The organism is Microcella putealis (assembly GCF_004216575.1).
GTDB classification, from domain to species: domain Bacteria; phylum Actinomycetota; class Actinomycetes; order Actinomycetales; family Microbacteriaceae; genus Microcella; species Microcella putealis.
On the sequence record NZ_SGWW01000005.1, the window covers coordinates 57,171 to 165,327 of the forward strand.

At 69.2% G+C, this 108,157-nt stretch carries 98 protein-coding genes and 1 pseudogene (1 of these 99 running past the window's edge); 26 read left to right on the top strand and 73 right to left on the bottom strand.

Annotation, left to right across the window (positions count from 1 at the left end; genetic code table 11):
* The 5 genes from dxs to dut form a co-directional block, all read right to left on the bottom strand.
* Positions 1-236: the beginning of a 1-deoxy-D-xylulose-5-phosphate synthase gene (gene dxs / locus EV141_RS11275; RefSeq protein WP_130486068.1), read on the bottom strand. 1,711 nt of this gene lie to the left of the window's left edge; only the first 236 of its 1,947 coding nucleotides appear in the window; its start codon is at positions 234-236; the stop codon falls past the left edge of the window.
* Between the two features lie 141 nt (positions 237-377).
* Entirely contained in the window at positions 378-3,191 is a 2,814-nt protein-coding gene (acnA, locus tag EV141_RS11280; RefSeq protein WP_130486069.1) for an aconitate hydratase AcnA, read from the bottom strand.
* Positions 3,192-3,287: 96 nt separating this feature from the next.
* On the bottom strand, positions 3,288-4,028 hold the full coding sequence (locus EV141_RS11285) for a DUF3159 domain-containing protein (RefSeq protein WP_130486070.1): 741 nt from the start codon (positions 4,026-4,028) through the stop codon (positions 3,288-3,290).
* Entirely contained in the window at positions 4,025-4,654 is a 630-nt protein-coding gene (locus tag EV141_RS11290; RefSeq protein WP_130486162.1) for a DUF3710 domain-containing protein, read from the bottom strand. Before EV141_RS11290 ends, EV141_RS11285 begins: the two co-directional genes overlap by 4 nt.
* A gap of 11 nt (positions 4,655-4,665) precedes the next feature.
* A complete protein-coding gene (dut, locus tag EV141_RS11295; protein WP_130486071.1) occupies positions 4,666-5,127 on the bottom strand; it encodes a dUTP diphosphatase in 462 nt (153 codons plus the stop codon).
* 32 nt (positions 5,128-5,159) lie between these two features.
* Between dut and EV141_RS11300 the strand changes: the two genes are divergently transcribed.
* On the top strand, positions 5,160-5,606 hold the full coding sequence (locus tag EV141_RS11300; RefSeq protein ID WP_130486072.1) for a DUF3093 domain-containing protein: 447 nt from the start codon (positions 5,160-5,162) through the stop codon (positions 5,604-5,606).
* Positions 5,607-5,624: 18 nt separating this feature from the next.
* On the opposite strand, the gene EV141_RS11305 is transcribed toward EV141_RS11300, so the two are convergent.
* Positions 5,625-5,912 carry a DUF4193 domain-containing protein gene (locus EV141_RS11305; protein ID WP_130486073.1) on the bottom strand — a complete coding sequence of 96 codons (288 nt, stop codon included), beginning with the start codon at positions 5,910-5,912 and terminating at the stop codon, positions 5,625-5,627.
* Positions 5,913-6,113: 201 nt separating this feature from the next.
* Between EV141_RS11305 and sepH the strand changes: the two genes are divergently transcribed.
* Positions 6,114-7,202, top strand: coding sequence for a septation protein SepH (gene sepH / locus EV141_RS11310; RefSeq protein ID WP_157985553.1), 1,089 nt, complete (start codon positions 6,114-6,116; stop codon positions 7,200-7,202).
* 52 nt (positions 7,203-7,254) lie between these two features.
* On the opposite strand, the gene EV141_RS11315 is transcribed toward sepH, so the two are convergent.
* Positions 7,255-8,379: an alkaline phosphatase family protein gene (locus EV141_RS11315; protein WP_311768257.1), complete on the bottom strand. Its 1,125-nt coding sequence runs from the start codon at positions 8,377-8,379 to the stop codon at positions 7,255-7,257.
* A gap of 12 nt (positions 8,380-8,391) precedes the next feature.
* Between EV141_RS11315 and EV141_RS11320 the strand changes: the two genes are divergently transcribed.
* Complete coding sequence (locus tag EV141_RS11320; protein WP_130486076.1) at positions 8,392-10,860, top strand: DNA gyrase/topoisomerase IV subunit A; 2,469 nt, start codon at positions 8,392-8,394, stop codon at positions 10,858-10,860.
* A 54-nt stretch (positions 10,861-10,914) separates the two neighbouring features.
* Here EV141_RS11320 and EV141_RS11325 read toward each other — a convergent pair whose 3' ends face one another.
* Positions 10,915-12,996 carry a DNA gyrase/topoisomerase IV subunit B gene (locus EV141_RS11325; RefSeq protein WP_130486077.1) on the bottom strand — a complete coding sequence of 694 codons (2,082 nt, stop codon included), beginning with the start codon at positions 12,994-12,996 and terminating at the stop codon, positions 10,915-10,917.
* Between the two features lie 206 nt (positions 12,997-13,202).
* Between EV141_RS11325 and EV141_RS11330 the strand changes: the two genes are divergently transcribed.
* Positions 13,203-13,424 carry a DUF7455 domain-containing protein gene (locus EV141_RS11330; RefSeq protein WP_130486078.1) on the top strand — a complete coding sequence of 74 codons (222 nt, stop codon included), beginning with the start codon at positions 13,203-13,205 and terminating at the stop codon, positions 13,422-13,424.
* A gap of 99 nt (positions 13,425-13,523) precedes the next feature.
* Here the strand turns inward: EV141_RS11330 and EV141_RS11335 are convergent, their stop codons facing one another.
* The 6 genes from EV141_RS11335 to EV141_RS11360 form a co-directional block, all read right to left on the bottom strand.
* Complete coding sequence (locus EV141_RS11335; protein ID WP_130486079.1) at positions 13,524-14,627, bottom strand: alanine racemase; 1,104 nt, start codon at positions 14,625-14,627, stop codon at positions 13,524-13,526.
* The gene (locus tag EV141_RS11340) at positions 14,627-15,592 is read right to left on the bottom strand and encodes an alanine racemase (protein ID WP_130486080.1); all 966 of its coding nucleotides are present in this window, start codon (positions 15,590-15,592) and stop codon (positions 14,627-14,629) included. The genes EV141_RS11335 and EV141_RS11340 overlap by 1 nt, the downstream gene beginning before the upstream one ends.
* Complete coding sequence (locus EV141_RS11345; RefSeq protein ID WP_130486081.1) at positions 15,589-16,335, bottom strand: type 1 glutamine amidotransferase; 747 nt, start codon at positions 16,333-16,335, stop codon at positions 15,589-15,591. The genes EV141_RS11340 and EV141_RS11345 overlap by 4 nt, the downstream gene beginning before the upstream one ends.
* Complete coding sequence (locus EV141_RS11350) at positions 16,332-17,624, bottom strand: Mur ligase family protein (protein WP_130486082.1); 1,293 nt, start codon at positions 17,622-17,624, stop codon at positions 16,332-16,334. The genes EV141_RS11345 and EV141_RS11350 overlap by 4 nt, the downstream gene beginning before the upstream one ends.
* A gap of 5 nt (positions 17,625-17,629) precedes the next feature.
* A complete protein-coding gene (locus EV141_RS11355; RefSeq protein ID WP_130486083.1) occupies positions 17,630-19,015 on the bottom strand; it encodes an RNA polymerase sigma factor in 1,386 nt (461 codons plus the stop codon).
* 159 nt (positions 19,016-19,174) lie between these two features.
* Positions 19,175-20,089 carry a proteasome assembly chaperone family protein gene (locus tag EV141_RS11360; RefSeq protein ID WP_130486084.1) on the bottom strand — a complete coding sequence of 305 codons (915 nt, stop codon included), beginning with the start codon at positions 20,087-20,089 and terminating at the stop codon, positions 19,175-19,177.
* 86 nt (positions 20,090-20,175) lie between these two features.
* On the opposite strand from EV141_RS11360, the gene EV141_RS11365 reads away from it, so the two are divergent.
* The 3 genes from EV141_RS11365 (at position 20,176) to sucB (ending at position 24,773) form a co-directional block, all read left to right on the top strand.
* Complete coding sequence (locus tag EV141_RS11365) at positions 20,176-21,666, top strand: leucyl aminopeptidase (RefSeq protein ID WP_130486085.1); 1,491 nt, start codon at positions 20,176-20,178, stop codon at positions 21,664-21,666.
* A 107-nt stretch (positions 21,667-21,773) separates the two neighbouring features.
* Positions 21,774-23,147: a dihydrolipoyl dehydrogenase gene (gene lpdA / locus EV141_RS11370; protein WP_130486086.1), complete on the top strand. Its 1,374-nt coding sequence runs from the start codon at positions 21,774-21,776 to the stop codon at positions 23,145-23,147.
* A 57-nt stretch (positions 23,148-23,204) separates the two neighbouring features.
* Complete coding sequence (gene sucB / locus EV141_RS11375; protein ID WP_130486087.1) at positions 23,205-24,773, top strand: 2-oxoglutarate dehydrogenase, E2 component, dihydrolipoamide succinyltransferase; 1,569 nt, start codon at positions 23,205-23,207, stop codon at positions 24,771-24,773.
* Here the strand turns inward: sucB and EV141_RS11380 are convergent.
* Positions 24,770-26,230: a hypothetical protein gene (locus tag EV141_RS11380; RefSeq protein ID WP_130486088.1), complete on the bottom strand. Its 1,461-nt coding sequence runs from the start codon at positions 26,228-26,230 to the stop codon at positions 24,770-24,772. The two genes, sucB and EV141_RS11380, sit on opposite strands and share 4 nt — an antisense overlap.
* 118 nt (positions 26,231-26,348) lie before the next feature.
* Here EV141_RS11380 and EV141_RS11385 point away from each other — a divergent pair, with 118 nt between their 5' ends.
* Positions 26,349-27,065, top strand: coding sequence for a DUF4191 domain-containing protein (locus tag EV141_RS11385; protein WP_130486089.1), 717 nt, complete (start codon positions 26,349-26,351; stop codon positions 27,063-27,065).
* Here the strand turns inward: EV141_RS11385 and EV141_RS11390 are convergent.
* The 7 genes from EV141_RS11390 to EV141_RS11420 form a co-directional block, all read right to left on the bottom strand.
* Positions 27,062-27,598 carry a GNAT family N-acetyltransferase gene (locus EV141_RS11390; protein ID WP_130486090.1) on the bottom strand — a complete coding sequence of 179 codons (537 nt, stop codon included), beginning with the start codon at positions 27,596-27,598 and terminating at the stop codon, positions 27,062-27,064. The two genes, EV141_RS11385 and EV141_RS11390, sit on opposite strands and share 4 nt — an antisense overlap.
* Before the next feature lie 9 nt (positions 27,599-27,607).
* Positions 27,608-28,039 (bottom strand): GNAT family N-acetyltransferase, encoded by a 432-nt coding sequence (locus EV141_RS11395; protein WP_130486091.1) that lies wholly within the window; start codon positions 28,037-28,039, stop codon positions 27,608-27,610.
* Between the two features lie 13 nt (positions 28,040-28,052).
* Complete coding sequence (locus EV141_RS11400; protein ID WP_130486092.1) at positions 28,053-28,469, bottom strand: cytochrome c oxidase subunit 4; 417 nt, start codon at positions 28,467-28,469, stop codon at positions 28,053-28,055.
* Positions 28,470-28,473: 4 nt separating this feature from the next.
* Positions 28,474-30,210, bottom strand: a complete 1,737-nt coding sequence (gene ctaD, locus EV141_RS11405; protein ID WP_130486093.1) for an aa3-type cytochrome oxidase subunit I — start codon at positions 30,208-30,210, stop codon at positions 28,474-28,476.
* A gap of 7 nt (positions 30,211-30,217) precedes the next feature.
* Entirely contained in the window at positions 30,218-31,087 is an 870-nt protein-coding gene (gene ctaC / locus EV141_RS11410; RefSeq protein ID WP_446499864.1) for an aa3-type cytochrome oxidase subunit II, read from the bottom strand.
* Between the two features lie 150 nt (positions 31,088-31,237).
* A complete protein-coding gene (locus EV141_RS11415) occupies positions 31,238-31,591 on the bottom strand; it encodes a HesB/IscA family protein (protein WP_130486095.1) in 354 nt (117 codons plus the stop codon).
* 43 nt (positions 31,592-31,634) lie between these two features.
* On the bottom strand, positions 31,635-33,050 hold the full coding sequence (locus EV141_RS11420; RefSeq protein WP_130486096.1) for a dipeptidase: 1,416 nt from the start codon (positions 33,048-33,050) through the stop codon (positions 31,635-31,637).
* A 45-nt stretch (positions 33,051-33,095) separates the two neighbouring features.
* Between EV141_RS11420 and EV141_RS11425 the strand changes: the two genes are divergently transcribed.
* Positions 33,096-33,698: a DUF3043 domain-containing protein gene (locus EV141_RS11425; protein ID WP_241969240.1), complete on the top strand. Its 603-nt coding sequence runs from the start codon at positions 33,096-33,098 to the stop codon at positions 33,696-33,698.
* Between the two features lie 21 nt (positions 33,699-33,719).
* Here the strand turns inward: EV141_RS11425 and EV141_RS11430 are convergent, their stop codons facing one another.
* Genes EV141_RS11430 through hisD form a run of 3 tightly spaced genes read right to left on the bottom strand, consistent with a single transcriptional unit; the run spans position 33,720 to position 36,564 of the window.
* The gene (locus tag EV141_RS11430) at positions 33,720-34,757 is read right to left on the bottom strand and encodes a quinone-dependent dihydroorotate dehydrogenase (RefSeq protein WP_130486098.1); all 1,038 of its coding nucleotides are present in this window, start codon (positions 34,755-34,757) and stop codon (positions 33,720-33,722) included.
* Entirely contained in the window at positions 34,757-35,227 is a 471-nt protein-coding gene (gene nrdR / locus EV141_RS11435; RefSeq protein WP_130486099.1) for a transcriptional regulator NrdR, read from the bottom strand. Before nrdR ends, EV141_RS11430 begins: the two co-directional genes overlap by 1 nt.
* 11 nt (positions 35,228-35,238) lie before the next feature.
* Entirely contained in the window at positions 35,239-36,564 is a 1,326-nt protein-coding gene (gene hisD / locus EV141_RS11440) for a histidinol dehydrogenase (RefSeq protein WP_130486100.1), read from the bottom strand.
* 66 nt (positions 36,565-36,630) lie between these two features.
* Between hisD and EV141_RS11445 the strand changes: the two genes are divergently transcribed.
* Positions 36,631-37,140 carry a flavin reductase family protein gene (locus EV141_RS11445; RefSeq protein ID WP_241969241.1) on the top strand — a complete coding sequence of 170 codons (510 nt, stop codon included), beginning with the start codon at positions 36,631-36,633 and terminating at the stop codon, positions 37,138-37,140.
* Between the two features lie 58 nt (positions 37,141-37,198).
* On the opposite strand, the gene dnaE is transcribed toward EV141_RS11445, so the two are convergent.
* The 20 genes and pseudogenes from dnaE to EV141_RS11545 all read right to left on the bottom strand — a co-directional run bounded on the left by dnaE (position 37,199) and on the right by EV141_RS11545 (position 59,655).
* Positions 37,199-40,660 carry a DNA polymerase III subunit alpha gene (gene dnaE, locus EV141_RS11450; RefSeq protein ID WP_241969253.1) on the bottom strand — a complete coding sequence of 1,154 codons (3,462 nt, stop codon included), beginning with the start codon at positions 40,658-40,660 and terminating at the stop codon, positions 37,199-37,201.
* 136 nt (positions 40,661-40,796) lie between these two features.
* Entirely contained in the window at positions 40,797-41,702 is a 906-nt protein-coding gene (locus EV141_RS11455; RefSeq protein WP_130486163.1) for an RluA family pseudouridine synthase, read from the bottom strand.
* 52 nt (positions 41,703-41,754) lie between these two features.
* Positions 41,755-42,633: a DivIVA domain-containing protein gene (locus EV141_RS11460; protein WP_130486103.1), complete on the bottom strand. Its 879-nt coding sequence runs from the start codon at positions 42,631-42,633 to the stop codon at positions 41,755-41,757.
* A gap of 124 nt (positions 42,634-42,757) precedes the next feature.
* Entirely contained in the window at positions 42,758-43,051 is a 294-nt protein-coding gene (locus EV141_RS11465; protein ID WP_130486104.1) for a YggT family protein, read from the bottom strand.
* A gap of 35 nt (positions 43,052-43,086) precedes the next feature.
* A complete protein-coding gene (locus EV141_RS11470; RefSeq protein ID WP_130486105.1) occupies positions 43,087-43,572 on the bottom strand; it encodes a cell division protein SepF in 486 nt (161 codons plus the stop codon).
* 33 nt (positions 43,573-43,605) lie between these two features.
* On the bottom strand, positions 43,606-44,325 hold the full coding sequence (locus EV141_RS11475; protein WP_130486106.1) for a YggS family pyridoxal phosphate-dependent enzyme: 720 nt from the start codon (positions 44,323-44,325) through the stop codon (positions 43,606-43,608).
* Positions 44,291-45,430 (bottom strand): cell division protein FtsZ, encoded by a 1,140-nt coding sequence (gene ftsZ, locus EV141_RS11480; protein WP_130486107.1) that lies wholly within the window; start codon positions 45,428-45,430, stop codon positions 44,291-44,293. Before ftsZ ends, EV141_RS11475 begins: the two co-directional genes overlap by 35 nt.
* Positions 45,431-45,585: 155 nt before the next feature.
* The gene (locus EV141_RS11485; protein WP_130486108.1) at positions 45,586-46,458 is read right to left on the bottom strand and encodes a cell division protein FtsQ/DivIB; all 873 of its coding nucleotides are present in this window, start codon (positions 46,456-46,458) and stop codon (positions 45,586-45,588) included.
* Between the two features lie 25 nt (positions 46,459-46,483).
* Positions 46,484-48,002, bottom strand: a pseudogene (murC, locus tag EV141_RS11490) (UDP-N-acetylmuramate--L-alanine ligase).
* Between the two features lie 6 nt (positions 48,003-48,008).
* Complete coding sequence (locus EV141_RS11495) at positions 48,009-49,094, bottom strand: UDP-N-acetylglucosamine--N-acetylmuramyl-(pentapeptide) pyrophosphoryl-undecaprenol N-acetylglucosamine transferase (protein ID WP_130486110.1); 1,086 nt, start codon at positions 49,092-49,094, stop codon at positions 48,009-48,011.
* The gene (gene ftsW, locus EV141_RS11500; RefSeq protein WP_130486111.1) at positions 49,091-50,296 is read right to left on the bottom strand and encodes a putative lipid II flippase FtsW; all 1,206 of its coding nucleotides are present in this window, start codon (positions 50,294-50,296) and stop codon (positions 49,091-49,093) included. The genes EV141_RS11495 and ftsW overlap by 4 nt, the downstream gene beginning before the upstream one ends.
* Complete coding sequence (murD, locus tag EV141_RS11505; protein WP_130486112.1) at positions 50,259-51,785, bottom strand: UDP-N-acetylmuramoyl-L-alanine--D-glutamate ligase; 1,527 nt, start codon at positions 51,783-51,785, stop codon at positions 50,259-50,261. The genes ftsW and murD overlap by 38 nt, the downstream gene beginning before the upstream one ends.
* Positions 51,785-52,882 (bottom strand): phospho-N-acetylmuramoyl-pentapeptide-transferase, encoded by a 1,098-nt coding sequence (gene mraY, locus EV141_RS11510; protein WP_130486113.1) that lies wholly within the window; start codon positions 52,880-52,882, stop codon positions 51,785-51,787. The genes murD and mraY overlap by 1 nt, the downstream gene beginning before the upstream one ends.
* Complete coding sequence (locus tag EV141_RS11515) at positions 52,879-53,526, bottom strand: glutamate ligase domain-containing protein (RefSeq protein ID WP_130486114.1); 648 nt, start codon at positions 53,524-53,526, stop codon at positions 52,879-52,881. Before EV141_RS11515 ends, mraY begins: the two co-directional genes overlap by 4 nt.
* Entirely contained in the window at positions 53,526-55,076 is a 1,551-nt protein-coding gene (locus EV141_RS11520) for a Mur ligase family protein (protein ID WP_130486115.1), read from the bottom strand. Before EV141_RS11520 ends, EV141_RS11515 begins: the two co-directional genes overlap by 1 nt.
* Positions 55,077-55,105: 29 nt before the next feature.
* Positions 55,106-56,878, bottom strand: a complete 1,773-nt coding sequence (locus tag EV141_RS11525; RefSeq protein WP_130486116.1) for a peptidoglycan D,D-transpeptidase FtsI family protein — start codon at positions 56,876-56,878, stop codon at positions 55,106-55,108.
* Positions 56,879-56,914: 36 nt separating this feature from the next.
* Positions 56,915-57,532 carry a cell division protein FtsL gene (gene ftsL / locus EV141_RS11530; protein WP_130486117.1) on the bottom strand — a complete coding sequence of 206 codons (618 nt, stop codon included), beginning with the start codon at positions 57,530-57,532 and terminating at the stop codon, positions 56,915-56,917.
* A complete protein-coding gene (rsmH, locus tag EV141_RS11535) occupies positions 57,529-58,479 on the bottom strand; it encodes a 16S rRNA (cytosine(1402)-N(4))-methyltransferase RsmH (RefSeq protein ID WP_185740127.1) in 951 nt (316 codons plus the stop codon). Before rsmH ends, ftsL begins: the two co-directional genes overlap by 4 nt.
* A 102-nt stretch (positions 58,480-58,581) precedes the next feature.
* Positions 58,582-59,013 (bottom strand): division/cell wall cluster transcriptional repressor MraZ, encoded by a 432-nt coding sequence (mraZ, locus tag EV141_RS11540; protein ID WP_130486119.1) that lies wholly within the window; start codon positions 59,011-59,013, stop codon positions 58,582-58,584.
* A gap of 264 nt (positions 59,014-59,277) precedes the next feature.
* On the bottom strand, positions 59,278-59,655 hold the full coding sequence (locus tag EV141_RS11545; protein ID WP_130486120.1) for a DUF3040 domain-containing protein: 378 nt from the start codon (positions 59,653-59,655) through the stop codon (positions 59,278-59,280).
* An 86-nt stretch (positions 59,656-59,741) separates the two neighbouring features.
* On the opposite strand from EV141_RS11545, the gene EV141_RS11550 reads away from it, so the two are divergent.
* The gene (locus EV141_RS11550) at positions 59,742-60,863 is read left to right on the top strand and encodes a polyprenyl synthetase family protein (protein WP_130486121.1); all 1,122 of its coding nucleotides are present in this window, start codon (positions 59,742-59,744) and stop codon (positions 60,861-60,863) included.
* Between the two features lie 38 nt (positions 60,864-60,901).
* On the opposite strand, the gene EV141_RS11555 is transcribed toward EV141_RS11550, so the two are convergent.
* Positions 60,902-61,240: an Rv2175c family DNA-binding protein gene (locus EV141_RS11555; protein WP_130486122.1), complete on the bottom strand. Its 339-nt coding sequence runs from the start codon at positions 61,238-61,240 to the stop codon at positions 60,902-60,904.
* Positions 61,241-61,422: 182 nt separating this feature from the next.
* Here EV141_RS11555 and EV141_RS11560 point away from each other — a divergent pair, with 182 nt between their 5' ends.
* Both EV141_RS11560 and pknB read left to right on the top strand, forming a co-directional pair.
* Positions 61,423-62,847 (top strand): LysM peptidoglycan-binding domain-containing protein, encoded by a 1,425-nt coding sequence (locus EV141_RS11560; protein ID WP_241969242.1) that lies wholly within the window; start codon positions 61,423-61,425, stop codon positions 62,845-62,847.
* A gap of 50 nt (positions 62,848-62,897) precedes the next feature.
* Positions 62,898-64,847 (top strand): Stk1 family PASTA domain-containing Ser/Thr kinase, encoded by a 1,950-nt coding sequence (gene pknB, locus EV141_RS11565; RefSeq protein WP_130486123.1) that lies wholly within the window; start codon positions 62,898-62,900, stop codon positions 64,845-64,847.
* A gap of 30 nt (positions 64,848-64,877) precedes the next feature.
* On the opposite strand, the gene EV141_RS11570 is transcribed toward pknB, so the two are convergent.
* From EV141_RS11570 to EV141_RS11580, 3 genes are all read right to left on the bottom strand, one after another.
* The gene (locus EV141_RS11570) at positions 64,878-66,245 is read right to left on the bottom strand and encodes a class II 3-deoxy-7-phosphoheptulonate synthase (protein ID WP_375880251.1); all 1,368 of its coding nucleotides are present in this window, start codon (positions 66,243-66,245) and stop codon (positions 64,878-64,880) included.
* A 133-nt stretch (positions 66,246-66,378) separates the two neighbouring features.
* Positions 66,379-67,068, bottom strand: coding sequence for a lysophospholipid acyltransferase family protein (locus EV141_RS11575; protein WP_130486125.1), 690 nt, complete (start codon positions 67,066-67,068; stop codon positions 66,379-66,381).
* Between the two features lie 31 nt (positions 67,069-67,099).
* Positions 67,100-68,065, bottom strand: coding sequence for an ROK family glucokinase (locus EV141_RS11580; RefSeq protein WP_130486126.1), 966 nt, complete (start codon positions 68,063-68,065; stop codon positions 67,100-67,102).
* A gap of 101 nt (positions 68,066-68,166) precedes the next feature.
* Between EV141_RS11580 and EV141_RS11585 the strand changes: the two genes are divergently transcribed.
* The gene (locus EV141_RS11585; RefSeq protein WP_130486127.1) at positions 68,167-69,996 is read left to right on the top strand and encodes an AMP-dependent synthetase/ligase; all 1,830 of its coding nucleotides are present in this window, start codon (positions 68,167-68,169) and stop codon (positions 69,994-69,996) included.
* A gap of 15 nt (positions 69,997-70,011) precedes the next feature.
* On the opposite strand, the gene def is transcribed toward EV141_RS11585, so the two are convergent.
* The 3 genes from def to EV141_RS11600 form a co-directional block, all read right to left on the bottom strand.
* Positions 70,012-70,512 (bottom strand): peptide deformylase, encoded by a 501-nt coding sequence (gene def, locus EV141_RS11590; protein ID WP_130486128.1) that lies wholly within the window; start codon positions 70,510-70,512, stop codon positions 70,012-70,014.
* Positions 70,513-70,520: 8 nt separating this feature from the next.
* The gene (locus tag EV141_RS11595) at positions 70,521-71,831 is read right to left on the bottom strand and encodes a MinD/ParA family ATP-binding protein (protein ID WP_185740126.1); all 1,311 of its coding nucleotides are present in this window, start codon (positions 71,829-71,831) and stop codon (positions 70,521-70,523) included.
* Positions 71,832-71,895: 64 nt separating this feature from the next.
* The gene (locus EV141_RS11600; RefSeq protein WP_130486130.1) at positions 71,896-75,297 is read right to left on the bottom strand and encodes a pyruvate carboxylase; all 3,402 of its coding nucleotides are present in this window, start codon (positions 75,295-75,297) and stop codon (positions 71,896-71,898) included.
* 115 nt (positions 75,298-75,412) lie between these two features.
* Here EV141_RS11600 and EV141_RS11605 point away from each other — a divergent pair, with 115 nt between their 5' ends.
* Complete coding sequence (locus EV141_RS11605) at positions 75,413-76,216, top strand: ParA family protein (RefSeq protein WP_130486131.1); 804 nt, start codon at positions 75,413-75,415, stop codon at positions 76,214-76,216.
* Positions 76,217-76,313: 97 nt separating this feature from the next.
* Here EV141_RS11605 and EV141_RS11610 read toward each other — a convergent pair whose 3' ends face one another.
* From EV141_RS11610 to EV141_RS11625, 4 genes are all read right to left on the bottom strand, one after another.
* Positions 76,314-76,859, bottom strand: a complete 546-nt coding sequence (locus EV141_RS11610) for a MerR family transcriptional regulator (RefSeq protein WP_130486132.1) — start codon at positions 76,857-76,859, stop codon at positions 76,314-76,316.
* Positions 76,860-76,977: 118 nt separating this feature from the next.
* A complete protein-coding gene (ftsR, locus tag EV141_RS11615; protein ID WP_130486133.1) occupies positions 76,978-77,688 on the bottom strand; it encodes a transcriptional regulator FtsR in 711 nt (236 codons plus the stop codon).
* A complete protein-coding gene (locus EV141_RS11620; protein WP_130486134.1) occupies positions 77,688-78,152 on the bottom strand; it encodes an FHA domain-containing protein in 465 nt (154 codons plus the stop codon). Before EV141_RS11620 ends, ftsR begins: the two co-directional genes overlap by 1 nt.
* Entirely contained in the window at positions 78,145-78,783 is a 639-nt protein-coding gene (locus tag EV141_RS11625; RefSeq protein WP_130486135.1) for a CDP-alcohol phosphatidyltransferase family protein, read from the bottom strand. Before EV141_RS11625 ends, EV141_RS11620 begins: the two co-directional genes overlap by 8 nt.
* 120 nt (positions 78,784-78,903) lie before the next feature.
* Between EV141_RS11625 and EV141_RS11630 the strand changes: the two genes are divergently transcribed.
* Positions 78,904-79,368: a hypothetical protein gene (locus tag EV141_RS11630; protein WP_130486136.1), complete on the top strand. Its 465-nt coding sequence runs from the start codon at positions 78,904-78,906 to the stop codon at positions 79,366-79,368.
* Here EV141_RS11630 and EV141_RS11635 read toward each other — a convergent pair.
* Both EV141_RS11635 and EV141_RS11640 read right to left on the bottom strand, forming a co-directional pair.
* Complete coding sequence (locus tag EV141_RS11635; protein WP_130486137.1) at positions 79,365-80,123, bottom strand: SDR family NAD(P)-dependent oxidoreductase; 759 nt, start codon at positions 80,121-80,123, stop codon at positions 79,365-79,367. The two genes, EV141_RS11630 and EV141_RS11635, sit on opposite strands and share 4 nt — an antisense overlap.
* 10 nt (positions 80,124-80,133) lie before the next feature.
* A complete protein-coding gene (locus EV141_RS11640) occupies positions 80,134-81,555 on the bottom strand; it encodes a glucose-6-phosphate dehydrogenase (RefSeq protein ID WP_130486138.1) in 1,422 nt (473 codons plus the stop codon).
* Positions 81,556-81,606: 51 nt separating this feature from the next.
* Between EV141_RS11640 and EV141_RS11645 the strand changes: the two genes are divergently transcribed.
* The 3 genes from EV141_RS11645 (at position 81,607) to EV141_RS11655 (ending at position 84,770) form a co-directional block, all read left to right on the top strand.
* Positions 81,607-83,385, top strand: a complete 1,779-nt coding sequence (locus EV141_RS11645; protein ID WP_130486139.1) for a glycoside hydrolase family 15 protein — start codon at positions 81,607-81,609, stop codon at positions 83,383-83,385.
* Positions 83,382-83,753 carry an RNA-binding S4 domain-containing protein gene (locus EV141_RS11650; protein ID WP_198675544.1) on the top strand — a complete coding sequence of 124 codons (372 nt, stop codon included), beginning with the start codon at positions 83,382-83,384 and terminating at the stop codon, positions 83,751-83,753. Before EV141_RS11645 ends, EV141_RS11650 begins: the two co-directional genes overlap by 4 nt.
* A gap of 63 nt (positions 83,754-83,816) precedes the next feature.
* Complete coding sequence (locus EV141_RS11655; RefSeq protein ID WP_130486140.1) at positions 83,817-84,770, top strand: DNA topoisomerase IB; 954 nt, start codon at positions 83,817-83,819, stop codon at positions 84,768-84,770.
* 9 nt (positions 84,771-84,779) lie between these two features.
* Here the strand turns inward: EV141_RS11655 and EV141_RS11660 are convergent, their stop codons facing one another.
* From EV141_RS11660 to EV141_RS11675, 4 genes are all read right to left on the bottom strand, one after another.
* The gene (locus EV141_RS11660) at positions 84,780-85,736 is read right to left on the bottom strand and encodes an L-lactate dehydrogenase (protein ID WP_130486141.1); all 957 of its coding nucleotides are present in this window, start codon (positions 85,734-85,736) and stop codon (positions 84,780-84,782) included.
* A 57-nt stretch (positions 85,737-85,793) separates the two neighbouring features.
* The gene (locus EV141_RS11665) at positions 85,794-87,239 is read right to left on the bottom strand and encodes a pyridoxal phosphate-dependent decarboxylase family protein (RefSeq protein ID WP_130486142.1); all 1,446 of its coding nucleotides are present in this window, start codon (positions 87,237-87,239) and stop codon (positions 85,794-85,796) included.
* Complete coding sequence (locus EV141_RS11670) at positions 87,236-88,654, bottom strand: MFS transporter (RefSeq protein WP_130486143.1); 1,419 nt, start codon at positions 88,652-88,654, stop codon at positions 87,236-87,238. Before EV141_RS11670 ends, EV141_RS11665 begins: the two co-directional genes overlap by 4 nt.
* A 62-nt stretch (positions 88,655-88,716) precedes the next feature.
* Entirely contained in the window at positions 88,717-89,007 is a 291-nt protein-coding gene (locus EV141_RS11675; protein WP_130486144.1) for a hypothetical protein, read from the bottom strand.
* 145 nt (positions 89,008-89,152) lie between these two features.
* Here EV141_RS11675 and EV141_RS12470 point away from each other — a divergent pair, with 145 nt between their 5' ends.
* Both EV141_RS12470 and EV141_RS11680 read left to right on the top strand, forming a co-directional pair.
* Positions 89,153-89,824, top strand: coding sequence for a hypothetical protein (locus tag EV141_RS12470; protein WP_241969243.1), 672 nt, complete (start codon positions 89,153-89,155; stop codon positions 89,822-89,824).
* A gap of 22 nt (positions 89,825-89,846) precedes the next feature.
* Positions 89,847-91,214, top strand: coding sequence for an FAD-binding oxidoreductase (locus tag EV141_RS11680; RefSeq protein WP_241969244.1), 1,368 nt, complete (start codon positions 89,847-89,849; stop codon positions 91,212-91,214).
* Positions 91,215-91,236: 22 nt separating this feature from the next.
* Here the strand turns inward: EV141_RS11680 and EV141_RS11685 are convergent, their stop codons facing one another.
* The 5 genes from EV141_RS11685 to EV141_RS11705 form a co-directional block, all read right to left on the bottom strand.
* Entirely contained in the window at positions 91,237-91,953 is a 717-nt protein-coding gene (locus EV141_RS11685; RefSeq protein WP_130486146.1) for a polyamine aminopropyltransferase, read from the bottom strand.
* 20 nt (positions 91,954-91,973) lie between these two features.
* Positions 91,974-92,495, bottom strand: a complete 522-nt coding sequence (locus tag EV141_RS11690; RefSeq protein WP_130486147.1) for a flavodoxin family protein — start codon at positions 92,493-92,495, stop codon at positions 91,974-91,976.
* 89 nt (positions 92,496-92,584) lie between these two features.
* Positions 92,585-94,225, bottom strand: coding sequence for a BCCT family transporter (locus tag EV141_RS11695; RefSeq protein WP_375880250.1), 1,641 nt, complete (start codon positions 94,223-94,225; stop codon positions 92,585-92,587).
* A 203-nt stretch (positions 94,226-94,428) separates the two neighbouring features.
* Positions 94,429-95,799 carry an NAD-dependent succinate-semialdehyde dehydrogenase gene (locus tag EV141_RS11700; protein ID WP_130486148.1) on the bottom strand — a complete coding sequence of 457 codons (1,371 nt, stop codon included), beginning with the start codon at positions 95,797-95,799 and terminating at the stop codon, positions 94,429-94,431.
* Between the two features lie 154 nt (positions 95,800-95,953).
* The gene (locus EV141_RS11705) at positions 95,954-97,096 is read right to left on the bottom strand and encodes a CaiB/BaiF CoA transferase family protein (protein ID WP_241969245.1); all 1,143 of its coding nucleotides are present in this window, start codon (positions 97,094-97,096) and stop codon (positions 95,954-95,956) included.
* A 114-nt stretch (positions 97,097-97,210) separates the two neighbouring features.
* Here EV141_RS11705 and EV141_RS11710 point away from each other — a divergent pair, with 114 nt between their 5' ends.
* Entirely contained in the window at positions 97,211-98,401 is a 1,191-nt protein-coding gene (locus EV141_RS11710) for an acyl-CoA dehydrogenase family protein (RefSeq protein ID WP_130486149.1), read from the top strand.
* Between the two features lie 10 nt (positions 98,402-98,411).
* Here EV141_RS11710 and EV141_RS11715 read toward each other — a convergent pair whose 3' ends face one another.
* The 4 genes from EV141_RS11715 to rlmN form a co-directional block, all read right to left on the bottom strand.
* Positions 98,412-99,389, bottom strand: a complete 978-nt coding sequence (locus tag EV141_RS11715) for an IS481 family transposase (RefSeq protein ID WP_130486168.1) — start codon at positions 99,387-99,389, stop codon at positions 98,412-98,414.
* A 101-nt stretch (positions 99,390-99,490) separates the two neighbouring features.
* Positions 99,491-99,796 (bottom strand): hypothetical protein, encoded by a 306-nt coding sequence (locus tag EV141_RS11720; protein ID WP_130486150.1) that lies wholly within the window; start codon positions 99,794-99,796, stop codon positions 99,491-99,493.
* Positions 99,793-101,241, bottom strand: a complete 1,449-nt coding sequence (locus tag EV141_RS11725) for a glyceraldehyde-3-phosphate dehydrogenase (RefSeq protein WP_241969246.1) — start codon at positions 101,239-101,241, stop codon at positions 99,793-99,795. The genes EV141_RS11720 and EV141_RS11725 overlap by 4 nt, the downstream gene beginning before the upstream one ends.
* Before the next feature lie 94 nt (positions 101,242-101,335).
* Positions 101,336-102,586, bottom strand: coding sequence for a dual-specificity RNA methyltransferase RlmN (gene rlmN / locus EV141_RS11730; protein WP_130486151.1), 1,251 nt, complete (start codon positions 102,584-102,586; stop codon positions 101,336-101,338).
* A gap of 97 nt (positions 102,587-102,683) precedes the next feature.
* On the opposite strand from rlmN, the gene EV141_RS11735 reads away from it, so the two are divergent.
* From EV141_RS11735 to EV141_RS11745, 3 genes are read left to right on the top strand one after another with little or no spacing between them, the layout of a single operon-like run.
* Positions 102,684-103,559 carry an ABC transporter ATP-binding protein gene (locus EV141_RS11735; protein ID WP_241969247.1) on the top strand — a complete coding sequence of 292 codons (876 nt, stop codon included), beginning with the start codon at positions 102,684-102,686 and terminating at the stop codon, positions 103,557-103,559.
* An 11-nt stretch (positions 103,560-103,570) separates the two neighbouring features.
* Positions 103,571-104,410 (top strand): ABC transporter permease, encoded by an 840-nt coding sequence (locus tag EV141_RS11740; RefSeq protein ID WP_198675545.1) that lies wholly within the window; start codon positions 103,571-103,573, stop codon positions 104,408-104,410.
* On the top strand, positions 104,403-104,669 hold the full coding sequence (locus tag EV141_RS11745; protein WP_241969248.1) for a helix-turn-helix transcriptional regulator: 267 nt from the start codon (positions 104,403-104,405) through the stop codon (positions 104,667-104,669). The genes EV141_RS11740 and EV141_RS11745 overlap by 8 nt, the downstream gene beginning before the upstream one ends.
* A 36-nt stretch (positions 104,670-104,705) precedes the next feature.
* Here EV141_RS11745 and EV141_RS11750 read toward each other — a convergent pair whose 3' ends face one another.
* Positions 104,706-105,500, bottom strand: a complete 795-nt coding sequence (locus EV141_RS11750; protein WP_130486153.1) for a hypothetical protein — start codon at positions 105,498-105,500, stop codon at positions 104,706-104,708.
* The gene (locus EV141_RS11755) at positions 105,497-106,132 is read right to left on the bottom strand and encodes a SatD family protein (protein WP_241969249.1); all 636 of its coding nucleotides are present in this window, start codon (positions 106,130-106,132) and stop codon (positions 105,497-105,499) included. The genes EV141_RS11750 and EV141_RS11755 overlap by 4 nt, the downstream gene beginning before the upstream one ends.
* A gap of 78 nt (positions 106,133-106,210) precedes the next feature.
* Between EV141_RS11755 and EV141_RS11760 the strand changes: the two genes are divergently transcribed.
* A complete protein-coding gene (locus EV141_RS11760; protein WP_130486154.1) occupies positions 106,211-108,067 on the top strand; it encodes a DEAD/DEAH box helicase in 1,857 nt (618 codons plus the stop codon).
* Positions 108,068-108,157 lie beyond the last annotated feature (90 nt).

A 108,157-nucleotide genomic window follows, 5' to 3' on the forward strand; every position in this document is an offset into this window, starting at 1 on the left:
TTGTGTACGTACGACTGGTGGCCGGTGTCGAACACGATCGCGTCGCGAGGTGAGTCGAAGACGCGGTGGATACCGAGCGTCAGTTCGACGACGCCGAGGTTCGGCCCGAGGTGACCGCCGGTCTTCGAAACTTCGGTGACCAGAAAGCGGCGAATCTCGTCGGCAAGCTGCTCGAGCTGGGTGGCACTCAGCGCATCCAGGTCGCGCGGCTCGCGGATCGTCGGAAGTAGCTCCATCCCTTCACGATACGGGGTCGCGCCGGAGGATCGGCCGCACACGGCATCCCGTTTCCTGATCGTTCTCTGGAAGGTTTCCGATACGCCACACAGCCCGGCCCCTCGCGGTGAGGGGCCGGGCTGTGTGGCGAGCGCGCTGGCCTAGACGAGGCTGCGCAGCACGTACTGCAGGATGCCGCCGTTGCGGTAGTAGTCGGCTTCACCGGGGGTGTCGATCCGCACAACCGCGTCAAACTCAACGGTCTGCTTGCCCTCCGGCGAGTGCGCGGTCGGCGTAGCCACCACGCGAACCGTGCGGGGCGTGCGGCCCTCGTTCAGTTCGGTGATTCCCGAGATCGCGATCTCCTCCGTGCCGTCGAGTCCGAGGCTGTCGGCCGTTTCGCCCGCCGGGAACTGCAGCGGCACAACGCCCATTCCGATGAGGTTCGAGCGGTGAATGCGCTCGAAGCTCTCGGCGATGACGGCGCGCACGCCGAGCAGGCTCGTGCCCTTGGCCGCCCAGTCACGGCTCGAACCCGAACCGTACTCTTTGCCCGCGAAGACCACGAGCGGCGTGCCCGCTGCCGCGTAGTTCTCGCTCGCGTCGTAGATGAACGACTGGGCGCCGTCGGCGGTCGTGAAGTCGCGGGTGTAGCCACCCTCGACACCATCCAGCAGCTGATTCTTGAGGCGGATGTTCGCGAAGGTTCCGCGAATCATGACCTCGTGGTTGCCGCGGCGCGATCCGTACGAGTTGAAGTCTTTACGCTCGACGCCGTGCTCGGTCAGGTAGCGACCGGCGGGAGTGTCAGCCTTGATCGACCCAGCGGGGCTGATGTGGTCGGTCGTCACCGAGTCGCCGAGCTTCGCGAGCACGCGGGCTCCCGAGATGTCAACGACGGGTGCCGGCTCGAGCGTGAGGCCCTCGAAGTACGGGGGCTTGCGCACGTAGGTTGACTCGGCGTCCCACTCGAAGGTCGCGCCCGACGGGGTCGGCAGCGAACGCCAGCGCTCGTCACCGTCGAACACCGAGGCGTACTGCTTGTCGAACATGGCCGTGTCGATCGACGAGTCGATCGTCTTCTGCACCTCATCGGCGTCGGGCCAGATGTCGCGCAGGTAGACGTCGTTTCCGTCGCCGTCTTGACCGAGCGCATCCGTTTCGAAATCGAAGTTCATCGACCCGGCAAGAGCGTAGGCGATGACGAGCGGCGGGCTCGCGAGGTAGTTCATCTTCACGTCGGGGTTGATGCGCCCCTCGAAGTTGCGGTTTCCCGAGAGCACGGCGGTCACGGCGAGATCGTTGGTATTGATCGCCTCCGAGATCTCGTCAGCGAGCGGGCCCGAGTTACCGATGCACGTCGTGCAGCCGTAACCGACCGTGTAGAAGCCGAGGGCCTCGAGGTCGTCGGTGAGGCCAGCCTTCTCGTAGTAGTCGGTGACGACCTTCGAGCCCGGGGCGAGGGTCGTCTTGACCCACGGCTTCGCCTTCAAGCCCTTCTTCGCCGCGTTGCGGGCAAGGAGGCCGGCGGCGAGCATGACCGACGGGTTCGAGGTGTTCGTGCACGAGGTGATGGCCGCGATCGTGACGGCGCCGTGGTCGATCGTGAACTCGGCGTCCCCCACCGTGACGTCGACAGGCTTCGACGCGGTGGTCGGCGCGTGCGAACGGTGACGGTGCGACAACTCGTGTGCCGTGTCCTCATCCTGCGGGGTGAAGCCCACGGGGTCGGAGGCCGGGAACGTGCCCTCCACTGCGGCGTCGACCATGGAGTGGTCGTGGCTCGTGTAGTCGACGAGCGCCGACTCGAACGCCTGCTTCGCCTCGGTCAGCACGATGCGGTCCTGAGGGCGGCGCGGGCCGGCAATGGACGGCACAACGGTCGACAGGTCGAGTTCCATGTACTCGCTGAACGCAGGCTCGATGCTCGGGTCGTGCCACAGGTGCTGCAGCTTCGAGTACGCCTCGACGAGGGCGACCTGCTCGGCCGAGCGGCCGGTCAGGCGGAGGTAGTCAAGCGTGACGTCGTCGATGGGGAACATGGCGGCGGTCGAGCCGAACTCGGGGCTCATGTTGCCGATCGTCGCGCGGTTGGCGAGCGGCACCTGCGCCACACCCTCGCCGTAGAACTCCACGAACTTGCCGACGACACCGTGCTTGCGCAGCATGTCGGTGATCGTGAGCACGACGTCGGTGGCGGTGACGCCCGCGGGGATCGAGCCAGACAGCTTGAAGCCCACGACCTTCGGAATCAGCATCGACACGGGCTGGCCGAGCATGGCGGCCTCGGCCTCGATGCCGCCGACGCCCCAGCCGAGCACGCCGAGGCCGTTGACCATCGTCGTGTGCGAGTCGGTGCCGACGCAGGTGTCGGGGTAGGCGCGCAGCACGCCGTCAACGGTGCGCGTGTACGTCACCTTTGCGAGGTGCTCAATGTTCACCTGGTGCACGATGCCGGTGCCGGGCGGCACGACCTTGAAGTCGTCGAATGCCGTCTGGCCCCAGCGGAGGAACTGGTAGCGCTCACCGTTGCGCTCGTACTCGATTTCGACGTTGCGCTCGAGCGCGTTCGCGGTGCCGAAGAGGTCGGCGATGACCGAGTGGTCGATGACGAGTTCGGCGGGAGCGAGCGGGTTGATCTTCTTCGGGTCGCCGCCCAACTCGGCGACGGCCTCGCGCATCGTGGCGAGGTCGACGATGCAGGGCACGCCGGTGAAGTCCTGCATGACGACGCGTGCCGGGGTGAACTGAATCTCGGTGTCCGGCTCGGCGGATGCCTGCCACGACCCGAGCACTCGAATCTGCTCGGCGGTGACGTTCTTGCCGTCCTCCGTGCGGAGCAGGTTTTCGAGCAGAACCTTGAGGCTGAAGGGGAGCTTGTCGTAGCCGGGGACCGCGTCGATGCGGAAGACCTCGTACTCGGCGTCACCGACCTTCAGCGTGTCCTTCGCGGAGAAAGAGTTGACCTGGGACACGACGTCCTTCCTTTCCCGGATGATCGACGGGGTGCGTCGAAACAATCGCCGGTGTCGATTTATCTTGATGTCGAGATACTTGATGCTAGCACTTGGTCACGCCCGAGAGCGGGCGTACACGGCGCGAATCATGAGCCACGTCACCCACAGCACGGCGGCATACAGCGGCAGGCCCATGATGAGCCGCGAGGCTGCGAGCGCAGTGACATTCTCCGCCAGGTAGAACGGAAGCTGAACCCCGAGTCGCAGGGTGAACAGCCCCACCCACAGCCACGTCGTGAGCGTGAGAACGCTGCGTTTTGCGGGGTCGCTGCGCCACTCTTTGTCGCCGGTCAGCAGAGACGTGATGACACCCAGCAGCGGACGCCGCACGATCAGGCTCATCAGAAGCGCTGCGAGCCACACGCTGTTGATGACGAACCCCAGCACGAAGTTCTCCTCCGCGCGCCCCGTGAAGAGCGCAAGCCCCGCAGAGAGCGCGATGCCGACGAGCCCGATGATCGCGGGGGCCACCGGAGTGCGGGTGAGAGCCCGGACCAGCACGAAGACGACCGCGATAGCGAGAGGCACGAGCACCGACGGAGCGACCTCTTGCGTGATCGTGAAGACGACGAGGAACAGAAACCCGGGCAGCAACGACTCGATGAGCCCGCGCACACCGCCGACGGCACCCCAGAGGGCCTGCGGGGTGGGGCGCTCCCCCGGTTCGACGCGGCCAAAGCCAGAGCGGCGAGCCGCCTCGGCGAGCGCGGCCTGAACATCCGGCGACGGCGCCTCGGCCGGCGCCGCCGGGTCCGTCTCGCGACGCGCCGTCGCGTCGTCGGGCGTGTGGGTCATGAGGATGCGGGGGGCGTCGGCCCGGCGGACGCGCCCGCCGCCGCCTGAGCGCCCGCGGGCACCTGCAGAGGAATCAGATCGCGCGGGGGCATCGGCGTCGATCCGCGCACCACGACGATGCTGCGGAATACGTCGTCAATCGCCTCAGCCGCCGTAGCGTCGACGGCGCCCTGACCAGCGATCACACCGCGGAGGAACCACCGCGGGCCGTCTACACCGATGAAACGGGCGATGCGCGTCGAGGCCTGTCCGTCGGTCTGCACGGGAATCTGCGCGACGACCTCGGGGCCAAACACGCCGTCACGCTCGGTGATCTCACCGCCTTGAGTGCGGATCTGGTCCACAATCTGACGACGCACCTCGTGCCAGAGCCCCGACGACCGGGGGGCCGCGAACGCCTGCACCTGCAGGGTCGACCCCTGGTAGTCGATTCCGACGGCGATCACGCGCTTCGTCGACTCTTCAACCTCGAGCCGCAGCTGCAGCTCGGGACGCGGCACGAGCTTGATGGCTCCGAGGTCGACGTATGGCCGAACGGCATTCGCCTCCGACTCGTCAAAGGGGCCGTTCTCGGCGCGGTCGGCCGGGGCCGACTTTGCATCGTCGGGCAGCGGCCCGTCGGTCATCGCGGTGTCAGTCACAAAGCTCCTTCATTCGACGCCGGGTCACTACGGTAGCCGCTCGACCCAAAGCCCGCCTCCCCGCGGTGCGAGCCCGGAAGGGTCGACACCGGCACAAACACGGGGCGCTCGACGCGCTGAATGACGAGCTGGGCAATGCGGTCGCCGCGCTCGATGGTGTAGCTCTCGCGCGCATCCGTATTGAGGAGGGTGACGCGGATCTCGCCGCGGTAGCCCGCATCGACCGTGCCGGGCGCGTTCACGACGGTGATGCCGTGGCGCGCCGCGAGGCCGCTGCGCGGAAGCACGAATGCGGCGTAGCCCGCGGGGAGCGCGATGGCGACACCGGTTCCGATCGTGACCCGCTCACCGGGGGCGAGCACCGCCCGCTCAGCGGCGATCAGGTCGGCACCGGCATCGCCGGGATGCGCGATCTGGGGGATGCTGTCACCGGTGATCAGGATCTCGACGTCGGGCACTTCTGAAGGCTAATGCATGGTCGAATAGAGCCATGGAGCTGTTCCGCGAGCGCCTCTGGCCCGCCCTCTGGTGGTATCCGATCGTCCTGCTCATCGTGCCGGCGACGCTGCTGATTTTTGCGGCGATCGATCTGCTCGCGGGCGTTGTGACCGCGGCTGTGCTCGTCGCCGGTGCGCTCGGGCTGCTCATCGGCTCGGCGCCGACCATTCGCATTGCGGACGGCACACTGACTGCCGGCCGGGCGCGGATCCCCGTTGAGCTGACGGGGGATGCTCGCGGCGCGTCCGGCGAGGAGGCGCGCGCCGAGCGCGGGGTACGCCTCGACGCGCGGGCCTGGCTTCTGCTGCGCGGCGACGTCGGCCCGGTCGTGCGCGTGGAGATCACCGACCCGGACGACCCGACGCCGTATTGGCTCGTGTCGACGCGCCGGCCCGACGAGCTCGTTGCCGCCCTGTCAGCGGCGAAGGCCTCGGTCTAGCGAGAAACGCTCAGGCGTCTAGGCGCACTCAGCGCAGATCGGGCCGAGCTTCTCTTGGTGGTCGAGCTGCGAGCGGTGCTTCACGAGGAAGCAGCTCACACAGGTGAACTCGTCGGCCTGGGGCGGAAGAACGACCACGTCGAGGTCGAGGTCGGCCAGGTCTTGACCCGCGAGTTCAAAGCCGGGGTTGTCGGCGTCGTCAACGTCAACGACACCCGACATCTTGTCGGGAACCCGCTCTTGCAAGGCCTGGATCGAATCGGTGTCGTCGTCCGTCTTGCGCGGTGCGTCGTAGTCGGTTGCCATGCCTCATCCACTCTCGTGTTTTTCGCCGGGGGCCGCGGTCGGCGGCGACAGTTTGCAGGACGCAACCGTGAAACGCAAACGGGGTTCGCATCACGGGGCGTTCGGCGGTCGTAACTTCCGGCGCGCCCGGTCTATTCCCGGGGTGGCGCGGATGCCCGTGGCATGCTGTGCGCAGCATCCGCGCAGTCGGGAGACAAGGCTATGGAAGAACTGACCGTCATCGGCGCCGAGAATGGCGCACTCGTCGTCGTCGGCGACGACGGCACCCGCTACCGCGTGCCGATCACCGAAGCCCTGCACACGGCGATCCGCCAGAACCGACCGGCTCAGCCTGCGGCGCACCGCGTCAGCCCACGAGAGATTCAGGCGCAGATTCGCGCCGGCAAGTCGGCGGCCGAGGTCGTTGCCGCGACCGGCGAGGCACTCGAGTACGTCCGGCGTTTCGAGGGCCCCGTGCTCGCCGAGCGCGAGTACGTGGTGACGGCCGCCCGTAGCGTGCCCGTCGCCGTCGCCGCCGATACGGAGTCCGGCGTCGCAGCCCACACCTTTGGTGGCGTCATCGACCAACGCCTCGACGAGCTCGGCGCAACCGAGATCGTGTGGTCGAGTTGGAAGACCGACGTTCTGTGGAGCGTGCGGGTGGCCTTCCTCGACGGCGACACCGAGCGCTCGGCGCTGTGGAACTTCGACCCCAAGAAGTCGACCCTCTCGCCCGCGAACCACGAAGCGCAGTCGCTGTCGCAGCAGGGCGACGGCCCGGCCACCGCGCTCCCCCGGCTGCGGGCCGTTACGAGCGACCCGGCCGACGACGACACTCCCACCGGGCGATTCGATTCCGGAGCCTTTCACCTGAGCGAGGCCGCCGTGCAGGGCCCCGGCCCCTCACGCATGGGCGTGCGCACCGACCCCGATGACGGGGCACCGACGGGGATGGGTCAGACGGCCGATCTGCTCGAAGCGCTGCGCCGCCGTCGGGGAGAGCGGGAGCCCGCGCCGCGTGACGATCGCGATGCCGCGCGCGCCGCGCATCCGTCCACCGGGTCCATCCGCGTCATCGACGTTCCCCTCGATGCCCCCCGCGCCGACATGAGCGACACCGCAGACGCCCCCACCCTGATCGGCATGGACGGGGACCTCGCTGAACCCGCCGAACCGCGAACCACCGAGTCGGCCCCGTCGGCAGCATCGCCCGACGCTCCCGCGCGACCGTCGGCCAAGCGCGGTCGCGCGGCCATGCCGAGCTGGGATGAGATCGTGTTTGGGGCGCGCCCCGACGACGACCCCGCGTAGCAACAACTCGGCCGCGCAATGATGCGGCGCCGCGTCGTTCTCGCGGCACCCGTCAGAGTGCGAACGCCCCGAAGCGGGCGAGCGGGATGCGCGTCTCTGCGTCAGAGAACGATCCGTGCTGGCCGACCATCGCGAGCGCGTGCTCGGTCGCGGTGCGCGCGTCGTAGTACGCAACCGCCGCACGCGCCGCCACGAGCACGTCACCAATGCGCTCAACGATGTGCGGAGCGACGGGGCCGAACCACCCGGCCTCGATCGCCTCAGCGCGGGTGGCGACCCACGCCCGGCCGCCCTCACGGGCGCGCCAGCGCTCGGCGATCGCATCCACGTCGGCCGGCGTCTCCGCGACGAGCTGCAGACAGCGCGGCTCACCCGCGACGAGACGCACGCCACGCCACAGCTCGTCGTTCGCGGCGATGACGCGACGGGCGTGCGGGGCCACATCGAGCATCCCGTGATCAGCCGTGAGCAGCGCGCCGGTTCCGGCGGGCGCGATCGGCTCCCGCAACGCCGCGTCGAGTTCTTCGAGGCGGTGGGTCCAGGCGTCTGAGCTGACGCCGTAGCGGTGCCCGGCCTTGTCGAGCTCGGGGATGTACGTGTACACGAGGCGCGGGGCATCCTCGGCGAGAAGGGCGCGCGTGATGGCCAGGCGCTCGGCAATGGTGTCGGAGGGGATGAAGCGCGCGCCGCGCAGGGTCGCCCGGGTGAATCCCGAAGTGGCGTACTCGCGCGAAGCGACCACGATGGGCTCAACGCCACGCTCAGCTGCGCGCTCAAACAGAGTCTGCTCGGCCTGCCACCGTTCGGGATCGGCCTGCGCGTCCCAGCCCGTCAGCAGATTGAGCGCCCGAGAATTCGCGACGTCGTGGGCGGAGTAGCCCACGAGCCCGTGTTCCCCCGCGGCCCGCCCCGTCGTCAGTGTCGCGAGCGCTGCGGCGGTGGTCGTCGGGAACGGGGCACGAATCACACCACGGCGGCCAGGAAGCGCCGACACGAGGTGGCGCGCGTGCCCGCTGCGGGCGGTCAGCGGCTGCGTTCCGAGACCATCGACCAGCACGACAGCGGCCGAGCGCACGGGAGGCAGGGCAAGCGCAGAGTCGTCGCCGCAGACCGCGGCAAACGCGCTCGCCAACACGTCGCCGAGTGACGGGGACGCGAACGGTGCCGCCGGTAGCATGGGCGCCATCCTATGACTCCCCCTCCCGCCCCCCGCCTGCCCGACGCCCCCGCACCGACCGAGCGCATCGACGATGTCGATCTCGCCGATGAGATGCAGGGGTCGTTTCTCGAGTACGCGTACTCGGTCATCTACTCGCGGGCACTGCCCGACGCGCGAGATGGGCTGAAGCCCGTCCAGCGCCGCATTCTCTACATGATGAGCGAAATGGGCCTGCGCCCCGACCGCGGGCACGTCAAGTCGGCCCGCGTCGTCGGCGAGGTCATGGGCAAGCTGCACCCCCACGGCGATGGGGCCATTTACGACGCGCTCGTCCGCCTCGCCCAAGACTTCACCATGCGCGTGCCGTTCGTCGATGGGCACGGCAACTTCGGCTCGCTCGACGACGGGCCCGCGGCGTCGCGCTACACCGAGGCGAGGCTGCGCGCCTCGGCACTCGCCATGGTCGAGGGCCTCGACGAGGACGTCGTCGACTTCGTGCCGAACTACGACAACCAACTAACGCAGCCCGACGTGTTGCCCGCGGCATTCCCCAACCTGCTCGTCAACGGCGCCAGCGGCATCGCCGTCGGCATGGCGACGAACATGGCGCCGCACAACCTGATCGAGGTTGCCGCCGCCGCGCGATACCTGCTCGACAAGCCCGACGCGACGCTCGACGAACTGATGACCTTCGTTCCGGGGCCCGACCTGCCCACCGGCGGGCGCATCCTCGGTCTCGACGGCATCAAGGAGGCGTACGCGACCGGTCGCGGGCGCTTCACCACCCGCGCGACGGTCAGCGTCGAGCAGGTCACGGCGCGCAAGCGCGGACTCGTGATCACCGAGCTGCCCTACCTCGTCGGCCCCGAGCGGGTTATCGAGAAGATCAAAGACGGCGTGCAGTCGAAGAAGCTGCAGGGCATCTCGGATGTCACCGACCTCACCGACCGCAAGAACGGCCTCCGGCTCGTCATCGGCATCAAGAACGGCTTCGACCCGAACGCGGTGCTCGAGCAGCTCTACCGCTACACCCCGCTCGAAGACGGCTTCTCGATCAACGCGGTGGCGCTTGTCGACGGGCGCCCCCAGACGCTCGGGCTCGTCGAACTGCTGCGGGTGTACCTCGAGCACCGCACCGAGGTGGTGACGCGCCGCAGCCGGTACCGTCTCGATCGTCGACGCGAGCGCCTGCACCTCGTGGAGGGTCTGCTGGTCGCGATCCTCGACATTGACGAGGTTATCCAGGTCATCCGCACCTCCGACGACGCCGAGCAGGCGCGCACGCGACTCATCGAGATCTTCGACCTCAGCCAGGTGCAGAGCGAGTACATCCTCGAACTGCGCTTGCGCCGACTCACGCGCTTCAGCCGCATCGAACTCGAGGCCGAGCGTGACCAGTTGCGCGCCGAGATCGCCGAACTCGAGGCGATTCTCGCTGACCCCGCGCGCGTGCGGGCGCTTGTGGGCGACGAACTCGATGACGCCGCTGCCCGCCTCGGCACGCCGCGCCGCACGCTCTTGACCGAGGGCATGCCGACCGCGCCCCCCTCTCGCGCTCGCGCGCAGGCCGCCGCCTCGCTCGAAATGGCCGACACGCCCTGTCGGGTGCTGCTGTCAACGACCGGTCGCGCGCTGCGCGTCGATCTCGGCGACGAAGATGCGCTCGTCGCGCCGTCAACGGAGCGGCGCGTCGCGCACGACGCGATTCGCGCATCCGCCATCACGACGGTGCGCGGTGAGCTCGTCGCAATCACCGACCGCGGTCGCTTCGTGCGTTTCAGCCCCGACGCCTTGCCCGCGGTTCCGGCCACGTCGGTGCAGCTGGCGGCCGGCGTGCCCCTGGCCGAGTACGTCGGCCTGACCGACCCGCGCGAGCGCATCGTGACGATCGTCGACCCGGCGGCCGAGACGCCGCTCGCCCTGGGAACGCGCGGGGGCGTCGTCAAGCGCCTCTCGCCAGGCAGCTACCCGAACCGCTCGGAGGGCGAGGTCATCGGCCTGAAAGACGGGGATGTCGTGGTCGGTGCCGCGCTTGCGCCCGATGCGGGCGAGCTGGTTTTCGTCACCTCTGACGCTCAGCTGTTGCGATTCTCGGCCGAACTCGTGCGCCCCCAGGGTGCGCCCGCCGGCGGAATGGCCGGCATCAAGCTGGCAGCAGGGGCCACCGTCATCGCCTTCTCGGTTGTCGACGCGAGCGAGAACGTTGAGGTCGTGACCGTGTCGGGCTCGAGTGCCGCTCTCGCGGGAATCGAACCGGGACGGGCGAAGCGCTCGCTGTTCACCGAGTTCCCCGCGAAGGGCCGCGCAACGGGCGGCGTGCGCGCGCACGCCTTCCTCAAGGGCGAAGACTCACTGCGCGTCGCCTATGTCGGGGTCGACCCGGTCGCGGTCGCGGCCGACGGGAAGCCCCGCACGCTGCCCGATGGCGGGGCGAAGCGCGATGGCTCGGGCACGCCCCTCGACTCGGCGATCGAGACGATCGGCACGCGCGCCCGTTAGCCCGCCACGGAGGCGGACGGTCGGCCTCCGGCGACGCGGCCTCGCTCGCGGGCGCTAAACGTCGATGCGCCCGCGGTCGAGCCCCTGGCCGGCGATGATGAAGTCTTTGCGCGGGGCGACATCGTTGCCCATGAGCAGCTCGAACACGTGGTTCGCGGCCTCGGCGTCGGAGACACGTACGCGGCGAAGCGTGCGCTGCGTGCGGCTCATCGTGGTGTCGGCGAGCTGATCGGCATCCATCTCACCGAGACCCTTGTAGCGCTGAATGGGGTCTTGGTAGCGCTTGCCGGCTTTCTTGAGTGCCGACAGCACCCCCTGCAGCTCTTTCTCGCTGTACGTGTAGATGGTCTCGTTGGGCTTCGTGCCCGGGTTCATGACGACGACCCGGTGCAGCGGCGGCACGGCCGCAAAAACGCGGCCCTCGTCGATCATGGGCCGCATGTAGCGGAAGAACAGCGTGAGCAGCAGCGTACGGATGTGAGCGCCGTCGACGTCGGCGTCAGACATGATGATGACCTTGCCGTAGCGGGCCGCCTCGATGTCGAACGAGCGCCCTGAGCCCGCTCCGATCACCTGAATGATGGATGCGCACTCGGCGTTCGAGAGCATGTCGCTGACCGACGCCTTCTGCACGTTGAGGATCTTGCCGCGAATGGGCAGCAGCGCCTGGAACTCGCTGTCGCGGGCCAGCTTCGCGGTGCCGAGGGCGCTGTCGCCCTCGACGATGAACAACTCGCTCTCAGCGACGTCGCTGGAGCGGCAGTCGACGAGTTTCGCCGGCAGGGTCGAATTCTCGAGGGCGTTCTTGCGGCGCTGCGTTTCTTTGTGCGCGCGCGCAGAGATTCGGCTCTTCATCTCGGCCACGACCTTGTCGAGCACGAGCGAGGCCTGGGCCTTGTCGTCGCGCTTCGAGCTCGTCAGCCGGGCGCGCAGCGCGTCGCCGAGCACCTTCGCGACGATGGCGCGGGCGGCCGGCGTGCCGAGCACCTCTTTGGTCTGGCCTTCGAACTGCGGCTCGGGCAGCCGCACCGTGAGCACCGCCGTGAGGCCCGCGAGCACGTCGTCCTTCTCAAGCTTGTCGCTGCCGGCCTTCAAGCGCCGGGCGTTCTTCTCGACCTCGGCACGCACGACCTTCAGCAGCCCCTGCTCAAAACCGGCGAGGTGGCTGCCGCCCTTCGGCGTCGCGATGATGTTGACGAAGCTGCGCACCGTCGTCTCGTAGCCGGTCCCCCAGCGCAGCGCGATGTCGACCACGCACTCGCGCGTCAGCTCGGTGGGCGACATGTGGCCCCGCTCGTCGAGTACGGGCACGGTTTCGGTGAAGGTTCCCGATCCGGTGATCCGCCACGTGTCCGTCAGCGGTGAGTCGGGCGCGAGGAAGTCGACGTATTCGCTGATGCCGCCGGAGAAGCGGAACGTTTCCTCTGATCGCTCCTCGCCCCGCGCATCCTCGATCGTGATGCCGAGCCCGGGTACCAGGAACGCCGTCTGACGGGCGCGGATGCGCAGCTCATCGGGCTGGAAGGACGCGCCCTTCGTGAAGATCTGCGGGTCGGCCCAGTAGCGGATGCGCGTCCCGGTCACGCCCTTCGCCGCCTTCCCGACAACGCGCAGCTCACTACCCGAGACAAACGGCGTGAACGGAGCGTCAGGGCGCGGACCCTCGGGGCCGTCGGTGAAGATGCCGGGTTCGCCGCGGTGGAACGACATCGCCCACGTCTTGCCGCCGCGGTCGACCTCGACGTCAAGCCGCTCAGACAGGGCGTTCACGACGGAAGCGCCGACGCCGTGCAGGCCACCGGAGGCCGCGTACGAGCCGCCGCCGAACTTGCCCCCGGCGTGCAGCTTCGTGAAGACCACCTCGACGCCCGAGAGCCCCGTCTTCGGCTCGATGTCGACCGGAATGCCGCGCGCGCGGTCGCGCACCTCGACACTGCCGTCGGCGTGCAGCTTCACCTGAATGTGGTCGCCGTGGCCGCCGAGCGCCTCATCGACCGAGTTGTCGATGATCTCCCACAGGCAGTGCATGAGGCCGCGGGAGTCGGTCGAGCCGATGTACATTCCGGGGCGCTTGCGCACCGCCTCGAGACCCTCGAGGACGGACAGATGCCGAGCGGAGTAATCGGAGGAAGCCACGATCTCCCAGCGTAGACGCGGGCGGCCGTGGTGACGGTGCACCACTCCGCGCGGGGTTGCGGGCGGCCCCCGCTTGGGGGCCGCGAGCCTGGGAAGCCGTTGCGCGCTGAGCGAAACGACCCTGAGCGTGCAGGGTTCCGTGGGTGCCGTGTGGTGCAATGGGGTTTCATCCGGTCCCGATCACGACGCGAGAAGGAAGGCCCACCATGACGCAGCTGACGACCGAAAGCCCGCACGTCACCGCGCCGGCGCCGCTCACCGCGACCGACCGCTGCGACGCCTGCGGAGCGCAGGCATACGTGCGCGCGACGCTCGCCACCGGCGAGCTGCTGTTCTGCGCCCACCACGCGAGCCGTTTCAGCGAGTCGCTGAAGGCCACGGCGCTCGCCTGGCACGACGAGACGGCGAAGCTCCACAGCGAGGCCTAGACCTCCGGCGCGCGGTGCTCGGCACCATGCACAGCGCCGACGAGAAAAGTCCCGGGTTCGTACCCGGGGCTTTTTCGTGTGTGCGCGCCTCTTCGCGGACTAGCCGACGAACTCGTCACCCACCGCGCGGGGAACCCGCGGCAGGATGCGCGCCGTGATTTCATCGCCCAGCGTCCCGATGGCGTCGCCCCACTCCCGCACGGTCTGCTCGCCGTGCGCGCCCGTTCCGAACAGGGTCGCCGTCTGGCCGACGGTGAGGAGCGCATCCGGGTCGGCGACCGTGAGCTCGTCGCGATCGACATCGACGATGGGGAAACGCACGCCATCGACCGTGACGCTCACGAGGCCTGCGGCGAGCCGGGGAATGCCGTCGCCGTAGCCTGCCTGCACGATGCCGACACGCCCCGCGCGCGCGTCGTCGGAGCGCACCCCCACGACCGGCGCGGTCAAGGTCATGACGGGCTCGAGCCCGATGTCGCGCGGGGTGACCCCGTCGAACGAGGGAATGCCCCAGCAGTGCCCGCCCATGCGCACCATGTCGAGGCGCACATCGGCACGACGGAGCCCCGCCGAGCTGGCGGCGAGGTGCCGTTCGATGCGAGTGAGCCCCGCCGCGCGCGCGAGCTCCACGCCGCGCTCGAAGCGGCGCAGGGCCTCGGTGTCGTCGTCTTCCGAGGCTTCGGCGATGTGCGTCCACACGCCGCGGGCCACGGCGAGGCCGTCGGCTTCGGCACGCGCCACGGCGTCGACCAGCGCGGGCCACTCCTCGGCCGTCGCGCCGTTACGGCGTAGACCCGTGTCGAGCTTGAGATGAAGGTGAGCGACCGCGTCGTGATCCCCCGCGGCACGACGCCGGCGGGTCGCGTCGAGCGCGCGCTCGAGTTCGCTCAGCCGCGAGATGCCGAGGTCGATGCGTGCGGCGATCGCCTCGTCGAACTGCTGCTCGGGCGCGTACAGCCAGGCGAGCACGCGCACCTCGGGCGGCACCCCGGCCGCGCGCAGCCGCAGGGCGGTCGCGAGGTCAAGAGCACCGAGGTCGGTGATGCCGTGCTGCTGCGCCACGCGGGCGACCGTGAGCGCTCCGTGCCCGTACGCGTCGGCCTTCACGACGACCATGAGGCGAGCGGGGCTGACGGTCGCGCGCAGGTGGTCGATATTGCGCCCGAGCGCGCCGGTCGAGATGTGCGCGCGAAGGCCCGGCATCACGAGGGCTCTCCGACGGCGCTGCGCCGCGGCCGCGCCGTGAGTCGGGTGGCGAGCTCGGCGCTGTGGGTACCGAGCCGTCGGGCGGCGTCAGCGATGTCGGGAGCGCCGGTGCGCGCATCCCCCCATACGACGACGCGGTCACCGACGGTGACCGACGCGTCGGCGCCGACGTCGAGCACGAAGGCGTCCATGGCGACGCGCCCGGCGATGGTGCGGGTCATGTTGCCCACCCGGGCGTCGAGAGTGTTGCCCGCGGCGCGGTCGAGACCGTCCGCGTAGCCGAGGCTCACGAGGGCGAGGGTCGTCGAGTCGGACGTGCGGTAGCGGTAGCCGTACGACACGCCCTCGTCGGCACCGACCGACTTGAGGCCGACCACGGGAGCCCAGAGGGTCATGACCGGCTCGGCCTCATTCAGCGGCAAGGATGGCGCGTCGCCGGCGTCGAGACCGAAAACGGCGGCGCCGAGAACGAGCGCGGGGTCGACGACGAGCAGCTCACTGCCGGCATCGCTCGCCGCCGACCGGAGCACCGACAGCTCGCCGCGGGTGATTCCCGGGGTGCCGCGGCCAGAATCGAGCACAACTGCGAGCGGGTTCGCGCCCTCGCTCAGCGCATTCTGTGCGCCCGCGAGGCTGCGATGGGCGATGAGCACCCCGGCATCGGCGAGCTCGGTCGCGGCGGCGTCCCCGAGGGGGTCAGCGCAGACGACGGTGAGCGACGCGTTCGCGGCGACGAGGGCGAGTACCTCCGTGACGCGCGGGACGAGCGCGTGCGTGCATCCGTGTGTGGCGGCAATCGGCGCGACGCGCTGAGCGCCGCAGCCGAATGCGTCGGCACCGAGGTCGATGATGCGCGGCGCATCCGACGGGAGCGCCGCGACGGCGCGCTCGACGTTGCGGGCCAGCGCCGAGACATCGATCGCAACCTCGCGAAACGCCGGCGCGGCCTCGCCGGTGGTCACGCGCGGTCGAGGCTCACGCGAGCGAGCCGCGCGAGGTGCTGGCGGGCACCCCGGGCGACCGCGTCGATGCGATCGTGGTCGGCGGTGCGGGTGTACTCGGCGCCCTGTCGCGCAAAGGCATCGCGCAACAGCACGTCCGCGAGCAGCGGGTTCATGGCGAGAGCCGGCCCGTGCATGTGGGTGCCGATCACGACGCCCGCGCGATACCCCTCCGTCGAGCCGTCGTTGCCCACCCCGCGCACGACGGTGCCGAGGGGCGCGGCGTCGGCGTCCAGGTGAACGCGCGCCGCGTGGTTTTCGACACCGATGAGGCGGCCCTCGGCACTGTCGACGGTGAACTCGTCGGTGACGATCTGGCGATCGCTCGGCTCGGTCGTCACGGGAAAGATCGCGGCACCGCGCAGCTCGGAGCCGTCGCGATGGCGCACCGAGCGCCCCAGCAGGTGGAAACCCGCGTTGACGGCAAACACCGCGGCGCCGCCCTCGATCGCGGCCGTGAGCGGCGCAGTCAGCCCGGGCAGCGACGCGGCGATCGCGCGCTGCGCCGATGCCGGACCGGTTCCGACCGTGATGATGTCGGCATTCGCGGGGATGCTCTCCCCCGGCTCGACGCGCGTCACCGTCACCGCCGCGCCGGCGAGCGTTGCGCGCCGGTCGAGAACGGCAATGTTGCCCATGTCGCCGTTCAGCATCAGGTGTCCCGGAAACAGCTCGACGAGGTGGATGGTCGGGTTATCGGTCACGCGGCACCCGCCTCGAGGTCGCGGTAGCCGAGATAACGGCGCACGAGAATCATCTGGTCGTAATCGAGAATCAGCGTGTGGCGACCCGACGCCGGCCTGGGCCCGTCCAGCAGAGACTGCACGGCCTTCTCCACGTCGGTCTCGGTGCGCTCATACGGGATGCCGGCGTACTCGAGGCGCAGCGCCAGGAAGACGGCTTTCGGCCCCGAGAGGCACTCGACGCGCTCGATGATCGACAGGTCAGCGGCGTACAGCCAGCTGGGGTCGCGGCTGTGCTCGTCAAACGCCATGAGAACCGAGTCGGGCGTCGCGGTAAAGCCATCGAGGTTCATCTGCAGACTGGCGAGGCTCTTCATCAAGACGATCTCGACCTCGCGGTCGCCGACCGTGATCAACTCGCCGCGCCCGTAGACCGTCTTCATGCTGCCGAGCGCCGCGACGGCCGTGTCGACCGAAAAGTCGTCGCCGAACGCTGCCTCGGACACGGCGATCGCCGCGGCCGCGTCGACGGCGTTGTGCAACCCCCGCGCCGAGAGCGTGAGGTCGTGGGAGTCGTCGTGCACGCGCAGAGTGACCTCCGCGCCCTCGGAACGCATCACCTCGACCGCGACCGGACGGTCGACAGCCACCGTGCCGGCAGCCTCGGCGTCGTAGTTGCGCGCGAGAACCTGACCGTGCTTGGCGGCACCCAAAACCGAGTCCGCCACGCCGAACCAGACGACGTCGCGGCCCTCATCGGCGATCAGCCGGTCGCCGAGCGCGCCGAGAAACGCGTCGTCACGGTTGAGCACGAGCGTGCCGTCGATCTGCCGGGCAATGCGGTCGAACATGCCGGCGACTCGGTCGGGCTCGAAGAGCCGGTAGATCTGGTCGATCTGCACGTTCAGCATCACCCCGGCGCGCGGCTTGAGCGCTCGGCAAATGACCTCGCCGTACGCCTCGTCAACCTCGACCACGCCGATGTCGAAGGGCAAGCGACCCGTCAGAGTCAGGCTGCCGAGGAGCGACGACGCGACGCCCTGGGGCATGTTCGCGCCCGTCGGGTTGGTGAAGACCCGATCGCCGTGCGCGGAGACGATGCCGGTGACCATGTTGGTCGTCGTCGACTTGCCGTTCGACCCGAGCACGACAATGACGCCGTGCTCGAGTTGAGCGGTTGCTCGAGCAATGAAGTCGGGCATGAGCTTCAGCACGACATACCCGGGGAAGGCCGAGCCGCCGCCGCGCAGACGCGCCGCCACCCGCAGGAACTTGCCCAGCAGGGTGACGAGAATGAGGGATGCGCGCATCCGGCTTACTCGAGGTAGTCGCGCAGGGCCTGCGACCGCGACGGGTGGCGCAGCTTCGCCATCGTCTTCGACTCGATCTGGCGGATACGCTCACGCGTGACGCCAAAGGTGTCGCCGATCTGGTCAAGCGTCTTCGGCATGCCGTCGCCGAGGCCGAACCGCATGCGGATGACGCCTGCCTCGCGCTCTGACAGCGAGTCGAGCAGGCTCTCGAGCTGCTTCTGCAGCATCGTGAAGCCGACCGCGTCTGCCGGAACAACCGCCTCGGTGTCTTCGATCAGGTCGCCGAACTCGCTGTCGCCGTCTTCGCCGAGCGGCGTGTGCAGCGAGATCGGCTCGCGGCCGTACTTCTGCACCTCGATGACCTTCTCGGGGGTCATGTCGAGTTCGCGGCTCAGCTCTTCCGGCGTCGGTTCGCGACCGAGGTCTTGCAACATCTGGCGCTGCACGCGGGCGAGCTTGTTGATGACCTCGACCATGTGCACCGGGATACGAATGGTGCGCGCCTGGTCGGCCATCGCGCGGGTGATCGCCTGGCGGATCCACCAGGTGGCGTAGGTCGAGAACTTGAAGCCCTTGGTGTAGTCGAACTTCTCGACCGCGCGGATCAGACCGAGGTTTCCCTCTTGAATGAGGTCAAGGAACTGCATGCCGCGGCCGGTGTAGCGCTTCGCGAGCGACACCACGAGGCGAAGGTTCGCGCCCAGCAGGTGCTTCTTCGCGCGCTGACCGTCGCGGGCGACCCAGTCGAGCTCTCGGCCGAGGGCCGTGCGCTTTTCTTTGTCGGTCATCTGCGACAGCTTCTCTTCGGCGAAAAGGCCCGCCTCGATGCGCATCGCGAGCTCGACCTCTTCGGCCGCGTTGAGCAGCGCGACCTTACCGATCTGCTTCAGGTAGTCCTTGACCGGGTCGGCCGTGGCGCCGGTGATCGTCGCGGAGTACACCGGCACTTCGTCGTCGTCGTCGGTGTTGCTGAGCACGATCGCGCCCGTCGGCAGCGCTTCGACCGGAGCGGAGTCGCTGTCGTCGTCATCATCGTTGTTCGGCGCACTCGCGAGCGCAGCCTCGGCGACCTCGATCGCCTCGTCTTCGGACGCGCTGTCGTCGCTCGCGGCCGCGCTTGCCTTCTTCGCACGGGTCGCCGTCGCCTTGGTCGCCGTGGCTTTCGCCGCCGTCGTCTTCGCGGCCGTCGTCTTCGCCGCGGGAGCCTTTTTTGCCGGCGCCGCCTTCTGTGCCGCGCTCGCGCTGTCTTTCTTCGCCGCGGCAGAGGTCTTCGCAGCCGCCTTGGCCGGAGCCGTCGTGGTCGCAGTCGTCGTCGCCGTCTTCGCGCGCGATGACGCCGGCTTCCTCTCCGCCTTTTCGGCGGTGTCGGTCGTCGTTCGTGTCGCCATGGGCCCCTACTTCCGCATCATCCGGGCAGTACAACGACCCATGTCAAGTCCCCGCGTTGATTGGCGATGCTCGGGGGCTTCGCACAGCGGGCGACCGACCGGGTCGCGAACCTCCATTATTGCACGGATGCTCGGCTCGGCCGACCAGGACCGTTTCGTCTACTCGTCGTCTGCGCGGCGGCGGTGCGCCAGAAACTTTTCGAGCTCGGCGGCGATGGAATCGGCGCTCGGCACCTCGCCGTCGTCGCCCGTGAGGGGCGAGCGGACGGCGTTCTCCTCCATATAAGAATCGTGCCGTTCTTCCAGCGTTCCGACGAGGCGCTGCAGCTCGCTGTTGCCCTCGACCTGGTCGTCGACCTTGGCGAGAAACTCGCGGCCTTCTTCGCGCAGGCGGTCGGTCGGCAAGAGCAGGCCTGTCGCGGCCGTGATGCTCTCGAGTGCAGCGACAGCGGCCGCGGGGTACTCGGTGTCGCCGAGGTAGTGAGGGATGAGGAGCACGAAGCCCGCCACGGGGTGCCCCGCCGACTGCAGCTTGTATTCGAGCAGGTGCATGGCGTTGCCGGGCACCTGCGTCTGCGGCCGCCAGATCGAGTGCGCGTCAATGAGCTCGTCGCGGTTCCCGCTCACCGTTGCGCCGATGGCTCGCGTGTGCGGCACCGGCATCGGGATGGCGTTGATCCACGTGGTCGTCGACACCTCGAATCGCTCGACCACCTCGACGACGGCGTCGGTGAAGCCCTCCCATCGGAAGTCGGGCTCGTATCCGGTCATGAGGAGGAAAGGGGCACCGAGTTCATCGCGAGCAAGACGGATCGCGAGCTCAGGACGGCGGTACTCGGTGAACCGCGTTTCGTCGAAAAAGAGAACGGGACGCCGGGCGCGGTAATCGAGCAGCGCATCCCCATCGAATTCCACCAGGACATCGGCGTCGAGCACATCGACGAGGTATTCCGTGACCTGCTGCACCGCGCCCCCAGCGTCGGTGAAGCCGGTGATGGCGGCAACCAGAGGGAGACCGCGTGGCACGCCCGACTCGGGTTCGCGCAGGCGGTACAGATCCGATGGGTGAGCCATGGCTCCATCGTACGAGCGGTGACCATGGTGCCCGGTGAGCGCGGCGCGCGCCGAGAGCGAACACCCTGCGCGGTTAACATGGCCGGATGCCTCTGCCTGAATTGACGTCGTCGTCCGCCGCCCTCTCCTCCCTCGAGGGCGATGCCCTCATCGTGCTCGTCGCCCGCACAAACGAGGGGCTTGAGCCGCTCGGTGTCGACGGGGACGTCGCCGACGCGGTGCGCACGGCACTCACGGCGGTTGCCGCCACCGGTGCCGCAGAAGATGTGGTGCGCGTGCCGAGCCCCGCAGGGCTAAGCGCGCGCAGCATCGTCGCGGTGGGTACCGGTTCATCCGATCCCGACGCCGAGACCGTGCGCCGCGCCGCCGGAGCCGCCGCTCGCTCGCTCACCACCGCCACCAGCGCGGTTCTCGCGCCGCCGTCCGCAGCGCTGCTCGAGGCGGCCGTGGAAGGTGCGCTGATGGGCGCGTACCGCTACCTCGCGGAGGGCCTCAGCGCCAAGGCTGATGCCGGCCTGCAGCGCCTCGTCGTCGCCACCGATGAGGCAGACGCGGGTGACGCGCTGACCCGGGCGCACGTCTCGGCGGATGCCGTCGCGACGGTCCGCGACCTCGTCACGACGCCCCCGCACGCCCTCTACCCCGCCACCTTCGCCGAGCGCGCCGTTGCCCTCGCCGAGGGACTCCCCCTCGAGGTCGAGATTCTCGACGAGGACGCCCTCGCCGCCGGCGGCTTTGGAGGCATCCTCGGTGTCGGTCAGGGCTCGTCACGCCCCCCTCGCCTCGTGATCGTTCGCTACAACGCCCACACGGAGCTGCCGCACCTCGCTCTCGTCGGCAAGGGAATCACCTTCGACTCGGGCGGGCTCTCGCTGAAGCCTGCAGCCGCCATGGTCGGCATGAAGTACGACATGACGGGAGCGGCGACCACGCTCGCCGCCACCGTCGCCGCCGCGAAGTTGGGCTTGCCCGTGCGCATCACCGCGTGGCTCTGCCTGGCCGAGAACATGCCGAGCGCCACCGCCACCCGACCGAACGACGTGCTGACGATTCGGGGCGGCCGCACCGTCGAGGTGTTGAACACCGACGCCGAAGGACGCCTGGTCATGGCTGATGGCCTGGTGGCCGCGAGCGAAGAGCAGCCCGACGCCATCGTCGACGTGGCGACGCTCACCGGCGCGGCGCGCGTCGCCCTCGGAGAGCGATACGCCGGTCTCATGGGTGACGACGAGTTGGTCGGTGCCGTCCAGCGCGCGGCGGAGGCCACCGGGGAGTTGGTCTGGCCGATGCCCCTGCCCGCCGAACTGCGCAGCTTGCTCGCGACGGACGTCGCCGACATCGCCAACGCCAAGCCGGGCAACACGGCTGCCGGGATGCTGCTCGCCGGCGTCTTCCTGCAGGAATTCGTGGGCCGCCGCTCGGACGAGCCGGATGCTCCGCGTATCCCGTGGGCGCACCTCGACATCGCGGGCCCCGCGAACAATTCCGGTGGCGCGTTTGGGTACACCCCGAAGGGCTCTTCAGGAGTCGCGACGCGCCTCCTGATCGCACTCGCAGCTGGGCTCGGCGCAGAGTAGTAGGCTGGTCGATCGGCGCGACCACCCGCGTACGATCCCCCCGGCCGGCCCGACATCCCGGCGCCGGCCTCCGCTCGACTGCCAGACCGATGAGGGAGCAACTGCCGGTGACCGAACACAACTTCGACCTCGTGATCCTCGGAGCCGGAAGCGGTGGCTATGCCGCGGCTCTTCGTGCCAGCCAGCTGGGAATGACCGTGGGGCTGATCGAAAAGAGCAAGGTCGGTGGCACCTGCCTGCACGTCGGCTGCATCCCGACGAAGGCGCTGCTCCACGCGGCCGAGGTCGCCGACGCCGCACGCGACTCGGCCAAGTTCGGAGTTCGCGCCACGCTCGACGGCATCGACGTGCCTGCCGTCATCCAGTACCGCGAGAGCGTGGTGTCGAGTAAGCACAAGGGCCTGCAGGGGCTCATCAAGGCCCGCGGCATCACCACGATCGAGGGCGAAGGTCGCTTGACCTCACCGACGACCGTGCAGGTCGGCGAGCACACCATCACCGGCAAGAACGTCATCTTGGCAACCGGTTCGTTCCCCCGCACGCTCCCCGGTCTCGAAATCGGTGGCCGCGTGATCACGAGCGAGCAGGCGCTGCAGCTCGACTACGTCCCGAACAAAGTCGCCATTCTCGGCGGCGGCGTGATCGGTGTGGAGTTCGCGAGCGTCTGGCGGTCGTTCGGGTCCGAGGTCACCATCATCGAGGGCCTCCCGCACCTCGTTCCCGCAGAGGACGAGTCGATCTCGAAGCAGTTCGAGCGCGCCTACCGCAAGCGCGGCATCGAGTTCAGCCTGGGTGTCAAGTTCCAGAGCGTGACCCAGAGCGAGCAGGGCGTCGTCGTGACCCTCGAAGACGGCAAGACGATCGAGGCTGACCTCCTGCTCGTCGCCGTGGGTCGTGGCCCCGCGACCGCGGGCCTCGGCTTCGAAGAGGTCGGCGTCGAGATGGATCGCGGCTTTGTCCTCACCGACGAGCGTCTGCGCACGAACATCCCGGGCGTCTGGGCCGTGGGCGACATCGTGCCGGGGCTGCAGCTCGCGCACCGCGGCTTCCAGCACGGCATCTTCGTCGCCGAAGAGATTGCGGGCCTGAACCCCGTCGTCATCAGCGACACGAACATCCCGAAGGTCACCTACTCCGAGCCCGAGGTCGCGTCCGTCGGCCTCAGCGAGAAGAAGGCCAAAGAGCAGTACGGCGACGACGCGGTGAAGACGTACGACTACAACCTCGCCGGCAACGGCAAGAGCCACATTCTCGAAACCGCCGGCTCGATCAAGGTCATCCGCGTGGTCGACGGCCCGGTCGTGGGTGTGCACATGATCGGCGCACGCGTCGGCGAACTGATCGGCGAAGCGCAGCTGGCCGTGAACTGGGATGCGCACCCCGAAGATGTCGCTCCGCTCCTGCACGCGCACCCCACGCAGCACGAGGCCCTGGGCGAGGCTTTCCTGGCTCTGGCCGGTAAGCCCCTGCACGCGATCTGACACCCGGCCAGGACTAGGCTGGATTAAACCCACAAGGTTCATGAAGGAGCACCACTGATGAGCGAATCCGTCAACCTCCCCGCGCTCGGCGAGAGCGTTACCGAGGGCACGGTCACCCGCTGGTTGAAGAATGTCGGCGACCGTGTCGAGGTTGACGAGCCGTTGCTTGAGGTCTCGACGGACAAGGTCGACACGGAAATCCCGTCACCCATCGCGGGTGTCATCGAGGAAATCCTTGTCGCCGAAGACGAGACCGTTGAGGTCGGCGCGCCGCTCGTGCGCATCGGTGACGGCTCCGGCGGCGGCGGCTCGGCCGATGTGCCGGGCGCCAACGCCGATGTGGAGGCAGGGCCCAGCGCCCCTGCCGAGGCGAGTGCTCCCGCCGAGCCGTCTGCTCCGGCTGAGCCGGGCGCCCCGGCAGAGGCGAGCGCGCCGGCAGAGACGTCAGCTCCTGCTCCGAGCACGCCGGCACCGAGCGCAGCCGCACCCAGCGCCCCTGCCGCAGCGGAGCCCGCTCCGAGCGCGGCACCGGCTCCGAGTGCACCGGCGGCGGCTCCGCCCGCTGCCGCACCCAGCGCGGCTCCGGCACCGAGCGCCGTGCCCGCGCCCAGTGCTGCACCGGCGCCCAGTGCTGCACCGGCACCCAGTGCTGCTCCGGCTCCTAGCGCGGCACCGGCTCCCAGCGCCGCGGCTGAGCCCGCCCAGGCGGGCAGCAACGCCGGGTACATCACGCCGATCGTGCGCAAGCTCGCTGCCGAGCACGGCGTCGACCTCGACTCTCTCACCGGCACCGGAGTGGGCGGACGGATCCGCAAGCAGGACGTGCTTGCCGCCGCCGAGCAGAAGAGCAGCTCGTCCGCTCCCGCCGCGTCGCAGCCGGCTGCGTCGCGCGCGCCGCGTGAGGTGTCGCCCCTGCGCGGCACGACCGTCGGCATGTCGCGCCTGCGGAAGGTGATCGCCGAACGCGCCGTCGCATCCATGCAGTCGACCGCTCAACTGACCTCGGTCGTTGAGGTGGACGTCACCCGCGTCGCCGCGTTCCGCGCAGCCGTCAAGGACGACTTCCAGAAGGCAACCGGGACGAAGCTGTCGTTCCTGCCCTTCTTCGCGAAGGCCGCAACGGAGGCCCTCAAGGCCTACCCGATCATCAACGCCACGGTGGATGGCGACTCGATCGTCTACCCCGACACGGAGAACCTCTCCATCGCGGTCGACACCGAGCGCGGTCTGTTGACCCCCGTCGTTCGTGACGCGGGAGACAAGACGATCGCGGAGCTCGCGGGCGACATCGCCGACCTTGCTGCCCGCACGCGCGACAACCAGCTGAAGCCCGACGAACTGGCGGGCGGGACCTTCACGCTGACCAACACCGGATCGCGCGGCGCGCTCTTCGACACCCCCGTGGTGTTCTTGCCGCAGGTGGCCATTCTTGGCACGGGTATCGTGACCAAGAAGCCGGCGGTCGTGACCGTCGACGGCCAGGACGCGATTGCGATCCGCTCGATGGTGTACCTGGCGCTGTCGTACGACCACCGAATCGTTGATGGTGCCGACGCCGCGCGGTTCCTCACGGCCGTCAAGGAGCGCCTCGAAGAAGCCGACTTCGACGGCGACCTCGGCATCTAGTTCCACGCGTCTCTGATCCGCCAGCCGGCCTCGCTCCTCACCACGAGGAGCGAGGCCGCTGTCATGTCCGGCGCCGCGATCGTGAGCAGCGCCACGTCACCAGCGCGCTCGACAACCGTGACGCTACTGGTGGGCGACTCGAGCATTGATGCCAGGGCTGTGACCATCGCGTCCACCTCGTCCGCGGCACGGCCCCCCAGGGCAGCCATCTGGTGAACGGCCTCATCACAGATAACGCGCACATCTCGGCGACAGTGCTGCCAGCGAGCGACCAGTTCGCGCGCGGTCGGCCCCCAATCCTCGGGGTTCGGCTCGACCAGCGCCTCGGGTTGCGCCGCCCCGGCCCCCTCATCGTCCGCCGCACCCCCTGCCGAGACGGAGCTGCCCTGCTCGTCACCGTCCGTCGGTGCCGTCTGCGGTGACGGGGAGGCCACCGGGGCAGCCGCGGACGAGTCAGCGCCCTCAGAGCCGCCCAGCGCCGCCGTCACCACGAGAGCACCAACAACAGCAAGACCCGCTGCCCCGACGACGAGTTGTCGCCGCGAGACGCCACGAGCGCGGCCCACCAGCGACGCCGCGCGCTCCGATGCCCGCTCGACGGTTATCGTCACACCGGTGACGAGCTCGGCAGGGAGAGCGAGCAGGCCCAGCACACGAGCAGACGCGGCAGCGGCAGCTCTGCCGGGCCGCTCGTTCACGCTGGGCCCGTCCGCCACCTGGCCTCGATCAGCGGGACGGGACGGCAGGGCAAGCGGCGGGACACTTGCCCGCTCTGCCGCCGTGGGTGCCGCCGAGCTGAGTGTCACAAGAAGTGGTTCGGCCTCCGCCCAGTGCTGAAGACGAGAGGGCTGCGCAAGCACCTGATCGGCGTCGGGCATGCTGTGCGCGGCGTCAGAGTGACCAGCGGCCTCCAGTGCGGCCCGGACATCGGTGCACAGGGCGGCAAAGCATTCCGCGTCCTCGCGGTGGGCCGGATCCTTCGAGCGCAGCTGCGCGGGGAGCGGCGATGCCGATCGTGCCTGAGAGATGGCGTGAATGACGGGCGCACCTCGCGCATCCGCACGGATTCCTGTCAGGGACACTCCCCCCAGCGTCACCCCCGCGTCGTGCGCCACCGAGATTGCGTCGGCGATCGGACACAGCATGGTGACGGCTCGACCCGGGGTGAGCCATCCGTCCGTCGCCAGGAGCTCCTCCAGGGTAGGGCCGGCAAGCACGGGAAACAGGATGCGGAGCGTGCCGTCGGAAGCGATCGCCACATCGAGCGGGGCGCGGACGTGCGCTGAACGCGCCTGCGCGGCCGCCGCCACTGCCAGATCCCACACCGGCCGCTCGATCAGCGGGACCGTCCACCGCTCGGCCGACACGCCATCCACCCGGACGAGGGCACGCTCGACCTCACCGAGGGCAGGCAACCGGCGAACCACGGAAACCGGAGGGTCGTCGAGGGCTGTCACGGCGTCATCATCTACTCGCCTGCACCCGAGCACCGGCGCCACCCGGGGTGATGGGGAGTGAACCGGCGACGCACACAGAGGGGAGGAGCGCACAGCGCGCGCCACTATCCTGGAAGGCATGGCCCGTCGTGACTCCAGCACCCCCAAACCTCCGAAAGAGCCCGGCCGCATGAAGCAGATGTGGCAGGTCTTCCAGATGACCCGCCGCATGGACAAGGCCGCGGCCTGGTGGATGCTGCTGTGGTTCCTGCTGCCCCTCACCGCGGGCATCCTGTTAGCGATCTTCATTACCGGCGGCAGCATCCTCGGCGCGGTCCTTTACGTCATTGCCGGCGTCATGGGCGCAATTCTCGGACCGCTCGTCGTCTTGGGGCGCCGCGCCGAAAAGGTGGCGTACCGCCAAATCGCCGGACAGCCGGGCGCCGTGGGGGCGGTACTGCGCAGCGCACTGCGACGAGCGTGGCAGTCCAGCGAGATGCCGGTTGCCGTGAGCCCGAAAACGCAGGACGCCGTGTACCGCGCTGTCGGCAAGCCCGGCGTCATTCTCATCGGCGAAGGGCCGTCGTCACGCACGAAGCGCATGCTCGAAGACGAGCGACGCAACGTCAATCGCATCGTGCCGAACGTGCCGGTTCACTTTGTGTACGTCGGCCCCGACAAAGATTCGACGAAGCTCGAGAACCTCGCCAAGGCGCTCAACAAGCACAAGAAGGTGCTCACGAAAGCCGAAGTGCTGGCGGTCAACAACCGTCTGACGTCCCTTAGCCGCTCCAGCACCCTGCCCATCCCGAAGGGAATCGACCCGATGAAGGTGCGCGCGCCGAAGCCGCGCTAAGGCACCCACTCGGATCGCAACTGCGCGAAGCACTCAAGGGAACTCCATTCGCCCTTGAACCAGTCCGCATCGTGGAGGCTTGCTTCGTGCCGGAAGCCCAGCCGTGACACGAGGCGTAAAACGGCGGCATTGCGCGCATCCCCCTGCATCGTGATGCGGTGGGCACCCGATGCGAAGAGCTGGTCGCGTACCGCTGCCAGCGCTTCCTGCGCGTAGCCGTTGCCCTGCACAGACGGCATGAGCGTCACCCCGAGCTCGAACGTCTGAGGCTGGACAGGATCAGCACCGACCGCGACGTCGCCGAGCAGGGTGCCGTCCGCGCGACGACGCACCGCGAGTTGGAGCCACTCACCAGCCGCCGGAAGCCCCGTGCGGGGTTGCTCCGCGACGAGCTGCTCCGCGTCCGCGCGGGAGTAGTCCGTTGTCGAGCTTTGGTAGTGAGCGACGGACGGATGCCGACGGTAATCGACGAAGGCATCGATATCGTCGACCCCGAGGGGCGAGAGGACAAACCGAGCAGTCTCGAGCTCCATCGACTCTCCCTAGAAGACTCGGCGCATGTACTCCGCGTTCTGCGAATAGCCCAGGCGGTCATAGAAGCCCCCTGCGCGGCGCGAAGCGACCGTGATCTGTCGAACGCCACGCCGAATGCACTCGGCTTCAACAGCGTGCACGAGGGCCGTGCCCAAGTCGTGGCCACGCGCCGCCGCGTCCACAGCGATTTCTTGCAGCTGGGCAGACGGGCCATTCGTCGAGAGCAAGCGCGCGATGGTCGTCAGCGCGTAGCCGGCGACGGCACCGTTCTCGTCTTCGGCAACCAGGAGGAAAATTGCGTCGTCCTCGCCCGCCGCCACAACATCCTGAAACGACTGGTCGAACGCGCCACGCACGGGCACGAAGGTCGCCCCCAGCTGCTGCACGAGGGAGAAGACGGCGTCAGCGTCGTCGGGCCGAGCGCGGCGTACAAGCGTCATGAGGAGCCGGGACTCAGCGGCCGAAATTGCCGCGGTAGTACTCGTACACCCAGCCAACGAGACCGATGAGAGCGATGACGGCGGCATAGCCGACGATCCAGAAGTCGATGGCAAGACCAAGGAACACGAGTGCCGCGCCACCGGCGAGGATGACGGGCCACCAGCTCCACGGGGGGAAGAAGCCCTGCTCGGCGTCGCCATCATCGATGTCGGCGTCGAGACGGTCTTCGGGCAGCTCGCCGCCCTGGTTCTTGTAGACCAGGCGCAGGTAGAAGGCGATGAAGGCCGACAGCAGACCGCAGAAACCAATAGCAACGGCGCCCACCCATTCGACCTCACCGGTGTCGATAATCGCCCAGGCGATGTAGATGATGTCGAGGAGGACGAAGAACCCGAGAAGGATCCAGAAGAGGTTGATGTTCGTCTTCACGGGATCACTTCACCTTGTTGTCGTCGATGTCGAGCGTCGGTGCGTCAGGAGCGTCCTTCAGCGGGCCGATGCCGACCGGGATGCCCGCCTCGGGGTGGTTCAGGTCGAACGCCGGCGACTCGGAACGAATACGCGGGATCGAGGTGAAGTTGTGGCGCGGCGGCGGGCACGAGGTCGCCCACTCAAGCGAGCGGCCGTAGCCCCACGGGTCGTTGACCGTGACCTTCGGCGCGCGGCGCGCGGTGATGTACACGTTCAGCAGGAACGGGATCATCGACGCGGCGAGCAGGAACGATCCCACCGTCGAGAGCTGGTTCATCCAGGTGAAGCCGTCCTCGACGAGGTAGGTGGCGTAGCGGCGGGGCATGCCCACGACGCCGAGCCAGTGCTGCACAAGGAACGTCGTGTGGAAGCCCACGAAGAGCACCCAGAAGTGGATGTGGCCGAGACGCTCGTTGAGCATCTTGCCCGTCCACTTCGGCCACCAGAAGTAGAAGCCCGCGAACATCGCGAACACGACGGTTCCGAAGACCACATAGTGGAAGTGCGCCACCACGAAGTACGAGTCGGAGACCGCGAAGTCAAGCGGCGGCGAGGCGAGGATCACGCCCGTCAGACCACCGAACACGAAGGTGATGAGGAAGCCGAGCGACCACACGAGCGGCGTCTCGAAGGTCACCGAGCCCCGCCACATCGTGCCGATCCAGTTAAAGATCTTCACGCCCGTCGGGACGGCGATCAACATCGTCATGAGTGCGAAGAACGGAAGGAGCACGGAGCCGGTCACGTACATGTGGTGGGCCCACACGGTGATCGACAGGGCCGCGATCGCGATCGTCGCGTAGACGAGGGTCTTGTACCCGAAGATCGGCTTCCGGCTAAAGACCGGGAAGATCTCGGAGACGATGCCGAAGAACGGCAGAGCGATGATGTAGACCTCGGGGTGGCCGAAGAACCAGAACAGGTGCTGCCACAGGATGGCACCGCCGTTTGCGGCGTCGAACACGTGCGAGCCGAACATGCGGTCGGAGCCGAGCGCAAAGAGCGCGGCCGCCAGGACCGGGAACGCCATCAGGACGAGGAGCGACGTCACCAGCGTGTTCCAGGTGAAGATCGGCATGCGCCACATGGTCATGCCGGGGGCGCGCATCGTGATGATCGTGGTGATGAAGTTCACCGCACCCAGAATTGTTCCGAATCCGGAGATTGCCAGACCGAACACCCAGAGGTTTCCGCCAAGACCTGGCGAGAATGTTTGGCTCGACAGGGGTGCGTACGCAAACCAACCGAACGAGGCGGCGCCTTGAGGGGTCAGGAAGCCGGCAACAGCGATCAGCGAACCGAACGAGTACAGCCAGTAGGCGAAGGCGTTGAGACGCGGGAACGCCACGTCGGGGGCGCCGATTTGCAGAGGCATGAGGACGTTCGCAAAGCCCGCGAAGAGCGGGGTGGCGAACATCAGCAGCATGATCGTGCCGTGCATCGTGAACAGCTGGTTGTACTGCTCCTTCGTCGCCACGATCTCGAGACCGGGAGCGAAGAGCTGGGCACGGATGACGAGCGCCATCACACCGCCGAGCAGGAAGTAGATGAACGACGTGATCAGGTACATGTACCCGATCGTCTTGTGGTCGGTGGAGGTGATCCAGCCGACGAAAACGTTGCCCTTGCGCTTCACCGTGGGGGAAACGGGCCCGGGCACGTTGCCCGAGACGTTAGGACGAGGTGCGGTCGTCGTCATGAGCCGCCTACTCCTCTTCGCTCGTGCCGGCGGGGGCGATCACCGGCGGGTTGGGGGCAGTGTTGAATTCCGGTCCGAGGCGGCCCTCGAAGCCGCGGTCGCGCAGGATCTGCATCTGGCGCTCGTACTCCTCAACGGAGACGACCTCGACGTTGAACAGCATCAGTGAGTGGAACTCGCCGCACAGCTCGGCGCACTTGCCGACGTACGAGCCTTCCTTCTCGGGGATGAAGTACCAGTAGTTCGTGCGGCCGGGAATCATGTCCTTCTTGTAGAGGAAGTCGATGATCCAGAACGAGTGGATGACGTCACGCGACTCGAGGACGATTTCGACCTTCTGCCCGACCGGGAGGTAGAGAGTCGGCAGCGACTCGGGGTCGATCGTGTTGTTCGGGCCCGTCTCTTGGGCCTGAATGCCCGAGTAGTAGACGTCATCGGTGAGGTAGTTGAAGTCCCATGCCCAGCGCTTGCCGTACACCTCGATCGACACGTCGGGGTCTTCCAGGGGCGCCTCGATGGCGGCCTGGTCACGAGCGGTGAAGGCGAAGAAGCCGAGGACGAGGATGAGCGGGACGATCGTGTAGAACGCCTCGATCGGCATGTTGTACCGCATCTGCACCGGCAGGCCGGTCTGGCCGCGGCGGCGGCGGTAAACGACGGCGGCCCAGATGATGAGACCCCACGTGATGACGCCGACGGCGAGGAGCACGATCCACGAGGTCGTCCACAGGCCGATGACGCGGTCGACCTGATTGGTCGTGCCCGGTTCGGTGGGAAGCCATCCGAGCTGCATCTGCTGGGTGCAGCCCGCGAGGGCGAGGGTGGTGATGATGGCGGTGGGAATCGCCATCAATCGAAGACGTCGGTTGGAACGCACCGGTGACCTCTCGTCGCGACGGGGGTGTGAATCGTCTGTCAGTCTACGTTACGCCGGGTGCACGATCGGGCCCCTGACGCTCCGAAACCCCTGCCAAAGCAGGGATTTCGGGGGCGTCGGAGTGTGGTATCACACCGCGGCGAGACGCGATTAGTGGAAGCTGTCCCCGCACGCGCAGGAGCCCTGCGCGTTGGGGTTGTCGATCGTGAAGCCCTGCTTCTGAATGGTGTCTTCGAAGTCGATCGAGGCACCCTCGAGGTAGGGAACGCTCATCTTGTCGACGACGACCTGCACACCGCCGAAGTCGCGCGTGGCGTCGCCGTCGAGCAGACGCTCGTCGAAGTAGAGCTGGTAGATGAGGCCCGAGCAGCCGCCGGGCTGAACCGCGAGGCGCAGGCGCAGGTCGTCGCGCCCCTCCTGGGCCAAGAGCGACGCCACTTTTTCAGCGGCGGCGTCGGTGAGAGCCACCCCGTGGGTGGCCGGCTGCGTGGCGGTGTCCGTCATAGTGTCGTCCTTCCGAACGGTCGTGTCGTCAGTGTACGTCGGTCTACTGGGAGCGATTGTTGAGGCGCGCGAGCAGGACGGCCTCGGTGAGAATCGCGCGGCGCAGCACGCCGAGGTGGAGCGACTCGTTGGGACTGTGGGCGCGCGTGTCAGGGTCTTCGACGCCCGTCACGAGCACGTGCGCGTCGGGGAAGGCCTCCGCGAGGTCGGCGATGAACGGGATCGACCCGCCCACGCCCGTCAGCTGGGGTTCGGCGCCCCAGGCATCGCGCATGGCCTGTCGCGCCTCGTCGGCGCCCCAGCCGCTCGTGTCGACGAGGAACGGGTTGCCGAGGTCGACGTGGCCGAACTCCAGGTGGGCTCCGAACGGTGCGTGCGCCTCGAGGTGGGCGCGGAGGGCCTCAAAGGCCTCGGCGGCGCTCTGACCCGGGGCAACGCGCGCGCTGATCTTCACCGAGACACTCGGCAGCAGGGTGTTCGACGCGTTCTGCACGCTCGGCGCGTCGATGCCCGTCACCGTGATCGCCGGCTGTGCCCAGAGGCGACTGAGGATGCGCCCCCGGCCGATCGGCGTGACCCCCGGGAGGAGGCCCGCCTCGTGGCGGAACCGCTCCTCGTCGTCGTCCGGGACCTCCTGCTCGTGGGCGCGCATGCCCTCGACCGCGACCGAGCCATCGTCGTTGTGGAGGCTCGCGAGAAGCCGCACGGCGGCCATCATGGCGTCCGGCGCCGCTCCCCCGAGCATCCCGGAGTGCGATGCGTGCGCGAGTGTGGAGATCGTCAGCGTGAAGGCGGCGTTGCCGCGCAGTCCGACCGTCAGCGACGGCGTGTCGATCGTCCAGTTGTCGCTGTCGGCCACGACGATCACGTCGGCAGCGAGGGTGTCGCGGTGCGCGTCGAGCAGGGCGCGGAAGGAGCGCGAGCCGAACTCCTCCTCCCCCTCGATGAAGACCACGATGCCGACGTCGGGGTCGCCGACCGTCTCGACGAGCGTGCGAATGGCCGCAACGTGCGCGATCACGCCCGCCTTGTCGTCGGCGGCGCCCCGGCCGTAGAGGCGGTCGCCGCGCACGGTCGGCTCGAAGGCCGGCGAGTCCCACAGTGTCTCGTCACCGGGCGGCTGCACGTCGTGGTGGGCGTAGAGCAGCACCGTCGGGCGGCCCGCGCGGGGCTCACGGCGGGCGAGGACGGCCGGCTGGCCGAGCGTGTCGGACCCCGCGGCGACCGGTGCCTGCACAATGTCGACGCGGTCGAAGACCTTGAGCCCGCGCAGCAGCTCGGCGGTCGCCTCGGCGGACGCTCGCACGTGCGCTGGGTCGAACCCATCCCACGACACCGAGGGGATGCGCACGAGCTGCGACAACTCGGCGATCGTCTGCGGCATGCGATCGCGCACGCTATCGGTGAGGGAAGCGAGGAGCTCGGGGGCGGTCGGGGCGGGCCGGGCGTCTGAGGTCATGCGGGTACCCTAATGGGCAAGACCCAACCGGAAGGACGAGCCGCCGTGGCCCGCAGGAACGACCCGAGCACTCCCCTCAGCGCCGCCGAGCAGGCGACCGCCGACGCCGAAACGGCCGCCCTCGCCGCCTCGACGGGGAAGGGCCGCCCCACGCCGACGCGCAAGGAGCGCGAGGCCGCGCGCAAGCGCCCGCTCGTGCCCAACGATCGCAAGCGCGCACGGGAGGAGAACCGCCAGCGCATGGCCGAGGCGCGCGAGCGCGCCCGCGAGGGCCTCGCCCGAGGCGACGAGCGCTACCTGCCGCAGCGCGACCGCGGCCCGCAGCGCCGCTACGTGCGCGACTACGTCGACGCGCGAACGAGTTTCGGCGAATTCATGATTCCGGTGATGTTCCTCGTGATCATCGCCACCTTCCTGCCGAGCCTTGACGCGCAGTTCATCGCGATTATCGCCCTGTGGGCGTTCTTCCTCATCGCCGTGGCCGACAGCATCCTGCTCGCGAATCTCGTCAAGCGCCGGTTGAAGAAGAAGTTTGGCGACGATCGCGTCGAGAAGGGCGTGGGCTGGTACGCCGGAATGCGTGCCCTGCAGCTGCGCGTGCTGCGCCTGCCGAAGCCGCAGGTCAAGCGCGGCGAGTACCCCGTCTAGCCCGAGGACCGCTCGACGAGACTAGGCACGGGATGCGCGGGCGAGGCCCCGCAGGATCTCTCGCGCCCACAGCGGCCCGCGGTACAGGAACCCCGTGTAGCCCTGGATGAGGGTGGCGCCCGCCGCGAGCCGCTCGCGCGCGTCGTCAGCTGACTCGATGCCCCCGACGGCGATGACGCAGAAGTCGGCGGGCACGACGCGGCGAATGATGCGGAGCACATCGAGGGCGCGGGCGCGCACGGGCGCCCCGCTCAGGCCCCCCGCACCGGCCGCCTCAACGCGAGCGGCGTCGGTGACGAGCCCTGCACGGCCGATGGTGGTGTTCGTGGCGATGATGCCGGCAAGCCCCTTCGCGACGGCTAGCCGCGCGACCGCCTCGACGGCCTCATCGTCGAGGTCGGGGGCGATCTTAACGAGCACCGGAAGGCCACCAGCCTCGTCGAGGACCGCGTCGAGGAGCGGCCCCAGGAGGGTGTCGTCTTGCAAGCCGCGGAGGCCGGGCGTGTTCGGCGACGACACGTTCACGGCGAGGTAGTCGGCGACGGGGGCCATGAGGCGAGCGCTCTGCCGATAGTCGTCGATGGCGTCGGCGACGTCGACAACGCGCGACTTGCCGATGTTCGCGCCGATGATCGGCCCGGCAACGCGTGCACGAGCCCGACGGACGTTGTCGGCGGCGGCCTGCGCCCCGCGATTGTTGAAGCCCATGCGATTGATCACGGCCCGATCCGCAACGAGCCGGAAGAGCCGCGGGCGGGGGTTGCCCTCCTGCGGGATGGCCGTCACCGTGCCCACCTCGATGTGCCCGAAGCCGAGTGCCCAGAGCCCGCGAATCATGTCGGCGTTCTTGTCGAAGCCCGCGGCCATCCCCCACGGCGACTCAAACGTCAGGCCGAGGGCGTGCACCGACAGCGACGGGTCGGGGCGACACACGCGGCGTACCACAGCGGTGAGGCCGAGGCGCGGAATCGCGCGGATGACGGACGCGGCGAGGTGGTGCGCACGCTCGGGATCGATGCGGGTCAGCACCGTGCGAAAAACGAGGTCGTAGAGCCCCATCACTCGGCGCTCGAGGCGCGTTCGGCGTCTTCCGCTCGCAGTTGCGTGATGGCGGCTTCGAAGTCGTCGAGATTCTCAAAGGCCTGGTAGACGCTCGCAAAGCGGAGGTAGGCGACTTCATCGAGCTGCCGCAGCTCGGGCAGGATTGCGAGACCAATGTCGTTCGCCTCGAGCTGCGATGCCCCGGTGGCGCGCAGATTCTCTTCCACCCGCTGGGCGAGCTGAGCGAGGTCGCCGTCGGTCACCGGTCGCCCCTGGCAGGCTTTGCGCACGCCGGCCACGATCTTGTCGCGGGAGAAAGGCTCGGCCACGCCCGAGCGCTTGACCACGGAGAGCGATGCGGTCTCGGTCGTCGAGAAGCGTCTGCCACACTCGGGGCACTGGCGCCGGCGCCGAATAGCGAGGCCGTCGTCGCTCGTGCGGGAGTCGACGACGCGGCTGTCTGTGTGCCGGCAAAAGGGGCAGTGCATGGTGCTTCAGCCTAGTCGAGCGGGTGCTCTCCCTCGGTGAAGCGCGCAGTGATCGCCGCGCCGTGCGCGGGCAGGGCCTCGGCGTCACTGAGCGCCACGACGTGGTGAGCGATGCTCTGCAGCGCGGCGCGGTCGTACTCGACGATCTGCTGCGCCCGCAAGAAGGTATAGGCGCCGAGCCCCGCGCTGAACCGCGCCTGGCCGCCGGTCGGAAGAACGTGGTTTGACCCCGCGGCATAGTCGCCGAGGCTCACCGGCGTGTGGTCACCGAGGAAGATCGCGCCGGCGTGACTCAACTGCGGCAGCAGCGCGTGCGGGTCTGCCGTCTGCACTTCGAGGTGTTCGGGGCCATACGCGTCACTGAAGCGGCAGGCCGTCTGGAGATCGTCGACGAGGACAATCGCCGACTGCGCCCCCTCGAGGGCCGTCCTTACCCGATCCGCGTGCGGAGTGCCCGCGACCGCCGCGGGCAGCCGCGCGGCGACGGCCTCGGCGAGTGAGGCGCTCGGGGTCACGAGGACGGCTCCGGCGAGCTCGTCGTGCTCGGCCTGGCTGATCAGGTCGGCGACTACGAGATCAGGCGACGCGGTCTCATCAGCAATGACCAGAATCTCGGTGGGGCCCGCCTCGGAATCGATGCCGACGACACCCGTGACCGCGCGCTTGGCCGTGGCGACGAACAGGTTGCCCGGGCCGGTAATGACCTGGACGGGCTCGAGGCCAATCCCTGGCACGCCGTAGGCAAGGGCGCCAATCGCCCCGGCCCCGCCCATTGCGTACACCTCATCGATGCCCAGCAGCGAGGCCGCGCCCAGAATCGTCGGGTGCACCGAACCGCCAAAGGCCTCCTGCGCAGGCGAGGCAAGGGCGATGGATGCGACACCCGCTCCCTGCGCGGCGAGCGCGTTCATCACGACGCTCGACGGATACACGGCCTTACCGCCGGGGACGTAGAGACCGACCCGGTCGACCGGACGCCAGCGCTGGATGATCGTGGCGCCGGGCGCGATCTCGGTGCGCACCTCGGGCGGCACCTGGGCGGCGGTCCCCCGCCGCACCCGCGCAATGGCCTCAACCAGCGCCTCCCGCACGCGCGGGTCGAGCGAGCGCTCCGCGGCGGCAATCTCGTCGGCGGGCACCCGAATGGACGCGGGGCGCGCTCGATCGAAGCGTTCCGCCTGCTCGAACAGTGCATCCTCACCGCGTGCGCGCACGTCGGCGATGATCTCGGCAACGGCCGCCTGGGCGGAGCCGATGTCGGACGGGGAGCGCGGAACGAGAGCCAACAGCTCGGCGTTCGTGAGCGTGCGGCCGCGCAGGTCGATCGTCTGAATCATGGCCCCTGCATGCTACCCGCGCCCCGCTTCGGGAATACCCGGGCGTGGGTGCGGTTGACTCCTCACGTGACTACTCCCCAGGCTCCTGACGCTTCCGGCTTCGACGCGTTCGCGCAGGCCTTCCGGCGCCACGCGGCCGGCGTGGCCATCGTCACTGCGCTCACCCCGGAGGGGCGGCCCGTCGGCTTCACCGCCACCTCGCTCGCCTCGCTCGCCGCCACTCCCCCGCTCGCGACGTTCAACATGGCGCGCACGGCCAGCAGCTGGCCCGCGATTGAGAACACCGAGTACGTCGCGATTCACATCCTCGGAGAGCGCGCTCTTGGCGTGGCGCAGATCATGTCGGGCGATAACGCCAGGCGCTTCGACGGCGACCACTGGGAGGCGGGGCCCTTCGGGCTTCCGATCATCACCGACGCGACCGCGTGGCTGGTGGGGCGCATCGTCGCCCGCACCCCCGTCGCCGACAACGCGATGATCGCGGTGCAGATCGTAGAGGGGGCACTCGGCGAACCGGACCAGCCGTTGACCTACCACGAGCGGGCGTACCGGGCGCTCGGCGCAGCGCTGCGCTAACGACGCGCAGCGCGCGTTCTCGCCCCGCGCATCCTGAGCGGCCGTCGTCGCCCCGCCGTTAGGCGAGGGCGCGCGGCCCGAGCAGGCTCTTCACCTCGCCGAAGAACCCCGCGGTCGTGTCGATGCGGTGGGGCAACTCGAAGATGCGGGCGGTGTCGTCGCGCACCAGGCGCAGGCGCACCTCGGTGTCGCCGCGGTGGCGGTTCAAGACGGCGTCAAGCTCGGCAACCACGTCGACGGTGGCGCGTTGTTCGCGCACGGACAGCACGATGGGCCCGGAGTCGGTGCTGACCCCGAAATCGGGCGTCGACAGGGTCATCGCCTGCAGGGTGATGCCGTCGTCGCGGTGGTTGACACGCCCACGGACCACCACGATGGTGTCGGCGACGAGCCCCTGCGCAAACTCTTGATACGTCTTGCCGAGGAACATCACCGTCAGCTCGCCGCCGAAGTCTTCGAGCGTGATCATGCCGTAGGGGTTACCCGACTGGCGGGCCACACGGTGCTGCACGCTCGTGATGAGGCCGGCGACCGTCACCTGCTCGCCGTCACCCGGAGGGTTGTCGTTGAGCTCGGCGATGCCGACGCCGGCGTGCTTCGCGAGTGCGACCTCGAGGCCCGCCAGCGGGTGGTCGGAGACGTAGAGCCCGAGCATCTCGCGCTCGAACGCCAGCTTGTCTTTCTTCGGCCACTCGGGTCGTTCGGGGACGGATGCGGGGGTCGCCTCGCCCTCGTCAAACAGGCTGTCAAAATCGAAGCCGATGTCGCCCTTGTCTTCGGCGCGCTTCTCTTTCACTGCGGCCTCGACGGCGCCCTCGTGGATCTCCATGAGTGCGCGGCGGGTGTCTCCGAGCGAGTCGAAGGCGCCCGCCTTGATGAGCGACTCAATGGCGCGCTTGTTGGCGACGGGGGTCGGCACCTTCTTCAAGAAGTCGTGAAAGCCGGTGAAGCGACCCTTCTCATCGCGGGCCTGACGGATGCCCTCGACAACGTTGTGGCCGACGTTGCGGACCGCGCCGAGACCGAAGCGGATGTCGTCGCCCACGGCCGCGAAGTACTCGATCGACTCGTTGACGTCGGGCGGAAGGACGGTGATGCCCATGCGGCGGCACTCGTTCAGGTATACCGCCATCTTGTCTTTCGAGTCGCCGACGCTCGTGAGCAGCGCCGCCATGTACTCGGCGGGGTAATGGGCCTTCAGGTAGGCGGTCCAGTACGAGACGACGCCGTACGCGGCCGAGTGGGCCTTATTGAAGGCGTAGTCGGAGAAGGGCAAGAGGATGTCCCACAGCGTCTTCGTCGCCGCCGCGGAATAGCCGTTCGCCGCCATGCCCGCCTGGAAGCCCTCGTACTGCTTGTCGAGCTCGGACTTCTTCTTCTTGCCCATCGCGCGACGCAGCAGATCGGCTTGAGCGAGCGTGTAGCCCGCGAGCTTCTGGGCGATCGCCATGACCTGCTCTTGGTAGACGATGAGGCCGTAGGTGGTGCCGAGCACCTCCTCGAGCGGCTCGGCCAGCTCGGGGTGAATGGGCGTGATCGGTTGGCGGCCGTTCTTGCGCAGGGCGTAGTTCGTGTGGCTGTCGGCGCCCATCGGGCCGGGGCGGTAGAGCGCGAGAACGGCCGAAATGTCTTCGAAGTTGTCGGGCCGCATCATGCGCAGGAGCGAGCGCATAGGCCCGCCGTCGAGCTGGAAGACGCCGAGCGTGTCACCCCGGGCGAGGAGCTCGTACGCGGCGGGGTCGTCGAGGGTGAGGTCTTCGAGAATCAGCTCGGTGCCGCGGTTCGCGCGAATATTGTCGAGCGCGTCATCGATGATCGTGAGGTTGCGAAGCCCCAGGAAGTCCATCTTGATGAGGCCGAGCGACTCGCACGCCGGATAGTCGAACTGCGTGACGATCTGGCCGTCCTGCTCGCGCTTCATGATCGGGATGATGTCGATCAGCGGCTCACTCGACATGATGACGCCCGCCGCGTGCACACCCCACTGCCGCTTCAGATTCTCGAGGCCGAGCGCCGTGTCGAAGACGCGCCGCGCATCCGGATCGGTATCAATCACCGCGCGGAAGTCGTTCGCTTCCTTGTACCGGGGGTGGTCCTTGTCGAACATGCCCGAAAGAGGCATGTCTTTGCCCATGACGGCCGGCGGCATCGCCTTCGTCAACTTCTCACCCATGCCGAAGGGGAAGCCGAGCACGCGCGAGGAGTCTTTCAACGCCTGCTTCGCCTTGATCGTGCCGTAGGTGACGATCTGCGCCACCCGCTCGTCGCCGTACTTCTCGGTGACGTAGCGAATCACCTCGCCGCGGCGACGGTCGTCAAAGTCGACGTCGAAGTCGGGCATCGAGACACGGTCGGGGTTCAGGAAGCGCTCGAAGATCAGGCCGTGTTCGAGCGGGTCGAGATCGGTGATGCGCATGGCGTACGCGGCCATCGAACCGGCACCCGAGCCGCGGCCGGGGCCCACCCGAATGCCGTTGTCTTTCGACCAGTTGATGAAGTCGGCAACGACGAGGAAGTAGCCCGAGAAGCCCATCTGGGTGATGACGCCGATCTCGTACTCGGCCTGCGCCTTCACCCGGTCGCTGATGCCGTTCGGGTAGCGCCGCTCAAGGCCCGTCCAGACCTCTTTCGTGAACCAGCTGTTCTCGGTCTCGCCCTCGGGAACCGGGAAGCGCGGCATGTAGTTCGCGCTCGTGTCGAATCGCGTGTCGACGCGCTCGGCGATCAGCAGCGTGTTGTCGCAGGCTTCGGGGTGGTCGCGGAACAGCTCGCGCATTTCGCGGGCGGTCTTCAAGTAGAACTCGTCGGCGTCGAACTTGAAGCGGTTCGGGTCATCGAGGGTCGAGCCCGACTGCACGCAGAGCAGAGCCGCGTGCGAGCTCGCGTCGCCGGGGTGGGTGTAGTGCAGGTCGTTCGTCGCGACGAGCGGCAGCCCCAGGTCTTTCGCGAGGCGAATCAGGTCGCTCATGATGCGGCGCTCGATGCCGAGACCGTGGTCCATAATCTCGGCGAAGTAGTTCTCTTTACCGAAAATGTCGCGGAATTCGGCGGCCGCCTCACGGGCCTTGTCGTACTGGCCGAGCCGCAGGCGCGTCTGCACCTCACCGCTCGGGCAGCCGGTCGTCGCGATCACGCCCTCGCTGTACTGCGTCAGCAGCTCGCGGTCCATGCGGGGCTTGAAGTAGTAGCCCTCAAGCGAGGCGAGCGACGACATGCGGAACAGGTTGTGCAGGCCGGTGGTGTTCTGGGCGAGCATCGTGATGTGCGTGTAGGCGCCCGCGCCCGAGACGTCGTCTTCGCCGCCGTTACCCCACTTCACGCGCGTCTTGTCGCTGCGGTGGGTGCCCGGTGTCAGGTAAGCCTCGGTGCCGATGATGGGCGTGATGCCGGCCTCGGTCGCTGTGCGCCAGAAGTCGAAGGCGCCGAACATGTTGCCGTGGTCGGTGACGGCGATGGCGGGCATGCCCTGGGCAACGGCCTCGTCAATGAGCGGCTTGACGCGCGCCGCCCCGTCGAGCATGGAGTACTCGCTGTGCACGTGCAGGTGGACGAACGAGTCAGCGCTCACGGAACCTCCGTCGACGGGTGGGGAGCACCCAGTCTAGGTCGGCCGCGCGCCCCGCTCGGGCATGTCGCGGCGGGTGTCACAGGGGCTGTCAGGATGCGCGGAGCACGTCGAGCGCGTGGGCCAGGTCGTCGGGGTAGCTCGACGCAAATTCGACCCGCTCGCCTGTCGCGGGGTGCGTCACGGTCAAGCGCATGGCGTGCAGCCACTGACGAGTGAGGCCAAGTTTCGCGCTCAGCGTCGGGTCAGCCCCGTACATGGCGTCGCCCACGCACGGGTGGCGCTGCGCGGCCATGTGCACGCGAATCTGGTGGGTGCGCCCCGTCTCGAGATGAATCTCGAGCAGGGTGGCGGCCGGGAACGCTTCGAGCGTGTCGTAGTGGGTGATTGAGGGCTTGCCTCCCGCGACGACGGCGAACTTCCACGCCGACCCCGGGTGTCGGCCGATGGGGGCGTCGATCGTGCCGGAGAACGGGTCGGGGTGCCCCTGCACGACGGCGTGGTAGACCTTGTCGACCTCGCGGTCGTGAAACTGCCGCTTCAATTCGCGGTAGGCGTTTTCGGATTTCGCGACGACCATGAGTCCGCTTGTTCCCGCGTCGAGGCGGTGCACGATGCCCGCCCGCTCGGCCGGGCCCGAGGTCGCGATGCGGTAGCCGGCGCCGGCGAGAGCACCGAGCACGGTCGGGCCATCCCAGCCGACGCTCGGATGGGCGGCGACCCCCACGGGCTTGTCGATGACGACGAGGTCGTCGTCATCGTGGACGACGCGCAGGTTCTCGACGACGACGGGGCGGATGCTCGGCGAGTCGCGCGGTTGCCAGCTCACCTCGAGCCATTGACCAGCCGCCACCCGGTCAGACTTACCGACCGTGCGCCCGTCGAGGGTTACTCCCCCGGTGTCGGCGATCTCGGCCGATTGGGTGCGGGAGAAGCCGAGCAGTTTGGACAGCGCAACGTCGACACGCTCCCCGGAACGACCGTCGGGGACGGGCATCGATCGCGACTCGGTCACGATGACGCCCGTCCCCGACGGGTGAGTGCGGTGCTCAGTTGCCGTAGCCCGGGTACTGCGGGTTCTGCTGGCCCGGGTAGACGGGGGCAGAGCCGGGAGCCGAGCCGGGCTGACCGAAGGTCGGCGCCGAGCCGGGCTGGCCGTAGGCGGGAGCCGAGGCGGGCTGGCCGTAGCCGGTGTCGCCGCCCTGATCTCCCCATGCCGGGCTGGCGTCCGCGGACGCCGCGGCCGTGGTGTCGGGGGCCGGCGACATCTCGGTCGAGCTGTTGAGCTCGGCGAGCTGCGTCTCGATGTAACTGCGCAACTGCTGGCGATACTCGCGCTCGAATGTGCGCAGCTGCTCAACCTGCTGCTCAAGAGTCGCCTTCTCGGATGCGAGGGCCTCGACCGCGGCGCGCTGCTTGCCCTCAGCCTCGGTGACGAGGCGCTCGGCCGTGGCCTCGGCCTCGCTCACCATGCGCTCGGACGCCGCCTGGCCCTCGGCGATGAGCTGGTCTCGCTTCGCCAGACCCTCGCGCACGTGCTCCTCGTGCAGGCGACGGGCGAGCTGCAGAAGGTTCGCCGTGTTCGTCGACTCGATGTCGGCCTGGCTGCCGTAGTCAGAGGTGGGCGCCACGGCGACCGGCTCGGGCGCGGGGGCCGAGGCGACCGCGGGCTCGGGAGCGGCGGGCGCCGACGCAACCGCGGGCGCCGAGGCGGGCGCGGGTGCCGATGCGGCGCTGCGCTGCGCCTCGGAGATGCGCGCGTCGGCCGCGACCAGGCGCTGGCGCAGTTCGTCGTTCTCTTGGTTCAGGCGACGAAGCTCGACCACAATTTCGTCGAGGAAGTCGTCGACCTCGTCTTGGTCGTACCCTTCCCGGAACTTCGTGGACTGAAAACGCTTGTTGACGACGTCTTCGGGCGTGAGGGCCATGCGCGTCACCTCGAACTTTCTGGAGCGATTGGATAACGGTGGGGTAACGCTAGCAACATCGCGTCACACCCGTCACTTCTGCGACACCCAGCGTACAGCCGGGGCCGACGGTATGCACCGTGGCTTACGGGCGAACAAGATTCATGAGCAGCCACACGACGAACAACACGATCATGAACGCCAAATCGAGCTGGATGCCGCCGAGCCGGAGGGGCGGCACCACCCGGCGCACCGTGCGAATCGGCGGGTCGGTGATGGTGTAGCTGACCTCGGCGAGCACCACCATGGCTCCGCGCGGGCGCCAGCCACGGTTGAGTACCTGCACCCAATCGAGGATGAACCGAGCCCACAGGGCGATGAAGACGATCAGGAGCGCGACGTAGAGCACGCCGAGAACGATCGAGACAAGCGATTCCACGGCTCTAGTGTCTCAGGCGCCGCTGAGTGAACGCGCTACTCGCGGCCGTCGAACGACGCGTCAACATCGCTCTCGGGTTCGGCCGACTCGCCACTCACCGCCACGTGCGCGGGCGACAGCAGGAAGACCTTGGCGGTCACGCGCTCGATCTTGCCGTACAGGCCCTGCGAGAGCCCGCTCGCGAAGTCGACGAGGCGTCGCGCCTCGGACTCGGTCATCTGCGTCAGGTTGATGATCACGGGGATGCCCTCGCGGAAGCTTTCCGCGATGATCGCCGCATCTTTGTAGTGGCGCGGGTGGACGGTGAGGATCTCGTTCATGTCGGGGGCGGCCGCGGCCGGACGCACGGATGCGGCACGACGCAGCGGGGTCACGGGCGCCTTTTGCGGCGCACTGGCGGTCGGTGCGGCGGCAGCCGCAGCGGGAGCGGGGGACGCAGGGGCCTCAGCGCGGTCGTCGTACTGCACCTCTTCGTCGGCGAGGCCGAGGTAGACCATGGTCTTGCGCAGCGGGTTGCTCATGCCTGTTCCTTACGTGTGCGTGTGCTGTCGAGGTTAGGGGGCGGCCGGACGTTTTCCGGTGATTGCCGTGCCGATGCGGAGGTGTGTCGCCCCCTCCGCAATGGCGTCGGGAAAGTCGCCGGACATCCCGGCCGAGATCGCGGTGGCCTCGGGGGCGATGCGCTGCAGCCGTTCGGACAGCAGGCGCAGCCGGGCGAAGGCTGATCGTGGGCTCTCGTCGAGTGGTGCCACCGCCATGACTCCCGCGAGGCGGATCGACGATTCGGCGAGAACTGCTTCGGCGAGGGCGTCGAGAGCGTCGGGCTCCACGCCACCGCGACCGGGGTCGTCCGTCAGATTGACCTCGAGGAACACCTCGCACGGCTCCTCGGTGCGCGCCAATGCGCGCACCAGGGACGGGCGGTCGACCGAGTGGATGATGCGGGCGTACGACAGCACCGCCCGGGTCTTGTTTGACTGCAGTTGGCCGACGAAGTGCCAGGTGAGGTCGAGGTGAGCCAACTCGGCAGCCTTGGGCGCCGCATCCTGATGACGGTTCTCGCCAACATTCCGAATACCCAGGGCGTGGAGTTGACGAATGAGCGACGCGCTGTGGAACTTCGTGACGGCAATCACCGTCACCTCGTCGGGGCGCCGAGCGGCATCGCGACAGGCATCCGCAACCCTGCCGAGCACGCTCTCCACGCGCTCGGCGAGGTCGACGGGGATCGTCACGATCTCAGCGCAGGAATTCGGGGACGTCGAGGTCGTCATCGACCTCGACCGCGGCGTCGAGCGGGTCGATCGGCGCGGTCGCGCCGAGCGGCGCGGCGGCGCCGAAGCGCTCGGCACCCTCGACCTCACCGGCACTCTCGTCCGAACCCTCTGCGTCGAGGAAGGACGAGCGCCGGTCAGCACGAACGGCCTGCGGCTCTCCCCCATCGAAGCCCGCCGCGATGACGGTGACCCGCACCTCATCGCCGAGGGTGTCATCGATCACGGCACCGAAGATGATGTTCGCTTCGGGGTGCACGGCCTCTTGGACGAGGCGCGCCGCGTCATTGATCTCGAAGATGCCGAGGTTCGACCCGCCCTGGATCGACAGCAGGACGCCGTGGGCGCCATCAATGCTCGCCTCCAGCAGCGGGCTGGCAACGGCGAGTTCGGCGGCCTTGATCGCGCGGTCGGCTCCCCTGCTGGAGCCGATGCCCATGAGGGCGCTGCCCGCACCCTGCATGACGCTCTTGACGTCGGCGAAGTCGAGGTTGATGAGGCCGGGGGTCGTGATGAGGTCGGTGATGCCCTGAACACCGGCGAGCAGCACCTGGTCGGCGGTCGCGAAGGCCTCGAGCATGCTGATGCCGCGGTCGCTGATCTCGAGGAGGCGGTCGTTCGGCACGACGATGAGCGTGTCGACCTCGTTCTTCAGCGAGGAGACGCCGTCTTCGGCCTGCGCCTGACGGCGCTTGCCCTCGAAGCTGAACGGCTTCGTGACGACACCGATGGTCAGCGCGCCGATCGACTTGGCGATGCGGGCGACGACCGGCGCACCGCCGGTGCCGGTACCGCCACCCTCGCCCGCGGTGACAAAGACCATGTCGGCACCCGCGAGGGCCTCCTCGATCTCTTCCGCGTGATCCTCGGCAGCACGGCGGCCGACCTCGGGGTCGGCGCCCGCGCCCAGACCGCGCGTGAGTTCACGCCCGACGTCGAGCTTGACGTCGGCGTCGCTCATCAGCAGCGCCTGGGCGTCGGTGTTGATGGCAATGAATTCGACACCGCGGAGGCCGAGCTCGATCATCCGGTTGACGGCGTTCACGCCGCCGCCGCCGATGCCGACCACCTTGATTACGGCGAGGTAGTTCTGGTTCGTGGTCACTGGGGCCTCCGTCTAACCTTCAACCTCTACCTGAGGTGTAAGGTATCCTCACAACTGCTGATTAACCGGAACGGTACGGCCCCAGAGCCACCCGCCCGGTGAGGCCGCGCGCGTGTCGCTCAAGCGGGCGGCGTGATTCGTGTGCCCGGGCCGGATCAGCCGGCGTCGCGGACGACGAGACTGTCCGGAGCCGAGACGTCGTAGGTCCAGCGCACCGCCTGGTCGGTCGCGGCGATCGCCGCGTCGAGCACCCGGGTTTTTTGCGCCGAGCGCTCGGCATCGCCCCAGATCACGATGTGCGCGCTGTCACGCAGCTCGAAGGTGACGTCATCGCGGGTCGACGCCGACACGGTGCGGATGCGCGCCACGACCTCTCGGGGAACCGCAATCAGGACGTCGGCGACCGCCCCGAACGCGACTCCTTCGGCGTCGTCGCTCGGCAGCTGGATCAGCGGAACACCGTCGGGGATCGCGTCAGTGACCTCGATGACGACACCCGCCGCATCCACCAGTTCGACGCCGTTCGCCGTCTCGAGCGCGCCGATGGGGGCGCGCTCGACGATGCGAACGATAAGGGTGTTGGGTGGAACGATCTCGGTGGCGAAGGAGCGCACCAGGGTGAAGTCGGCGAGGTCGGCGGCGATCTCGTCGTCGGACAGGAAGGCGAGCGGCGTTCCGCGGTGCTCGTCGAGGGCATCGACCACCCGCTGCGGGTCGAGGCGAGACGCACCCGTGACCTCGATCGTCGTCAGCGACATGATCGGGCTGAGCGTCACGACCGCGACGCCGCCCACCAGGCTCGCCAACGAGATGCCGGCGCCCAGCGCGATGGCTTTGCGTCGCCGCGAGATACGCGTAAAGCGCCGCACCTCGCCGCGCTCGGACCGTCGGCGTTCCCGGGCAGCGCGACGCTCGAGACGGTGCGCATCGCGACGGGCGCGCCGAGCGTTGCGCGCAAGCGATCGAGCGGACGGCGGTGACGGCGTGGCTGCCTCCCCCTCGCCGGCATCGGGAGCGACATCGCGCACGCGCGCACGGCCCCCGAGCGGCGCATCACGCGGGGCGCGCGAGGCAGGCGGGGCCTGCGGCGCACGCGACGCTGCTGATTCGCGCGGCGGCACGGGGCCGCCGATTCCCTCGGGGCGCTTCACGCCCCCGCCCGGCGCTCGATGGCGGCGCGGAGCTCGGGGATGATGCGGTACACGTCGCCACAGCTGAGGGTCATGACGATGTCGCCGGGGCGGGCGATCTCGGCGACCCGGGCGGCCGCATCGTCCCAGTTGGGTCGGTAGTCAACCCGAGCCTGATCGGCAAACGCGTCGGCCACGAGCGCCCCCGTGACGCCGGGAATCGGATCCTCGCGCGCCCCGTACACGTCGAGCACGATCGTGTGGTCGGCTCCGCGCTCGTAGACGGTCGCGAAGTCGCCCGCCATGGCCTGCGTGCGGCTGAACAGGTGCGGCTGGTGCACCGCGATCACGCGGCCCTCGCCGACGACGCTGCGCGCCTGCTGCAGGGCGGCGACCACCTCGGTGGGGTGGTGGGCGTAATCGTCGTAGAGGCGCACACCGTCGGCCTCGCCGTGGCTCTCGAAGCGGCGCTGCGTGCCCGCGAACCCGTCGAGTGCGGCGACCGCCTCGCCGAGCTCCACTCCGAGCACAGACAGCAGCGCGACGACGCCCGCTGCGTTGACCGCGTTGTGGCGGCCCGGCACGGCAAGGCGACCGGATGCGCGCACGCCGTCGCGCTCGAGGGTGAACGTCACGGGGCCGGTCGTTCCGATCTCGGTGATGCGCACATCCGCGTCGGCGGACTCACCGAAGGTGACCAGCCACGGAAGGGGGGCGCCGCCCGCGGCGGCCTCGCGCATCCGCTCGCTCAGTCGACGGGTGGCGGGGTCGTCGGCCGAGAGGACGACCGCCTCGCGCACGGCGGATGCGAAACGCCAGAAGGCTTCGTCGATGGCGTCGGCGGATCCGTAGTGGTCGAGGTGGTCGGAGTCGATGTTTGTGATGATCGCGAGGGCCGTGTCGTACAGCCGGAACGAGCCGTCTGACTCGTCAGCCTCGACGATGAACAGCTCACCCTCGCCCCAGGCGGCCGAGGTGCCGGCCGACTGGATGACCGCACCATTGATGAAGGACGGGTCGCGGTCGAGCGCGCGCAACGCCTCGACCGCCATGCCCGTGGAGGTCGACTTGCCGTGGGCCCCGGCGACGGCGACAAGCCGCTCGCCCCGGACGAGCCACGCCAGCGCGTTCGCGCGGTGCAGCACGGGGATGCCCCGCGATAGCGCTTCTTGGTATTCGGGGTTGTCCTGCCAGAGCGCGCCCGTGACGACGAGCGCCTCCGCGTCGCCGACGTGCGCCGCGTCGTGGCCGATCGCGACGGGGATGCCCAGCTCGCGCAGCGCCGTCACCGTCGGGGACTCGGCGCGGTCGCTTCCCGTCACGACGTGGCCGCGGGCGTGCATCATGCGGGCGATGCCGCTCATGCCACTGCCGCCGATGCCGACGAAGTGCAGGCGGCCGAGGGTGTCGGGCAGGACGAGGTCGAGGTCAGGAGCAATCATCGGCCATCACCCTACGCCGCGCGAGGCGATGGCCTCGCGCGCGAGACGAACCATGGCGGATGCGGCGTCGCGGCGGCCAACCGTGGCAGCGGCCGCCGTCATGCGGGCGATCTCGGAGCGGCCGGTGAGCAACGGAATGAGGCTGTCGCTCACCCACTCGGGAGTGAACGCGGCATCGTCAACGAGGATCGCGGCCCCGGCGTCGATGAGCTCGCGGGCGTTGAGGCGCTGCTCGCCGTTGCCCACCGGGTACGGCACGAGGATGGACGCGAGACCGACGGCGCCCAGCTCGGTCACCGTCGCGGCGCCCGAGCGGCAGACGACGAGCTCAGCCGCGGCCAGGGCGAGGTCCATGCGGTCGCAGTACTCGATCACGCGATAGCCGGTCAGCCCCGGGTCGTCGCCGCCGCGGTCGCGGCCCGTGATGTGCAGGATCTGCCAGCCGGCGCCGAGGATCGCGGGGGCGCTGGCGGCGATCGTGTGGTTGATGCTGCGCGCTCCCGTTGACCCACCCGTGACCAGCAGTACGGGGCGCTCGGCGGTGAAGCCGAACTCGGCGAGGGCGTCATCGCGCACGGCCCGCCGATCGAGCTCGACGATCTCGCGCCGCAGCGGCATGCCGACGACGGTGGCCCCGCGCATCGGCGTGCCGGGGAAGGTGGTGGCGACGCGGCCGCCCAGCCAGCCGCCGAGGCGATTCGCGATGCCGGGGCGTGCGTTCGCCTCGTGCACGACAAACGGCACCTTCTCGGCGCGGGCGGCGACGTACGCCGGGGCCGAGGCGTACCCGCCAAAGCCGACCACGGCATCCACCCCGCGATCGCGGATGAGCTGCCGCGTGATGCGCACCGCGTCGCGGAAGCGGGCCGGAAAGCGCAGGGCGGCACCGTTCGGGCGGCGCGGAAAGGGCACGCGCGGAATGGTCACGAGCTCGTAGCCGCGCGCGGGGACGAGGCGCGCCTCGAGCCCCTCCGCCGTGCCGAGCACGACGAGCTCGGCGTCAGGCTCGTCGGCGCGCCACGCATCGGCGACGGCGAGCAGGGGGTTCACGTGGCCCGCGGTACCGCCGCCGGCCAAGAGGACCGTGGTCATCGCACCTGCTCCGGCACGGGGCGGGACAGCGACAGCACCACGCCGACGGCGAGGAGGTTCGCGACGAGGGAGGTTCCGCCCGCCGACACGAAGGGCAGGGGAACGCCGAGCACGGGCAGCATGCCGAGCACGACCGCGATGTTCACGAAGGCTTGGGTGATGATCCACACCATGACGCCGCCGATGGCGATGCGACGGAAGCCATCGAGCGGGCCGCGCAGCAGACGCACGAAGGCGATGCCGAGGGCGACGAAGAGGGCCAGCACGACGACGGCGCCGACGAGGCCCAGCTCTTCGCCGATGATCGCGAAGATGAAGTCACTCTCGGCGTGCGGCAGCCACGACCATTTGGCCGAGGAGTTGCCGAGGCCCACACCGAACAACCCTCCCGAGCCGAGCGCCCAGGTGCCGTGCACGATCTGCCAGCAGGTGCCCTCGTAGTCTTCGGGCGCGCACCCGTCGAGCCACGTGGTGATGCGGCTGACGCGCGAGGGGCTCGAATACGCGAACGCCACGGCGGCACCGGCGATCGCGAGCACCATGGCGACGAGGTAGCGCAGCGGCACCCCCGCGAAGAACAGCGCACCGAGCACGATGGCCAACATGATGCCGGCCGTACCCAGGTCTTGGCCGATCAGCACCATGCCGATGGCGACGAGGGACAGCGGGATCGCGGGGATCAGCACGTCGCGCCAGCGGTGGAAGCCGCCGGCCTTCGCGCCGAGCACGGTCGCCAGCCAGACGACGAGCGCCAGCTTCAGAAACTCGGAGGGCTGGGCCGTGAGGCCACCAATGTTCAGCCAGTTGCGGTTACCGCCATAGCCGTAGCCGAGGGGGGTGAACACCACGAGCGCCTGCAGCCCGACGCCCAGCAGCACGAAGTGGCGGGCCCAGCGTCGCCAGAACACGGCGGGCAGGCGCGCGATCGACAGCATGACGGGGATGCCGATGAGCGCGAACGCCCCCTGCCGCACGAAGATCGCGAAGAAGTCACCGTTGTTGCCCTGGCTCGACACGATGAACGAGGCCGACAACACCATGACCAGGCCGAACAGCACGAGGAAGATCGTTGTGCCGAGCAGCAGGATCGCATCGGGGTTGTCGGTGCCGAACAGTCGCCGCACCGCGACGACGGCGGCCGGGGCGCGACCGCCGCGCTCGCCGTCAGCCGGCGTCGCGCGAGGGGGCCGGATGCTCGTCATCGGCTGCTCCCTCCCCGTGCTGCCTCACCGCGTCCGCAAATCGCCTACCGCGATCGGCGTAGTCGTCGAACTGGTCCATTGATGCCGCCGCCGGAGCCAACAGCACGGTGTCGCCCGGCTGGGCGAATCGTGCGGCGAGCCGAACGGCGTCGGGCATCACCCGGTCAGTCTCGCGGGCGTCGACCTCAGAGACGGGGAGCCCGGGGGCGTGTCGGGCGAACGCTTCGGCAAGGGATGCGCGCTCAGCGCCAATGAGGACGGCGGCGCGCAGGCGGTCGCGGTGGGCCGCGACGAGCGGCGCGAGGTCGACCCCCTTGGCAAGCCCGCCCACGATCCAGACCACCGAGCGGTACGCCGTGAGCGAGGAGGCGGCTGCGTGGGCGTTCGTGGCCTTCGAATCGTCGACCCAGACGACCTCGTCGATCTGCGCTACGACCTCGGTGCGGTGGTGGTCGACGCGGAACGCCCGCAGCCCGTCGCGCACAGCCACGGGGCTGGCACCGGCGGCGCGCGCCAGGGCCGACGCCGCGAGGGCGTTGGCGAGCCCGTGCGGGGTCTGCAGCCCGGCCGCCGCCAGATCGGCGAGCGAGGCGAGCTCGAGCGCGGTTGTGTGACGCTCGTCGAGGAACGCCCGGTCGACGAGCAGGTCGTCGACCAGCCCCACGTCGCTCGGGCCGGGGGTGTCGGAGCTGAAGCCGATCGCCCGGCACCCCTCGACGACGTCGGCCTGCTCGACCATGCGCATGGTCGCCTCGTCGCGACGGTTGTACACGCAGGCGAGCCGCGTGTTGGCGTACACCTTCGCCTTGGCCGCCGCGTACGCGTCCGGGCTGCCGTGCCAGTCGTAGTGGTCTTCGGCAAGATTCAGGCAGGCGCTCGCGAGCGGCGACAGCGCGCCGGGCCCCTCGGTCGGCAGCCAGTGCAGCTGGAAGCTCGACAACTCGACGACGAGCACGTCGAAACCGGCCGGGTCGCGCACGGCATCGAGCACCGGCACGCCAATGTTGCCGCACGGGGCCACGCGACGACCGGCCTCGGCGAGCATGGTGGCGGTCAACTGCGTCGTCGTGGTCTTGCCGTTCGTGCCGGTGATGGTGATCCACTCGGCGGCAGGCTCGACCTTGTCGCGCACGCGCCAGGCGAGTTCAATGTCGCCCCACATCGGGATGCCCGCCGCCTGAATGGCCCGGATCAGGGGCTGCTCAGGCGTGAAGCCGGGCGAGACGATCGCGAGATCCGCGCCGAGCGCGAGAACGACATCCGCATCGTTCGCATCGTCGCCGGATAGCTCGACGAGGTCGACGCCGATCACGGGCAGGATGCGCGCGCGCTCGGCATCGGGGGTGCGCGCGGCGACGGTGACGCGGGCGCCGAGCTCGGCGAGGGTGTCGGCGGCGGCAAAGCCCGTGACGCCGAGACCCAGCACGACGACGTTCAGTCCGCGCCAGTCGGCGCGCCAGCTGGTCAGCTGGTCGAGAGGGGCTGCCATCAGCGGCTGATCCACTCGAGGTAGAACAGGCCAACGCCGACGGCGACGAACAGGCCGCCGATGAGCCAGAAGCGCACGACGATCGTGACCTCGGCCCAGCCCTTCAACTCGAAGTGATGGTGCAGCGGGCTCATCAGGAAGATGCGCTTGCCCTTCGTGATCTTGAAGTACGCCCTCTGCAGGATCACCGAGCCCGTGACGATGAGGAAGAGGCCGCCCATGAGCACGAGCAGCAGCTGCGTGTGGGTGAGGATCGCGAGCGCCGCCAGCGCGCCGCCGATCGCGAGGGAGCCGGTGTCACCCATGAAGATTTGCGCGGGCGAGGTGTTCCACCACAAGAACCCGATCAGGCTCGCGGCAATCGCCGCCGCCACGATCGCGAGGTCGAGCGAGTCGCGCACCTCGTAGCACTTGTAGGCCACCGCCTCGTCGAGACCCGCATTCGAGCACGACTGGTTGAACTGCCAGAAGGCGATCACGATGTAGCCGACGATCGACAGGATGGACGCTCCCGTCGCGAGGCCGTCGAGGCCGTCAGCGACGTTGACCGCGTTCGACGTGGCGACCACGATCAGGTTCACCCACAGGGTGAAGAGGATCATGGCGCCGATCGAGCCGAAGACCGCGAAGTCGAGCCAGTCGATGTCACGAACGCCCGAGACCATCGTCGTGGCGGGGGTAATGCCGTCTTCGTCGGGGAAGTTAATGGCGACCAGCGCGAACGCGGTGCCGACGATGACCTGCCCGGCAACCTTCGCCCAGCCCCCGAGGCCGAGACTGCGCTGGTTGCGCACCTTCGAGTAGTCGTCGACGAAGCCGACCAGCGCGAGGCCGGCAAAAACCCCCAGAACGAGCAGCCCGCTGAGCGTAAACGGCTCTTGCGCGACCAGGTGCCCGAACACGTAGCCGAGCGACGCGCCGAGCACGACGACGATGCCACCCATCGTGGGCGTACCGCGCTTCGTGTGGTGCGTCTGCGGGCCATCCTCGCGAATGAACTGCCCCCACTCGATGCGCTTGAACAGTCGCACGAACAGCGGGGTCATCAGCAGGGTGAAGGTGAGCGCGAATGCGCCCGAGAACAACAGAGCGATCACGCTGCGACCTCCGTCAAACGTTCGACGAGCGCGGAAAGGTCGGACACTCCCCCGCCCGTCACGAGCACGACGTCTCCGGAGTGGACCCTGTCATGCAGTGAAGCGTAGGCCTCATCGGCCGTCTCGACGAGCAGCGACTCCCCGTCCCACGAGCCCTCGAGCCCCGCGGCGTTGTGCAAGTGACGCGCGCCGTGGCCAATGACAATCAGCTGCGCGATGTCGAGCCGCACCACCACGCGCCCGAGAGCGTCGTGATCCTCAAACCAGTCGGTCGGCTCAGTGACGAGCTCTCCGGCGACGACAAACGAGCGGGCCTCGGTGCCGCGGGTGAGGCCCGCCACCACCTGCAGCGAACGGCGCACCTCGGCCGCCGTGGCGGCGTCACGATCGTCCAGGACGAGGAGGCCGGAGGGGGTCACCCGCCGCTCGCAGCGACGGGGAATGTCGCGGATGCTCGCGGCCGCATGCGTCGCCTCGGCGAGCGGTGCGCCGGTCGCGAGGCGCGCATCCACCGCATCGATCGCGGCGGCCGTCGCCGCGTCGCCGATCGCCTCAATCACGAGGACCGCGCGCTCGTCGCCGGCACGCAGGTGAATCGTCGTGCCGTCGCGCGACACGATCACGTCGTCAACCGTCGCGGCCATCACACCCACCCCGCCTCGCGAAGCGCGGCACGCGCTTCATCACGCGCCGAAAACGGCACCTTCTCGCCGCGAATGTCGCGGTACGCCAAGTGACCCGGGCCGGCCCAGAGGATCGTGTCGCCGGGCCGCGCGCGCTCGATCGCCGCGCGAATGGCGGCCTCGGGCGGCACAATCTCGAGCACCTCGTCGGGGGCGTGCTCGGCGTCGACGACCCCCTCGAGCAGCATGGAGCGCACCCGTTGCGGGTCTTCGAACCGGGGGTGGTGGTCTGTGACGATCAGCACGTCGCTGCCGTCCGCAGCCACGCGCCCCATCTCGTGCCGCTTCGTGGTGTCGCGGTCACCGGATGCGCCCATCACCATGATCGTGCGGCCCGCGGTCAGGCGATTCACCGCCTCGAGCGTCGAGCGGAACGCATCGGCGCTGTGGCCGAAATCGACGTACACGGTCGGACCGGTGTCGCCCGAGACGCGCTCCGCGCGACCGGGCAGGTAGGCGTCGATGCCGTCCGCCACGACATCGGCCACTCGCTCGAACGGGTGCCCGCCCTCGACGAGCATGACGAGCGCGAGGCCCGCGTTGGCGGCCATGTGCCGGCCGATCAGCGGCACGCTCGTCGTGAGCATGCGACCGTCACGGGCGGTGAGCGTGAACGCGGTGTACTCGGGGGTTTCATCTGTCACGACGACGCGCCAGTCGGCGTCTGCCTCCGCGTCGTCGAGCGAGGCAATTGTCGTGACCGGCACCCCGGCCTCACGAACGAGGCGAGCGCCCCAGACCGAGTCGAGGCTCACGACGGCGCGACGAGAGCGATCGGGCTGAAAGAGCGGCAGCTTCGCTGCGAAGTACCCCTCCATGTCGCCGTAGTCGTCGAGGTGGTCGTGGCTCAGGTTTGTGAAGCCGGCGACATCGTGCACGAGGCCATCGACGCGGTGGCGACTGAGGGCCTGTGCACTGACCTCGACGGCGACGCTCGTGACCCCGACCTCCCGCATGCGGGCGAGCATGGCGTGCATCTCGGTCGCTTCGGGCGTGGTGAGGGTGCTCGTCACGACCCGATCACCGATGTGGCGTTCGGCGGTGGACGTCAGGCCCGCCGTTTCGCCGAGCTGCGTGAGGATGCCCTTCAGCAGGTACACCGTGGAGGTCTTGCCGTTCGTTCCCGTCACGCCATACAGCGCTGCCGGGTTTTCCTCGGTGCCATAGACCCACGCGCTGATCGCGCCAAGCCGCGCGCGCGGGTTCTCCACCGCGAGAATGGGGACGCCTGAGGCGGCTGCCAGTGCCGCCCCCTCATCATCGGTCATGACGGCAACCGCACCCGCCCGCACGGCATCCGCCGCGAACTCGGCACCGTGCCGATGCGCACCGCGAATACCGACGTAGAGGTCTCCTGGGCGCACATCCCCCGAGGCGAGCGTGACGCCGGTGAGCTGGCCGGTCACGTCGCCGGTCACGACGCGCACGTCGCCGAACTCCGCCAGGAGATTGCCGAGCTCGCGCGGGGTGGGGTGCTCGGGACGAAAGACGTCGGAGGGGCGATCGGCCACGCGGAAACTCTTCTTTTCGACTCGGGCGCCTACCAGGTCGTCGGAAGGCGCGGCGGGGGCTGCGTGCTGGGGGCCACTCGGAAGGTCTTCAGTACCTGCGTCATGATCTGCTGGAACGTCGGGGCCGCCGCTGCAGAGGTCTTAATCGTATCGGGACGACCGAAGGTGACCACCACGACAAATTCCGGGTCTTCGGCCGGCGCCATGCCGGCGACCGACACGATGCGCTCGCGCGAGTACACGCCGTTGATCGGCACCTCGGCGGTTCCCGTCTTGGCGGCAACCCGGTACCCCGGCACCGTCAGCTGTGGGCCGAGGTAGTAGTCGGTCACCACCGACTCCATCATCTGAACGGTCTGCGCGGCCGCGCTTTCCGACACCACGCGGGTGCCCTCGGTCGACGGCTGGTGCGTCACCTCGCCGTCGCCGTGGTCGCAGCCCGAGACAAGCGTCAGCGGCTTGCGTTCGCCGCCATTGGCGAGGATCTGGTAGGCCTGGGCCACCTGCGCGCTCGTGACGCTCACCGACTGACCGAAGAGCTGCATGTAGGCGCCGTGCCCGTCAATCGTGTCGGACGAGCGCACGGTTCCGGCCTCCTCGCCGAGGAAGCCGACCGGAGTGGGCTCACCGAAACCGAAGGCGCGCAGGTACCGCTCGCGATCGGCGAAGCTCAGTCGTTCGCCGAGGATCGATGTGCCGATGTTGGACGAGTTCATCAGGATGCCCGCGGTCGTCAGACGCATTCCCGAGTGGGCCCACGCATCGCGAATCTGCCAGCCGTTGATCGTCTCGTATCCGCTCGGCACCTCGATCTGCTCGAGCGGAGTCGTCTGACCCGCGTCAAGAAGCGACGCGATGGTGACGGCCTTCATCGTCGACCCGGGCTCGTATGGCCAGGTGAAGATGCGCGAGCCCAAGTTTTCGGGGTCGGTGCCGTTGACGTTGTTGGGGTCGACCGTCGGCCAGTCGGCCGCGGCGATGATTTCGCCGCTGTCGGCACGTACCACCATGGCCGTTGCCCAGTCGGCGCCGAGCGCGGTGGCCTGCTCGGCGAGGGCCTGGGTCGCAAACCACTGCAGGTCGGCGTCGATCGTGAGGGCGAGGGTTCCGCCGTCGACCGGCTCTTGGTGCACGACGGTGCTGCCCGGCAGGCGCACCCCATCAGCGCCGCGCTCGAAGGTGGAGCTGCCATTCACGGCGCCGAGGCAGTCGTTTCTCGCGAGCTCGAGGCCGGTCTGGGGGCCGTCGGTGCCGAGGAAGCCCACGAGGTTTCCCGCCACCTGCCCGTTTGGGTAGGTGCGGGCCGCGATGCGCTCGGAATACACCCACGGCACGCCAAGATCGCGGACCCGCTGGAAGACGTCGGTCGGGACACCACGAACGAGGTAGGCGTGATCGCTCTCGGGGTTTTCGGCCAACGCCTGCTCAATACGTTCGAGCAGCACCAGCGGATCGGTGTCGGTGATCTCCCCGATCGCGGTCAACGCCTCCCAGACCGTGTGCTCGGTGCGCTCGCGCGTTTCGGGGTCGGCGACGGTGTAGTCGCCCACGAAGCGCGGTGACACCGTGAGGTCGTAGCGGTACACGGCATCGGCGAGAGCGACCCCGTTGCGATCGACGATGTCGCCTCGAAGACCCTGAAGTGTCTGAGGGATCGAGCGCCGGGCCTCGGCCTCGGTGGCAAGCTCGGCGGCGCGAACCACCTGAATGTCGACGAGGCGAACGACGAAGGAGGAGACGATGATGACCATGACGATCACGGCGGCAGTGATGCGGCGCCGTGTGCGGCGATCGGTGGTCACGCTCGGCCTCCCGGTGCTGTCGTGGTGGTCATGAGGTCATCGAGTGATGGGGGCGGGCAGCGGCTCTGGCCCTGCAGGCGGCACCGCTGCTGCCGGCTGTTCCGCGGAGGCTAGCGGTCCCGGAGGCGACGGCATCGGAGCCACGCCCGACGCCTCCCCCGCCGCCGCCGGGACCACCAGCGGCACGTCGGCGAGCAGCACATTGCCGACCATGCTGTCGCGCCCGTCGAGGACTCCCGACTGCGCGGATGCGGCGACCGGCACTCCGAGCACGGCCGCGTCCGCCAACCGGAGGTAGGCGGAGGATGAGTTGACGACCATGCCGAGCGACTCGGCCTGAGCGGCAACGTTTTGGGGCGATTCGAGTCGCGCGAGGTTTTCGGTGAGCACCTGGGCGTCGCGGTTGAGCTCAACGAGCTGCGCTTCGGCGGCCGACAGACGGTAGGCACCCTCCGAGAGCTGGATGCTCAGCATGAGCTGGGCGAGCAGGATCGCGAACACGCCGCTCACGGCGATGGTCGCCGCCAGCGCACGCGGGCGGGCGCGACGCTGCTCGCGGCTCGGGGCCACCACGACGGGGCGGAGGGTGCGCCGCGGGATGCGCGGACCGCGCGCCGGGACCGGAGCGCCGAGAGTGTCGGCCGCGATGCTCATGCCACCTCCCGCAGTCGCTGGGCGGCACGCAGGCGCACCGGAATGGCTCGGGGGTTCAGGGCACGTTCGGCGTCGTCGGCCTGCTCGGCGCCGCGCACGAGCAGCCGCAGCTCGGGCGCGTGTTCCGGCAGCTCAACGGGTAGCCCGGCGGGCGCCGTCGAGCGGCTGCGGGCCGCGAACTCGCGCTTGACGATGCGGTCTTCGAGCGACTGGTAGGCGAGCACGACGATGCGCCCGCCGACGATCAGGGCGTCGAGCGCCGCGGGGAGCGCATCCTCGAGGGCCGCCAATTCGGCGTTCACCTCGATGCGCAGCGCCTGGTAGACCCGCTTCGCGGGGTGACCGGGGCGACGGGCCGCCTGCGGCGTCGCGTCGGCGATGATGCGATTCAGTTGATCGCTGCGCTCGATCGGGGCGAGCATCCGTGCCTCAACGATGCGACGCGCGTAGCGGGGAGCGAGGCGTTCTTCGCCGTAGCGCTCGAAGATACGGCGCAGCGCCGACTCGGGGTAGCTCGCGAGCACCTCGGCGGCCGTCTGACCGCTCGTGCGATCCATGCGCATGTCGAGCGGGGCATCCTGCGCGTAGGCGAAGCCGCGCTCGGCCTCATCCAGCTGCATCGACGAGACGCCGAGGTCGAACAACACGCCGTTGACCCGGTCGATGCCGAGACCGTCGAGTGCGTCGCGGATGCGGTCGTAGACCGTGTGCACGGGGCGGAAGCGGTCGCCGAACGGGGCGAGCCGTGCGGTCGCCAGGGCGAGCGCGTCGGTGTCGCGGTCGAGGCCCACGACGGTGAGCTCCGGGAAGCGCGTGAGCGCCGCCTCGGTGTGCCCACCGAGGCCGAGGGTCGCATCGATCAGCACCGCGCCGGGGGCGGCGATCGCGGGCTCGAGCAGCTCGAGGCAGCGGTCGAGCATGACGGGGGTGTGCTTCTGGTCAGTCATGGGCGTATCGGCCGGTCGCGGGGCCCGGATCCCCATCCGTGCGACCTGGCACCGGGGAAGGTGCGCCAGGGCGGGTCACGGCTGGGAGTCCGGGCCTCGCGGCTAGAAGAGGCCGGGGATCACCTCCTCCTCCGTGCTCGAGAAGGCGTCTTCCTGGGCGGCGTAGTACGCCTCCCAGGCGGGGGTCGACCAGATTTCGGCGCGGTCACCGGCACCGATCACGGTGAGGTCGCGCTCGAGGCCCGCGTACTGCCGCAGGGCCGGGGGGATCGTGACGCGGAACTGCTTGTCGGGCTCTTCGTCGCTCGCACCCGAGAGAAAGACGCGCACGTAGTCGCGCGCCGCCTTGCTCGTGAGGGGGGCCGTCGTGATGAGCGAGACCTTCTGCTGAAAGGTCTCGGGGGTGAAGACGTAGATGCAGCGCTCTTGGCCGCGGGCGAGCACGAGGCCGTCGGCGAGCTGGCCGCGGAACTTCGCGGGGAGGATCAGCCGCCCCTTGTCGTCGAGCTTGGGGGTGTGCGCGCCGAGAAACATGGTGCGACCGCACCCCCTCTCATCTCCGGCCCGAGATCGGGAATTTCCTCCACATTACTCCACTTACCTCCACTTTGAGCCTCCTGGCACCACTTTATTCCCGCGATGCGCCCCATTGCCCCCGTACTGGGGGTGCAAGCGCCACGCGGGATGCGCGACCCGCGACGGCGACGCGCCCCGCGCATCCGCGTCATGGCGCAAAAAAACCGGGGCTGACCCTGAGGTCAGCCCCGGCGAAAAGCTTCGGGGAGGAAAGTGGAGCGTTTAGCTGTCGCCGTCTTGGCGGCGCTCCCACCGCTCGTTCAACTTGTCCATAAAGGAGGCCCGCGGCGCGCGCGCAGTGCGAGCGCTGGCGGCGGGTTCGTTCGGTGCCTGGACGGAACCCTTGCCGGGCGTGAGAGCCAGCAGCACTCCCCCAAACATCAGGGCGAAGCCGAGGACGCCGACGAGCGGGATCGAGATGATGACACCGGTGACGAGCACGCCAATGCCGAGGACCGCGAGCAGCGCGCCCACCGTGACGAGCGTGTAGTTCGGCTTTCCCCGGTTGCCCGAGACGGCGCTCACAAAATCGGCGTCGTTGCGGTAGAGGTTGCGCTCCATCTCTTCGAGAAGGCGCTGCTCCTGCTCTGACAGCGGCATGGTGACCCCTTGATTACGGCGTGCATGTCGCGAGGGCTCCCGCGACTCCGTCAGTCTACGACCGCCCTGCTGGATAGGCTAGGTGAGTGGCTGAGAGATTGCGCCTAGTTGACCTGGTTCACGCCCGGATCACCGGCTTCCTGGACGACCGCGCGAGCCACCTCGATTCGGTCGCCGATGAGCTCGGCGTCTTCATCGACGCGTCGCGCGACTTGCTCGCGGGCGGCAAGCGGTTCCGCGCCCTGTTCGCCTACTGGGGGTGGCAGGCCGTTGCCGGGTCGGCGCGACCGGATGATCCTCTCGCGACGCTGGACGAGCATCCGGATATCGACGCCGTGATCGACGTCGCGGCAGCGCTCGAGCTGTTCCAGGGTGCCGCTCTCGTGCACGACGACATCATGGACAACTCCGACACCCGCCGGGGCAAGCCGGCTGCGCATCGGCGTTTCGAGGCAGAGCACCGCGCCCGCGAGTGGGCCGGCAGCGATCGCGTCTACGGCACCTCGACGGCGCTGCTCCTCGGCGACCTCCTGCTCGGCTGGAGCGACGAGCTGCTCGACGACGGCCTGGGGCGCGTCGCCGACCGCCGTGCGGCGCGGGCCGCCCGCGACGAGTTCCGCACCATGCGCACCGAGGTCATGCTCGGTCAATACCTCGACATCTACGAAGAGGTCGCGTGGCGCGACGCCGACGAACGCGATCAATTGCCGCGCGCCCACCGCGTCGTGACCTACAAGTCGGCGAAATACTCGATCGAAGCGCCGCTTGCGATCGGCGCGCTGATGGCCGGCGGCACCCCCGAGCAGGTGGAAGCCCTCCGCGCGTTTGGTCTGCCGCTCGGCGTCGCGTTCCAATTGCGCGACGACCTGCTCGGCGTCTTCGGTGACCCCGAGATCACCGGCAAGCCCGCCGGCGACGACCTCCGCGAAGGCAAGCGCACGGTCATCATCGCGCTCGCGCGCGCCGGCCTGCCCTCGGGCCCGCGCGCCCTGATCGACGAGCTACTCGGCGACCCCGAGCTCACGGCGCACCAGGTGGCCACCCTGCAGGCCACCATTCGCGACAGCGGCGCCGTCGAGACGGTCGAGTCGATCATCAGTCGCTCGGTCGCCGACGCTCTCGCGGCGCTGGAGGCGGCACCGATCAGCCGCGCTGCGCAACGAGAGCTTGAAGGGCTTGCCGACCTCGTCACGCGCCGCAGCAGCTGACGAGGTCGGCTGCGATGGCAGGCGATCGCGGGGACGGGTTAGAACGCGAGAACCTGCGCGATCCGGCGCACCTCGGCCTTACGCCCCGCCCGCAGTGACGCGATGGGGGCCGCATCGAGCTGGTCGTTCTCGGCGAGCATCCACTGCATCGCCTCATCATCGCTGAACCCGGCATCGGCGAGCAGGGTCAGCGTGCCGGGCAGGCCGTGCACCGGCTCACCGTCGACGAGGAACTCCTCGGGCACCACCAGCACACCGTCGCGGCGCACCGCGAGCAATTGACGCTCCTCAAAGAGGCGATGGATCTTGCCTGGGCCGAGCCCGAGAATCTCGACGAGGTCGGGCACGGTCAGCCAGCGGGACGATTCGACGTTCACGTCTTTAGGGTGCCAGACCCCGGGCGCTGAGGGCAGCACGGTCAATTGTTTCGAGCGTGTTACCTCTCGTCACATCTTCCCCATCTGTTGACACCAGTTGTACTGTGTAACAAGCGGAAGGGGGATTTCCGCCCGTTCTCGTTGTCTGAGGACGCCGACAGCGCCTGGGGGTACCCGACACGATGTCCGTCAACACCGAATTCAGCGCGGCCGAGACGCAGCGTTTCGAGCACGAGCAGAAGGCCGCCGCTGACCGCGCCCGAGCCGTGTTCGCCGGTCTCGCCCCTCGCGCCACGGGCACGCCTGCCCCGTCAGCACCGGCGACGGGTGCCGCGTTCCGCCGGCCCGCCCGCCCCTCCATCGGGCGCACCGCGGCGCTCAGCACCATGCCGGTCGTGCTCACGGGCGCCATCGTGCTCGGCCTGGGGCTCACCGGGCCGGTTGACTCTGCTGCTGCCGCGCGCAAGCCTCTCGCTCCCAAGCCCCAGCTGAACCCCGGCGCCCCGAGTCTGCGGTCGGCGCTGACGCAGGTCGGGGCGGCTCTCACCCCCGGTGCGCTGGGCGCGCGTGCCGTCGCGGCGGCGGCAGCCCCCGCCTCGTACACCGTGCAGGCCGGCGACACGGTGAGCGACATCGCTCAGCGCTACGGCCTGTCCACTCCGAGCATTCTCGCGCTGAACGGGCTGAGCTGGAATTCACTGATCTTCCCCGGCCAGGTGCTGCAGCTGACCGATGCGCCGGCGAAAGCGCAGGCACCAGCACCCGCGCCCGTTCCCACCGTGACCGAGGGGCGCTACCAGGTCGTCGCCGGTGACACGGTGTCGGCCATCGCCGCGCGATTCGGCATCACTACGCAAGCCGTGCTCGACGCCAACGGCCTCGGCTGGCGCAGCATCATTTACCCCGGCCAGAGTCTGGTGATTCCCGGTCACACATCGAGCGCGGGCGCGGCAGCCACGGAGCCCGCAGCCCCTGTCGACGACGCGGTCATGAGTATGCCTGTGAGCGAACGCCCCACCCTTCCCGGAGGGCCCGCCGAGGACGAGCGCGCCGCCGCACCCGCAGCGCCCGCCCCGGCTCCGGCTCCCGCGCCGGCCCCGGCTCCGCCCGCCGCGGCACCCGCACCCGCACCCGCGCCGGCCCCGGCACCCGCCCCGCCCGTTGCTCCGCCCACGACACCGCCGGCTGGCACGATTACGGCGCTCAACGCCGACCAGCGCGCGCACGCGCAGACGATTATCTCGGTGGGGCGTCAACTGGGCGTGCCCGACTACGGCATCGTGATCGCGCTGGCGACGGCGATGCAAGAGTCATCGCTGCGCAACCTGTCGTGGGGTCACCTCGACTCGGTCGGCCTGTTCCAACAGCGCCCCTCGAGCGGCTGGGGAACCCCCAGCCAACTGCAAGACACGGCCCATGCCTCGCGGCTGTTCTACGGGGGGCCGTCGAACCCCAACCGCGGCGTCACGCGCGGTCTACTGGACATTCGCGGATGGCAGTCGATGTCGCTCACCGTCGCCGCGCAAGCCGTGCAGATCTCGGCGTACCCCACGGCCTACGCGAAGTGGGAGACGAGCGCGCGCGCCTGGCTCGAGCAACTCGGCTGACCCGTGTGGCGCACCCCGCCTGAGCGGGCCGCCGACCTAGACTCGACAGGGTGAGCGCCGCGCCCGGAGACCCGTTGATCGGTCGCCTCATCGACGGCCGATATCAAGTGCGCTCACGCATCGCGCGCGGCGGCATGGCGACCGTGTATCTCGCCACCGACCAACGGCTTGACCGCCTCGTTGCGGTCAAGATCATGCACGGCCACCTCGCCGATGACAGCCAATTCAAAGAACGCTTCATCCAAGAGGCGCGGAGCGCCGCGCGATTGGCGCATCCGAACGTTGTCAATGTCTTCGACCAGGGCCAAGACGCCGAATCAGCCTACCTCGTTATGGAGTACCTGCCGGGCATCACCCTGCGTGAGCTGCTGCAGGACTACGGCGCCCTCACCCCCGAACAGACGCTGGATATCGGCGAGGCCGTGCTGGCCGGGCTCTCGGCCGCACACAAAGCCGGCATCGTGCACCGCGACCTGAAGCCCGAAAACGTGCTGCTCGCCGACGACGGACGCATCAAGATCGGTGACTTCGGTCTCGCCCGCGCCGCGAGCGCGAACACGGCCACCGGTGCCGCGCTGCTCGGCACGATCGCCTACCTCTCCCCCGAGCTGATCACTCGAGGCATCGCCGACACCCGCAGTGACATCTACGCGCTCGGCATCATGATGTTCGAGATGCTCACCGGCGAGCAGCCATTCAAGGGCGAACAGCCCATGCAGATCGCATACCAGCACGCGAACGACTCGGTGCCGGCTCCCAGCAGCGTGAACCCCGACGTACCCGCCGAGCTCGATGAGCTCGTGCTGTGGGCGACCTCGCGGGAGCCCGCCGACCGGCCAGCGGACGCCCGTGCGCTGCTCGAGCAGCTGCGCGAGACGGCACGCTCACTGGCGACATCGATCGTCGCGACCGGCCCCCAGCAGACCATGGTGCTGCCGCCGCTGTCGACCTACCAGCCGTCGACCGCTGAAACGACCGTCATCGCACCGCTGACGACAGCGGGGGCTCGCGCAGCGGCACCGCCCGCAGACCCGGGCACGCCCGCCCAGCAGCTGATGCTCGCGGCCCCGTCACGACGTCGCCGCGGCATCGCGCTCATGCTCATCGTGCTCCTCGTGGCGGGTCTCGCCGCGCTCGGAGGATGGTGGTTCTCGGCGGGCCCCGGCGGCACGGTGACGGTGCCCGAGGTGACGGGCGCCAGCGAGGCGGAGGCCCGGGCGACGCTGACGGACAGCGGTCTGATCGTGCTCGAGCCGTCGACGCTCGAATACTCGCTCGACATCGAAGCCGGACGCGTCATTCGCACCGACCCCGCAGCCGGGACCGCCCTGCCGCGCGACGCGGAGATCACCCTCATCGTGTCCCAGGGAGCCGAGCCAACGACGCTGCCCGACGTCCGGGGAGTACCCGAAGCGGATGCGCGCGCGGCGCTGGAGGACGCCGGTTTCGTTGTCGCGGAGGAACGCTCCGAACAGTTCAACGGCGAGATCGCCGACGGTTCCGTGCTCGCCGTGCGCGACGCCGGTGGGCAGGGGCTCGAGCCGGGGGCGTCGTCGTTCCGCGGCACACCGGTGTCACTGTTGGTGTCGGTCGGCGCGATCCCCGAGGTGCGGGGGCTCACGGTCGAGGCCGCGCAAGCCGAACTCGCCCGTCGAGGACTGACCGGTGTCGTCGAGTCGAACGTGTTCGACAACGACATCGCCAACGGCTCCGTGATCGGGTACAGCGCGGTGCCCGAGATCGTGGCACCGGGAGACACACTCGGTCTCGTCGCATCGCGCGGCCCCGACCTCGTCGAGATCCCAGACGTCACCGGCGAGACGATCAGCGACGCCATCGAAATTCTCGAGGGCGCGGGATTCCGGACTCCCGAAACTCTCGACACCAACGTGCCGCGGCTCGGATGGGGACTCGGCGTGTTCGGCGTGCAGCGAACGGAGCCGGCCGGCGGGGAAAGCGCGGTCAGAGGCTCGACCGTGCAAATCGTCGCACGGTACTAGGGCTAGGCGCCTGCCGCGCGACGAGTTCGGCTAGCGGGACAGCTCTTCGGCGACGAGGAACGCGAGCTCGAGCGACTGCATGTGGTTCAGTCGCGGGTCGCACAGCGACTCGTACCGCGTGGCAAGGGTCTGCTCGTCGATCATCTCGCTGCCGCCGAGGCACTCGGTGACGTCGTCACCCGTCAGTTCCACGTGGATGCCGCCGGGGTGCGTGCCCGCAGCGCGGTGCGATTCGAAGAAGCCCTTGACCTCGTCGACGACGTCGTCGAAACGACGCGTCTTGTAGCCGGTGGGCGTTGTCAGGCCGTTGCCGTGCATGGGGTCGGTCACCCACAGGGGGTTCGCGTCCATGCCCTTGATGGCCTCGAGCAGCGGCGGAAGCGCGTCGCGGATCGTGCCGGCGCCCATCCGCGTGATGAAGGTCAGGCGACCAGGCTCGCGGTCGGGGTCGAGCACATCGATGAGCCGCTCCATCGTCTCGGGCGTCGTCGACGGGCCGAGCTTCACGCCGATGGGATTGCGGATGCGTCGGAAGAAGTCGACGTGAGCTCCGTCGAGTTCGCGCGTGCGCTCGCCGATCCAGAGGAAGTGGGCGCTCGTGTTGTACGGCAGCCCCGTGCGCGAGTCGATGCGGGTCATCGGCCGCTCGTAGTCCATCAGGAGGCCCTCGTGGCTCGAGTAGAACTCGACGCGCTTCAGCTCGTCGAAGTCGGCGCCCGCCGCCTCCATGAACTTGATGGCGCGATCGATCTCTTTCGCGAGCCCCTCGTAGCGCTGGTTCGCGGGGTTCGCCGCGAAGCCCTTGTTCCACGAGTGCACCATGCGCAGATCGGCGAAGCCACCCTGCGTGAACGCACGGATGAGGTTCAGCGTCGAGGCGCTCGTGTGGTAGCCCTGCAGCAGACGACGCGGGTCAGCCTCGCGCGACTCGGGGGTGAAGTCGTAGCCGTTGACGATGTCGCCGCGGTACGCGGGCAGGGTGACGTCGCCGCGCGTCTCGGTGTCGCTCGAGCGGGGCTTCGCGAACTGACCGGCCATGCGGCCCATCTTGATGACGGGCATCGATGCGCCGTAGGTGAGCACGACAGCCATCTGCAGGATGGTCTTCACCCGGTTGCGAATCTGATCAGCGGTGGCGCCCGCGAAGGTCTCGGCGCAGTCGCCGCCCTGCAGGAGAAAAGCGTCGCCGCGGGCCGCACGGGCCAGGCGGTCGCGCAGGTTGTCGACCTCACCGGCGAAGACCAGGGGCGGCATCGTCGCGAGCTCGGCCGAGGCAGCCTGCGCCGCGGCGGCGTTCGGCCACGCGGGCTGCTGCTTGATCGGCAGGGTGCGCCAGTGGTCGAGACCGGTAACGATGTCGGGGTCAGCAGCGATCACAGTTTCGGTCGGGTCGACCACGGGCGGCACTCCAGTTGACGAGAGGGGGTGGATCCGCGACGAGCGCGGCGACGCGGCGGCGTGAGCCCCGCGCATTCGAGCCTAGCCCAGCGCGCCGGGCGCTTCTGTCGTCGCGGCGGCGGCCGCTCAGGGCTCAGCGAACGTGGGCGGGGCGCTTGTCACGCACGGTCGTGGCGTACACGTCGCGGTACTCCTGGCCGCTCAACCGCCCGAGTTCGTACATGATCTCGTCGGTGATCGACCGCAGCACAAAGCGGTCGCCCTCCATTCCGGCGAAGCGACTGAAGTCGAGGGGTTCGCCGAAGACAATGCCGGGGCGGAGCACCTTCGGCACGCGGGTGCCGATCGGCATGACCTTTTCGGTGTCGATCATCGCGACGGGGATGACAGGGGCGCCCGACTCAAGGATCATGCGGGCAACGCCGGTGCGACCCCGATACAGGATGCCGTCGGGGCTGCGCGTTCCTTCGGGATAGATGCCGAGAGCGCGCCCCTCGGCGAGCACCCGAAGCCCCGTGTTCAGCGAGGCTTCCGACGCCTTGCCGCCCGAGCGGTCGATCGGCAGCTGACCCGAGGCTTCGAAGAACATCTTCGTCAGCCAGCCTTTGAGGCCGCGGCCGGTGAAGTAGTCGCTCTTGGCGAGAAACACCACGCGGCGATCGAGCACGAGCGGCAGAAAGATCGAGTCGACGAACGACAGATGGTTGCTCGCGAGAATGACGGGGCCCGAGCGCGGAACGTTCTCGATACCGCGCACCCAGGGGCGGAAGACCGTCAGCAGGATGGGACCGATGACCAGGTTCTTCATCAACCAGTAGAACATCGTCGCTCCCCTCGCAGTGGCCTCGCCAAGACTAACCCCGCGGGGCCGCGCCGATGGCCGCGGCGTGGATGCGCGCGAGGTCGGCAGCGCCGACGACGCCCGCGTCGTTGACGAGCTCGGCGACCACGAAGCGCGGCTCGGGGTGGTAGCCGCGCGCCGGCAGGTGCGCGAGGTACGACTCACGAACGGGCTCGAGCAGCAGCTCGCCCGCCACCGACACTCCCCCACCGAAGACGAACAGCTCGGGGTCGAGCACGGCTCCGAGGCTGGCGCACGCCTGACCCAGCCAGTGCCCCAACTGACGCAGCGCGTGGAGCGCGCCCGGATCACCGTCCGCGAGAAATTGCGCGAGCATCCCGCCGGTCAGTTCGCCGGCGTCGCGACGCGCCGTCGCCAGCGTGGTGCCGATGCCGCCCGCGTCGGCGATCTCGTTCGCCATGCGCAGCAGTGCACGGCCCGAGCCGTACTGCTCGATGCAGCCACGGGCTCCGCACCCGCAGGGCAGCCCGTCGGGCACGACGCGCAGGTGGCCGAGCTCGCCGGCCGCGCCGAAGCCGCCGCGCACCAGCTGGTCGCCGATCACGATCGCCCCGCCCACGCCGGTACCGATGGTGAGCATCGTCATGTGGTGCGCGTCGCGGGCGACGCCGTAGCGAAATTCGGCCCAGCCCGCGGCGTTCGCGTCGTTGTCAATCGTGACGTCCATGCCTAGCCGGGCCCGCAGGCGGTCACGGAACGGCTCGTTGCGCCACGAGATATTCGGGGCGTAGTAGACGGTCGACTGCTCGGCGTCGATGAACCCGGCGGCGGCGACACCGGTCGCGATCACCGTGTGGCCGGCGCTCAGGCGCTCAACCATCCCGGCGACGATCTCGACGATCTCTGCCGGGTCGGATGCGGGGGTCGGCTGACGCTCTTCCGCCACGATGGCGCCGTCATCCGTAACGAGCGCTCCCGCGATCTTCGTTCCGCCAATGTCGATCCCAATTGCATGCACGGGTCGCCATGCTAGCGCCCACAGGCCCTGCACAGCTCATGGCGGCGCGGGTAAGGTTGTCGCATCGTCACCAACCACCGACCGGTGCCAAAGGAGCTACCGTGAATGAATTCGTCGTCCCGGCTGTCGTCACCCCCGACCCCGACGCGAACACCACCGATCTGCTCGTCGATCGTGTTGCCCAGGCACCCGCCGACGCCCTCTTTGCTCTCCCCACCGCCGACGGCGGCTGGGAGGACGTGACGGCGGAAGAGTTCCACCGCCAGGTCGTCGCTCTCGCGAAGGGCTTCGTTGCCGCGGGCGTCGAGCCCGGCGACAAGATCGGCTTCATGTGCAAGACCCGCTACGAGTGGACGCTCGTCGATTTCGCGGCGTGGTTTGCCGGAGCGGTGCTCGTGCCGATCTACGAGACCAGCTCGCCGAGCCAGATCCAGTACATCCTCGACGACTCGGAAGCGAACCACCTCATCGTGGAGTCGGCCGAGCACTACGCGCGCTTCGACGAGATCGCCAGCGAGGTGCCGAACATCGGCCACGTTTGGCAGATGCACCTGGGCGCGCTCGAGAAGCTCGCCGCAGATGGCGCCGACGTGACCGATGAGGCCGTCGAAGCGCGCCGCAGCGCCGCGGTCGGAAGCGACCTCGCCACGCTGATCTACACCTCGGGCTCGACCGGTGTGCCGAAGGGCGTCATGCTGACGCACTCGAACTTCGTCGAACTGTCGCGCAACGCGCGCATCGCGATGAAGGAGGTCTTCGCCCCCGGCGCCTCGACGCTGCTGTTCATCACGACGGCACACGTCTTCGCCCGCTTCATCTCGATCATTTGTGTGCACGGCGGCATCAAGGTTGGGCACCAGGCCGACACGAAGCAACTACTGCCGGCGCTCGGCTCGTTCAAGCCGACCTTCCTGCTCGCGGTTCCCCGCGTGTTCGAGAAGGTCTACAACTCGGCCGAGCAGAAGGCCGAGGCTGGCGGCAAGGGCAAGATCTTCCGAAAAGCCGCCGACACCGCGATCGAGTACTCGAAGGCCCTCGACACCGGCCACGTTCCGCTGGGGCTGAAGCTGCGGTTCACCCTGTTCGACAAGCTCGTCTACTCGAAGCTGAAGAACGCCATGGGCGGCCGCGTGCAGTACGCCGTCTCGGGCTCGGCGCCGCTCGGAACGCGCCTCGGCCACTTCTTCCGCGCGTTGAACGTGCGCATCCTCGAGGGCTACGGCCTGACGGAGACCACGGCACCGGCGTCGGTGAACCTCGTCAACAACTTCAAAATCGGCACCGTGGGCCCCGCCCTGCCCGGCGTGGGCATCAAGCTTGCCGAGGACGGCGAAATCTTGATCACCGGCGTGAACGTGTTCGCCGGTTACTGGAAGAAGCCGGAGGCGACTGCCGAGGTCATGACCGAGGACGGCTGGTTCCACACCGGCGACATCGGCACGATCGACGACGACGGCTACCTCACGATCACGGGCCGCAAGAAAGAGATCATCGTCACCGCCGGCGGCAAGAACGTCGCTCCGGCGGCCCTCGAAGACCCGATTCGGGCGAACCCCATCGTGGGTCAGGTCGTCGTGGTCGGCGACCAGAAGCCCTTTGTGTCGGCGCTCATCACTCTCGACCCCGAGATGCTGCCGGTGTGGCTTAACAACAACGGCGAAGACGCGCAGATGTCGCTGGCCGATGCCGCCAAAAACCCCAAGGTGCTCGCCGAGGTGCAGAGCGCGGTGGACGTCGCCAACGGCCGCGTCTCGCGTGCCGAGTCGATTCGCAAGTTCGTCATTCTTGGGAGCGAGTTCACGGAAGACTCGGGGCACCTCACCCCGAAGATGAGCATCAAGCGCCACGTGATCACGAAAGACTTTGCCGACGTGATCGACGGCATCTACTCGGGAGCGCCCGAGACGCAGGGCATCTCGCTCAGCCAGTAAGCGTGACGGCCGCGGTCAGGGGCGCTGGAACCACTCGGCGCCCCTGATCGCGCGCATCGCCTCACGCTTCAGCTCGGGCTCAAGCCCCTCCACGTACACGCGCCCGTCGAGGTGATCGGTCTCGTGCTGCAGCGCCTGAGCGAGCAGGCCCTCGCCCTCGACGATCACCGCGTTGCCCTCGAGGTCGATACCCTCGACGCGCGCCCACGGGTGGCGCATGCGGGGGTACGCAAGACCGGGCACCGAGAGGCAGCCCTCATCGACCGGTTCGGGCTCACCGCGCACCTCGACGAGGCGCGGATTGATGACGTAGCCGAGGCGCTCGTCGACGAAGAAGCTGAACACGCGAAGGCCTACGCCGATCTGGTTGGCCGCGACGCCCGCGCGCCCGGGCACCTGAACGGTGTCGAGCAGATCGGCCACCAGCTGACGCACGCGGTCGTCGATGGTGGTGACCTCGTCAGTGCGCGAGCGCAATACAGGGTCGCCAAACAGGCGAATCGGACGAACCGTCATGGGATGCGCTACGCGGTCGGGCGCGGAATGCCCTCGACCACCAGGGCCGCCAATTCGCGCGCCGCGTGGCGGGTGTACGGCTTCAGGTCGCTCCACTTCACGACACTGCCGGCGGCGAGCACCTCGTCGTAGGGGATGCGCACAATCTCGCGCACACGCGAGGCGAAGTGCGCCTCGATTTCTTCGAGCTTCACGAGGTTGGTGCCCTGGGTCGCGGTGTTGATGGCGACCACGGCACCGCGCACCAGGTGCTCGTAGCCGTTCGCCTCGAGCCAGGTCAGCGTTTCGCTGGCCAGCCGGGCCTCGTCGACGCTGCCGCCCGACACGATGACGATCGTGTCTGCCCGGTCGAGCGTCGGACGCATGACCGAGTGCACGATGCCGGTACCGCAGTCGGTGAGCACGATCGAGTAGTACCGCGCGGCGAGATCGGCGACCACGTTGTAGTCGTCAGCGTCAAACGCTTCGGACAGCAGCGGATCGGTGTCGCTCGCCAAGACGTCGAGGCGCGTCGCGTCACGCGAGACAAAGGTCGAGAAGTCGTTGTACGCGCCGATCGACGCCGCCTTGTTGACGACGTCGCGCACCGTCGAGCGGGTCTGCTTGGCGACGCGCTCAGCGAGGGTGCCTCGGTCGGGGTTCGCGTCGATCGCGATCACGCGGTCTTCGCGCACCGAGGCGAGAGCCATGCCCAGCAGCGTCGTGACGGTGGTCTTGCCCACGCCGCCCTTGCGCGTGAGAACCGGCACGAAGCGGGAGTCGAGGCCGAGCGGAGCCGCGATGCGCGCATCCAACTCCTTGCGTTCCCGCACGCGACGCGAGTCGCCAATGTTTACCTGGCGCAGCGTCGTCGTGTACACGAGGCGCGGCCAGAAGCCCTCCGGCCCGTTCGGACGCGCCCGCTTCGGGTCAAGGAGGCGGTCGGCCGTGAGCATTCCCGCAACCTCGGGGCCAGCGTTGCCGTAGCCCGCACGGCGCGTGAGGTCAGCCGGCAAGGCCGCGGGGTCAATGGTGCTCAAGTCGGGCTGGGTCAAGACGCTCTGCAGGCGCTGATCGGTGAGCGGAATCGTCGTCGCACCGGTCTGCAGCATCTCAACAATCTGCGGGTCGACGCCGCGCTCGACGAGCTCGGCCGTCGGGTCGTGCGGAGCATCGTGCGTGGTTGCGGGCAGGTCGACCTCGATCGAGAGCGAGTCGGGGACCTGCGCGATGAGCTCGCTGCCTCCGCCGGGCTCGACGCCATCATTGACCGTGCGCGGCGCGGACGTACCGACCACATCGGTCGACACGTCGCCCTGTGCGTCGCGTTTCTCGGCCATGCGGCCTCCTTCCGGTTGTCGACACGCCAGTGTAGCGGCCATGCCGACCGGGCAACCCCGCCGGCTAGGAGCTCACCACGACCAGCAGGTCACCCGCCTCCACCTGTTGCGTCGTCGGAATTGCGCGACGCTCGACGGTGCCGGCGACTGGCGACGTGATCGCGGCCTCCATCTTCATCGCCTCGATCGTGGCAATCGTGGCGCCCACCTCGACCTCGTCGCCCTCGTCAACCTGCAGCGTGACGACGCCGCTGAACGGCGCGGCGATGTGCCCGGGCTTCGCCGGGTCGGCCTTTTCGGCGGATGCGGTGTCGACCGCGATGGACCGGTCGCGGATCAGCACCGGTCGCAATTGACCGTTCAGGGTGGCCATGACGGTGCGCATGCCCTTCTCGTCGGCTTCGCTGATGGCTTCCAGACCCATGAACAGGGTGACGCCGCGCTCCATCTCGATGACGTGTTCCTCGCCCGGCTTCAGCCCGTAGAGGTAGTCGGGCGTCGCGAGCGCCGACACGTCGCCGAACTGTTCCCGCACCTGCAGGAACTGTTGGGTCGGTTGGGCGAACAGCAACTGGTTGAGCATGAGACGCCGCTCGTCGGTCGTGCCGTCGAGCGCTGCGCGTTGCTCGGCCGTGAGCTCGGTGACCCCCGGCTTCACCGTGCGCCCCTCGAGAACCTTCGTGCGGAACGGCTCGGGCCACCCGCCCGGCAGGTCGCCCAGCTCGCCCGCCATGAAGCCGATCACCGAGTCGGGGATGTCGTAGTTCTGCGGGTTTTCTTCGAAGTCTGCCGGGTCGGCGCCCGCGGCCGCCATCTGCAGCGCGAGGTCACCGACGACCTTCGACGACGGCGTGACCTTGGTCGGACGCCCCAGAATGCGGTTGGCTGCGGCGTACCAGTCTTCGATGAGCTCGAAGCGGTCACCGAGGCCAAGGGCGATCGCCTGCTGGCGCAGGTTCGACAGCTGGCCGCCCGGAATCTCGTGGTGGTAGACGCGACCAGTCGGCCCGGGAAGACCCGACTCGAAGGGCTTGTAGGCGCGGCGCACGGCCTCCCAGTAGGGCTCGAGATCGCTGACCGCGTCGAGGTCGAGGCCCGTGTCACGCTCGGTGTGCGCGAGGGCCGCCACGAGTGCCGACAGGGACGGCTGCGACGTTGTTCCGGCCATCGGCGCGCTGGCGGCGTCAACCGCGTCGGCCCCCGCGCGGGACGCCGCGAGCAGGGTCGCGAGTTGACCGCCCGCGGTGTCGTGCGTGTGCACGTGCAGGGGCACGTCGAATCGCTCGCGCAGGGCGGCAACGAGCTTCTCGGCGGCACCCGCTCGCAGGAGCCCCGCCATGTCTTTGATGGCGAGGATGTGCGCACCGGCATCAACGATGCGCTCGGCCAACGCCAAGTAGTAGTCGAGCGTGTAGAGGTCTTCGGCCGGGTTCAGCAGGTCGCCCGAGTAGCACATCGCCACCTCGGCGACCGAGCTTCCGGTCTCGACCACGGCGTCGATCGCCGGGCGCATCTGGTCGACGTCGTTGAGGGCGTCGAAGATACGGAAAATGTCGATGCCCGTCGCGGCCGCCTCTCGCACGAACGCGTGCGTCACCTCTGTCGGGTACGGCGTGTAGCCCACCGTGTTGCGCCCGCGCAACAGCATCTGAATGGCGACGTTCGGCAGGGCCTCGCGCATGGCGGCCAAACGCTGCCAGGGGTCCTCCCCAAGGAAACGCAGCGCCACGTCGTAGGTGGCACCGCCCCACGCCTCGACGCTCAGCAGTTCGGGCGTGAGCCGCGCCACGTGGGGCATGACCGCGACGAGGTCGCGGGTGCGCACGCGCGTGGCGAGCAGCGACTGGTGCGCGTCGCGGAAGGTGGTGTCGGTGACGGCGAGCGCGGTCTGCGCCCGCAGCTCGGCGGCGAAGCCGACCGGGCCGAGTTCACGCAGGCGGTCGCGCGAGCCGGCCGGTGCCGCGGCCTCGAGGTCGACGGCCGGCAGCTTGATCGCCGGGTCGATGACGCCCGTTCCGGGACCGTTCGGCTGGTTCACCGTGACATCGGCGAGCCAGGTCAGCATCTTCGTGCCGCGGTCTTTCGAGGGGTTCATGGTGACCAACTGCGGGCGCTCGTCGATGAACGAGGTCGCGAGGTCGCCCGCGAGAATCGCGGGGTCGTCGAGCACGGCCTGAAGGAAGGGGATGTTCGTGGTCACGCCACGGATGCGGAACTCGGCAAGGCCACGCTTCGCGCGCCCAACGGCCGTCGCGAAGTCGCGACCGCGGCAGGTCATCTTGGCGAGCATCGAGTCGAAGTGCGGGCTCACCTGCGCGCCCGCCGCGATCGTGCCGCCGTCGAGGCGCACGCCAGCGCCACCGGGCGAGCGGTAGGTGGTGATCTTGCCGGTGTCAGGGCGGAAGCCGCTCGCGGGGTCTTCCGTCGTGATGCGACACTGCAGCGCGGCGCCGCGCAGGTGGATCTGCTCTTGGCGCAGCCCGAGCCCCTCGAGGGTCTCCCCCGCGGCGATGAGCATCTGCGCGCGAACGAGGTCGACGTCGGTGACCTCTTCCGTCACGGTGTGCTCGACCTGGATGCGCGGGTTCATCTCGATGAAGACGTGCTGGCCGGCCCGCTCACCGGCCGTGTCGAGCAAGAATTCGACGGTGCCGGCGTTGACGTAACCGATCGACTTCGCGAAAGCGACAGCATCCCGGTACATCGCCTGGCGGATGCTCTCGTCGAGATTCGGGGCCGGCGCGATCTCGACGACCTTCTGGTGGCGACGCTGGATCGAGCAGTCGCGCTCGAACAGGTGCACGGTCTCACCCGTCGCGTCGGCAAGGATCTGCACTTCGATGTGGCGCGGACGCACGACCGCCTGCTCGAGGAACATGGTCGGGTCACCGAAGGCGCTGTCGGCCTCGCGCATGGCGGCCTCGAGGGCGGGGCGCAGCTCGTCTCGGGTCTCGACCCGGCGCATGCCGCGCCCACCGCCGCCGGCGACGGCCTTCGCGAAGATGGGGAAGCCGATCTCGTCGGCGGCCGCGACCAAGACCTCAATGTCCGTCGTGGCCGGGCTCGACTTCAGCACGGGCACGCCCGCGGCAATCGCCTTGTCTTTTGCCGACACCTTGTTGCCGGCCATCTCGAGCACCTCGCGCGGCGGCCCGATGAAGGCGATGCCGTTGGCCCGTGCGGCTTCGGCAAGGTCGGGGTTCTCACTCAGAAAGCCGTAGCCGGGGTAGATGGCGTCAGCGCCCGACAGTTTCGCGACGCGAATGATCTCGTCGACGTCGAGGTAGGCACGCACCGGGTGCCCCTCGTCGCCGATCTGGTAGGCCTCGTCGGCCTTCAGGCGGTGGAACGAGTTGCGGTCTTCATACGGGAAGACGGCGACGGTCTTGGCGCCGAGCTCGACCGCGGCGCGAAACGCCCGGATGGCGATCTCTCCACGATTGGCGACGAGAATCTTCTGAAACATTGCGTCCTTTCCTGGCACGACGGCGAGGCGTCGCGTCGGGGGTGGTGGCCGGGGACGTCCGCGGACGGTGCGGATGCACGCGTTCCATAGCCTAGTGAAGGTAGGGTCTTCTTCCGTGCACGTACTGAGCATCAGCTCCCTCAAGGGGGGCGTCGGCAAGACGACCGTGACCCTCGGGCTCGCGTCTGCGGCGTTCTCGCGGGGCTTACGGACACTGGTCGTGGACCTCGATCCGCAGTCGGACGCGTCGACCGGCATGGACATCCAGATCGCTGGCCGCCTCACGATCGCCGACGTGCTCGGCTCGCCGAAGGAGCGCATCGTGCGCCAGGCGATCGCCCCCTCTGGCTGGACCCGCGGCCGCCCCGGCACCGTTGATGTGCTGATCGGCAGCCCGAGCGCCATCAACTTCGATGGCCCGCACCCCTCCATTCGCGAAATCTGGAAGCTCGAGGAAGCGCTCGCGCACATCGAGAGCGAGTACGACCTCGTGCTCGTCGACTGCGCGCCCTCGCTCAACGCGCTCACCCGCACCGCATGGGCCGCCAGCGACCGCGTCATCGTGGTCACCGAGCCCGGCCTGTTTTCCGTCGCCGCTGCCGACCGAGCCCTGCGCGCGATCGAGGAGATTCGCCGCGGGCTCTCGCCGCGCCTGCAGCCCCTCGGCATCGTCGTCAATCGTGCCCGCGTGCAGAGTCTCGAGCACCAGTTCCGCATCAAAGAGCTGCGCGACATGTTCGGCCCACTGGTGCTCTCACCCCAGCTGCCCGAACGCACCTCCCTTCAGCAGGCGCAGGGTGCCGCGAAGCCCCTCCACGTGTGGCCGGGCGAGAGCGCGCAAGAGATGGCGCGCAACTTCGATCAGCTGCTCGATCGCGTCATGCGCACGGCGCGCATCGGCGAGTACGCCCAGCAGTAGGGCGGGCGCGTCACGAGAGCTGCGCGTGGCGCGTCGTGACGGTGACCATCAGCGACGGAGCTACGAGCGCACCGGCGCAGGTGGCGCAACGAGCGAACTAGCTGGCGCGGGTGGCGCGACGAGCGGCGAGCTCGTCTTTCGGGTCGGCGGTGGGGCTCGCGTCGAGGTCGATGAGCTCGGTCTCGACCTCGCGCAGCACCTTGCCCACCGCGATGCCGAATACTCCCTGACCGCGGCTGACGAGGTCAATGACCTCATCGTCTGACGTGCAGAGGTAGACGCTCGCACCGTCGCTCATCAGCGTCGTCTGGGCGAGGTCATGCACGCCCGACTCGCGCAGCTGCTCGACCGCGGTACGGATCTGCTGCAGCGAAATGCCGGTGTCGAGCAGGCGCTTAACGAGCTTCAAGACCAGGATGTCGCGGAAGCCGTAGAGGCGCTGCGTGCCCGAGCCAGCGGCACCACGCACGGTCGGTTCGACCAACTGCGTGCGGGCCCAGTAGTCGAGCTGGCGATACGAGATTCCGGCGGCGCGAGCGGCAACGGCGCCGCGATAGCCGGCTTCGTCGTCGAGGTCAGGGAGGCCGTCCGTGAAGAGCAGGCCGAGGTCGTAGCGTTCGTCGCTGCGGCTGCTGTCCGTCATGGCGCGTCCCTAACCTTCAGTCTTAACGTGACAGTTGCTGTCACGTCCTCCACCCTAGCGACGGCGCGGCGCGAGGGCCGCGACATCGCGCTCGACACTCCGGCGTGTCGGCTCACCCTCACGACTGTAGCTTGCCGAGCGCCGATCGGATCAGGCTGGAGCGCACGATTTCGAGCTGCCCGGCGATCTCACGTGCGAGTTCTGCGGCTTTCGCCCGGCTTGAGGCGTCGTTGCGTCGCGATACCGGAATCAGTGCGCTCTCGATGAGGCCCAACTCACGTTCAGCCGCCGCGCGGAAGCCGCGGAGGTGACGCGGCTCGATGCCGGTGCGCTGCAATTCGACGAGGGCGCGCAGCACCTGAACGGCGTCGTCGCCGAAGGTGTCCGCCGGCTGAATGAGGGATGCCGTAATCGCGTCGCTGAGGAGCCCCGGCGTCGCCTGCGCCTCGCGCACCAGCTCGTCGCGGCTGAAACGTCGCTCGGTCGACAGCATCGACGGGGCGCGATCGACACCGGCCGGAAGCTGGGGGCTGCGCCCCGCATCCAGATCGTCGAGATGCTGGCGGATCACCTTCAGCGGCAGGTAGTGGTCGCGCTGCATCGTCAACACGAAACGGAGCCGATCAACGTCGGCCGGCGAAAACTTGCGGTACCCCGCCTCGGTGCGCTCGGGAGACACGAGTTCGCGCTCTTCCAAGAAGCGCAGCTTCGACGGCGTGAGGTCGGGAAACTCGGGGCTGAGCTTGGCGAGCACCTGACCGATCGACAGCAACCCAGCGGAGGGGGCGGTGGACGGTCGGCGCGCCTCTGCGGCGGACCGTGCCGCCATTAGGCGCCCGGCGCGTGGTCGTGGCGGGAGGAGTAGAACGTGAGGTGGAACTTGCCGACCTGCACCTCGGCGCCATCGACGAGGGGCACCGTGTCGTCGATGCGCTCACCGTTGTAGAACGTGCCGTTCAGGGAACCCAGGTCGCGCACGGCGAAGCGCACCCCCGAGCGGACGAACTCGGCGTGCTTGCGGGAGACCGTGACGTCGTCAAGAAAGATGTCGGCGTCAGGGTGACGGCCAGCCACCGTGAGGTCGGTGTCGAGCAGGAAGCGGGCGCCCGAGCTCGGCCCACGGCGCACGATCAGCACGGCGGACCCCGAGGGCAGCGCGTTGATGATGTCGAGCTCGCCCGTGCGCGCACCGGCCTCCATCGCCGCCAACTGCGCGGCAAAATCTGGCCCGTAGTGCACGGTCGTGTCCTGCGGGCGGTACTCGCGGTCGCCGCCTGCGGTGTTCTCAGCCATCGGTAGCCCTCCTGCGTGCCAGCGTATCCGATGCGTCGCCGCTGTCGAGGGGGTGTTGACGGATGAGCGCGCGGGTCTGACGCAGGTACAGCAGGCCCGCCCACCAGTAGAGGAACGCCCCCCACAGCGCGAAGGCCCAGCCGATCGGATCGGACACCGCGGCCACCGCCGGGAACGCCTGCCCCAGCACGAGGGTCGGCAGGGCGTAGAACAGAGCGAAGGTCGCTGTCTTGCCGATGTGATGCACGGGCAGGGGCCCGAATCGGTGTTGCGCAAGCACCACGCCGAGCACGACGAGGAAGACGTCGCGGCCGATGATGACGGCGACGAGCCACCACGGCACCACCTCGCGCACGGCGAGGCCGATGACCGCCGCCATGATGAACAGGCGGTCGGCGGCGGGGTCGAGCAGCTGGCCGAGCTTCGTGATCTGACCGAAGCGGCGCGCGATCACGCCATCTGCCCAGTCACTGACCGTCGACACGATGATGACGATGAGGGCCGCCAGGTCGTTGCCGACCACGATGAAGACGAAGAAAACGGGCACCAGCACCAGGCGCAGGGCGCTCAGGACGTTGGGAATCGTCCAGACGCGGTCGCTCACGACGGGGCGAGCGGCGGCGTCGGACACGCGGTCAGTCTAGTGACGGGGCCGCGCGCCGCACCCGGGCACGGGCCGGATGCTGGGCAAGTGCTTACACGCCCGTTTCGCGGCGGCGCGTCGCAGGCGCGAGGGGTTACCGTATCGCCCATGTCGTGCATCCGATTCAACACCCCCGCGCAGAAGCAGCAGCTCGCCGACAACGCTCCCGCGATGCGAGAGGACGGCGGCGACCCGGTCGCGCAGTTCCTCTCCCCCAGCGTCACCGACTCGAAGCGCGAGCGCATCCGCCGCCTCGCCGCGAGCCCGAACCCGCGCATCCGCGAGAGCGCCGCCCTGTCGTACCACGCCCCGGACGACGTGCACGAGGCCCTCGCGAACGACCCCGACGCGGGCGTGCGCAGCTGCCTCGCCCGCAACGAGCGCACCCCCTGCGACGTGCTGCGCACGCTCGCGAGCGACCGCGACGAACAGGTGCGCGCGTGGGTCGCCATCAACTACTTCGTGCCGGCGGACGCGATGGAGAAGCTCGCCGCCGACGAGAGCGAGACCGTGCGCGCCCTCGTCGCCTGGAAGGCTTCGCTCGCCGAGACGGCCCAGCCCGCCCTCGTCTAGCGCGAGCGGAACTGCCCCGCCGCTGACAGGCGATCGGGCAGGATGCGCGCGAGAGCGGCGATGACACGCCACCGCACCGTCGGAATCACGACGCTACGCCCGCGGTCGATCGCCCGCAGTGACTGGCGCACGACGGTCGGCGCGTCGAGCCACAGCGCCTCGGGAATGCCCGACACGTCGACCCCCATGCGCTCGTGGAACTCGGTGCGGACAAACCCCGGGGCAATCGCCGTCACGCTGACGCCGCGCGGCCCGTAACTCAGATTCGCCCAGCGGGCGAACGAGACTCCCCAGGCTTTCGCGGCGCCGTAGGTGCCGCGCGGGGTGAACGCGGCGACGCTCGAGACGATCGCGATCCGTCCGCCACCGGTGGCGAGCATCCGGCGCAACGCCGTCTGCGTGAGCCGCAGGGGCACGGCGACGTGAATCGCGAGGTGCTTCTGCTCGTCGTCGGGGTCGGTGGCGGCGAGATCTCCGCCGATGCCGTAGCCCGCGTTATTGATCAGCAGGTCGACGGGCTTCTCGAGCGCCGCGACGCGCGCGTCAACGGCCCGCACCCCGTCGTCGGTGTGAAGGTCAGCGGCGAGAGTCTCGACCACAACGCCGTGTTCGTCACCGAGCTCGCGCGCGACGCGCGCCAGGCGCTCACCGTCTCGCGCGACGAGCACGAGCCCGGTGCCGCGGGCGGCGAGTTGGCGGGCAAATTCGAGTCCGATGCCTGCGGTGGCACCGGTGATGAGCGCGCGGGAGGTCACGGGGCTGAGCCTAGGCCCCGTGCGGCGGCGCGAGGGGGCTGCGCCACGCCTCCGGCCCGGCGGAACCGGCGGGGTACTCCTCGAGCGGCACGCTGCCCTCACGCCAGGCGGCGAGCACCGGGTCGATGAGCTGCCAGCAGAGCTCGGCGGCCTCGGCGGGGACGCTCAGCAGCGGATCGCCATCGAGCACGCCGTCGAGCACTTCGCCGTACGCGGTGAGCTCGCCCGCACCGAAGGCGGTCTCGACGACGACACGGTCGAGGTCGAGCGGGTCGCCTGGCCCGTTCAGGTCGAGCTCGACCGCCAGGTGCTCGGGCGTGAGCGACACCGTGATGCGCGGCGCCTCCCCCGCTCCCGTGAAGCCGCTGGGTCGATGCGCGACCGGCTTGAGCGTCAAAATGGCGTCTTTCGCCGGGCGCCCGACCGCTTTGCCGCTGCGCAGCGTGAAGGGAACGCCCGCCCAGCGGGTGTTCTCGACCGTGAGCACGAGCTCGGCGAGGGTTTCCGTCTCGCGGCTCGGGTCGACGCCGTCTTCCGTCTCGTACGCGGGCACGGTCGTGCCGTCAAGCTCGCCCTCGGTGTACCGCGCGCGGCGCGACGACGCGGCGGCATCGTCACCACGCACCCGCATGGCCCGCAGCGCCTGCACGAGCGAGCCGTGCAGATCGGCCGGCTCGATTGCCGCGGGCGCCTCCATTGCCACGATTCCCGCGACCAGCAGCAGATGGCTTTGCACCATGTCGACGAGCGCGCCGGCGCCGTCGTAATACCCGGCGCGCCCCTCGAGGGCGAGCGTCTCGTCGTAGACGATGTCGACGCGGGCAACATGCTCGCGGTTCCACACGGCCTCGAACAGGCGGTTCGCAAAGCGCAGGCCCAGCAGGTTGACGACGGTCGACTTGCCGAGGAAGTGGTCGACGCGAAACACACACTCGTCGGGGACGAGGCCCGCGAGCAGGCCGTTCAGACGGGCCGCACTCTCGGCGTCGAAGCCGAACGGCTTCTCAAGCGCCAGCCGTGTGCCCTCGGGCAGGTCGCCCGGCTCGAGCGCGGCGATGGCGTCGATCGTGACCGACGGCGGCAACGCGAAATACAGAATCGCCGGATGCGCGGCCGAGCCCACCAGCTCGGCCAACGCCTCGCGGTCGGTCGCGTCAACGCTCGCCCACCGTGCGGAGGCAACGGTCGCGTCAATCGCGCGCTGCGCGGCGGCGCGGACGTCACCCGTCAGCTCATCGAGGCCCACCTCGAGCGCCTCGCGCACCAGCTGCTGCCACGCGGCGTCGTCGTGGTCGCCATGGCCCGCGCCGATGAGCTCGACGCTCAGCTCAGGAGCGCGGCCGAGGGCGCCGGCGAGCCCGGGCACGAGGAGGCGCTTCGTGAGGTCTCCCCCGGCACCGAGGATGATCAGGGTCGTTTCTCTGGCAGCCATCGGGTCACCGTAGCGAGGAAGTCTTCGAGGTGCGTCTGATTGGATGGCGCCATGGCGGAACCCCTCGAGAACTACGCCCTCGTCGGAGACTGTCGTTCGGCCGCGCTCGTCGGCCGCAGCGGCTCGATCGACTGGCTGTGCATGCCCCGATTCGATTCGGCCTCGCTCTTGGCGCGCATCCTCGGCAACGAGGCCCACGGTCACTGGTCGCTGAACCCCGTCGGTGAGACCTCGTGCACCTCACGCCGCTACGACGAGGACACCTTCGTGCTCATCACGCGGTGGGAGACGCCGACGGGCGTCATCGAGGTCACCGACTGGATGCCCATCGACAACGGCGAGAGCGACCTCGTGCGGCGGGTGACCGGCCTGGACGGCGAGGTCACCGTCGAACAGCTGCTGCGCATCCGATTCGATTACGCGGACGCGATGCCCTGGGTGCGCCAAAGCGGCACCGACGACGCGCCCGAGCTCACCGCGATCGCGGGGCCCGACGCCGTCGTCGTGCGCGGCCCGCGATTCACGCCCGTTGACCACGCGCACCGCGCCGAGTTCACCGTGCGCGCGGGCGAGACGGTCGACACGGTGCTGAGCTGGTTCCCGTCGCACAAGACGCCCCGGCCGGCGCAGAACGTCGACGAAATGCTCGCCTCGACGCGCCAGTGGTGGCACGACTGGGCGACGACCTGCGCCCCGCCCGGCGCCTACGACGAGCACGTACGCCGCTCGCTGCTCGTCTTGCGGGCCCTCACCCACGAGTCGACGGGCGGCATCGTGGCGGCACCCACGACGAGCCTGCCGGAAGAGATCGGCGGCGGCCGCAACTGGGACTACCGCTACGTCTGGATTCGCGACGCCGCCCTCACGCTCGAGTCGCTGATGATTCACGGCTACCAAGACGAGGCGAGCGCCTGGCGCGACTGGCTGCTGCGCGCGATCGCCGGCGACCCCGAAGATATCCAGATCATGTACGGGCTGTCGGGCGAGCGCTACCTGTACGAGCGCGAGATCACGAGCCTGCCCGGCTATGAGGGCTCGGCGCCCGTGCGGGTGGGCAACGGCGCCTACGACCAGTTCCAGGGCGACATCTTCGGTGAGCTGATGATTGCGTTGGAAGACGCCCGCGAGCTCGGCGTGCACGAAGACGACTTCTCGTGGTCGCTGCAGGTGCGACTGCTCGACTGGGTGTCGACGCAGCTCGACCGCACCGACAACGGCATCTGGGAGATTCGCGGCGAGCTGCGCACCTTCACCCACTCGCGCGCCATGCTGTGGGCGGCATTCGACCGCGGCATTCGCGCGGTCGAGAAGTTCGAGCTGCCCGCCTCGATCGAGGGCTGGGTCGCCGCGCGCGACCGACTAAAGGTCGAGATCGAGGAGCGCGGCTTCGACGCGGAACGCGGCCACTACGTGCAGCACTACGACACGACCGAGGTCGACGCCTCGCTCCTGCAGCTCGCGCAGATCGGCTACGTCGCCTACGACGACGAACGGATGCTCGGCACCGTCGCCGAAATCGAACGCACGCTGCTGCGTAAGGGGCTCCCGCTGCGCTACCGCACCGAAAGCGGCGTGGACGGGCTGGACGGTGACGAGCATCCCTTCATCACCTGCGCGTTCTGGCTCGTCGAGCAGTACGCGCACGGCGGGCGCCTCGCCGACGCCGAAGCCCTCATGGAACGCCTCGTCGGAATCACGAACGACGTCGGGCTCTTGAGCGAGGAATACGACGTCGACAACGAGCGCCACCTCGGCAACACGCCGCAGGCGCTGTCGCACCTCGCGCTCGTGCGCGCCGCCGACGCAATCTCGGAGGCGCGAGCGGGGTGAGCGAGGCGGTGCGCGTCGACGCGTGGGCGTGGGCGATCCGGCTGTTTTCGACCCGATCGGCGGCGACCGCGGCGTGCAAGGCCGGCCACCTCAAGGTGAACGGCAGCACGGTGAAGCCCGCGCACCCCGTCAAGCTCGGCGACACGGTACGGGCGCTGACCCCGGGCGGCGAGCGCATCGTCGTGGTCACGGGGCTCATCACGAAACGCACGTCGGCGCCGAAGGCCGCCGAAAACTACGACGACCGCACCCCTCCTCCCCCAGCGAAGGAAGAACGCGTGCTGCCCGTGCTGCGCGAGCGCGGCGCCGGACGGCCGACGAAGCGCGACCGGCGCGAGATCGAGCGGCTGCGCGGCCGCGCCGAGTAGCGCATGCTCGACGGTGCCTGAGAAAGCGGCACGGAGCATCCGTGTTATCGGCACACTGTCGTGATGCGCCTGCGCCGGACCTCGACCGACGACCCCGGATTCGCGCGGCGGCGACGGGGCCGGGGGTTCTCGTACACCGACGCGAACGGGCGACCCGTGCGCGACGCGGAGGTGCTTGCGCGCATTGACGCGCTCGCGATTCCGCCCGCCTGGCGCGACGTGTGGATCTGCGCCGCCGAGAACGGGCACCTGCAGGCGGCGGGAACGGATGCCGACGGGCGGCGGCAGTACCGCTACCACGAGGCGTGGACTGCGCGCGCCGAGCGCAGCAAGTACGCGCGCGTGCGCGCTCTCGCGCAGTGCACGACGGGGCTTCGCCGCACCATCACCGCCGACCTGCGCGGCGACGACCCCGAGCGGCGGGCCGCCGCGATCGCCGCGCGGCTCATCGACGTGCTCGGGGTGCGACTCGGCGACGAGCGCTACGCGGCCGAGCGCGGCACGATCGGCGCGCTCACCCTCGAACGCCGCCACGTGAGCGTCGATGGCGACCGCCTGCTGCTCGATTTTCCCGCGAAGTCGGGCGTGCAGTGGCTCGCCGAGCTGCGCGACCCCGAGCTCGCCGACGCGCTCGCCCACGTTCCGCGCGGCGCGGCGACGCGACTGACCGCCTGGCGCCACGATGGAGACGAGCACCGGCTCAGCGCGCGCTCGCTCACCGCCTATCTCGCGGCGGGCAGCGGATGCCCCGTCACGCCCAAAGACCTGCGCACGCTGCTCGGCTCACGCACGGCCGCCGAGGTGCTCGCCCGAACCGGAGCGGTCGCGCGCCGCGAACAGGACGCGGTGATTCGAGCGGCCGTGGATGCGGTGGCCGACACCCTGAGGAACACGCGCGCCGTCGCCCGCTCGTCGTACATCGACCCGCTCGTCATCGAGCGCTACCGGCGCGGCCGCGTGGCCACGCTCAGCCGGGCGGGCGTCAGCGACCGGGCCTACGCCGAACTCGTCGGCTAGGACGCGCGCTCAGGACAGGCCGAGCGCCTCGAGCGAGGCGCGAATCGCGCTTGCGCTGTGGTGCAGCTGCCGCTCCTCCTCCGCTGAGAACGGGGTGTCGATGACGCGAGACACGCCGCCCGCGTCGACGATGCTCGGCACCGACAGGGCGACGCCGTCGACACCGTGATAGTCGCTGAGCACGCTCGAGACCGGCAAGATCGCGCCCTCGTCGCGAAAGATCGCCTCGACGATGCGCGCGCCCGACAGTCCGATCGCATAGTTCGTCGCACCCTTGCCGGCGATGACCGTGTACGCGGCGTTCTTCACGTCGTCGGCGATCTCGTCGAGCTCTTCGACGCTCAGGTTCTCGCCCGCGTCGTCACGCCAGTCGCGGATCGGAATCGGCCCGATGCGGCTCTGCGACCACAGCGGGAACTCGCTGTCGCCGTGCTCGCCCACGATCATTGCGTGCACGCTCGACGCGCTCACGCCGAGGCGCTCGGCGAGGCGCCAGCGCAGGCGCGACGAGTCGAGCACGGTTCCACTCGAGAACACCCGCGACGGCTCGAGCCCGCTGAAGCGCTGGGCGGCCACCGCGAGCACATCGCAGGGGTTCGTGACGAGCATGAAAACGGCGTCGGGCGCCCGCTCGACGAGCGCCGGCATGAGGTCGCGCAGAATCTCGACGTTGACGCCCGCGAGATCGAGTCGACTCTGCCCCGGGTGCTGCTTCGCCCCCGCCGTGACCACGACCACGTTGGCCCCCGCGACGACGTCGAGGTCGGCGCCGCCCGAGATCGCGCTCGAGCCGGTGAACGGGGTGCCGTGGGCGAGATCGAGAATCTCGGCGTTCACGCGCGCCTCATCGATGTCGTACAGCACGACCTCGCGGGCGGTTTCGCGAATCAGGGAGGCGTAGGCGAGCGCGGTGCCGACGGCACCGGCCCCGACGATGGCAAGGCGAGAGTTCTCGAGAACGGGCATGCATCCACCCTGGCCGAGCACGGGGATGCTGTCGAGGGACCTTCGGCCTTTCCCGGTTTATGCCCGGGTCGCTTCGGGGTCGACCATCGACGCGAGAAGCGTGACGAGCATCCCCTCGGCCGTCTCGTGCGGAAGCGTCTCGATGAGCGCCGTGAGCGGCGCCTGCGCGGCGGTCAGCCCGCCCGCCGTCACCCCGAGCGCGGCAAGGGCCTCGGCGGGCGACGCGGCGGAGGCGAGGCCCGCCGCAAGCGGTGCCGCGTCGACGGGCGGCACGCCGCGCACCTCGTCAGCGGCGGCGTGCAAAGCGGCGGTCAGCTCGTCGAGGCGATCGGCCGTCACGGGCGTGATCGTGAGGTGCGTCGTACGCGGCAGTCGCGTACCGTCGGGCTGCGCGAGCCCCGGCTGCTGCTGCAGCACGAAACCACGGCCACGCACGGCGTCGGCCAGGTGGTGCGGGTCGACGCGCCGATCAGGGGCGACGGACTCATCGGCGGCGACCGCGAACAGCGGGCCGACGGGTGAGCCGACCACGCGCATCCCGTCGATGTCGTGCGCCGTCGCGATGAGCGCGTCGGTCGCGGCTCGCGTGCGCTCGACGAGCGAGCGGTACCCGTCGACTCCGAGCATGCGCGTGATCGCCCAGGCCGCCGCGAGGGGGCCGGCCGGTTTCGACCCGAGCAGTGTCGCGTTCACGACGGGGTAGCCCGGCCAGCGGGTCGTCGCGAAGTACTGCGCGGCGTGCCGCTCGCGGCCGCGGTGCAGCAGAATGCTCGCCCCCTTCGGCGCGAACCCGTACTTGTGCAGGTCGGCCGACAGGCTCGTGACGCCGGGAACACGGAAGTCCCACGCGGGCACCCCCGGCCACCAGGGCAGCGCAAAGCCGCCGATGCACGCATCAACGTGCACCGCGACCCCCGCGTCGGCCGCGCGCGGCGCGACCGCCCCGATCGGGTCAAGCCCCGCGAACGGATACGACGGCGCACTCAGTACGACGAGCGCCACGTCGGGGCCGAGACGGCGGATGATCGCCTCGGGGTCGACGGCGCCGGTCTCCGCGTCGACGGGAACCAGATCGAGCGCCAGGTCGAACAGGTGCGCCGCCTTGTGAAACGCGGCGTGCACGGTCACGGGCGCGAGCAGCCGCGCCCGGCCGTCGCCACCGCGAGCCCGCCACGTGTCGCGCGCGGTGCGCACCGCGAGCAAGCAGCTCTCGGTACCGCCGCTCGTGACCGAGCCGACGATGTCGGACTGCTCGCCGTCGCCCGCGCCGAACAGCGGCCGGGCAAACGCGATGAGCTCGCGCTCAAGGTGCGCCACCGACGGGAAGGTCGTCGGGTCGAGGGCGTTCACCCACTGCAGGATGCCCGCCGCGTCGTGAGCGAGCTGCCCGAGCCCCTCGGTTCCGGAGTCGTATACGTACGACAGCACGCGGCCGCCGTGGGTCGCGGCGTCGTCGCGCGTCAGCGCGCGCAGCTCGGCAAGAATCTCGTCGGCGTTGCTCATGCGGCGGGGCCCTCGTTCGCGACATCCGCGGGCGGCGCGGGGCGCGCATCCGCCTCGATATCGTCGCGGCGCAGTCGGTAACGACGCAGCAGCAGGATGCTCGCCCCGAGCAAGACGGCGGGAACGATGCTGAAGGCGATCACGATGCCCGTCACGGCGGAAGCGGGTTGCGCGACGGTCTGACCGCCCACCGACTCGATGTACCCGGTGAAACTCAGGATGACCGTCAGCACCGTCGCCCCGAGCGCCATACCGGCCGTCTCGCCCGCGGTCCACACGCCACTGAAGACTCCGGCGCGGTCGGTGCCGCTCGCGCGTGCGTCGTGCGCGATGACATCGGGCAGCATCGCCAGTGGCAGCGCCTGCATGCCGGCATAGGCGACGCCGGCGAGCGCGACCGGCAGGTAGACCCACGCGCCCGGCGCCCAGACGAGCCCCGTGATGGCGAGCGCCGCGACCGCAAAGAGAACGCTCGCGATGAGGTAGCCGCGCTCTTTGCCCGTGCGGCGCGCCACTCGACCCCAGACGGGGGCGAACAGCAGGGCCGGGGCGATGAGCGCGAGGAAGAGCAGCGTCACGGCGTCTTCACTGCGCAGCACGTGGGTGGCGACGTACTGCGCGGCCGCAAGCATGGTGCCGGTGGCGAGGCCCTGCAGCACGAAGGTGCCAAGCAGGGCACGGAACGGCTGGCTCTCGCGCAGGGCGAGGATCGCGAGTCGGTAGTGGGTGCCGAGGCTGACCCGCTGCGGCTCGCCGCGCTCGGCTCGCCGGGGGGCGGCGAGCGACGCCGGCGTGAGGCCCGCGGCGATCACGAGACCCGCGACGACCGCCATCAGCAGGTAACCCTGCGAGGGGGTCTCGCTGAGCCCGCGCAGCAGCGGGCCACCGGCACCGAACAGCAGGATGGCCGCGGTCAGCACCACGACCCGCCACGTCAAGAGCCGGGTGCGCTCGTCGTAGCGGGTGGTGAGCTCAGCGGGCAGGGCGATGTACGGCACCTGGAACAGGCTGAACGAGGTGGCCGTCAGCATGAAAGCGACGAGCACCCAGATCGCCCCCACGGTCGGGCCGACCTCGATCGGCACGGCGAAGGTGAGGATGAAGAAGACCGGCAGGGTGAGCGCGCCGACCAGCATGAGTCCGCGCCGCGAGCCGGTGCGGGCGAGCGCCCGATCGCTGAGCGATCCGATGAGCGGGTCGATCACGACGTCCCACAGTTTGGCGAGGCTCACGATGAGGCCCGCGACGATCGCGGTGACGCCCAGGTTGTCGGTCAGGAAGTAGACGAGGACGAGGCCCGGGAGGGTTCCGAAACCCCCGGTACCGAGAGAACCGACCGCGTACCCGGCGATCGTGCGGGCGGGTACGCGGTCGGTCGGTGGTGCTACGGCGTCAGAGGCGCTCCGGTGCGTCATGCCCGGAGCCTACCGACGGAGACGGCCGCTAGGGCCGCTACGCACTCGACGCGCTGGGCGCTCTAGGCGCTCGGCTGCTCGCCAATCGCGAAGCGCACGTTGCCGTCTTCGCCGACCTGCGCGTCAAGCACCTTGTCAGCGAGCGCGATGGAGGCGTTCTGCTCGAGGAACACGCGCGCCTGGCCGGTCTCGACGACCTGGTCACCGTCAACGGGTGCGGGCGCGACGGATACGGCGAACTGGGTCGACTCGGCGCCGCCGGAGTCGATGCGCAACCCCGCCTGGCCGGGGTCGGCCTCGCGGGCGACGAGGTTCTCAATTACGGTGCTGGCGGTCGGGGTGAGGGTGAGCATCGAGTGCTCCTTCCTTCTCGCGGGCAATGAGCCAGCAACGATTCCGGCTCTCGCCATCCGGTTCAACCGTGGGCGCTCGATACGGAGGGTTCTCTCACGAAGCTTTCCGGTGATTCTGCGGCGCGCGGGGCGTAGCCTTCGCTGCATGACGTTCGTGCGCGGTGGCGCCCCACAGCGGCCCGTGCGCACGATGTCGTCGGGGCAGGTCACCCGCACCCTGCTGCTCGTCACCCTCATCGCCATGGCGGTCGGGGCGCTGTCGTACCAGCTCGGCGCCGCCGACACCTCGTTCGACCGGCCCGGCGAACTCGTCCTCTTGTTCGTCGACATTGCGCCGGTTCTGTGGTTCGCCGCCGCCCCCGTGATTCTCACGGCGCTGCGCTTTCAGGCACTGGATGCGCGGCTGCGGTGGATCGCGCTCGTCGCCGTCATCGCCGCGACCGTGGGCGTCGCCGTGCGGCTGCTCGCGCTCGACGACGGACTCGCCGCCGCGCTCATCGACCCGTTCACGCTCGGGATGCCGGTCTGGGTCGGCGTCGCGGTGCTGTTCATTCGGGCGCGCGCCCGCCGATTCGCCCGCGGCACCGACGAAAGCATCACCGCGATCGGCATGGGGCTCGGCTTCTTCGCCGCGGCCGTCGGCGTTGCGCTCGGCGGCCTGCGCCTCGTGCTCGTCGGGCCGCTCGCGGCTCCCGGGGTGCTCATCGCCCCCATCGACACGCTGCCGACGACCACCTTCCTCACCGCGGCGAGCCTCGCCATGGTCGCCGGCATCTTCTGGCTCGTCGTGCGCACCCGCGGGCCGCGCACACCCTAACGATCCGCGACACAATGGCCGGGTGACCGCCGACCGCAGCGCCGCCCTCACCGAGCTCATCGCCGCCCTCGGGCCCGCCCTGAGCCTCGACCCGACCGAACTCGACGCCGCACGCGCCGACAAGTCGGGGCAACGCGCCGCCGACGCTCCGCTCGCGATCGTGCACGCTCGTACGGCGGACGACGTGGTGGCGGCGCTCCGCGTCGCCACGGCGCACCGCCTGCCGGTCGTGCCGCGCGGCGCCGGCACCGGCCTCGCGGGGGGCGCGATGGCGGGGCGCGACCGGCTCGTCGTGTCGACGGCGCGCATGACGCGCATCCTCGAAATTGACGCGGTCAACCAGCTCGCCGTCGTCGAACCCGGCGTTATCGTCGCCGAGCTCGACGCCGCCGCGCGCGAGCAGGGGCTGTTCTACGCGCCCGACCCCGCCAGTCGCGCGTGGGCCAGCATCGGCGGCACCATCGCCACGGGCGCGGGCGGCCTCATGTGCGTCAAGTACGGGGTGACGCGCGAGGCCGTGCTGGCCCTCGACGTGGTGCTCGCCGACGGCACGCGCGAGCGTTTCGGCCACCGCACCGCCAAAGGGGTGACCGGCCTCGACCTCACGGCGCTCATGGTCGGCAGTGAGGGCACGCTCGGCGTCATCGTCGGGGCGACCGTGCGCCTCACACCGGTGCCCCGCGGCGAGACGGCGACGATCGCCGCCATGCTGCCCTCTGTCGTCGCCGCCGCGGCCGCGTCGTCGGCCATCATGGCGAGCGGGCTGCGGCCCGCGGCACTCGAACTCATCGACCCTCTCTCCCTCGCGGCGATCCACCGGCACCTGCGGCTCGAAGCGCCCGCAGCCGGCGGCACCCACCTGCTCGTGCAGTGTGACGGCGAGCAGTCCGGCGACGATGCCGAGCGCGCGCTCGCGATCATCCGCGCCCACGGCGGCGACGGCCGACTCACGACCGACCCCGCCGACGCCGAGCGGCTGCTGACGGTGCGCCGGTCGTTCCACCCGGCGATGGAGGCCACGGGCCACGTGCTGATCGAAGACGTCGCCGTGCCCCGCAGCCGACTCGCCGAGATGTTCGCCGCCATCGAGCGCATCAGTGCCGACCACGGGGTGCCGATTCCGACCGTCGCGCACGCGGGCGACGGCAACCTGCACCCGAACTTCGTCTACACGGGCGACACCGTGCCCGAACCGGTGTGGCGCGCGGCGCACGCCGTATTTCGCGCAGCCCTCGCGCTCGGCGGCACGCTCACCGGTGAGCACGGGGTCGGCGTGCTCAAAAAGCGCCACCTCGTCGAGGAGCTCGGTGAGTCGCAACTCGCCCTGCAGCGGCGCATCAAGGCGGCGTTTGACCCGCTCGGCATCATGAACCCGGATGCGGTGCTCTAGGCCTGCGGGCAGCTGACCGCCGTCAGCGCTCCCGGCAGGCGACGTAGACGCCGTTCGTCGAGGTGCCGCCGGTCAGCGGGTTGGGGAACTCGACCGTGTGCCCGTCGACCCGGGCGAAAACCTGCGTGAGGGCCGCCATCGTCTCGGGGTGCGGCGGCTCATCGGACCACAGGGCGAACACGCCGCCCGGCCGCAGGTGGCGCGCGAGTCGCGTGAAGCCCTCGACCGTGTAGAGGTCAGCGTGGCTCGGGTGCAGCGTGTGCTGCGGCGTGTGGTCAACATCGAGCAGGATCGCGTCAACGGGCTCGGGCAGCGCGGGGTGCTCGCCCGGCGCCGCGCGCATAACCGCGAAGAAGTCGGCCTCGACGAGGCTCGCGCGACCGTCGTCGAGCAGGCGATCGCTGGTCGGAAGCAGGCGTCGCTCGTGCCAGTCGATCACGGCGGGCAGCGCGTCGATGACGCGGAGGGTGGCGACCCGATCATCGTCGAGCGCGGTCACGGCGGTGTACGCGAGCCCCAGGCCACCGACAACGACCGAGAGGGGGCCGGGGCCGGCGGCAGCCTCGAGTCCGAGCCGCGCGAGTTCTTCTTCGGCCGCCGTGAACAGGCTCGACATCAGAAACTCGTCGCCGAGCTTCACCTCGAAAACGTCACGCTCTGCAACGGGGTCGAAGCGTCGGCGCAGGGTGAGCTCGCCCATCGGGGTCGGGGTGAAGGCGAGTTCGTCGATGCGGGCCATCGCGCCAGGCTAGTCGCGCGTCAGGCCACCCCGACGTGACGCGGCACGCTGGGTGCGACGAATGCGGCACCCCAGGCGCGGGCCCGCGCGAGCTCTCCGGGCAGAAGAGGGCCCTCGGTTCCCTCGACGTAGAACGACGTGGGCCGCTGGGTGAGCGGAATTCCCGCCGAACGCACGACCCGCGCCGCGGCCATCGCGGCCGAGCCGGGCAGGTGCCGCATGACGGCAACCTTCGTGTCGAACAGGGCAACCTGAGTAGCCCGAGCGCTCGCGTCGATGCGGGCAAGCCACTCGCGAACGCCCGTGCCGCTGAGCGCGGTGGCGCCCTGCCGCTGTGCGTCGTCGCGCGTCTGCGGTCGACTCATGCTGAAAGCGTGGGTGGGACCACCGACGAGCAGCAGGTCGACGCCGGTGACGTCGCTCGGCGCATCATCCACGCGCACCACGTCGACGCGGCCACTGCCGGCGAGCCCCTCGGCAATCGCGCGCGCGATTTCCTCGGTGTTGCCCCAGTGCGACTCGACAACGATCAGCGTTCTCATGTCGCCGACGCTATCGAGCCGCACGGGGGCGCGGGCAGGGGCTTTGGTCCCGGCTTTCCGGGGGCCCATGCCCGGCGGGCAAGGGTCGTCTAGCGGCGCACGTCAACCGTCTCGTCGGCGTCGAGACCGAAGTGCTCTCCGATCTCGTCGACCAACTCCACGCGCTCGGCCCGGTCGGCCGCGCGGGCCTCCCGCCGGAACGCCACCACCGTCGCGACACACGCCAAGAGCAGGACGACCGAGAAGGGCAGAGCGGCAATGATCGACGCGGTCTGCAGGGCGGTGAGTCCTCCCACCAACAGAAGCGAGATGGCGAGCAGCGCCACCACGGCGACGAAAACAGCGCGCACCCAGCGGCGCGGCTCGGGGTCGCCACCCGTGGCGAGCATCCCCATCACCAGCGTGCCCGAGTCGGCCGAGGTGACGAAGAAGATCGAAATCAAGAGAATCGCGCCGAGGATGAGCGCGGCACCACCGGGTGCCGAGCCGAGCACGGCGAACAGCGACCCCTCGGTGTCGACGGCACCGTCTGCGCCGACGAGACCGCCCGCGCCGTAGAGCTCGGTGTAGATGGCGGTTCCGCCGAGGATCGAGAACCAGAGGAAGGTGATGATCGTCGGCACGAGCATGACGCCGACGACAAATTCGCGCACGGTGCGGCCCTTCGAGATGCGTGCGATGAAGATGCCCACGAACGGCGCCCACGCGATCCACCAGCCCCAGTAGAAGCTGGTCCAGCCGGCCTGCCACGCCTCACCCTCGGCGCCGGCGAAGGCGCTCACCGTGAAGCTCAGGGCAATGAAGTCGCCGAGGTAGGTGCCGATCGACTGAACGAATTGGCGCAGCAAGAACTGGGTCGGCCCGACGACCAGCAGGAAGGCGACAAGGAATGCGGCGAGAGCCAGATTGATGTTCGACAGCCACTTCATTCCGCGGTTGATGCCCGAGAGCACCGACACGAGCACGGCGACCGAGATGACCGCGATGATGGCGACCAGGGTGACGTCGCTCGCCTCGGCGATTCCGGCGGCCTCGAGGCCCGCGCCGATCTGGAGCACGCCGAGACCCAGCGAGGTGGCAACACCAAACAGGGTGCCCACGAGGGCGACGACGTCGATGACGTTGCCGAGGCCACCTGTGACCTTCTTGCCGAACAGCGGTTCGAGGGTCCAGCGCACCGAAAGCGGTCGCTTCTTACGGTGAATGGCGTAGGCGAGCGCGAGGCCGAGGGCCACGTAGATGGCCCACGCGTGAACACCCCAGTGCAGGTAGGTCTGCGACATGGCGGCCTGCGCGAGCTCGACGTCGGTTCCGTCGACCCCGGGCCGCGGGTTCGCGAAGTGGTTCAGCGGCTCGGCGACGCCCCAGAAGACGAGGCCGATGCCCATGCCTGCGGCGAACAACAGGGCAAACCACGATCGGAACGAGAACTCGGGCTCGTCATCGTCGCGACCGAGGCGGATGCGCCCGTGCCGCGAGAACGCCGCCCACAGGGCGAACGCCACGAAGAAGGCGGCGATGAGCACGTAGTACCAGTTGAACCACGAGATGATCGAGGCCTGCACGGCACCGAAGCCGGCGTCGGCCGCCTCCGGGGCGATCAGGGTGAACGCCACAAAGCCGACGACGAGCACGGCGGCGGGCCAGAACACCCATCGATTGATCGGGCGCCGCTCAGAAGGCGGCGCGGTGGATGCGGGGGCTGGGGTACGCGAGATCGGTTCAGTCACGTGACACCAGCCTACGGACGCGATATGGACGAATCCGGCCTGATTGTGAGGAACCGGTCAGGGTGGTTTGGCAGTACGTGCGCGCGGGCACGTGCGCGTGCGGGTATTCGCGCGTGCGGGTGCTCGCGCGGGCACCCGCACCCCGCCCGCACACGAAACGGGGGTCCGCTCTCGCGGACCCCCGTTTGTTGCCGCACCGACCCTTAGGCGATGCGGATCATCTTCTTATTGACGAACTCGTCAATGCCGAGGGTGCCGAGCTCGCGACCCGAGCCCGAGTTCTTCACGCCACCGAAGGGCAGCTCGGGGCTGTCGGCGAGAACACAGTTGACGTAGACCATGCCGGCCTCGATCTGGTCGGCGACGCGGGCGGCCTGCGCCTCGTCGGTCGTGAAGAGGTACGAGCCGAGCCCGAACGGGGTGTCGTTGGCGAGCTCAACGGCCTCGGCCTCGTTCGCGACCTTGAAGACCAGCGCGACGGGGCCGAAGAATTCTTCGTAAAACGCCGGGTTGCCAGGCTTCACGTTCGCGAGCACGGTGGCCGAGAAGTAGGTGCCCTCGCGGGTGCCACCCACGAGCACCTCAGCGCCACCGGCGACCGCGCGGTCGACCTGGTCGGCGAGGTTGTCGGCAGCCTGGGCGCTCGAGAGCACACCGTAGGCAGCCTCGCCCTTCATGGGGTCGCCGGGGCCGACCTCGCCCATCTTGGCGACAAACTTCTCGAGGAACTCGTCGTAGAGCTCCTCCACCACGATGAAGCGCTTCGCGCCGTTGCACGACTGGCCGCTGTTGTCGACGCGAGCGTTTACCGCAGCCTCGACCGTCGCATCCATGTCGTCGGTCGACAGCAGGATGAAGGGGTCGCTGCCGCCGAGCTCGAGCACAACCTTCTTCAGGTGGCGGCCAGCCTGCTCGGCGACGGCGGCGCCGGCGCGCTCGGAACCGGTCAGCGAGATGCCCGCCACGCGGGGGTCGGCGATGATCGTCGAGACCTGTTCGTTCGTCGCGTAGACGTTGACGTACGCGCCCTCGGGGAAGCCCGCGTCGTCGAAGATCTGCTGGATCGCGGCGGCCGACTCGGGGCACTGCGCGGCGTGCTTCAGGATGATCGTGTTGCCGAGAACGATGTTCGGGCCGGCGAAGCGCGACACCTGGTAGTACGGGAAGTTCCAGGGCATGATGCCGAGCAGCACGCCGAGCGGGCTCTTGCGGATGAACGCCGAACCCTCGCTGCCGTCGACGAGGTCGACGGGCTCGTCGGCGAGCAGGCCGGGGCCGTTGTCGGCGTAGTACTGGTAGATGTCGGCCGAGAAGTCGACCTCTCCGAGGGCATCGCCGATGGGCTTGCCCATCTCGCGCACGATGATTTCGGCGAGCTCTTGGCGGCGCTCGCGGTGCAGCTCGGCGACGCGGGTGATGAGGGCGGCGCGCTCCTCGCGGGTCGTCGTGCGCGCCCAGTTTCGGCTCGCCGCGTGAGCCTTCTCAATCGCGGCGGCGATGTCGGCGTCGGTGGCCGTCGGGTACTCCTTGACGGTCTCGCCCGTGGCCGGGTTGATCACGGCGTACTTGCTCATGAAACTCCTCGAGTGTCGTCGGTGCACGACTGCCGCCCGATCGGACGCGGCACCAGTGCACGCTGTCGATGCCACCCTAGGGGGTGCGCGGTGTCCACTGTGTCGACGCCGAGGCGATTATCAGCACCCTCTTCGCCACGCTGTACAGGGGCGCTTAGCCGTCGGCCGCGAGCCACTGCCGCAGCGCCGCGCCGTCGGCGTCCAGCGCGGGCGGGGCGCTCGGCGGTGCCGGCCTGAACGCTCCGTACCGCACGGGATGCCGCACCTGCGCGGGGTGCCCCTCCCCCAGCTCCGTCGTCGGCTCGAGACCCAGCCGCTCGGCGAGCGCGAACGCCGATGGGATGTCGCCGACGCGACCGGCGGGGATTCCGGCGGCGAGCATCCGCTCGACCGCCACGTCGGCGGGGATGCGCGCGAGCGCCTCCTCGAGGCATGCCACGAGCGCGGCGCGGTGCGTCACACGGGCCGGGTTCGTCGCGAAACGCGGATCGTCGGCGAGCTGCGGGGCGTCGATGACGCTCGCGAGCATCCGGAACTGGCGGTCGGCTCCGACCGCGACGGCGATGACGCCGTCCGCGGCCGCGAGCGTTTCGTAGGGCGCGATGGAGGGGTGCTGGTTGCCCATGGCGCGCGGGGCGTCGCCCGTCGTGAGGTAGCTCGAGGCCTGGTTGGCGAGGGAGGCGAGCAGCGTGCTCAGCAGGTCGATCTCAATGTGTTGCCCCTCGCCGCTGGCGTCGCGGTGCCGCAGTGCCGCGAGTATTCCGATTACGGCATCTTTCGCGGCGAGCAGGTCGACAAGCGCGACGCCCACCTTGCGCGGTTCGCCGCCGGCGTCTCCCGTGACGCTCATGAGGCCGCCGACGGCCTGCACGAGAAAGTCGTAGCCGGGCAGCGCCGCCCCCGCCCCGGAGCCGAAGCCCGTGATCGAGCAGTAGACGGCGCGCGGGTTCGCGGCGAGCACCGTTGCCGGATCGAGGCCGTAGCGGGCGAGCGCGCCAGAGCGGAAGTTCTCGACGACCACGTCGGCGCGCGCAGCCAGGCGGCGCGCGAGCTCTGCATCGCCGGCGTCGGCGAGGTCGAGGGCGATCGACTCTTTCGAACGGTTCGCTGCCTCGAAGTACGCGCTCGACGACCCCGCCCAGGGCGGGCCGAACGCGCGGGTGTCATCACCCGTGCCCGGGCGCTCGACCTTGATCACCCGCGCCCCGAGGTCGGCGAGCCACATCGTCGCGGCGGGCCCGGCGAGCACACGGCTGAAGTCGGCGACGAGGATTCCGTCAAGTGGCAGGGCGGTCACGGCGCCACTGTAGCGGCGCGCGAGCCGCGCCCCGCGCCAGGGTGCATGATGGTGGGGCACGCTTCTCGAGGAGCGCCCCGCGCCCGCCACCAGCCTCGACGACGAGACGAGAGGATGCTCGTGCCCACGCACTCCCCCACCCCTGACGAGGTTGCCGCCGATCCCGTCGGCATCGACCACATGCTGTCTGCCGACGAGCGGGCCGTGCGCGATCGCGTGCGCGCCTTCGTCGACACCGAGCTGCGGCCGAACATCGCCGAGTGGTACGAGAACGCGCACCTGCCGCGCGAGTTACTGCCCGCCTTCGGCGAGTTGGGCGTGCTCGGCATGATGCTGTCGGGCAACGGCCTGCCCGGCCGCAGCGCCGTCGAGTACGGGCTCGCCGCCGCCGAACTCGAGGCGGGAGACTCGGGTCTGCGCACCGTCGTCTCGGTGCAGGGCTCGCTCGCGATGACGGCAATCCACTCCTTCGGGTCGGAGGAGCAGAAGGCCCAGTACTTGCCGGGCATGGCGGCCGGCCGCGTCGTCGGCTGCTTCGGCCTCACCGAACCGAACGCCGGCAGTGACCCCGGGTCGATGACAACCTTCGCGCGTCGCGACGGCGACGACTGGGTTCTGTCGGGCGCGAAGCGCTGGATCGGCCTCGCCTCGATCGCCGACATCGCGATCATCTGGGCACAGACCGACGACGGTATTCGCGGCTTCATTGTGCCGACCAACGCTCCCGGCTTCACCGCAACGCCGATCACCGCGAAGCTGTCGATGCGCGCATCCATTCAGTGCGACATCGAGCTCGACGAGGTGCGCCTCCCCGCCGACGCGATGCTGCCCGAGGCTCGCGGCCTGCGCGGCCCGTTCACGTGCCTGAACTCGGCGCGGTACGGCATCGTGTGGGGCGCCATGGGCGCCGCACGGGATGCGCTCGAGACCGCGCGCCGCTACGCGCTCGAGCGGGTCGCCTTCGAGCGCCCCATCGCCGCCGCGCAGCTCACGCAGGCAAAGCTCGCCGACATGACGCTCGACGTCGCCACCGGCTCACTGCTCGCTCTGCAGCTCGGCCGACTCAAAGACCAGGGCCTCTTGCTGCCGCACCAGATCTCGATCGGCAAGCTCAACAACGTGCGCACCGCCATTCGCGTGGCGCAAAGCGCCCGCACGATCCTCGGCGGCAACGGCATCACGGCCGAGTACTCGCCCATGCGTCACGTGCAGAACCTCGAGTCGGTCCGCACCTACGAGGGCACCGACGAGGTGCACGCTCTTGTCATCGGCGCGGCGCTAACGGGGATGCCCGCCTTCCGCTAGCTGTACCCGGTCATGATGTTGGTGACACTCGGCTGATCGGGGGTTGGCCTCCGCAGGCGGTGTGTGCTCGAGCGTAGTTGTAGTGCTCAAGCCATGGAGCGAGAGCGTCATGACGGGCCTGGTTCGTGAGGAACGGGTGCCGGTATGCCCAGTTCTCTTGCAGGGTTCGGTTGAACCGTTCGGCCTTGCCGTTCTGCCACGGGCAGTGCGGCCGGGTTCTCACGTGCCGCGCGCCAAGCAGTTTGAGCGTGTCTTGGAAAGCGTGGGAGATGACGTAGTTCTTCGCGTTGTCCGTCATCACGCCTCGAATCGCGACGCCATGCTGGGCCAAGAACGCTGCTGCTGCAGTGAGGAACGCAGCGCAGGTGGTGCCTTTTTCGTCCGGCAGGATTTGAGCGAACGCTAGCCGAGAGTGGTCATCGACCGCGACGTGAACGAAGTCAAAGCCGAGCTTGCGGGCACGGTCCCGGCGACGGTCGTGATCGATCACGGTCGGGCCGTCGATTCGCCACCCGCCGCCGTCAGGGATGCGGCCGAGTTTCTTCACGTCGACGTGGATCAGATCGCCAGGGTTGTCGTGCTCGTAACGCAGCTGCGTGGTTCGGGAGGCGCGAATGCGGATCCCGGTGACCGGGTCCAGCTCATGCAGTCGCGGCAGTCCTGCCCGGGCGATGATCCGCGATGCCGTGGAGGCGCTGACCTCGAACCGCAACGCGAGCTCGTCACGCCCGATCCGTTCGGCCTGACGCGCCGCGAGCAGCTGGCTCACGACGGTGGTGGGCGTCGCGGTTGGTGATCGCCGCGGCCGTGATGAGCGATCGATCAACCCGGTGACACCCTGACTTCGGAAGCGCCCCATCCAACGGTGAGCGCACTGTCGTGAAATACCGAGCTCTTTCGCGACGTGAGAGATCGGGCGACCCTGCAACACCCGCTCGACCAGAATCATTCGGCCGGCAGGCGCCAGCCTCGCATTACGGTGGACCAAGAGAAGGCCTTCCTCTTCGATGGCGTTAGACACCACTCAGAATGAAGGCCTTCTCCTCAACTACGTGTCACCAAGCTGCTGACCGGGTACAGCTAGCGGCGCTACTGCCCCGACAGCACGAGAAAAACGAACACGAGCGCGACGAGCAGCATCGTGCCGTAATCGGCGGCGAGCAGCATGAGCCGCGTCTTTCCGGCCGGGACAAAGATGCGGACCACGAGCATCCCGACAAACAGCGCAGCGACGGCGATCGCGCCGACGAGCGCGAGCTGATCGCCGAGCGACTGCCAGAGCGCGACGAACATGCCCCCGACGAGCAGCGTCGTGACGCCTGCGATGACCACCCACACGGTGCCGCTCGCGGTCGTCAACTGCTGCTGGTTGCGCATCCGGGTCGGGTCGGTCACACGAGCACCCGTTCTGGCACGACGACGGGGTGCGTGCCCGCCATCGTCTCGAGCACGCGAATGACCTGCGAGCTGTAGCCGAACTCGTTGTCGTACCAGACGTACACAATCAGGTGCCGCCCGTCACAGATGGTGGCGAGCCCGTCGACGATGCCCGCGCGGTGCGAGCCGACGAAGTCGGTCGAGACCACTTCGGGCGACTCGATGTAGTCGATCTGTTGCCGCAGCTCAGAGTGCAGCGACATGCGGCGCAGGTGCTCGTTGACCTTGTCGCGCGTGGTCGCGTCGCGCAGCGTCAGGTTGAGAATCGCCATCGACACGTCGGGCGTGGGAACGCGAATGGCGTTACCGGTGAGCTTGCCTGCAAGCTGCGGCAGCGCCTTCGCGACGGCCTTCGCAGCGCCGGTCTCGGTGATGACCATGTTGAGGGCGGCGCTGCGGCCACGGCGGTCGCCCTTGTGAAAGTTGTCGATGAGGTTCTGATCGTTCGTGTACGAGTGCACCGTCTCGACGTGACCGTGTTCGACCCCCCACGCGTCGTCGATGACTTTCAGCACCGGCGTCACCGCGTTTGTGGTGCAGGATGCGGCGGTCACGATCGCGTCGTCGGGCGAGATCGCGGCGTGGTTGATGCCGTGGACGATGTTCTTCAGCGCGCCCTTGCCGGGCGCGGTCAGCAGTACCCGGGCCACACCGGGGGCGCGCAGGTGCTGCGCCAGCCCCTCCTCGTCGCGCCAGCGGCCCGTGTTATCGACCACGATGGCGTCGCGAATGCCGTACGCCGTGTAGTCGACGGCGTCGGGAGCGTCGGAGTAGATGACCTGGATGAGCGTGCCGTTCGCGAGGATCGTGTTCGCCTCCTCGTCGACCGTGATCGAGCCGTCGAAGGGGCCGTGCACGCTGTCGCGGCGCAGGAGGCTGGCGCGCTTGACGAGGTCGTTGTCGCCGCCCCGGCGCACCACGATGGCGCGCAGGCGCAGCCCCGCACCACTGCCGGAGTGCGCGACAAGGATGCGGGCCAGCAGGCGACCGATGCGGCCGAAGCCGTACAGCACGACGTCGGTGGGCGCGGGCGGAGTCTCGAGCGGCATCACCGCGGCGAGCTCGTCGCGCAAGAACTCCACCAGGTCACGCTCGCCGGGGCAGGCGGCGTGGCCGGAAACGAGGCGCGCGATGTCGAGCGAGGCGGGCCCAGGCTGGATCGCGAGCAGCGCATCCAACACGCGACGGGAATCGGCGAGCGCGAGCTCGTCGCCCGTCACGTGCTGCGCGTAGCGGTGGGCGCGAAGGATACCGATCGCCGACTCGTTGATGAGGCGGCGCCCGTGGATGCTCGTCACCACCCCGTGATCGCGGTACAGCCGCCCAATGAGGGGGATCAGCTGCTCGGCTGCCGCCTCGCGCTCTTTCCAGGCGGCGTGAATGGTCGTGACGTCATCGCTCACAGTGGCGTTCCTTGGCTTCCCGGCGCGCAACACTGCGGCCGTGTCGAGGTGATCGGGGACACGTGGTGGCGGTGGTGTGTTAAGACTAGCGGCCCTACGCGTCGGCGGCGGCGGCGAGCTGCCCGCAGGCGCCGTCGATCTCTTTGCCGCGGGTGTCGCGCAGTGTCGTCGGAATGCCCGCGTCGTTGAGGCGCCGCACGAACTCGTTCTGCACGGCCTTCTCGGACGCCGTCCAAATCGAGCCGGGCGTCGGGTTCAGCGGGATCGGATTCACGTGCACCCAGCCGCGACCGCGGTCGAGCAGCTTCTTCGCCAGCAGATCGGCGCGCCACGCGTGGTCGTTCATGTCTTTGATGAGTGCGTACTCAATCGACACGCGGCGGCCGGTCTTGTCGAAGTACTCGCGGGCCGCGTCGAGCGCCTCGTCGACCTTCCAGCGCGAGTTCACGGGAATCAGCTCGTCGCGCAGCGTGTCGTCGGGGGCGTGCAGGCTGAGGGCGAAGGTCACCGGAATCTGCTCGTCAGCAAGCTTGCGAATAGCGGGCACCAGCCCGACAGTCGAGACGGTGATGTTGCGTGCGCTCATGCCGAGGCCGTTCGGCTGCGGGGCAACCATCGTTCGCACCGCGCTCATGAGCCGCGCGTAGTTCGCGAGCGGCTCCCCCATGCCCATGAACACGATGTTGCTGACGCGGTCGGGCGTCTCGTCGCCGCGCTTGCGCCCGCCCAGCTCGCCGGCCGCAAGCGCGCGGTTCGCCGCGACCACCTGGTCGACGATTTCGGCGGCCGACATGTTGCGGGTGAGCCCCGCCTGCCCGGTCGCGCAGAACGGGCAGTTCATGCCGCACCCGGCCTGGCTCGATACGCACAGCGTGATGCGGCCCGGGTAGCGCATGAGCACGCTCTCGACGAGGGCCCCGTCGCGCAGTTTCCAGAGGAACTTAATGGTGTCGCCGTTGTCGGTGCGCAGGCGCCGCACCTCCGTGAGCAGCGGCGGCATCAGCGCGGCCACAAGCGCGTCGCGGCCGGCGGCCGGCAGGTCGGTCATTGCCGCCGGGTCGCTCGTGTAGTGCGAGAAGTAGTGAGTCGACAGTTGCTTCGCGCGGAAGGCGGGGAGGCCGCGTTCTGTGACCGCCTGGATGCGCGCATCCGTATCGAGGTCGGCCCAGTGCACGGGGGGCTTGCCCCGCTTCGGGGAGGCGAACTGCAGCAGCGGCCGGCCGTCGGTATCGAGCTTCTGCCGCCAGCCCTCGGTCTGCGGCCGCACCTGAGGGCGAGCGTCAGCGGCGGGCGCGTCGGGAGTGCGCTCGGCACCGTTGTTGCGGATTCCGCCCTTACTGACCATAGGGACAAGGGTACGCGGCATCTGATGTAGCAGGTGTGCTACATTCTGTACTCCACTTGCTGACGACTCGACGGGAGCGGCGATGACAGGGGATGTGGTGATCCGCACGCGTGATCTGACCATGAGCTACGGCAACAAGCGCGTGCTCGACGGCATCAATCTGGAAATCCACCGCGGTGAGGTGGTCGCCCTACTCGGCGCGAACGGCGCGGGAAAGACGACGAGCATCGAGATCCTGGAGGGACTCCGTTCGCCCACGAGCGGGTCTGTCGAGGTGCTCGGCGTGGATCCGCTCCACGCGAGCGTCGAGCACCGCGCCAAGATCGGCGTCGTCCTTCAATCATGGCGCGACCACGCGCGCTGGCGCGTGCGGGAGTTCCTGCACCACTTCTTCGTACTGCACGCGCCGTTCCGACCCGAGGGCGGGTGGGAGGTCGACGAGCTGCTCGAGCGGGTCGGTCTCGCTGATAAGGCGCGGTCGCGCATCCTCTCCCTATCGGGCGGCCAGCGACGCCGACTCGACGTCGCGGTGGGCCTCATCGGCAAACCGGAGCTGCTGTTCCTCGACGAGCCGACCGTCGGCTTCGACCCGCACGCCCGTCGCGAGTTCCACGAGCTCATGCACGAGCTCGCCGACGTACGCGAGACAACGATTCTGCTGACCACCCATGATCTCGCCGAGGCGGAGCGTCTCGCCGACCGCATCCTCATCCTCCACGCGGGTCGAATCGCCGCCGACGGGAGTGCGGACGCACTCGCACGGGAGGTCGCCGGCACGACCGAAGTGCGTTGGCGCATCGGGCAGGACCGGTTCGTGCACGCGACGGACGCGGCGACGCGCTTCGTGCGCGAGCTGCTGACTCGCGAGCCCGATGTAGAGGATCTCGAGATCCGCCGCACCACGCTCGAAGACACCTACCTGACAATGGTGGCCCAGCACTCTGCGGCCGCCGCCGAGGAGGCTGCACGATGATGCCCATCCGCATGAGCGCCGTGAGAGCGGGCGCCCTGCGCGGAGCGATCGAGTTCCGCAACAGCCTGCAGAAGCCTGCCGACCTCCTGTACTACCTGATCGGCGCCGTCAGCTTTTCCGCGGCCCTTTGGTACTTCCGCGACGACATCGTCCCGCAGCTCGGCGTCTCGACCTCCGCATTCATCTTCCCCAGCGCGATCGCCCTCATGACCCTCTTCGTTGCCACGTACGGCTTGGCGACTCTCGTCTCGACGGAGCGGGAGGACGGCACGCTGCTGCGTCTGGCAATCCTGCCAGCGGGCACCTTCACCTACGCATGGGGACAGACCGTGCGCACGCTCCTCGAGCTCGCCTTCACGTTTGGGCTGTTCACGATTCTCGCGAGCATCCTCGTGCCCGAGCTGTGGATCCGCGGCGCCGTCGGGGCACTAACCGCCATCGGGTTCCTCCTGCTGGGCATCCTCGCGTGCTTGCCCCTCGGTTTCATCGTCGGCTCGATCTTCAGCAACCCGCGCTCCGTCGGCGGCTGGGGCTTCCTCGTCCTCGGGGGCATCGTCTGGGTTTCGGGCATCTTCGTGCCCCTGGCCGCGATGCCGCTGTGGGCGCAGATCATTGCGCAGATCCTGCCTCTCTACTGGCTGGGACTGGGGCTACGCAGCGCGCTGCTGCCCGAGGGTTTCGCATCGATCGAGATCGGGGAAAGCTGGCGCACGATCGAAACGATCGGGATGCTCAGCCTGTGGGCGGTCGTCGGCGCCGTGCTCGCACCCCTGCTGCTGCAGCGCATCGCCCGCAAGGAGTCGTTCGCCTCCCTCGCGACTCGACGCGAGAAGGCCATGCAGCGTGTCTGACACCGCCGAGTCGTCGGGGCCGAAGCCCGACCAGGTCCACAACCGCATCGCCATGCTGCGCGTCGAGCGCCGCATCAGCCGTCGAGAGTTCGCCGATGCGCTCGGTGTCCACTATCAGACTGTCGGCTACCTCGAGCGCGGCGAATACAGCCCCAGCCTCCACCTGGCGCTGCGCATCGCGCAGTACTTCGAGGTGCCCGTCGAGTTCGTCTTCTCACTCGACCCGTTCCCGACCATCGGACCGTCGCCCACGACCTAGCTCGTTCGGCTATCCGCCCGCACGCCGCGGCGTGAGTCACGCGGCGCCCGACGCGCGGGCGACGAGCGCGACGGCGAGGCCCGCGAGGGCCCAGCTGGTGAGGCTGCCGATCAAGAACTCTTCGGCCTTCGAACCGAGGCGCCGGTCGGCGGAAATCTCGGGGAAGCGCACGATGCCCTTCGCCGCGAGCAGCGCCGCGATGAGGCCATGCGCGCCCACGAGGGCGAGCGCCACGATGAGCAGGCGTTCGAGCGGGCCGATGATGCGACCACCCTGCAGGGTGCTCGGTGCCGCGGGGGGCGTCGACTCGGCGTCTTCGCGCTCGATGACGAGCGCGCGACGACGGCCCCAGCGCATCACCCAGCGGCTGTCCGGATGCACGCCCTGGCCCGGGTGGGACCCGCGCGCCACCTGCAGCATCGCCCGGGTGACGAGGTTGGCCGTGGTGGTCAGGGCGGCCACCACGGCGAGAACCGCGAGGGCAACGCCCGGCTCGAGCTTGGTGGTCCCGGGCACGACGAACACAGGCTCGGCACTCCACGGGGTAAGCATCGCGCCGAGCGTGACCGCCGTGACGAGCAGCGCAGCGGGCCACAGCGGCGGCGTGACCGTCTCATTGATGCGCACGGCGAGCATCCAGAGGGCCGCGATGACGGCCGCGATGCCCGTCGTGACGGGCGCGATGCCGAGCGGGCCGGCGTAGCCGACGCCCGCGATGAGAAGAATGGCCGCGGCGACGACGAGGCCGACGATGGGCTGCGCGGTGCCGCTCAGTCGGCGACGAACCAGGTCGCCCACGCCGACCGCGAGCAACAGCACCGCGGCGATCACGCGTCAGCCCCGATCTCGAGCGCGCGATGGGCAGCGATGAGGGCGGCGGCCCCCGAGCGACGCAGGTTCTGCGACACGGCCGGCTGCGTGATGCCCTCACTCTCGGCCAGACGCTGCTGCGGCTCACCGCGCAGAGCGCCCGCAGCCAGGCGGCGCTCGCGGCCCGACATGCCGTCGATCAAGTGGTCACGCAGAATCAGGTGCGAGGTGACGAGTGCCACCTCGGTCGCGTCGTCGCTGTGAAACCAGGTGCGCAGGCCGGGAGCGTTGCGGCTTCGCTGGTCGACCTCGTCGAGGGCGCCGCGGGCGTGGTACCAGGCCGAGCCGTCGTAGATGGGGGCGCCCCGCCCCGCGTCGAGACGCCGCACGTCGCCCGAGCCGAGGCCGAATCGGCAGTCGATCGCGTCGGGGAACACCAGGCGCATGAGAGAGGTCACGCGCAGAGCATCGCGCACACGGGGGAAGACGGCTTGGAATTCGTCCCCCACCGTGGCCCAGAGCGGCTCGACAACCTCGGCGTCGGCGGCAGCCACCGCGAACGCGTCGTGGATGGCGCGCTGGGCCGCCGGTCGGTCGCTCAGTTGACGCGATCCGACGATGTCGATGATTAGCGCGACGCTTATCTTTGCCACGACATAAGCATAGCGCTCATAGTGCGGTGAATATAAGGGGACGCGGCCGCGCGCCGAAACCCGCGTACCGTTAGGGGTATGACGCCTCACGAGACGCCCGATACAACCGAGGCCGAAAACGCCACACCCCTGCCGAAATTCTCTGAACTCGGGCTCAGCGACGCCGTGATGGCCGCGCTCACCGACGTCGGCTACGAGACCCCGTCGGCCATCCAGGCCGCGACCATCCCCACCCTGCTCGGCGGCCGCGACGTCGTCGGCCTCGCACAGACCGGCACCGGCAAGACCGCCGCCTTCGCCCTGCCAATCCTGTCGCGCCTCGACGTGTCGCAGCGCACGCCGCAGGCACTCGTCTTGGCCCCCACCCGTGAACTCGCCCTGCAGGTCTGCGAAGCGTTCGAGCGCTACGCCGCCCACATTCCCGGCATCAGCGTGCTGCCCGTGTACGGCGGGCAGGGCTACGGCGTGCAGCTGTCGGCCTTGCGCCGCGGCGTGCACGTCATCGTCGGAACGCCCGGCCGCATCATGGACCACCTCGACAAGGGCACTCTCGACCTGACTGAGCTGAAGTTCCTCGTGCTCGACGAGGCCGACGAGATGCTCAAGATGGGCTTCGCCGAAGACGTCGAGACGATCCTCGCCGACACCCCCGACGACAAGCAGGTCGCGCTGTTCTCGGCGACGATGCCCGCATCGATCCGCCGCATCGCGCAGCAGCACCTCAACAACCCCGAAGAGATCAGCGTCAAGACGAAGACGACCACCTCGTCGACGATCACGCAGCGCTACCTCGTCGTGTCGTACCAGCAGAAGGTCGACGCGCTCACCCGCATCCTCGAGGTCGAGAACTTCGACGGCATGATCGTGTTCGTCAGAACGAAGAACGAGACCGAGACGCTCGCCGAGAAGCTACGCGCTCGCGGATACTCGGCGCAGGCAATCAACGGAGACGTGCCGCAGGTGCAGCGCGAGCGCACCGTCGAGCAGTTGAAGAACGCGAAGCTCGACATTCTGGTGGCGACCGACGTGGCCGCCCGCGGACTCGACGTTGAGCGCATCAGCCACGTGGTGAACTTCGACATTCCGGTCGACACCGAGAGCTACGTGCACCGCATCGGCCGCACCGGCCGCGCTGGCCGCACCGGCGACGCGATCAGCTTCGTCACCCCGCGCGAGCGCCGCCTGCTCGACGCGATCGAGCGCGCCACCCGCCAGCCGCTGACGCAAATGCACCTGCCGACGATTGACGACGTGAACGCGACGCGACTCACGCGCTTCGACGACGCGATTAGCGAGGCGCTCGGCAAGACCGAGCTCATCGACACCTTCCGCGGCATCATCGACCACTACGTCGAGCACCACGACGTGCCCGAGGCCGACGTCGCCGCCGCGCTCGCGGTGGTCGCGCAGGGCGGCACTCCCCTGCTGCTGACGGAGGAAGACATCCGCCCGCCGAAGATGCCGCGTGACGGGCGGGAGACGCGCGAAACCGGTCGCGACGGCGGTCGGGAAGCGCGGGGCGACTCCGAGCGCCCGCCGCGTCGCGAGCGCCGCAACGGCCCGCCGCTCGCCGCCTACCGCATCGAGGTCGGCCGCCGTCACCGCGTCGAGCCCCGCCAGATCGTCGGAGCGCTCGCGAACGAGGGCGGCTTGTCGCGCGACGACTTCGGCGCCATTGACATCAAGCTCGACTTCTCGATCGTCGAACTGCCCGCCGAGATGTCGACCGCGACGCTGAAGAAGCTCGCCGACACCCGCATCAGCGGGCGACTCATCGAGCTGAAGGCCGACCGCGGCCCCCGCAAGAAAGACCGCCCGGCCTTCCGCGATCGCGACGACCGCGGCGCGCGGGACGGCGGCTTCCGCGGTAACGACACGCGTGGCGACGACGACCGCCCGGCGCGGAAGCCCCGCCAGAAGGGTCGCGACAGCTAGTTGTTCTTCCTCGTGAGGTTGTGAACGCGGGCTGAGGGTGTGAGACCGCCGATCCCGGTGTGGGGTCGGTGGTGATTGTAGTGATGGAGC

Coding starts and splice junctions, on each gene's coding strand:
- EV141_RS11285 (WP_130486070.1), bottom strand. CDS start 4,028: ATGACCCACACGCCCGACGACGCGACGGCGCGTCGCGAGACGGACCCG.
- EV141_RS11290 (WP_130486162.1), bottom strand. CDS start 4,654: ATGACCGACGGGCCGCTGCCCGACGATGCAAAGTCGGCCCCGGCCGAC.
- EV141_RS11300 (WP_130486072.1), top strand. CDS start 5,160: ATGGAGCTGTTCCGCGAGCGCCTCTGGCCCGCCCTCTGGTGGTATCCG.
- EV141_RS11305 (WP_130486073.1), bottom strand. CDS start 5,912: ATGGCAACCGACTACGACGCACCGCGCAAGACGGACGACGACACCGAT.
- sepH (WP_157985553.1), top strand. CDS start 6,114: ATGGAAGAACTGACCGTCATCGGCGCCGAGAATGGCGCACTCGTCGTC.
- EV141_RS11315 (WP_311768257.1), bottom strand. CDS start 8,379: ATGCTACCGGCGGCACCGTTCGCGTCCCCGTCACTCGGCGACGTGTTG.
- EV141_RS11320 (WP_130486076.1), top strand. CDS start 8,392: ATGACTCCCCCTCCCGCCCCCCGCCTGCCCGACGCCCCCGCACCGACC.
- EV141_RS11330 (WP_130486078.1), top strand. CDS start 13,203: ATGACGCAGCTGACGACCGAAAGCCCGCACGTCACCGCGCCGGCGCCG.
- EV141_RS11335 (WP_130486079.1), bottom strand. CDS start 14,627: ATGCCGGGCCTTCGCGCGCACATCTCGACCGGCGCGCTCGGGCGCAAT.
- EV141_RS11350 (WP_130486082.1), bottom strand. CDS start 17,624: ATGCGCGCATCCCTCATTCTCGTCACCCTGCTGGGCAAGTTCCTGCGG.
- EV141_RS11355 (WP_130486083.1), bottom strand. CDS start 19,015: ATGGCGACACGAACGACGACCGACACCGCCGAAAAGGCGGAGAGGAAG.
- EV141_RS11360 (WP_130486084.1), bottom strand. CDS start 20,089: ATGGCTCACCCATCGGATCTGTACCGCCTGCGCGAACCCGAGTCGGGC.
- EV141_RS11365 (WP_130486085.1), top strand. CDS start 20,176: ATGCCTCTGCCTGAATTGACGTCGTCGTCCGCCGCCCTCTCCTCCCTC.
- sucB (WP_130486087.1), top strand. CDS start 23,205: ATGAGCGAATCCGTCAACCTCCCCGCGCTCGGCGAGAGCGTTACCGAG.
- EV141_RS11385 (WP_130486089.1), top strand. CDS start 26,349: ATGGCCCGTCGTGACTCCAGCACCCCCAAACCTCCGAAAGAGCCCGGC.
- EV141_RS11390 (WP_130486090.1), bottom strand. CDS start 27,598: ATGGAGCTCGAGACTGCTCGGTTTGTCCTCTCGCCCCTCGGGGTCGAC.
- EV141_RS11395 (WP_130486091.1), bottom strand. CDS start 28,039: ATGACGCTTGTACGCCGCGCTCGGCCCGACGACGCTGACGCCGTCTTC.
- ctaD (WP_130486093.1), bottom strand. CDS start 30,210: ATGACGACGACCGCACCTCGTCCTAACGTCTCGGGCAACGTGCCCGGG.
- EV141_RS11415 (WP_130486095.1), bottom strand. CDS start 31,591: ATGACGGACACCGCCACGCAGCCGGCCACCCACGGGGTGGCTCTCACC.
- EV141_RS11420 (WP_130486096.1), bottom strand. CDS start 33,050: ATGACCTCAGACGCCCGGCCCGCCCCGACCGCCCCCGAGCTCCTCGCT.
- EV141_RS11430 (WP_130486098.1), bottom strand. CDS start 34,757: ATGGGGCTCTACGACCTCGTTTTTCGCACGGTGCTGACCCGCATCGAT.
- nrdR (WP_130486099.1), bottom strand. CDS start 35,227: ATGCACTGCCCCTTTTGCCGGCACACAGACAGCCGCGTCGTCGACTCC.
- hisD (WP_130486100.1), bottom strand. CDS start 36,564: ATGATTCAGACGATCGACCTGCGCGGCCGCACGCTCACGAACGCCGAG.
- dnaE (WP_241969253.1), bottom strand. CDS start 40,660: ATGCTCGACGGGGCGGCGCGCGTCAAGCCGCTCATTGACGAGGCCGTT.
- EV141_RS11455 (WP_130486163.1), bottom strand. CDS start 41,702: ATGCCCGTCCCCGACGGTCGTTCCGGGGAGCGTGTCGACGTTGCGCTG.
- EV141_RS11460 (WP_130486103.1), bottom strand. CDS start 42,633: ATGGCCCTCACGCCCGAAGACGTCGTCAACAAGCGTTTTCAGTCCACG.
- EV141_RS11470 (WP_130486105.1), bottom strand. CDS start 43,572: ATGAGCAACCCGCTGCGCAAGACCATGGTCTACCTCGGCCTCGCCGAC.
- EV141_RS11475 (WP_130486106.1), bottom strand. CDS start 44,325: ATGACGACCTCGACGTCCCCGAATTCCTGCGCTGAGATCGTGACGATC.
- EV141_RS11495 (WP_130486110.1), bottom strand. CDS start 49,094: ATGACCACGGTCCTCTTGGCCGGCGGCGGTACCGCGGGCCACGTGAAC.
- ftsW (WP_130486111.1), bottom strand. CDS start 50,296: ATGACGAGCATCCGGCCCCCTCGCGCGACGCCGGCTGACGGCGAGCGC.
- murD (WP_130486112.1), bottom strand. CDS start 51,785: ATGGCAGCCCCTCTCGACCAGCTGACCAGCTGGCGCGCCGACTGGCGC.
- EV141_RS11515 (WP_130486114.1), bottom strand. CDS start 53,526: ATGGCCGCGACGGTTGACGACGTGATCGTGTCGCGCGACGGCACGACG.
- ftsL (WP_130486117.1), bottom strand. CDS start 57,532: ATGAGCATCGCGGCCGACACTCTCGGCGCTCCGGTCCCGGCGCGCGGT.
- rsmH (WP_185740127.1), bottom strand. CDS start 58,479: ATGACTGACCAGAAGCACACCCCCGTCATGCTCGACCGCTGCCTCGAG.
- mraZ (WP_130486119.1), bottom strand. CDS start 59,013: ATGTTTCTCGGCGCGCACACCCCCAAGCTCGACGACAAGGGGCGGCTG.
- EV141_RS11545 (WP_130486120.1), bottom strand. CDS start 59,655: ATGCCGCTGTCAGAGCAGGAGCAGCGCCTTCTCGAAGAGATGGAGCGC.
- EV141_RS11560 (WP_241969242.1), top strand. CDS start 61,423: ATGTCCGTCAACACCGAATTCAGCGCGGCCGAGACGCAGCGTTTCGAG.
- EV141_RS11575 (WP_130486125.1), bottom strand. CDS start 67,068: ATGTTCTACTGGTTGATGAAGAACCTGGTCATCGGTCCCATCCTGCTG.
- def (WP_130486128.1), bottom strand. CDS start 70,512: ATGACGGTTCGTCCGATTCGCCTGTTTGGCGACCCTGTATTGCGCTCG.
- EV141_RS11595 (WP_185740126.1), bottom strand. CDS start 71,831: ATGGCCGAGAAACGCGACGCACAGGGCGACGTGTCGACCGATGTGGTC.
- EV141_RS11600 (WP_130486130.1), bottom strand. CDS start 75,297: ATGTTTCAGAAGATTCTCGTCGCCAATCGTGGAGAGATCGCCATCCGG.
- EV141_RS11610 (WP_130486132.1), bottom strand. CDS start 76,859: ATGACGGACAGCAGCCGCAGCGACGAACGCTACGACCTCGGCCTGCTC.
- ftsR (WP_130486133.1), bottom strand. CDS start 77,688: ATGGCGGCACGGTCCGCCGCAGAGGCGCGCCGACCGTCCACCGCCCCC.
- EV141_RS11620 (WP_130486134.1), bottom strand. CDS start 78,152: ATGGCTGAGAACACCGCAGGCGGCGACCGCGAGTACCGCCCGCAGGAC.
- EV141_RS11630 (WP_130486136.1), top strand. CDS start 78,904: ATGTCGTGCATCCGATTCAACACCCCCGCGCAGAAGCAGCAGCTCGCC.
- EV141_RS11640 (WP_130486138.1), bottom strand. CDS start 81,555: ATGGCTGCCAGAGAAACGACCCTGATCATCCTCGGTGCCGGGGGAGAC.
- EV141_RS11645 (WP_130486139.1), top strand. CDS start 81,607: ATGGCGGAACCCCTCGAGAACTACGCCCTCGTCGGAGACTGTCGTTCG.
- EV141_RS11655 (WP_130486140.1), top strand. CDS start 83,817: ATGCGCCTGCGCCGGACCTCGACCGACGACCCCGGATTCGCGCGGCGG.
- EV141_RS11660 (WP_130486141.1), bottom strand. CDS start 85,736: ATGCCCGTTCTCGAGAACTCTCGCCTTGCCATCGTCGGGGCCGGTGCC.
- EV141_RS11665 (WP_130486142.1), bottom strand. CDS start 87,239: ATGAGCAACGCCGACGAGATTCTTGCCGAGCTGCGCGCGCTGACGCGC.
- EV141_RS11670 (WP_130486143.1), bottom strand. CDS start 88,654: ATGACGCACCGGAGCGCCTCTGACGCCGTAGCACCACCGACCGACCGC.
- EV141_RS11675 (WP_130486144.1), bottom strand. CDS start 89,007: ATGCTCACCCTCACCCCGACCGCCAGCACCGTAATTGAGAACCTCGTC.
- EV141_RS12470 (WP_241969243.1), top strand. CDS start 89,153: ATGACGTTCGTGCGCGGTGGCGCCCCACAGCGGCCCGTGCGCACGATG.
- EV141_RS11685 (WP_130486146.1), bottom strand. CDS start 91,953: ATGGCCCGCATCGACGAACTCGCCTTCACCCCGACCCCGATGGGCGAG.
- EV141_RS11690 (WP_130486147.1), bottom strand. CDS start 92,495: ATGAGAACGCTGATCGTTGTCGAGTCGCACTGGGGCAACACCGAGGAA.
- EV141_RS11700 (WP_130486148.1), bottom strand. CDS start 95,799: ATGAGCAAGTACGCCGTGATCAACCCGGCCACGGGCGAGACCGTCAAG.
- EV141_RS11710 (WP_130486149.1), top strand. CDS start 97,211: ATGCTCGTGCCCACGCACTCCCCCACCCCTGACGAGGTTGCCGCCGAT.
- rlmN (WP_130486151.1), bottom strand. CDS start 102,586: ATGGTCAGTAAGGGCGGAATCCGCAACAACGGTGCCGAGCGCACTCCC.
- EV141_RS11740 (WP_198675545.1), top strand. CDS start 103,571: ATGAGCGCCGTGAGAGCGGGCGCCCTGCGCGGAGCGATCGAGTTCCGC.
- EV141_RS11760 (WP_130486154.1), top strand. CDS start 106,211: ATGACGCCTCACGAGACGCCCGATACAACCGAGGCCGAAAACGCCACA.